Annotated in this window: 97 protein-coding genes (1 of these 97 running past the window's edge); 41 read left to right on the forward strand and 56 right to left on the reverse strand. The window is 40.4% G+C overall.

Features of this window, described 5'->3' with window-relative positions; genetic code table 11:
- The 10 genes from EHQ64_RS18605 to hisD all read right to left on the reverse strand — a co-directional run.
- The coding region (locus tag EHQ64_RS18605) for a HisA/HisF-related TIM barrel protein (RefSeq protein WP_246048843.1) at positions 1 to 206 on the reverse strand (206 nt) is incomplete at its 3' end.
- Positions 203 to 1,663, reverse strand: coding sequence for an Asp-tRNA(Asn)/Glu-tRNA(Gln) amidotransferase subunit GatA (gene gatA, locus EHQ64_RS18610; protein ID WP_135651308.1), 1,461 nt, complete (start codon positions 1,661 to 1,663; stop codon positions 203 to 205). The genes EHQ64_RS18605 and gatA, both read right to left, overlap by 4 nt.
- A complete protein-coding gene (gatC, locus tag EHQ64_RS18615; protein ID WP_135651309.1) occupies positions 1,660 to 1,950 on the reverse strand; it encodes an Asp-tRNA(Asn)/Glu-tRNA(Gln) amidotransferase subunit GatC in 291 nt (96 codons plus the stop codon). Before gatC ends, gatA begins: the two co-directional genes overlap by 4 nt.
- A gap of 21 nt (positions 1,951 to 1,971) precedes the next feature.
- On the reverse strand, positions 1,972 to 3,387 hold the full coding sequence (locus tag EHQ64_RS18620; protein ID WP_135651310.1) for an undecaprenyl-phosphate glucose phosphotransferase: 1,416 nt from the start codon (positions 3,385 to 3,387) through the stop codon (positions 1,972 to 1,974).
- A 1-nt stretch (position 3,388) separates the two neighbouring features.
- Positions 3,389 to 6,334: an LPS-assembly protein LptD gene (locus EHQ64_RS18625; protein WP_135651311.1), complete on the reverse strand. Its 2,946-nt coding sequence runs from the start codon at positions 6,332 to 6,334 to the stop codon at positions 3,389 to 3,391.
- A 29-nt stretch (positions 6,335 to 6,363) separates the two neighbouring features.
- Entirely contained in the window at positions 6,364 to 7,209 is an 846-nt protein-coding gene (gene uppP, locus EHQ64_RS18630) for an undecaprenyl-diphosphatase UppP (protein WP_135651312.1), read from the reverse strand.
- Positions 7,210 to 7,229: 20 nt separating this feature from the next.
- Positions 7,230 to 7,973 (reverse strand): lipoprotein LipL31, encoded by a 744-nt coding sequence (locus EHQ64_RS18635; RefSeq protein WP_135651313.1) that lies wholly within the window; start codon positions 7,971 to 7,973, stop codon positions 7,230 to 7,232.
- A gap of 50 nt (positions 7,974 to 8,023) precedes the next feature.
- Complete coding sequence (gene mfd / locus EHQ64_RS18640) at positions 8,024 to 11,461, reverse strand: transcription-repair coupling factor (protein ID WP_135651314.1); 3,438 nt, start codon at positions 11,459 to 11,461, stop codon at positions 8,024 to 8,026.
- 4 nt (positions 11,462 to 11,465) lie between these two features.
- The gene (gene panC, locus EHQ64_RS18645; RefSeq protein ID WP_135651315.1) at positions 11,466 to 12,317 is read right to left on the reverse strand and encodes a pantoate--beta-alanine ligase; all 852 of its coding nucleotides are present in this window, start codon (positions 12,315 to 12,317) and stop codon (positions 11,466 to 11,468) included.
- The gene (gene hisD, locus EHQ64_RS18650; protein ID WP_135651316.1) at positions 12,314 to 13,606 is read right to left on the reverse strand and encodes a histidinol dehydrogenase; all 1,293 of its coding nucleotides are present in this window, start codon (positions 13,604 to 13,606) and stop codon (positions 12,314 to 12,316) included. The genes panC and hisD overlap by 4 nt, the downstream gene beginning before the upstream one ends.
- Before the next feature lie 66 nt (positions 13,607 to 13,672).
- Between hisD and EHQ64_RS18655 the strand changes: the two genes are divergently transcribed.
- On the forward strand, positions 13,673 to 14,446 hold the full coding sequence (locus tag EHQ64_RS18655) for an exodeoxyribonuclease III (RefSeq protein ID WP_135651317.1): 774 nt from the start codon (positions 13,673 to 13,675) through the stop codon (positions 14,444 to 14,446).
- 1 nt (position 14,447) lies between these two features.
- On the opposite strand, the gene EHQ64_RS18660 is transcribed toward EHQ64_RS18655, so the two are convergent.
- The 5 genes from EHQ64_RS18660 to EHQ64_RS18680 all read right to left on the reverse strand — a co-directional run bounded on the left by EHQ64_RS18660 (position 14,448) and on the right by EHQ64_RS18680 (position 17,629).
- Complete coding sequence (locus EHQ64_RS18660) at positions 14,448 to 14,819, reverse strand: hypothetical protein (RefSeq protein WP_210410892.1); 372 nt, start codon at positions 14,817 to 14,819, stop codon at positions 14,448 to 14,450.
- A gap of 171 nt (positions 14,820 to 14,990) precedes the next feature.
- Positions 14,991 to 15,353, reverse strand: a complete 363-nt coding sequence (locus tag EHQ64_RS18665) for a DUF5615 family PIN-like protein (RefSeq protein WP_135651319.1) — start codon at positions 15,351 to 15,353, stop codon at positions 14,991 to 14,993.
- The gene (locus EHQ64_RS18670; RefSeq protein WP_135651320.1) at positions 15,343 to 15,567 is read right to left on the reverse strand and encodes a DUF433 domain-containing protein; all 225 of its coding nucleotides are present in this window, start codon (positions 15,565 to 15,567) and stop codon (positions 15,343 to 15,345) included. Before EHQ64_RS18670 ends, EHQ64_RS18665 begins: the two co-directional genes overlap by 11 nt.
- Before the next feature lie 57 nt (positions 15,568 to 15,624).
- A complete protein-coding gene (locus EHQ64_RS18675) occupies positions 15,625 to 16,539 on the reverse strand; it encodes an alpha/beta fold hydrolase (protein WP_135651321.1) in 915 nt (304 codons plus the stop codon).
- Between the two features lie 100 nt (positions 16,540 to 16,639).
- Positions 16,640 to 17,629: a diguanylate cyclase gene (locus EHQ64_RS18680; RefSeq protein WP_210410894.1), complete on the reverse strand. Its 990-nt coding sequence runs from the start codon at positions 17,627 to 17,629 to the stop codon at positions 16,640 to 16,642.
- A 230-nt stretch (positions 17,630 to 17,859) separates the two neighbouring features.
- On the opposite strand from EHQ64_RS18680, the gene EHQ64_RS18685 reads away from it, so the two are divergent.
- Positions 17,860 to 18,330: a four-helix bundle copper-binding protein gene (locus EHQ64_RS18685; protein ID WP_135651323.1), complete on the forward strand. Its 471-nt coding sequence runs from the start codon at positions 17,860 to 17,862 to the stop codon at positions 18,328 to 18,330.
- Here the strand turns inward: EHQ64_RS18685 and EHQ64_RS18690 are convergent.
- The 4 genes from EHQ64_RS18690 to EHQ64_RS18705 form a co-directional block, all read right to left on the reverse strand.
- On the reverse strand, positions 18,327 to 19,757 hold the full coding sequence (locus EHQ64_RS18690; RefSeq protein ID WP_135651324.1) for a histidine kinase dimerization/phosphoacceptor domain -containing protein: 1,431 nt from the start codon (positions 19,755 to 19,757) through the stop codon (positions 18,327 to 18,329). The two genes, EHQ64_RS18685 and EHQ64_RS18690, sit on opposite strands and share 4 nt — an antisense overlap.
- The gene (locus EHQ64_RS18695) at positions 19,754 to 20,197 is read right to left on the reverse strand and encodes a response regulator (protein WP_135651325.1); all 444 of its coding nucleotides are present in this window, start codon (positions 20,195 to 20,197) and stop codon (positions 19,754 to 19,756) included. Before EHQ64_RS18695 ends, EHQ64_RS18690 begins: the two co-directional genes overlap by 4 nt.
- A 3-nt stretch (positions 20,198 to 20,200) precedes the next feature.
- Positions 20,201 to 22,429, reverse strand: a complete 2,229-nt coding sequence (locus EHQ64_RS18700; protein WP_135651326.1) for a PAS domain-containing sensor histidine kinase — start codon at positions 22,427 to 22,429, stop codon at positions 20,201 to 20,203.
- Between the two features lie 126 nt (positions 22,430 to 22,555).
- Positions 22,556 to 23,011, reverse strand: a complete 456-nt coding sequence (locus EHQ64_RS18705; protein ID WP_135651327.1) for a peptidylprolyl isomerase — start codon at positions 23,009 to 23,011, stop codon at positions 22,556 to 22,558.
- Between the two features lie 215 nt (positions 23,012 to 23,226).
- On the opposite strand from EHQ64_RS18705, the gene EHQ64_RS18710 reads away from it, so the two are divergent.
- From EHQ64_RS18710 to EHQ64_RS18725, 4 genes are read left to right on the forward strand one after another with little or no spacing between them, the layout of a single operon-like run.
- On the forward strand, positions 23,227 to 25,890 hold the full coding sequence (locus EHQ64_RS18710; protein WP_135651328.1) for an adenylate/guanylate cyclase domain-containing protein: 2,664 nt from the start codon (positions 23,227 to 23,229) through the stop codon (positions 25,888 to 25,890).
- Complete coding sequence (locus EHQ64_RS18715) at positions 25,874 to 27,988, forward strand: FecR family protein (protein ID WP_135651329.1); 2,115 nt, start codon at positions 25,874 to 25,876, stop codon at positions 27,986 to 27,988. Before EHQ64_RS18710 ends, EHQ64_RS18715 begins: the two co-directional genes overlap by 17 nt.
- The gene (locus tag EHQ64_RS18720) at positions 27,978 to 29,159 is read left to right on the forward strand and encodes an LIC11435 family protein (protein ID WP_135651330.1); all 1,182 of its coding nucleotides are present in this window, start codon (positions 27,978 to 27,980) and stop codon (positions 29,157 to 29,159) included. The genes EHQ64_RS18715 and EHQ64_RS18720 overlap by 11 nt, the downstream gene beginning before the upstream one ends.
- Entirely contained in the window at positions 29,153 to 31,594 is a 2,442-nt protein-coding gene (locus EHQ64_RS18725; RefSeq protein WP_135651331.1) for a hypothetical protein, read from the forward strand. The genes EHQ64_RS18720 and EHQ64_RS18725 overlap by 7 nt, the downstream gene beginning before the upstream one ends.
- Positions 31,595 to 31,639: 45 nt before the next feature.
- Here the strand turns inward: EHQ64_RS18725 and EHQ64_RS18730 are convergent, their stop codons facing one another.
- The 6 genes from EHQ64_RS18730 to EHQ64_RS18755 form a co-directional block, all read right to left on the reverse strand.
- Positions 31,640 to 32,326 (reverse strand): hypothetical protein, encoded by a 687-nt coding sequence (locus EHQ64_RS18730; protein WP_135651332.1) that lies wholly within the window; start codon positions 32,324 to 32,326, stop codon positions 31,640 to 31,642.
- A 193-nt stretch (positions 32,327 to 32,519) separates the two neighbouring features.
- Positions 32,520 to 34,385, reverse strand: a complete 1,866-nt coding sequence (locus tag EHQ64_RS18735; protein ID WP_135651333.1) for an ABC-F family ATP-binding cassette domain-containing protein — start codon at positions 34,383 to 34,385, stop codon at positions 32,520 to 32,522.
- 57 nt (positions 34,386 to 34,442) lie between these two features.
- Complete coding sequence (locus EHQ64_RS18740; RefSeq protein ID WP_135651334.1) at positions 34,443 to 36,677, reverse strand: PAS domain-containing sensor histidine kinase; 2,235 nt, start codon at positions 36,675 to 36,677, stop codon at positions 34,443 to 34,445.
- A 45-nt stretch (positions 36,678 to 36,722) separates the two neighbouring features.
- The gene (locus tag EHQ64_RS18745; RefSeq protein WP_135651335.1) at positions 36,723 to 37,649 is read right to left on the reverse strand and encodes an alpha/beta fold hydrolase; all 927 of its coding nucleotides are present in this window, start codon (positions 37,647 to 37,649) and stop codon (positions 36,723 to 36,725) included.
- Positions 37,650 to 37,660: 11 nt separating this feature from the next.
- The gene (locus tag EHQ64_RS18750; protein ID WP_135651336.1) at positions 37,661 to 38,134 is read right to left on the reverse strand and encodes a cyclic nucleotide-binding domain-containing protein; all 474 of its coding nucleotides are present in this window, start codon (positions 38,132 to 38,134) and stop codon (positions 37,661 to 37,663) included.
- Between the two features lie 49 nt (positions 38,135 to 38,183).
- The gene (locus EHQ64_RS18755) at positions 38,184 to 39,848 is read right to left on the reverse strand and encodes a sensor histidine kinase (RefSeq protein WP_135651337.1); all 1,665 of its coding nucleotides are present in this window, start codon (positions 39,846 to 39,848) and stop codon (positions 38,184 to 38,186) included.
- Between the two features lie 175 nt (positions 39,849 to 40,023).
- Between EHQ64_RS18755 and EHQ64_RS18760 the strand changes: the two genes are divergently transcribed.
- Genes EHQ64_RS18760 through EHQ64_RS18770 form a run of 3 tightly spaced genes read left to right on the forward strand, consistent with a single transcriptional unit; the run spans position 40,024 to position 42,552 of the window.
- Positions 40,024 to 41,253, forward strand: a complete 1,230-nt coding sequence (locus EHQ64_RS18760; RefSeq protein ID WP_135651462.1) for a DUF445 domain-containing protein — start codon at positions 40,024 to 40,026, stop codon at positions 41,251 to 41,253.
- Positions 41,254 to 41,255: 2 nt separating this feature from the next.
- Positions 41,256 to 41,555, forward strand: coding sequence for a hypothetical protein (locus tag EHQ64_RS18765; RefSeq protein ID WP_135651338.1), 300 nt, complete (start codon positions 41,256 to 41,258; stop codon positions 41,553 to 41,555).
- 10 nt (positions 41,556 to 41,565) lie between these two features.
- Positions 41,566 to 42,552 carry an alpha/beta hydrolase gene (locus EHQ64_RS18770; RefSeq protein WP_135651339.1) on the forward strand — a complete coding sequence of 329 codons (987 nt, stop codon included), beginning with the start codon at positions 41,566 to 41,568 and terminating at the stop codon, positions 42,550 to 42,552.
- Here EHQ64_RS18770 and pgsW read toward each other — a convergent pair.
- The 7 genes from pgsW to EHQ64_RS18805 all read right to left on the reverse strand — a co-directional run bounded on the left by pgsW (position 42,545) and on the right by EHQ64_RS18805 (position 49,498).
- Positions 42,545 to 43,657 carry a poly-gamma-glutamate system protein gene (gene pgsW, locus EHQ64_RS18775; protein ID WP_135651340.1) on the reverse strand — a complete coding sequence of 371 codons (1,113 nt, stop codon included), beginning with the start codon at positions 43,655 to 43,657 and terminating at the stop codon, positions 42,545 to 42,547. The two genes, EHQ64_RS18770 and pgsW, sit on opposite strands and share 8 nt — an antisense overlap.
- The gene (pgsC, locus tag EHQ64_RS18780) at positions 43,654 to 44,118 is read right to left on the reverse strand and encodes a poly-gamma-glutamate biosynthesis protein PgsC (RefSeq protein ID WP_135651341.1); all 465 of its coding nucleotides are present in this window, start codon (positions 44,116 to 44,118) and stop codon (positions 43,654 to 43,656) included. The genes pgsW and pgsC overlap by 4 nt, the downstream gene beginning before the upstream one ends.
- 3 nt (positions 44,119 to 44,121) lie before the next feature.
- The gene (gene pgsB, locus EHQ64_RS18785; protein ID WP_135651342.1) at positions 44,122 to 45,312 is read right to left on the reverse strand and encodes a poly-gamma-glutamate synthase PgsB; all 1,191 of its coding nucleotides are present in this window, start codon (positions 45,310 to 45,312) and stop codon (positions 44,122 to 44,124) included.
- A gap of 40 nt (positions 45,313 to 45,352) precedes the next feature.
- On the reverse strand, positions 45,353 to 46,960 hold the full coding sequence (locus tag EHQ64_RS18790; protein WP_135651343.1) for a SpoIIE family protein phosphatase: 1,608 nt from the start codon (positions 46,958 to 46,960) through the stop codon (positions 45,353 to 45,355).
- A 36-nt stretch (positions 46,961 to 46,996) separates the two neighbouring features.
- Complete coding sequence (locus EHQ64_RS18795) at positions 46,997 to 48,514, reverse strand: PAS domain-containing sensor histidine kinase (protein WP_135651463.1); 1,518 nt, start codon at positions 48,512 to 48,514, stop codon at positions 46,997 to 46,999.
- A 223-nt stretch (positions 48,515 to 48,737) separates the two neighbouring features.
- On the reverse strand, positions 48,738 to 49,142 hold the full coding sequence (locus EHQ64_RS18800; RefSeq protein WP_135651344.1) for an FKBP-type peptidyl-prolyl cis-trans isomerase: 405 nt from the start codon (positions 49,140 to 49,142) through the stop codon (positions 48,738 to 48,740).
- Complete coding sequence (locus EHQ64_RS18805) at positions 49,139 to 49,498, reverse strand: RNA recognition motif domain-containing protein (RefSeq protein ID WP_135651345.1); 360 nt, start codon at positions 49,496 to 49,498, stop codon at positions 49,139 to 49,141. Before EHQ64_RS18805 ends, EHQ64_RS18800 begins: the two co-directional genes overlap by 4 nt.
- 233 nt (positions 49,499 to 49,731) lie before the next feature.
- On the opposite strand from EHQ64_RS18805, the gene EHQ64_RS18810 reads away from it, so the two are divergent.
- Positions 49,732 to 52,044: an inorganic phosphate transporter gene (locus EHQ64_RS18810; RefSeq protein WP_135651346.1), complete on the forward strand. Its 2,313-nt coding sequence runs from the start codon at positions 49,732 to 49,734 to the stop codon at positions 52,042 to 52,044.
- Positions 52,045 to 52,344: 300 nt separating this feature from the next.
- Here EHQ64_RS18810 and EHQ64_RS18815 read toward each other — a convergent pair whose 3' ends face one another.
- The 6 genes from EHQ64_RS18815 to EHQ64_RS18840 form a co-directional block, all read right to left on the reverse strand.
- Positions 52,345 to 54,330 carry a TRAP transporter large permease subunit gene (locus EHQ64_RS18815; protein ID WP_135651347.1) on the reverse strand — a complete coding sequence of 662 codons (1,986 nt, stop codon included), beginning with the start codon at positions 54,328 to 54,330 and terminating at the stop codon, positions 52,345 to 52,347.
- 76 nt (positions 54,331 to 54,406) lie between these two features.
- The gene (locus tag EHQ64_RS18820; RefSeq protein WP_135651348.1) at positions 54,407 to 55,414 is read right to left on the reverse strand and encodes a putative solute-binding protein; all 1,008 of its coding nucleotides are present in this window, start codon (positions 55,412 to 55,414) and stop codon (positions 54,407 to 54,409) included.
- A 53-nt stretch (positions 55,415 to 55,467) separates the two neighbouring features.
- Complete coding sequence (locus tag EHQ64_RS18825) at positions 55,468 to 56,469, reverse strand: hypothetical protein (protein ID WP_135651349.1); 1,002 nt, start codon at positions 56,467 to 56,469, stop codon at positions 55,468 to 55,470.
- A 131-nt stretch (positions 56,470 to 56,600) separates the two neighbouring features.
- On the reverse strand, positions 56,601 to 58,172 hold the full coding sequence (locus EHQ64_RS18830; protein WP_135651350.1) for a BTAD domain-containing putative transcriptional regulator: 1,572 nt from the start codon (positions 58,170 to 58,172) through the stop codon (positions 56,601 to 56,603).
- Positions 58,173 to 58,605: 433 nt separating this feature from the next.
- Positions 58,606 to 62,319, reverse strand: coding sequence for an Ig-like domain-containing domain (locus EHQ64_RS18835; protein WP_135651351.1), 3,714 nt, complete (start codon positions 62,317 to 62,319; stop codon positions 58,606 to 58,608).
- Positions 62,320 to 62,324: 5 nt separating this feature from the next.
- Positions 62,325 to 65,945, reverse strand: coding sequence for a tryptophan 2,3-dioxygenase (locus EHQ64_RS18840; RefSeq protein WP_135651352.1), 3,621 nt, complete (start codon positions 65,943 to 65,945; stop codon positions 62,325 to 62,327).
- A gap of 459 nt (positions 65,946 to 66,404) precedes the next feature.
- Here EHQ64_RS18840 and EHQ64_RS18845 point away from each other — a divergent pair, with 459 nt between their 5' ends.
- The 5 genes from EHQ64_RS18845 (at position 66,405) to EHQ64_RS18865 (ending at position 72,087) form a co-directional block, all read left to right on the forward strand.
- Positions 66,405 to 67,550, forward strand: coding sequence for a helix-turn-helix domain-containing protein (locus tag EHQ64_RS18845; protein WP_135651353.1), 1,146 nt, complete (start codon positions 66,405 to 66,407; stop codon positions 67,548 to 67,550).
- A gap of 157 nt (positions 67,551 to 67,707) precedes the next feature.
- Positions 67,708 to 68,775 (forward strand): fatty acid desaturase, encoded by a 1,068-nt coding sequence (locus tag EHQ64_RS18850; protein ID WP_135651354.1) that lies wholly within the window; start codon positions 67,708 to 67,710, stop codon positions 68,773 to 68,775.
- A 146-nt stretch (positions 68,776 to 68,921) separates the two neighbouring features.
- On the forward strand, positions 68,922 to 69,788 hold the full coding sequence (locus tag EHQ64_RS18855; protein ID WP_135651355.1) for a DMT family transporter: 867 nt from the start codon (positions 68,922 to 68,924) through the stop codon (positions 69,786 to 69,788).
- A gap of 4 nt (positions 69,789 to 69,792) precedes the next feature.
- A complete protein-coding gene (locus EHQ64_RS18860) occupies positions 69,793 to 71,484 on the forward strand; it encodes a glycosyl hydrolase family 67 (RefSeq protein WP_135651356.1) in 1,692 nt (563 codons plus the stop codon).
- A gap of 42 nt (positions 71,485 to 71,526) precedes the next feature.
- The gene (locus EHQ64_RS18865; RefSeq protein ID WP_135651357.1) at positions 71,527 to 72,087 is read left to right on the forward strand and encodes an MORN repeat-containing protein; all 561 of its coding nucleotides are present in this window, start codon (positions 71,527 to 71,529) and stop codon (positions 72,085 to 72,087) included.
- 64 nt (positions 72,088 to 72,151) lie between these two features.
- On the opposite strand, the gene EHQ64_RS18870 is transcribed toward EHQ64_RS18865, so the two are convergent.
- The 3 genes from EHQ64_RS18870 to EHQ64_RS18880 are packed head-to-tail and all read right to left on the reverse strand — an operon-like array spanning position 72,152 to position 74,443.
- On the reverse strand, positions 72,152 to 72,358 hold the full coding sequence (locus EHQ64_RS18870) for a hypothetical protein (protein ID WP_246048846.1): 207 nt from the start codon (positions 72,356 to 72,358) through the stop codon (positions 72,152 to 72,154).
- Positions 72,359 to 72,386: 28 nt separating this feature from the next.
- The gene (lsa20, locus tag EHQ64_RS18875; RefSeq protein ID WP_135651358.1) at positions 72,387 to 72,971 is read right to left on the reverse strand and encodes an LIC11469 family lipoprotein adhesin Lsa20; all 585 of its coding nucleotides are present in this window, start codon (positions 72,969 to 72,971) and stop codon (positions 72,387 to 72,389) included.
- Positions 72,972 to 72,976: 5 nt separating this feature from the next.
- A complete protein-coding gene (locus EHQ64_RS18880) occupies positions 72,977 to 74,443 on the reverse strand; it encodes a discoidin domain-containing protein (RefSeq protein ID WP_135651359.1) in 1,467 nt (488 codons plus the stop codon).
- A 179-nt stretch (positions 74,444 to 74,622) separates the two neighbouring features.
- Between EHQ64_RS18880 and EHQ64_RS18885 the strand changes: the two genes are divergently transcribed.
- A complete protein-coding gene (locus tag EHQ64_RS18885) occupies positions 74,623 to 75,054 on the forward strand; it encodes an Rrf2 family transcriptional regulator (RefSeq protein ID WP_135651360.1) in 432 nt (143 codons plus the stop codon).
- Positions 75,055 to 75,167: 113 nt separating this feature from the next.
- Positions 75,168 to 76,169: an alpha/beta hydrolase gene (locus EHQ64_RS18890; RefSeq protein WP_135651361.1), complete on the forward strand. Its 1,002-nt coding sequence runs from the start codon at positions 75,168 to 75,170 to the stop codon at positions 76,167 to 76,169.
- A gap of 19 nt (positions 76,170 to 76,188) precedes the next feature.
- On the opposite strand, the gene EHQ64_RS18895 is transcribed toward EHQ64_RS18890, so the two are convergent.
- Complete coding sequence (locus EHQ64_RS18895) at positions 76,189 to 77,085, reverse strand: LysR family transcriptional regulator (RefSeq protein ID WP_135651362.1); 897 nt, start codon at positions 77,083 to 77,085, stop codon at positions 76,189 to 76,191.
- Positions 77,086 to 77,181: 96 nt separating this feature from the next.
- Between EHQ64_RS18895 and leuC the strand changes: the two genes are divergently transcribed.
- The 3 genes from leuC (at position 77,182) to EHQ64_RS18910 (ending at position 80,254) form a co-directional block, all read left to right on the forward strand.
- On the forward strand, positions 77,182 to 78,585 hold the full coding sequence (gene leuC / locus EHQ64_RS18900) for a 3-isopropylmalate dehydratase large subunit (RefSeq protein ID WP_135651363.1): 1,404 nt from the start codon (positions 77,182 to 77,184) through the stop codon (positions 78,583 to 78,585).
- Positions 78,582 to 79,208 (forward strand): 3-isopropylmalate dehydratase small subunit, encoded by a 627-nt coding sequence (gene leuD, locus EHQ64_RS18905; RefSeq protein ID WP_135651364.1) that lies wholly within the window; start codon positions 78,582 to 78,584, stop codon positions 79,206 to 79,208. The genes leuC and leuD overlap by 4 nt, the downstream gene beginning before the upstream one ends.
- Before the next feature lie 125 nt (positions 79,209 to 79,333).
- Positions 79,334 to 80,254 carry a lysophospholipid acyltransferase family protein gene (locus EHQ64_RS18910; protein ID WP_135651365.1) on the forward strand — a complete coding sequence of 307 codons (921 nt, stop codon included), beginning with the start codon at positions 79,334 to 79,336 and terminating at the stop codon, positions 80,252 to 80,254.
- 56 nt (positions 80,255 to 80,310) lie between these two features.
- Here EHQ64_RS18910 and EHQ64_RS18915 read toward each other — a convergent pair whose 3' ends face one another.
- Complete coding sequence (locus EHQ64_RS18915; RefSeq protein WP_135651366.1) at positions 80,311 to 80,580, reverse strand: hypothetical protein; 270 nt, start codon at positions 80,578 to 80,580, stop codon at positions 80,311 to 80,313.
- A 169-nt stretch (positions 80,581 to 80,749) separates the two neighbouring features.
- Here EHQ64_RS18915 and EHQ64_RS18920 point away from each other — a divergent pair, with 169 nt between their 5' ends.
- Complete coding sequence (locus EHQ64_RS18920; protein WP_135651367.1) at positions 80,750 to 81,067, forward strand: hypothetical protein; 318 nt, start codon at positions 80,750 to 80,752, stop codon at positions 81,065 to 81,067.
- A gap of 15 nt (positions 81,068 to 81,082) precedes the next feature.
- On the opposite strand, the gene EHQ64_RS18925 is transcribed toward EHQ64_RS18920, so the two are convergent.
- Entirely contained in the window at positions 81,083 to 81,889 is an 807-nt protein-coding gene (locus tag EHQ64_RS18925; protein ID WP_135651368.1) for an enoyl-CoA hydratase-related protein, read from the reverse strand.
- A gap of 104 nt (positions 81,890 to 81,993) precedes the next feature.
- On the opposite strand from EHQ64_RS18925, the gene EHQ64_RS18930 reads away from it, so the two are divergent.
- Positions 81,994 to 84,732, forward strand: coding sequence for a PAS domain S-box protein (locus EHQ64_RS18930; protein ID WP_135651369.1), 2,739 nt, complete (start codon positions 81,994 to 81,996; stop codon positions 84,730 to 84,732).
- A gap of 232 nt (positions 84,733 to 84,964) precedes the next feature.
- Positions 84,965 to 85,273, forward strand: a complete 309-nt coding sequence (locus EHQ64_RS18935; RefSeq protein WP_135651370.1) for a hypothetical protein — start codon at positions 84,965 to 84,967, stop codon at positions 85,271 to 85,273.
- 105 nt (positions 85,274 to 85,378) lie between these two features.
- On the opposite strand, the gene EHQ64_RS18940 is transcribed toward EHQ64_RS18935, so the two are convergent.
- Positions 85,379 to 86,779: an OmpP1/FadL family transporter gene (locus EHQ64_RS18940; RefSeq protein WP_135651371.1), complete on the reverse strand. Its 1,401-nt coding sequence runs from the start codon at positions 86,777 to 86,779 to the stop codon at positions 85,379 to 85,381.
- Between the two features lie 277 nt (positions 86,780 to 87,056).
- Here EHQ64_RS18940 and epsC point away from each other — a divergent pair, with 277 nt between their 5' ends.
- Positions 87,057 to 87,956, forward strand: a complete 900-nt coding sequence (epsC, locus tag EHQ64_RS18945) for a serine O-acetyltransferase EpsC (RefSeq protein WP_135651372.1) — start codon at positions 87,057 to 87,059, stop codon at positions 87,954 to 87,956.
- A 41-nt stretch (positions 87,957 to 87,997) separates the two neighbouring features.
- On the opposite strand, the gene EHQ64_RS18950 is transcribed toward epsC, so the two are convergent.
- Positions 87,998 to 89,698: a family 2A encapsulin nanocompartment cargo protein cysteine desulfurase gene (locus EHQ64_RS18950; protein ID WP_135651373.1), complete on the reverse strand. Its 1,701-nt coding sequence runs from the start codon at positions 89,696 to 89,698 to the stop codon at positions 87,998 to 88,000.
- Positions 89,685 to 90,626 carry a family 2A encapsulin nanocompartment shell protein gene (locus EHQ64_RS18955; protein WP_135651374.1) on the reverse strand — a complete coding sequence of 314 codons (942 nt, stop codon included), beginning with the start codon at positions 90,624 to 90,626 and terminating at the stop codon, positions 89,685 to 89,687. Before EHQ64_RS18955 ends, EHQ64_RS18950 begins: the two co-directional genes overlap by 14 nt.
- 460 nt (positions 90,627 to 91,086) lie before the next feature.
- On the opposite strand from EHQ64_RS18955, the gene EHQ64_RS18960 reads away from it, so the two are divergent.
- Positions 91,087 to 92,415: a COG3014 family protein gene (locus EHQ64_RS18960; RefSeq protein ID WP_135651375.1), complete on the forward strand. Its 1,329-nt coding sequence runs from the start codon at positions 91,087 to 91,089 to the stop codon at positions 92,413 to 92,415.
- 2 nt (positions 92,416 to 92,417) lie between these two features.
- Here the strand turns inward: EHQ64_RS18960 and EHQ64_RS18965 are convergent, their stop codons facing one another.
- Positions 92,418 to 92,981 (reverse strand): penicillin-binding protein activator LpoB, encoded by a 564-nt coding sequence (locus EHQ64_RS18965; RefSeq protein ID WP_135651376.1) that lies wholly within the window; start codon positions 92,979 to 92,981, stop codon positions 92,418 to 92,420.
- A 106-nt stretch (positions 92,982 to 93,087) separates the two neighbouring features.
- Here EHQ64_RS18965 and EHQ64_RS18970 point away from each other — a divergent pair, with 106 nt between their 5' ends.
- Positions 93,088 to 93,927, forward strand: a complete 840-nt coding sequence (locus tag EHQ64_RS18970) for a helix-turn-helix transcriptional regulator (RefSeq protein WP_135651377.1) — start codon at positions 93,088 to 93,090, stop codon at positions 93,925 to 93,927.
- A 77-nt stretch (positions 93,928 to 94,004) separates the two neighbouring features.
- Positions 94,005 to 94,562 (forward strand): YbhB/YbcL family Raf kinase inhibitor-like protein, encoded by a 558-nt coding sequence (locus EHQ64_RS18975; protein WP_135651378.1) that lies wholly within the window; start codon positions 94,005 to 94,007, stop codon positions 94,560 to 94,562.
- A gap of 63 nt (positions 94,563 to 94,625) precedes the next feature.
- Here EHQ64_RS18975 and EHQ64_RS18980 read toward each other — a convergent pair whose 3' ends face one another.
- Entirely contained in the window at positions 94,626 to 94,871 is a 246-nt protein-coding gene (locus EHQ64_RS18980) for a hypothetical protein (RefSeq protein WP_135651379.1), read from the reverse strand.
- A 362-nt stretch (positions 94,872 to 95,233) separates the two neighbouring features.
- Between EHQ64_RS18980 and EHQ64_RS18985 the strand changes: the two genes are divergently transcribed.
- Genes EHQ64_RS18985 through EHQ64_RS19000 form a run of 4 tightly spaced genes read left to right on the forward strand, consistent with a single transcriptional unit; the run spans position 95,234 to position 98,609 of the window.
- Complete coding sequence (locus EHQ64_RS18985; protein ID WP_135651380.1) at positions 95,234 to 96,088, forward strand: class I SAM-dependent methyltransferase; 855 nt, start codon at positions 95,234 to 95,236, stop codon at positions 96,086 to 96,088.
- Between the two features lie 39 nt (positions 96,089 to 96,127).
- The gene (gene thiM, locus EHQ64_RS18990) at positions 96,128 to 96,919 is read left to right on the forward strand and encodes a hydroxyethylthiazole kinase (protein ID WP_135651381.1); all 792 of its coding nucleotides are present in this window, start codon (positions 96,128 to 96,130) and stop codon (positions 96,917 to 96,919) included.
- The gene (locus EHQ64_RS18995; protein WP_135651382.1) at positions 96,916 to 97,797 is read left to right on the forward strand and encodes an NmrA family NAD(P)-binding protein; all 882 of its coding nucleotides are present in this window, start codon (positions 96,916 to 96,918) and stop codon (positions 97,795 to 97,797) included. The genes thiM and EHQ64_RS18995 overlap by 4 nt, the downstream gene beginning before the upstream one ends.
- Positions 97,755 to 98,609, forward strand: a complete 855-nt coding sequence (locus EHQ64_RS19000) for a sulfurtransferase (RefSeq protein WP_135651383.1) — start codon at positions 97,755 to 97,757, stop codon at positions 98,607 to 98,609. Before EHQ64_RS18995 ends, EHQ64_RS19000 begins: the two co-directional genes overlap by 43 nt.
- Positions 98,610 to 98,615: 6 nt before the next feature.
- Here the strand turns inward: EHQ64_RS19000 and EHQ64_RS19005 are convergent, their stop codons facing one another.
- The 4 genes from EHQ64_RS19005 to EHQ64_RS19020 all read right to left on the reverse strand — a co-directional run bounded on the left by EHQ64_RS19005 (position 98,616) and on the right by EHQ64_RS19020 (position 103,717).
- Entirely contained in the window at positions 98,616 to 98,861 is a 246-nt protein-coding gene (locus tag EHQ64_RS19005) for a hypothetical protein (protein ID WP_135651384.1), read from the reverse strand.
- A 146-nt stretch (positions 98,862 to 99,007) separates the two neighbouring features.
- On the reverse strand, positions 99,008 to 99,646 hold the full coding sequence (locus tag EHQ64_RS19010; protein WP_135651385.1) for a LuxR C-terminal-related transcriptional regulator: 639 nt from the start codon (positions 99,644 to 99,646) through the stop codon (positions 99,008 to 99,010).
- Positions 99,647 to 99,682: 36 nt separating this feature from the next.
- A complete protein-coding gene (locus EHQ64_RS19015; RefSeq protein ID WP_135651386.1) occupies positions 99,683 to 102,829 on the reverse strand; it encodes a response regulator in 3,147 nt (1,048 codons plus the stop codon).
- A gap of 120 nt (positions 102,830 to 102,949) precedes the next feature.
- Positions 102,950 to 103,717 (reverse strand): DUF547 domain-containing protein, encoded by a 768-nt coding sequence (locus tag EHQ64_RS19020; protein WP_167882433.1) that lies wholly within the window; start codon positions 103,715 to 103,717, stop codon positions 102,950 to 102,952.
- A 205-nt stretch (positions 103,718 to 103,922) separates the two neighbouring features.
- Here EHQ64_RS19020 and EHQ64_RS19025 point away from each other — a divergent pair, with 205 nt between their 5' ends.
- The 10 genes from EHQ64_RS19025 (at position 103,923) to EHQ64_RS19070 (ending at position 113,426) form a co-directional block, all read left to right on the forward strand.
- Positions 103,923 to 105,200, forward strand: coding sequence for an acetyl-CoA hydrolase/transferase family protein (locus EHQ64_RS19025; RefSeq protein ID WP_135651388.1), 1,278 nt, complete (start codon positions 103,923 to 103,925; stop codon positions 105,198 to 105,200).
- A gap of 211 nt (positions 105,201 to 105,411) precedes the next feature.
- Positions 105,412 to 106,851 (forward strand): cytochrome-c oxidase, cbb3-type subunit I, encoded by a 1,440-nt coding sequence (gene ccoN / locus EHQ64_RS19030; RefSeq protein ID WP_135651389.1) that lies wholly within the window; start codon positions 105,412 to 105,414, stop codon positions 106,849 to 106,851.
- Entirely contained in the window at positions 106,848 to 107,537 is a 690-nt protein-coding gene (gene ccoO, locus EHQ64_RS19035; protein WP_135651390.1) for a cytochrome-c oxidase, cbb3-type subunit II, read from the forward strand. Before ccoN ends, ccoO begins: the two co-directional genes overlap by 4 nt.
- A 10-nt stretch (positions 107,538 to 107,547) precedes the next feature.
- Positions 107,548 to 107,694, forward strand: coding sequence for a cbb3-type cytochrome c oxidase subunit 3 (locus tag EHQ64_RS19040; RefSeq protein WP_135651391.1), 147 nt, complete (start codon positions 107,548 to 107,550; stop codon positions 107,692 to 107,694).
- A gap of 1 nt (position 107,695) precedes the next feature.
- Entirely contained in the window at positions 107,696 to 108,229 is a 534-nt protein-coding gene (locus EHQ64_RS19045; RefSeq protein WP_135651392.1) for a cbb3-type cytochrome c oxidase N-terminal domain-containing protein, read from the forward strand.
- 35 nt (positions 108,230 to 108,264) lie between these two features.
- Positions 108,265 to 109,632, forward strand: coding sequence for a cytochrome c oxidase accessory protein CcoG (ccoG, locus tag EHQ64_RS19050; protein ID WP_135651393.1), 1,368 nt, complete (start codon positions 108,265 to 108,267; stop codon positions 109,630 to 109,632).
- A complete protein-coding gene (locus EHQ64_RS19055; protein ID WP_135651394.1) occupies positions 109,622 to 110,107 on the forward strand; it encodes a FixH family protein in 486 nt (161 codons plus the stop codon). Before ccoG ends, EHQ64_RS19055 begins: the two co-directional genes overlap by 11 nt.
- Complete coding sequence (locus tag EHQ64_RS19060; RefSeq protein WP_135651395.1) at positions 110,104 to 112,530, forward strand: heavy metal translocating P-type ATPase; 2,427 nt, start codon at positions 110,104 to 110,106, stop codon at positions 112,528 to 112,530. Before EHQ64_RS19055 ends, EHQ64_RS19060 begins: the two co-directional genes overlap by 4 nt.
- A complete protein-coding gene (gene ccoS / locus EHQ64_RS19065) occupies positions 112,527 to 112,685 on the forward strand; it encodes a cbb3-type cytochrome oxidase assembly protein CcoS (RefSeq protein WP_135651396.1) in 159 nt (52 codons plus the stop codon). Before EHQ64_RS19060 ends, ccoS begins: the two co-directional genes overlap by 4 nt.
- A 9-nt stretch (positions 112,686 to 112,694) precedes the next feature.
- Complete coding sequence (locus EHQ64_RS19070; protein ID WP_135651397.1) at positions 112,695 to 113,426, forward strand: sulfite exporter TauE/SafE family protein; 732 nt, start codon at positions 112,695 to 112,697, stop codon at positions 113,424 to 113,426.
- Positions 113,427 to 113,438: 12 nt separating this feature from the next.
- Here EHQ64_RS19070 and EHQ64_RS19075 read toward each other — a convergent pair whose 3' ends face one another.
- From EHQ64_RS19075 to EHQ64_RS19085, 3 genes are all read right to left on the reverse strand, one after another.
- Positions 113,439 to 114,152 (reverse strand): dienelactone hydrolase, encoded by a 714-nt coding sequence (locus EHQ64_RS19075; RefSeq protein ID WP_246048848.1) that lies wholly within the window; start codon positions 114,150 to 114,152, stop codon positions 113,439 to 113,441.
- Position 114,153: 1 nt separating this feature from the next.
- On the reverse strand, positions 114,154 to 114,819 hold the full coding sequence (locus EHQ64_RS19080; protein WP_135651399.1) for a Crp/Fnr family transcriptional regulator: 666 nt from the start codon (positions 114,817 to 114,819) through the stop codon (positions 114,154 to 114,156).
- A gap of 172 nt (positions 114,820 to 114,991) precedes the next feature.
- On the reverse strand, positions 114,992 to 115,343 hold the final stretch of the coding sequence (locus tag EHQ64_RS19085) for a LytR/AlgR family response regulator transcription factor (RefSeq protein WP_135651400.1). Its footprint extends 371 nt past the window's final position; the window shows 352 of its 723 coding nt (coding positions 372-723); its start codon lies off the right edge, out of view; it ends in the stop codon at positions 114,992 to 114,994.

Raw genomic sequence — 115,343 nt, forward strand, 5'->3', positions numbered from 1 at the left:
TCTACTAAATGAATAAGAATATCTCTTTTATCACTGGAGGCAGTGATATCTAGAAAACATAACTCGTCCGCAAGGTTCTGTTCGTAAGCTACAGCAGATTCTACAGGATCACCTGCATCCACTAAGTTTACGAAATTGACTCCTTTAACGACCCTACCGTCTTTTATATCGAGGCAGGGAATGATCCTTGCGGCGAGTTCGCTCATCGGATTGTTTCGGGCAATTCTACTTTGGCCGCCCAATCCGAGATCATTTTAGCAAAACCGAATATTTTATCTTCTCCCAAAACCGGAGCTGTGATCTGTAATCCGATCGGAAGTCCTTTGGAATCTTTGCCGATCGGTACAGACATTGCAGGAACTCCTGCCAAATTCACCGAAGTAGTTAAAATATCTGCCTTATACATTTGGATCGGATCAGAAGTTTTTTCTCCTACGGTAAACGCGGTTGTAGGAGAAGTCGGCTGTAGGATCAAATCAACTTTGGAAAAATAACCTTCGTATTCCTTTTTGATCAGAACTCTTGCTTTCTGAGCTCTTCCATAATATGCGTCGTAATAACCTGCGGATAAGGAGAATGTTCCAAGAAGGATCCTTCTTTGAACTTCTTTACCGAATCCTTCGCTTCTACTTGCAACGTATAGATCTTCTAGTTTTCCTGTAGGATCTTTTCTTTGCCCGAAACGAATTCCATCAAATCTAGATAGATTCGAAGAACATTCCGCCGTCGCGATGATATAATAGATCGGGATAGAATTAGATAGAAGAGAAAAATCCAAATCTACGAGTTTCGCTCCCTTAGATTCCAATTCGGAAAGAAGTGATTCGTAAGCCTTTGCGACATCCGGTTCGATCTCGGATGTCATTTTCATTTTACCGATCCTTAATCCGTTCCAAGGAAGTTCTTTCACATTAGAAGGATCGAATGCAGGAATATTTTTCGAAGTAGCATCCTTAGGATCTTTTCCGGAAATGATAGAATACACATCGATCACACCTTCTATATCTTTGGAAAGTGGCCCGATCTGATCTAAACTGGAAGCATAAGCTACGAGACCGTATCTTGAAACAGTTCCATATGTAGGTTTCAACCCATAGATCCCGCAAAGAGAAGCAGGCTGTCTAACCGAACCTCCAGTATCCGATCCTAAAGCGACCGGAACAAAGGAAGCAGCAACTGCGGCGGCAGAACCTCCGGAAGATCCTCCGGGAATACGTGTAGTATCAAATGGATTTTTCGTAATTTGATACGCGGAGTTTTCGGTAGAAGAGCCCATTGCAAACTCATCCATATTTGCTCTAGGGATTAATACGAAACCTTTTGCTAAAAGTTTTTCGATCGCAGTCGCATGAAAAGGAGAACGATAATTTTCCAAAATTTTGGAAGCACAACTTGTAATCGTATTCTCGATACAAATATTATCCTTCACTCCGATCGGAATCCCGTCAAATTCGGATAAGGCTTTTCCTGATTTTCTTCTTTCAGTACTTTCAGAAGCCGCTTTTAAAATGGATTCCTTTTCCCAAGATAAGAACGCTTTAATTTTAGTATCTTCTGCTTCTACTCTAGAGATCAAAGATTGAACTAGTTCGGTCGGAGTGAATTCTCCGGAATTTAATCCTTTTTTGATTTCAGAATATTTTAATTTCCAAAGTTCTTTCATGTTTCGATTACCTTAGGTACTACAAAATACCCGTTTTGGAAACTAGGAGCAAAGGATTCTATTTGAGAACGATTCAGCCCTTCTACAACCTTATCGGGACGAACTGAATTTCCTTCGTTCGGATATAGCTCTTCGTCAGATACTGAACTCACATTTAATTCTGTGATCGTATCCACGTAGTTCAGGACTTTATTAAAATCCGAAAGAAAGTTTTGGATATCCTTCGGATCAATTTTGAGCCTAGATAGCTCTGCGATTTTTTGAAGGGATTCTTCATTTAGGTTCACGGCCTTCGTTCTCCTTTCCCCTTAATATGCATTCTTATCCAACACACCTTTAAGAGGTGTAAGTAGGATGATCTTAATATCCAACCAAAGAGACCAATTTTCTATATAAAAGATATCGGCGTCGATCCTATCATCGATGGAAGTGTCTCCTCTGAGACCTTTCACTTGTGCAAGACCGGTAATTCCCGCCTTGACAGCATGCCTTCTCATATAATGTCTATGATCCGTTTTGAATTTTTCGACAAAATGAGGTCTTTCGGGCCTCGGACCCACGACAGACATGTCTCCTAAAAGCACATTAAAAAACTGAGGTATTTCGTCAAGGGAGGTCTTTCTTATGATCTTGCCGATTGTAGTAACTCTCGGGTCATTCTGGACAGTCCAAGTAGTCTCCGACTGGGCCTTCGTTTGGACTACCATACTTCTAAATTTGATCATCTTAAAACTTTTATTATCCAGACCTACTCTCTCTTGGTAATAGAAAACCGGCCCTCTGGAAGTAAGTTTTATGAGTGCTGCCAGGATTAAAAATACGGGAGAAAACAGTACAATAAAGAATAAGGAGAATAAGATATCAAAACTTCTTTTAATTACCCTATTATAGCCTAAACGTACAGGAATATTTCGGATAGAAATGACCGGAAGCCCGTCCATTTCATCCACTCTACCTTTTGCTTTGATAAACTCTTGGAAACCTGGAATCACTTTTAAATCGATCCCTTCCGTGTCGCAGGCATCTAAAACCGCTTCCAGAAAATCTCCTTCTGCGTTATTCAAAGCGTAAACGACCAAATCAGGTTTTGTCTCGGAGAGAACTTTTTCTATCTTTTCCGTCTTACCGAGTATTTTCATATCCTTACGAAGAGCTTTTGAATTTCCGGAACCAACATAACCTATGATCTGGTATCCATAGATCTGATGCCTTTGTACGGAATCCGCAAAACGGGAAGCGGTCTCTCTCACTCCGATCACAAGTACTCTTCTTAAATTATATCCCTTACTTCTCAGATATCTTAAGAATTGACGGGCAAGAAGATGTAATACTCCGATCGATACAATATTGGTTCCTGCAAATACGAGGATGAAGGATCTGGAGAATCTTTCGCTTCCAAAATCTCCTCTGAAAAAGAATAACAGGGAAAGAACGAATAGAAGATTTAAGAATACTCCTCCAATGATCGGAAGAAATTCATCCAAAAATGAAAGCCCTCTTCTTGGATGATAGAGATCTATGAATAGAAAAACGACTACTTGGGATACGGAAAGAACGGAAGCTAATATAAAGTAACTTCCTAGGTCGATATAAGATCTATCTATGCCTGTAGGATCTCCTATATAAAATCTTAGGAGGAATGCGAATACACAACTTCCCAAGGAAAAGACCAAATCCAAGGAAACGAATAATAATTTAAAAGTTTGGCTTCTTTCTTTCAGCATTTTATTCGGACTCAACTCCTTCCGTATAACCTGCCCTAAACGGACGTTTTCTAAACCTGAATAGACGGATCCTGGAAAGTTGAGCTGAATCTTCCTGCCCCAAACTGAAATCAGTTAAAGAAATAGAGAAAAATATCGATTGGTCGTAAAAAGTAACCTGGCTCGCACCGGTTGTTCCTCCCGGAACGGATCTCAGATCACTACTTAAACCTAATCTAAAATTCATAGTATGCAAATTATATTTTAGAACAGCCATTGCACGGTTGACGTTCATCGCAGTGGTTTGTCTAGCTTGGGTCCCGTTTATTCCGGAACCATTCAAGATATCCTGGCCCAAATTGGTAGGATTCATATTCATAGAAGTGAACGGAGAAGTAGGATCCGTGTTCAGGATATATCTTTGATAATAATAATTATCCGTTTGATTCGTATATCTCCAAGGCTCCGTGACCCTGGAATCGATTTCAGCCTCAATACCGAATTCTCTTGTAATATCAATACTCGCCTTAGCGTATATTCTATAATTATCCATCATAGAAGCATAATATATATGATACCATGTCCCGCCGACCTCAAGCTCTCGTATATATCTCAAGAAAGGAAGTCTAAATCCTCCCATCTTATAAGAAAGAGTGAAGTTATTGGACAAAGGGCGATGCAGAGGAGTATGATATACAAAATCGTTATTAAAGAATAATCCGGTGTAAAAACTCCTTTTTTTCTCCAGAAGTGTCCTTTTCCTTTTACTGAAACCTTCCAAGAAATCGATATGACCCGCAAAACGGAAAACCGTGTAATACCATCTTTCCTGGCTTGTAGGCTGAGGTTGATATTCATCCGAAAAAGTCCTGAGATCTCGAATCGTCTTAAGAGAGATCTCAAAATTTTCCAAAGCATAACTTTCCAAGGAAAGTTCCAACTCATGCTGTCTATTTTTCATCAGGATCGGATCCTGTAATTCAGGCTTCTCCGCTTCCAATTTACGGTAAGTAGTATTGAGAAATAAGATCGGCGCTCCGATCCTTAAATTCGTATTCGTTCTAAAATATTGGTAACTGTCCCTCGCAAGACTTCTTTCCAAAGAAGTAAAATTCGTAGAAACAGTATCCGTATTTCCTGCAGGAAGTTGAGCAGACTGTTTTTTGGCTCCATAATAAATACTCGGTGCCAGGGAAACATAACTTCCAAAATTCATGGAAGTCCTAAATCCCATTTCTCCCTGTAAGAAAGCTTGGGTTCTAAGTAGATTGTCCTTATAATCCCCGTTAGGATTATCGTAACTTCCGTCGGATGTAGGGATCTTCAATTTATCCTGAGTAGGAACACCATAAAATCTTAATAATGTATTCGTTAAATACACATCCCAATACACGGGAGTTTCAAAATGAGGAAGTCTTGCGATCTCGGAACTATTTTTGATCGTAACGGAAGGCAAAACGTCTACCGTAGGAAAATATCCGGACTTAGTTAGAGGAGATAAATTATAGAAGAGCATATTTCTCTTCATATTGATATTTACCGAAAGATCTCCCCTATTCTCAGTATAATCCAATTTCCACTCTAAGTTATTTCGCACATATCCGTAACGGACATCTCTGAATGTGTACAAAGATTGCAAACTATTGCTTGGCTGGTATCTATTCCCGTATTCATATTCGAAAAGACGGTTCGTAAAATTTTCATATTGAATGGAAAGGTTTCGGGTAACGTCTTTTTCCGTATTATTCATCTTCGAATTCAGAAAGATTCGTCCCTTCCACCATGGATCTCGATCTTCTCCGATATTCGGGATATTGGTTCCCCAATAATTTCCCTTGTCCACTTGGTTCGTAACTGCACTTGTTCCGAGTCCGTAGTTCGCAAATCTATCTTCAAAGCCGGTAGTGATCTGATATGCCTTATGGTTCGCATAACCTATATCGATCAAATAATTGAGGTTTGCACTCTGCCTCCACATTTCCATTTGGAATGCTTGGCCAGTTTTCTCGTAAAAGTCCGCTCTGAACTTGTATCCCATAGGAGTCCAAGACCAGGTTGGGATTGTGGACCATTGAAGGGAGTTTTGGATAAAAAGTCCTTGGGTATTATTCTTACCTGCTTGGGTGGTCCAACCGTTGCCTAAATTATTATTATAAAAGAAAGGAAGCCAAAATACAGTCGTACCTCCAACTTGGAACCTTACGTTAGTTCCTACAACAGTACGGTCTTGGTAGAGCACAACCTTATCTACTTGGAATGAATAATGGGGTTTCTCCGCATTACACGCCGTGAAATATCCCATTTCCAGCATATAACGTTTATCATCCAACTTTTTGACCTTCTCACCGAAGAAGTAAGCTGGAGCCACTGTCCCTTTCGTATTATAGACAACACCCTTATCTAGTCTATAATCATAGATGAATTTATCGCCGGTAATTTTGGCACGACCGTCTTCGAATTTGATCCCACCTTCAGCATAAACTTCTTGGCGATCCGAATCCACTGAGATCGTTTCCGCTTCAAGAGTCCCGGATCTAAGTTTGATACGAACTCTTCCCCGCAAAACAAGGACTCCACCCTTGGTTTGGTCCACACGCATGAGTTCCCCTTCTGCGGCGTTCTCGATCACCATTGGCAAGTCTTTCTTTGATGTTCCGGCTAACGCGGCGAGATCAGGTTTATTGTCTTCCTTCTCACCTAATGCTGCCTTTAATCTTTTACGTCTGGTATAAATGGAGCCTTCTCTAGAAAGTCCAAGATTTTCGAGTTGCTCGTCTACTTCTCTTTCACTCAAAACTTCTATCGATTTTGAGAGAAGACGGTTTCTAGTCTTTACTACGGAACGTCCGGTGTCGTCTTCCGAGTTTGGATCGTTGCCGGAACTACGAGGGCCTAGGTCGACCGGTTGCCCCCAAAGCAAATTAGGCAAAAAAAGTAAAAATAGACAATTTCGGATCCAGGGGCGCATTCCGATCTAAGCCACACTATCGTGTCGGGTCAGTCCTGCATCACTAATTTATATAGGGTCAACACGCCAATTCCTAGGATTATTCGATACCAACCGAATCCCGTAAAAGAATGGCTTTGGAGATACTTTAAGAACCATTTGATCACGAAAAAACAAAGTAAAAATGAGGCTAAAAAACCTAAGCTTAAGATGGGTAAATTGTCCAAATTCAGAATGGCTCTATGCTTATATAGTTTATAAGCGCTAGCTATGAAGAGGACCGGAACAGCTACGAAAAAGGAGAATTCGGCCGCGCTACGTGTGTCTTTCCCTAAAAATCTTGCAGTTACTATAGTTGCCCCCGATCTAGAAACCCCGGGAATCAATGCGAGACATTGAAAAATCCCGATTAGGATCGCATCTTTTGTTCCTACAGGCTCGCTTTCCCTAACTTTCGCTCTTCTTTGGAACCAGAACTCCGAGATCAAGATCAGGATCCCACCGAATAACCAAGCTCCACCTAAAATCGCTAAAATATCTTCTCTCGCCTTGATCGTATCTAAAAATTTCCGAAACAAAAACCCAGCGGCGAGGATCGGCAAAAATCCGATCACTACCCGAGTTAAGAAAAGAAATCCCTCTTTATTCTCTTCTTTACGAAGAAGAAAACGGACTGCGGAACTTCCTTGGTCCCAAAACTTCTTTCTATACAAGATCACTACGGAAAGGATCGCGCCACTTTGGATAAATATATCGAAAAGATCGTCGAAATCTGCCCCTTCCGAAAAAGGAAAGAATGAGGAGAATAAGAAAAGGTGTCCTGTGGAGGACACCGGTAAGAATTCCGTAATGGCTTCAATCACACTACGGAAGATTGCGTTTAGATATGAATTCAATTCGTTGAAATATATTCTGATTACTTATTCGCTTCTGGCGCCGGTGTTGGAGTAGCCTCCGGAGCCTTGGTCTCCTCGGCACTAGGAGTCGGGGTCTCGTCCTTTTTAACATCCGGGAAAGTGAACTCTTTATCCAGATATTTTTCCAGATCGAACTTATCATTATGTTTGATCGCTACGGTTTCTTTGATCCTATCTAGAACGGACTTATAAACCTCTTCGGATTTTTTTCCTTTGATCTGAGCTCTTGCAGCATCATAACACTGCTCCAGAGTAAGAGCTTCTGCTTGTTTATACTTTGCGCGAAGTTCTTGGCAACCGTAAGCTAACTCTTGCTCGGTGATCTTAATTCTGGATTCGATCTGTTCAGCGATATACATTCCGTAGATCAGCTGCATTTCTTGGAATTTTAGAATTTCTTTAATATCGGATCTTTTGCTGAAACCACTTTTGTCTGCTGCGGATTTAACAACCATCATCTCATGATAACGATCGAAAAACTTTCTTTTTCTAAATTCGTTCCTTAATTGAAGGAAGCTTTGAGGAACTTTACTTTCTTCTTCGGTTAAAAATTTAATTACGTTCTTCTTTTCGATATTTTGAGTACGGCTTAGAGTATCCAAAGCGGTATCGAAAGCGCTTTCGAAACTTGCTGTAGTGATCTTATTACCATCGATTGACTCGATAACAGGGGTTCCGTCCCCGCAATAAACGAATGAGAAAAAAGTTAAGAGTAAAGTGAAAGAGAAATATAGCCGTTTCATCTGTGTTGGAATTCCTACGCAAAAAATAGGAGAACCGGCCCTGGCGTCCATTACTTTTTGTCGGGTAACATTTCGGTTAGGAAGTACACAAGTTTCACAAGTTTGTCCTTTTGGTTCGCTTTTCCCGGAACGTAGACAAGCACATTCGGTTCTCTAGGATTCATGGTCAGACCCATCCTAGCCGAGATCAAGTTTACAATTTTGTCATAACTTCCCAAGAAATGGGCTCCTAATTTTAACCGGATCTCTTCCCCTAATTCGGATACGGACTCGAAACCTAAAGCTGAGGCAAGTGTGCGGATCTTTTCCAACATTAAGAAAGTTTTTGCCTCTTCCGGAGGTTCTCCGAAACGATCGGTCATCTCCTGAGTCACTTCATCAATCTCTTCCAGATCTCTCGCGCCTTCGAAACGTTTATAAAATTCTATTTTCTGTCTTGTATCCGGAATATAAGATTCAGGTATAAAGAAATTCGAATCTAAATTTATCGCTGTGCGAACTTCGATCTTGACCTCTTCTCCTTTAATCCTTGCAATCGCCTCTTCCAACATTTGCACGTATAGATCAAAGCCCACTTCCATAATATCGCCGGACTGCTCTTTTCCTAAAAGATTTCCGGCTCCTCTGATCTCCAAGTCCCTCATTGCAACTTTGAATCCAGAACCCAATTCCTGGTATTCGTAAATTGTATTCAGACGTTTTTCCGCGTCTTCAGTTACTACTCTGTCTTTAGGAAGTAGAAGATACGCGAATGCCTTTCGGTCACTTCTTCCTACCCTACCTCTAATCTGATAGAGCTGAGAAAGCCCAAATAAATCTGCTCTTTTAACGATCAAAGTATTCACATTCGGAATATCGATCCCGGATTCAATGATCGTAGTAGTAACTAGAATGTCGAATTTTCTGGCATAAAAATCCACGAGAGTTTCTTCTATCTCTTCCTCAGTCATCTGACCGTGAAGAACTCCGATCGCCGCTTCCGGAACGATCTCATTCAATCGTTTGGTCTCTTGTTCAATCGATTCCACTCTATTATAAAGATAGAATACTTGACCCTCTCTCGCAAGTTCGTTGCGAATCGCGTCTCGTAGGACTTCCTCGTCCTCTTCTATTATATAGGTTTCTACACTTTGCCTATTCTTGGGAGGAGTTGCGATGATGGAAAGTTCTCTGATCCCGGTCAAAGCCATATGTAAAGTCCTAGGGATCGGGGTCGCCGTAAGAGTAAGCACATCCACTAAATTTTTCATCTTCTTAATGGATTCTTTATGATTCACTCCGAATCTCTGCTCCTCATCTATGATGAGAAGTCCAAGGTTTTTAGGTTGAACGGAATTCGCAAGAACCGCATGAGTTCCGATCACCATATCCACTTTTCCGGCAGAATAACGCTTTAGAACGTCTCTCGTTTCCCCGGGAGTCCTCAATCGAGACACTAACTCCACAGTAATCGGATAATTCTCGAACCTCTTCTTCATATTATTATAATGTTGTAATGCGAGAATGGTTGTAGGAGCAAGCATTAGGATCTGTTTGCCGGCCATCGCCACTTTAAAAGCGGCCCGGATCGCAACTTCTGTTTTTCCGTAACCTACGTCTCCGCAGATCAAACGATCCATAGGTTTCTGTGATTCTAGATCTTTTTTAACAGCTTCGATCGCTTCTATCTGATCAGGAGTTTCTTCGTATTCGAATTCAGCTTCGAACTCCTCCTGATAGATCGTATCAGGAGGAAAAGAATATCCTTGGAGTTTAATCCTATTCGAATACATACGGACCAGATCTTCAGCGAGTCCTTCGACAGCCTTTTGGACTCTGTCCTTGGTTTTTTTCCAAGTGCTTTTCCCTAGACTATCTAATCTCGGCCTCTCCGTTCCTCCGATGAATCTTTGGACAAGAGAAATTTGGTCCAAAGGAACAAATAACGTGTCTCCGCCATAATATTCCAGTTTTAGAAAATCTCTTTCCTTCCCTCCGGCGTTGACTCTTTCAATTTTTAGAAATTTACCTACGCCATGGTTTACGTGAACAACAAAGTCTCCTTCTTTTAGATCTAAGAAACTTTGTATCGCTTTGCTATTTTGTTTTTTAAAACGGGTCTTACGTTTATATTCTCTTCCGAATACATCGTTCTCGGAAAGAAATAGGACTTTCTCTTCTTCCCAAATAAAACCGTTCCGGATTTCAGAAACGACTAAATAAACATTCTGCCCGGATTTAGAAGGAAATAAAATAGGCTCAGGCTCTCCCTTTTCTGAATTTAGGAGACTAATACCTTCCGATCCAAAAAGTCCCAAGAGCCTTTGGGTTTGGGCTTCGAAAGAAGAGGTCAAAATGATCTTCCAACCTTCTTCTTTTTTTAATTCTCCGATCTTTTCCCTAACTTCCCTGATCTTTCCTTTAAATGCTGGAGCCTCTTTCAAAGGACAGATAATATCTTCCGGCTTAGAAGGAGGAAGTTGAGTAAAAGAGATCCCTTGTGCATTTTCCACAAGTTCGGATTCTTCGATGTCTCTTAGTAAATAAGAAGGTGGAGCACATAAGATCTCGGCACTTCTTTTTTCATAGAGAGAAGCATATTCTCGGAGCAAATGGGAATATCTTTCTTTTACGCCGTTAGCATCCGGAAATATAAGCCCGGGCTTTGATTTAAAAAAAGATAATATTCCTTTATTCTCCCGGACCATTGGGATCAATTCTTCATAATAAGTCCCACCCGAACTATCCGGCACCTCGGGAAGATGTAAGGATTTATCAGCATTTAAGATCAGATCTCTATACTGCTCTTTCTGCTTATCAGTAAGTATAAATTCGTCCGCGGGAAGAAGGAATGCTTCCTGCAAATTTTCCAAAGATCTTTGGGTTTCCGGATCGAATGTTCGTATCGATTCCACTTCGTCCCCAAAAAAATCGATACGGATCGGATCTGACGAAAAAGAGGAAAATACATCCAAGATCCCGCCCTTGAGACTGAATTCACCGAATGCCTCACACATATCCACACGATGATAACCTAATCGAACGAGCTCCCTCATAAGATTGTCGGGTTCGATCTCTTGGTTTAGCTTAACAGTTAGGGATCTCTCTTTTAGTGCGGAGGCTTCCGGGAGAGTTTTCAAAAAACCGGACACGGAAGTAAAAACTAAGACCTTTTCTCCCGAAAGTATCCTCGCCAATGCTTGGATCCTTTCTCGCTTCATTTCCTGAGGATAACGTAAATATTCGTAAGGCAAAACTTCCTGACCGGGAAGATAACATACAGAATCCGGATCCAAATAACTCAGACTTTCTCTATATAAGAACTCCGCCTCCGTATTCGTAGGAGAGATCACCACTTTCGAATTTTTCTGTGACTGAAAAAGAACGGAAGTAAGTAAGGAATGCACGGAACTCGGAACAGAAGAGATCTTTGATCTTTCTTTCGTGTCAGAAAGAATATTCTCTAAAGGTTTTTTCCAATCGGCAGGAGCGGAAGAAACTTTCGACATAAGATTAAGATACCCGAACGGTTATATTATCGATCAATCGGACCTGCCCTAAAAATGCAGCTACAGCAAGCAAGACTTCCCCTTTTAAAATATGCAATTCTTCTAATGTATCTGCATTTAAGATTTCCAGATAATCCGTAGTAATTTTGGAAGAAGAATCCAAAACGTCCTTCATCACATTCAAAACTTCCTGAGGATCTTTCTCTCCTCCTCGGATCTGGCTTTCTCCTAAACGTAATGCTCGACTAAGTAGTAACGCTTCTTCTTTCTCCGAATCTGTCAGTCTTGCATTTCTAGAACTTAAAGCCAAACCTTCCGGAGAACGAACAGTATCGACTCCGATGATCTCCATAGGAAATCCCAAAGCCTTTACGAAATCTTTTACGATCAAATATTGCTGATAATCTTTTTTCCCGAAGTAAGAACGATCTGCAGGGATCGAATGGAATAAACGAGAGAGCACTAGAAGAACTCCCTCGAAATGCCCAGGCCGAGTTATCGCATCCAAATTTTTCATCAGATGTGGGATCTTAAGCTCGACCTCAGGAATTCCACCCGGATACATCGTATCTTTTTCAGGAAGGAAAACTAGATCCACTTTAGATTTTTTGCAAATTTCCAGATCACCTTCGGTATTCACCGGGTATTTTGCATAATCCTCCGGATCGTTGAACTGGGCTGGATTTACAAAAATAGAAACTACAGTTTTGGAATTTTCGGAAGAAGATCGAACGAATAAATTCGCATGTCCCTCATGCAAAAAACCCATCGTAGGAGCAAATCCTACAGAAAGTTTTTGCGATTTCCAAGAAAGGATCTGTTCTCTAACTTCGTTTGGGTCCTTGGATACGATCATAAATTGCCGTTATTTGGAAGTCTTACTTTTACAGAATTTCCATGTTCTTCATCCAAACCTTCGAATTCGGAGAGAACCTTTACATAAGGGTATAATTTTTCCAAAGAGTCCCTGGTAACTTCCTGATAAGTCACTCTTTTTAAGAAAGTAAGAACTCCTAGAGAAGAAAAGATCCTACTTCCTCCAGCCGTTGGAAGAATATGATTCGTACCACTGATATAATCTCCCATGGCAACAGGAGAATAAGGCCCTAAAAAAACGGAACCTGCGTGAGTAATCTTAAGAAAAAGTTCCTTATAATTCCTAGTTTGGATCTCCAAATGTTCAGGGGCATAAAGATTAGAAAAAGAAACACAATCTTCTAAATTAGGAAATACTAATATCCAGCTCTCATTTTCGATAGAAGCTCTTTTGATCGATTCTCTCTTAGGTCTCTCTTTTAAGGCCTTGTCGATCTCATCAGAAACTTTATTAGCAAATTCCATAGAATCAGTACAAAGTATCGCTGCAGAATCTTCTCCGTGTTCCGCTTGAGAAAGTAGGTCCGCAGCAACCCAATTCGGATTTGCAGAATCATCCGCTATCACAAGGACCTCACTTGGGCCCGCTGGACTATCGATCCCGATAATCCCCTGTCCGCTCAAAATGATCTTAGCCGCAGTTACGAATTTATTCCCAGGCCCGATCACAAATTCGGAACGAGGAATTGTTTCCGTTCCGTACGCCGCTGCCGCAATTCCTTGGGCACCACCCACAGTAACGATCGCGTCCGCACCTGCAATCTTTGCCGCCGCATAAAGACCGTCCGGGATCCCTTCCTTTTGAGGAGGAGTTACGATCTGAATATGTTTAACTCCCGCAATTTTTGCAGGGATCACTCCCATAAGAATGGTAGAAGGATATAATGCTTTTCCGCCAGGAGCATAAACAGTGACGGATTCGATTGGAGTATAACGAATTCCTAAAGTGTTTCCGGAAATATTGACGTCCAGATCTTTAGGGATCTGAGCCTTATGGAATTCCTCTATATTCTCTTTGGCTTTTTCCAATGCGGAAACAAGTTCCGAGTCCGCTTTTCCTTTCCACTCAGAGATCGGATGCACAAAATGATCCGGACGGACGCCATCAAATTTTTGGGTAAGCTCGTATACCGCAGAGTCCCCGCCTTCTCTAACCCGGTCCAAAATAGGACGTACCAAGGACAAGGTATCATTTAGATCCTGTTTTGCCCTTTGGAGGATCGGTTCAAAGGAAAATCCCTTACCTACTTCCCGGATACGAATGCTCATAAGGACATTTTTTTTCTTTGCCCTGACTTCGCATCCCGAAAATCCTGGGAACTCTTTTAAAGCCGTATGAAAGTTTTCTGTCTCAACTGCAATGGTATTCGATCTGCCTGGGGAAAAGGCCTAGGAGATGTTCTCTCTTCCGAAAAACCGGATTTTGTTTGTTTCCAAGAAACCAAGGCCCAACCGGACCAATTAAGTCCTGAAATTTGGGAATCCTTAGGTTACAAAGCCTATTTTCATTCAGCGGAGAAGAAGGGCTACTCAGGGGTTTCTTTATGGACGAAGAAGGAACCTAAAAAAGTAACCTATGGACTCGGCATAGAAGAATTCGATAGAGAAGGAAGAAGTGTCTTAGTGGAATTCGACTCTTACGCGATATGGACGGTCTATTTTCCTTCCGGAACAACGGGTGATGTGAGACAGGCTGCAAAAATGAGATTCTTAGAAGAATTTCTGAAAATCTCCGCCAAATTAAAGAAGAAACATTCGAACTTGATCCTATGCGGAGACGTAAACATCGCTCATACGGAAAGAGATATCCATGATCCAAAGGGAAATGCAAAAAATAGCGGTTTCTTACCCGAAGAAAGAGCCTGGGTTACTAAATTTCTTTCAACTGGTTGGATAGATAGTTTTAGGGAATTATATCCGGATAAACAAGAATATACTTGGTGGACTTTTCGTGCAGGAGCAAGGGGAAATAATAAGGGATGGAGGATCGATTATTTCTTCGTTACTCCGGAACTAAAATCAAAACTGAAAAAGCTGACAGTTAAAAAAGACCCATTGCTATCAGACCATGCAGCGATGATCTTAGAAGTAGATCTTCCTAAGAAATAAATTATTTTTTCTTAGGAAGAGTTAACTCTATTTTAGGAAGATTCTTTTTTAAAAATTCAGAAAGTTCCGATTCGAATACTAAAACTGTATCCGTAATTCTTTCAGGAGATTTGGAGCGTACTACTTTCTTATCCAAAAGTTTTCCGGAGAATAACAAAGGATCTTTCCAAAAAGGAACACGAATCTCGATGACTGCGTTTGTTCCTTCCGGATCCGGATGAAAACGATCTAGAGTAAAACTTAAAGCAGTACCCTCGATCCCCTCCCAGGTTGCTGAAAAATCCCCGGAGGAAGAATGCACCTGTACCGGAACCTTAACGGTCTCAAAAAACCTGTTTTTGAATTCCTGAACTATTTTATCCAATAAAGCCATTTCTATCTCTATATATCGTTTATTAAGTTATAAGACTTAGTGCAACGCAAACAAATTTCCATTTTTGGAAAAAAAATGCAAGGATTGGCAGGAAAAATCTAGAAAAAACGGGTGATTCGAACTTAGGTCGTTATGCAAAGAGCTTGTATAAGTTAATCCGAAATCATTAGCCTATAATCGGATCTCTCGAATACGGACCTTCTTTAAAGTAAGAACTACAAATTTGCCTCTCAGGTTTTCTCCTTGGTTTTGAAGAAGAGTGGCAATAGCATCCGGAATTTTTTGGAAATCTTTTGCGTGATATCTTAAGAATATAATTCCGTTTAAGGTTTGTTTATGAGCGAAGACCCACTCTCCGAAGTCCTTATCCAGAGTGAGTAAGATACAATCTAACTTGTAAGTCAAACTAACAATTTGCGAATCCTTAACTCCCCTGCAGTCTTCTAAGATAGAAAAAACTTTGTATCCTGACTCTCTTAACTTTCGGATAATTCTAAAATCAACATTTTCATCTGCCAGTAACTTAACCGGCAACTGTGATTTCCTTAGATTCTATATCGCTTGAATAAGAGAGACAGGCTTGGATATCTTCCTTTGAAATTCCAGGATATGCTTCCAAAAGATCTTGGATACTCATTCCTTCAGCAAGACGTTCTAATATTAGATCAACAGAGAGCCGAGTATGTTTGATCACTGGCTTTCCTAACATAACCTTAGGGTCAGCGCTTAAACGCTCTTCATAACTCATATTTGAAATTTATGATATTTTCGATCTTTTCACAAGTGTTTTTTATTAAAATCAAGCTTAGTTCTCGGAATATCGTTTCCAGAATTCAAATAATAAGGAAAACAATTTATCAGGAACTTCCAATGGAAGAAAATGCCCGGCATTATAGATACTATGAAATTCGTAAGGCGCCCGGAAAGAAGATCCTAAATTATCAAACATAGAAGTTGATATACAATGATCTTCACTTCCACTTAAAAGAATTGTAGGCACAGAAATTTTTCGAAATATTAATTCTCTACTTCGATTCCAATCTCTAAATGAATCTGGAGTAAGAAGCCCTCTGTAATATCCGAGTGCGGTTTCTAAAATTTTTGGATCTTTCAGGTTTTGATTGATCTCCCTAAATCTTTCTTCAGGCAAAACCCAGTTTGGGCTCCAATCTCTCCATAATTTTCTTAAAAAATCTCCCTCTTGGATAGATCTCTCTGGGATCCCAAATCTAAATTGGAAAAATAGAATATACCAACTTCTGAAAATTTGAGATGGATTAAATGCCAGATTTTTTATGAACACAGGTAACGGAGGAACGGATAATAGAGCAAGAACATCGAACGATCTAGGGGATAAATTCGCGAGAGAAGAAGCGATGATACTTCCCCAATCATGACCGATGATAAATATCTTTTCCGGTTTCTCCTTCTTACGGATCGCTTCTAACAAAGAATCGAGATCTTGGGCTAGATCTGCGATAGAGACAGTTTTATTCTTCCCTTCTCGGATATCGGAAGGGATCGATCCTTTTGAATAACCTCTTAAATAAGGAGAATAACAAGTAAATCCTACTTCGGAGAATTTCTCCATTAAGGGTAGAAAAGAGGCCGCATCATCCGGAAAGCCATGTAGGAATAACGCCAGTTTTTTTCCCTTTCCCGATTTTAGCAGATCGAACTCTAAGCCGTTCGCTTGAAGTTTATTTTTTTCAAATTCCATCTCTTCCTCTATATAGAAGCAAGATTTTAGGATTCTAAGATGGAAGTCTATTGGAAAGGAAGAAGATCTTAAAATTTGTAGTAGTTCCTACAAATCTGCCTTAAGAGTAAATTGTACTTTGATTGCGGCCCGCTTCTTTGGATTTATATAATGCTTTATCTGCTTCTTCTAAGAAATTTTTAGGCTCTTTGTCCTCTTTACCTGACAATCGAGTGCTGATCCCGATACTTACTGACACAAAGGGAGAAGTTTCAGAAGCTTCATGAGGGATCTTCAGATCCTGGACTCGAGTCCTGATATTTTCAGCGACTAATAGCGCTTTTTCAGAATCTGTTTCCGGTAATATGACTGCAAATTCTTCCCCGCCATAACGTGCCGGAAAATCCCCTGCTCTTCTTGCAGTAAGTTTTAGTATCTCTGCAACTTTGCGGATACATTCATCACCCGCTTGGTGACCATAGGTATCGTTGTATTTTTTAAAAAAATCAATATCCAATAAAAGTAATGAAATCGGTTTTTCGGAACGACAGGCTCTTTTCCATTCTACTTCTAAGATCTCATCGAAAAATCTTCTGTTCCAAATCCCGGAAAGACCATCCGTTCTAGATACTCTCAATAAAGTTTGGTATGCTTCAGAAAGTTTGTCGGTAATTTCTTCGAGGTCCCTTTCTCTTTGTTTTCTTTGGAGCATCTCATGACGGAGACGTAGAGTAGAACGCACCCTCGCTCTTAATTCATGCGCGTCAAAGGGTTTTGTAACGTAATCAATTGCACCCAATTCGAATGCAGATTCTAAAGTCTGTGTATCATGGATGGCTGTGATGATAATGACAGGAAGATCAGAAAATTCTTCTTTAGAACTTAAGGTGCGTAGAATGTCGAGGCCGTTCATTCCACCTGGAAGTAAGATGTCCAAAAGTAATAGGGAAATTTCTTTTTTGTTTTCGGGTTTTCCCTGTAGTCCCAACCATTCCAATGCCGTTTCCGGAGACTGAGTAGAAATTACGTCCCCGTACCCTGCTTTTTTCAGGATCCTTTCGACGAGTAGACAGTTTTCAGGAGCATCATCTAAAATGAGAATTCTGTCCACTTCCGCGATGTTTGCGCTAGTTTCGCTTTTTTCTTTCGTAGGTCCGAACATCTTTCTCTTGTTAATTCATCCGACGAGAGTTTCCAAAAAGAGCTACTTTCCGGGAAGAATTTTCCAAAGCTAATCCAAAAGTTCCGAAAAGAAAGCGGTTTTTTTTGTTCGATGCAACCTATTTTAGGCGACGAAAACCGGTTTCCAAGATAATTTAGTGAGGCTTTGAGGGGGTTCCATTGGAACAAAAAATATCTAGAAAACAAATTTTAGGCCTGACGGGTGCCGCTGTCGCGACCTTAGCAAGCAACTCGGTTTTCGCTCATGATCATGGAGATAAAAAAACTTCTAAAAAGAAATCCGAAAAGGCTCCAGTCAATGCAGGTTCTGCGATTGAAGCTGCTTCCGCTTGTATTTTAAAAGGTAGGATTTGCATCAATATGTGCGTGGATTTTTTGGCGGAAGGTCATAAGGAGATGGCGGATTGCCTAAGAACCGTCGAAGAGACGACTGCCCTTTGTGAGGCATTCGTTACCATCTCTTCCCTAAAGTCCCCTGCCACTAAAAAATTGGCCTCTCTTTGCCTTGAGTCCTGCGAAAGATGTGCGGCTCAATGTGATAAACACGCAGATCATCACGAGGAGTGTAAGGCTTGCTCCGAAGCATGTAAATCCTGCATCTCTGAATTCAAAAAACTTTTAGCAGCTTAATAGCTGAATTCTATTTGGAATCGGGTTCCCGGTGCTGCAGTATTAATATCCAATTTTGCCTTTAGCTGTTTGGATAAGATCCTAATAAGTTGCAAACCTAAAGTCTCTTTGGATTCAATCTGCGGATAATCCGGGATCCCTTTACCGTCATCTCCTACCACTAATAGAAAAACTCCGTTTTGGAATTTGGCCTTAATATAAAATTGCCCCTGCTTTTTCTCCTGATAAGCATACTTGATAGAATTTGTTGCAATCTCGTTGATCATCATTCCGATCGGAAGAGCTTTTTCTACCGCCAAACTTAATTGTCCTACATCAATTTCTCTTTTGATCTCGGATCCGATCCCGTAAACATTCCATAAATTATCCAAAAGTTTATCCACATAAGATCTAAGACCGATCTCTGCTAAACTCTTAGAATTATAGAGTTCATTATGCACGAGCGACATTGAGTATATTCTACTTTCAGTATCTTTTAATTCTCGAGTAACTTCCTTGTTTTTAGCATAATTTGCCTGAAGGTTCAAGAGGCTCGCCATGATCTGCAGATTATTTTTTACCCTATGATGTATTTCCTGCAAAAGAGCTTCCTTATCTCTCAAAGACTGTAATAAAGAATCCTCCGACTGTTTCCATTTAGTCATATCGACTAGGATCGCAAGCACCACCTCTTTGCCTTGTAGTTGGAATCGATAAGAAGTGATTTCCATAAGCAATGGAAGACCATCCTTAGTCCTATGTACATGTGTCTCCGGAATATTTTTACCATTTTGGACCGGAGCATATCTTCTATCTTCTTCTACTCCCGCTTGCCCTACAAATAGTTCTGAAAATTTTATCCCGAGTAACTCTTCTCTATCGTATCCGTAAATCCTTTCGGTCTCTTGGTTCAGATCCAAGATCCGTTCAGAATCGAAATTATAAAGTAAGATCGGATGAGGATTATGTTCGAATAGAAGTCTGTATCTTTGTTCATTCTCCTTAATTAAAAAAGCCTGCTCTTCTAATTTGGATAACATGTCCTGCCTTTCAATTGCATATAGAACGGATCTAAAAAGAAGATGAGAATCAAATCTTCCTTTGATCAGATAATCCTGGCCTCCGGCCTGTAAGGCTTCCATGGCCATATTTTCGTCTTCTGTTCCAGAACAGATCACGATCGGGATCTTAGGAAATGCCTTCTTGATCGTTTCAAATCCGTCTAGACCGAAACTATCCGGCAAAGAAAGATCCAAAATAATACAATCCACTTCGTCTCCGTATTCACGTAGGAGATCCAACGTATCGGAAATTGTCATAGAATGTTTTAAACGTATCCCGGAAGGATCCGCTTCTTTCAAAAAGATCTCAAACAAACGAGAATCATCCTCGTTATCCTCTACCACTAAAATTTGTTTTACCCGGACGGATACTACTCTTGCGTTCATTTAGGAGGCAACCTCGTAGTTTGGAACCAATAGATACGTAATGTGTCCATTGCTTCCAAAAAGTTTTCGTATTCCACCGGTTTCTGTATATATGAGTTCGCGTGAAGATTAAAAGTGGCGATAATATCCCTTTCCGATCCTGAAGTAGTAAGAACTACTACAGGGATCCTTTTGTATTCCGGATCGGATTTCAGCTCTTCTAAAACTTCTAGTCCGTTCTTTTTGGGAAGATTCAGATCCAATAAGATCAAGTCGGGACGTTCCGCCCCAGTAAACTCACCTTCTCCCTTCACAAAATCGATCGCTTCCTCTCCGTCCTTTGCCACAAACAGACGTTTTTCGGATTTCAGATCATTTAAGGCTTCCATGGTAAGACGAACATCCGCCGGATTGTCTTCCACGAGAAGTATATCGAAATATTTTTTGGAAGAAGGACGCATTCTTTAAACCCCAGGTAATGTGAAGGAAAACTCGGAACCTCTTCCTACGGAAGATTGGACCCAAATTTTTCCACCATGATTTTCCACGATCTTTTTGCATATAGACAACCCGATCCCAGTACCTGGATATTCCGATCGTGCATGCAATTTTTGGAATATAATAAAAATCCTATCGAAATACTTGGAGTCCATTCCGATCCCATTGTCCGATATTGAAAATTCCAGATTACCTTGATCCTGTTTTACAGAGATACGGATCTCCGGTTTACGATTTGGAGACCTAAATTTGATCCCGTTAGAAATTAAATTACTGAATAATCTACGGATCTGATCCCTATCCGCATTTATTTCCGGAAAAGTACCGCTTAAGGTCAGTTTAGTTTCGCTTTCTAAAATGATAGAGGATAAGTCTTTAAGGACTTCTTCCAAAACTTCGTTTGTATCCACTTTGGATCTATGAACTGAATCAGAACCAACTCTAGAATAACTAAGCAAACTTTCTATCAACCCCTGCTGTCTTTTTGCAGCTTCCACCGCCACCCGGATGAATTCTTTCATTTCCGGTTTGATCTCTTCCGAAAATTTTCTCTCTAATAATTGAAGATAACTCGCAATCGTCCTAAGCGGTTCCTGAAGATCATGGGAGGCGATATAAGCAAATTGTTCCAACTCCTTATTTGTTTTTGCGAGTCTTACCAGGGCTTCTTCTAAAGATGTCCTAGCTTCTACTTTTTCGGATATATCCCGATTCACCATGATCAGGCCAGGAACTAGATAACCTCCGGCTCTGATCTTTTTAAAATTGCTTTCTACTGAGATTTTTCTGCCTGACCTGAGAGTATGTATCAGTTCTCTTTTAGAAGCTCCATCCCTATCCCAGTCCTCCATTGCCTCCTTATAATTTTGGTCGGAAATCCAATCCTCACTAAACATGGAAGTATAATGTTTTCCTAAACATTCCCCCTCTTCCACCTCGTATAATTTCGCTGCATAACTATTGTAATAAGTGATATTTTGTTCACCATCGATGGAGATGATAGCGTCGTTCACTTGAGAGATTACCTCTAAATTAAAACTATTCTCCCTTTGCATTTTAACACGCTCGGTAACATCCATACCGGAAACTAGGACCGAATCCATATCATGAAAGCGGATTGGAGAAGATACAATATCCAGATACATTGAAGTTCCGTCTTTTCTAAGATGTTTCATCTCAGGAAAGGAATTCTGGCCTTCTTTTAATGTTTTAATTGCCTGAAAAAGAAACGGTCGATCTTCTTCCGGCCTAAGGTCGGAGATCTTCATTTTTAGGAACTCTTCTTCCGTATAACCGTAACTTGCGATCGCGGTTTTGTTTACTGCTAGGATATTTAGGGAAGTTCGTTCGAACACGAACATGATCTGAGGATTATTTTGAAATAATCCTCTATACTTTTCTTCGCTTTGTTTGAGCCTATTCTCGTATTCTAAACGATCCGAAATATCATAAACAATTCCTAATATTTCTTGTACTTCCCTTTTACGATTGAACCTAGGATACATCCTGGTCTCTAAGAGAAGATTATTCATGGAACTATGATAGATACTCTCTTCTCCGCTCAATGCGGCTCTAAACGCGTCCATTACTTCCGGACGGTTTCCTGCTCTCTCGAATATCGTCTTTCCCACTATCTCTTTAGAATTAATCTTAAGGCGTTCTAGACCTTTTCCGTCGGCGAGTATGATCTTTCCTTCCGGAGAAATGGAAAATATGACTACAGGCAATGCACCTATAATCGTTTGAAAATCTATAGTACGTTTTTCTAATATTTCTTCCGCGATTATTCTTTCGGTTATATCTAAGGAAATCCCTACGGTCCCATGGATTTTTCCGTCTTCTCCCATTGCAGGAGAAAGCCTTACAGCAAAATGCCTTCCTAAAAATTCTATCTCCGCGCTGATCTCTCTTCCGTGAAGAGCTAATTGTAATGCTTCTGTTTGGCTTAACTTTCTAAGAGTTCCGTCTTCTTCTCGGATCTCTGCATTCCATTGATGTTCTACAAAATTTGTTCCTACAAATGCGCTGGAATCTAAGCCCAGCATATCTAATGCCTTTCCCGACGCGAAATCGATTCGCCCGGTTTCATCCGTAGAAAATAAAACGATAGGAGAACTTCTGAGAATATAGTTGAGTAAGGACTTTGGATCTTCCGACTCTATCGCAGTTTGGAATGTCTGAAACCTTGAACTCATAAGAGACCCCAACCCGGAATTAATTTTCCGGGAGGAACTCTTAATTATGGCGAAATATAGATATTTTCAAGTATATTTCGTTTTTTTGTGTATTTTGCCACATCTATGTCCCGTAAGGGATGATGCTTATACAATTTCTATTTTTTCAATCACAACCGGTTGTAAAGGGCGGTCCCCTGGAGCAGTCGCAGTTTCAGAAATTGCCTGAACTATGTCTTCTCCGTCGCTCACATGTCCGAAGACTGCATGACGATTATCTAAATATAAATTATCTCTTACATTGATGAAGAACTGAGAGCCTCCGGTATTCGGTCCAGCGTTCGCCATGGAGATAGTATACTTTTTGTTTTTCAGATCCGGATGAAATTCATCCTGAATTTTATACCCTGGTCCACCGGTTCCTGTCCCATTTGGACATCCACCTTGGATCATAAAGTTTGCGATGATCCGATGAAAAACAAGACCATTATAAAAGCCTTTTTGAGCTAGCTGAATGAAGTTTCCTGCAGTGATCGGAGCCTTCTCATCTTCCAATAAAACAGAGAACTCTCCCCGATTGGTAATAAACTTAGCAGTTGCCATAGGTACCTCAAAATCCAGATTCTATCCAGTATCCAAGCAATCAACTAAATCAGATTTTTTTAGAGCGAAAGAACGCATTCGACTTGTTTTCAATATAGAAGGCCGATGTTCCGATAATTTAACAGAGGATTTCCAGAATCTACTTTCCGCTAGACGGTTTGATTTTTTAGGTTTCTAAAAGAGATTTTTTATTCCGGAACTTCCCTAGGAACAAAATGCCATCATCCACTAAATATATACCATTCGGACCAAACGGTGCAGTCGCTTTCTGGGCCCAAGCCAATGACAGAATTCATAATCAGGACGAACTCAGGGCCTGGGCGGATCTAGGGATCCGCACAGTCGTATGCGTATTTTCAGAAAAAGGATCCGCGCTCGTTACGGATCTGGAAGAAATGCTTCATGCAGGAGAATGGAAATTATTTGCGTTGGAGATCCCACCTGGACCGGAAACGAATGAATCCGTATTCCTTTCCTCTTGGAAACTAATTTCTGCAGCAGCCAAATCGAATATTTTATTTTTAATTCCGGAAGAACTTTTAGAAAGATGGGAAGTGATCCTTTCCAAGATGGTAATTTCTTCTTATCCTCATATCGCCTCAGGTGAGTTAGGTGCTTGGTTCCCTTCTCTTCAAGGAGAAGAAGAAGCAAAACTTTTGGGTGAATTCAAATCCTATGCTTCTCGCAAAAGAGCTCCAAAAGAGATCCCTGACGGAGCAAGAGGAGAGTTTTCCGTTTTCTTAAAAGAATTACCTTTGGCGGTTTCAGGCATTGAACTCGGTCTTTTCAAGAATGGCCAGTCCAAAGACACGAACGGAAAGAAGAAGGTCCCTAAATTCCAAGACAGACCGGAAGAATTCCGCACTTTGGAAAGTAAACCTGTCATTTCCTTCGATACGGTGTTTTCCGGAGAAAAATCGGAAAATGCAGATCCCTCCGAAACAAAAGTTGAAGAAACCAAACCGACTACATCAGAAAAAAAGAATATTCCAAAAAGAGAAACTCCTCCACCTACCCCGATTTCGGATTCGGAACTTGCAACAAGTGCAAAATTCCCGCTTCAGTTAAAGCTGATGGCTGTTATTTCTCTTCTTCTTACCGTTACTGTCTCCACTGTCATTTTATACGCTTCCAGCGAATTCAAGAAGAACTACGAAGTCCGAGTTTTGGAAACCAACTTCTCACTTGTAAACATCTTAGGGATCAAAGTAAAATCGGATCTAAAAGATATTCGTGATAAAGGAAAAACTCTTACTGAAAAACTTTTGGATCCTAAGGGACCGGGTGCTTACGCGGATCTTTTCTTTAGGAACGAACCTGATTTTCTTTTAGCGGGGATTTATTCTGCGGAAGGAGATAAGTTGAAAAAAAGGGTCGTTCTATACAATGATTCTTATTTGGAAGGGATCTCTTCCAATAGAGAAGAATTGGATGCTGCTATCTCCCAAAAAGAATCTTCTCTGATCAAAAGTGTCCAATCAGGCGGAAGAATAGATAATCTTACTCCGAATTTTAAAGAACCATCCTTTACGATTTCCGTATATGACCCTCAGAGTAAATCTATCTTAGTCTACATCATTCGTTCCGAAAGACTTCTTGCAGTATTCCAAAAACAAGATATTAACGTTCCGTTCCTGATTAATGGAGACGGAGATTTGATCGCTCATCATGATCTTCAACTTCTCGCCTCTCAAACGAACTGGGCGGATCTTCCTATTTTCGAAACGATGCTTTCTTCCGTTCGCGAGGATAGCCAGCAAACTAGATACGAAGATTCGAATAAGATCAAATATTACGGCTCTTACCAAAAATTAGGATTCGGTGGAGCAGGAGTAATCGTTAGCGTTCCGGAAGAGAAAGTGTTCGAGATGGTCTACCGGATCCAGACCAAAAACCTTCTCATCATGGCGATCGCTCTCTGTATCGCCCTTATCATCGTTTTCTTCTTAGCAAGGACCATTACCATTCCGGTTTTAAAACTTCTAACCGCGACAGTCGAGATCGCAAAAGGAAATTTCAGAATTGGAATTAGATCCACGACCAAAGACGAGATCGGAGTTCTCACAGACTACTTCGTAAGCATGGGAAAAGGTCTGGAAGAAAGAGAGAAGGTAAAAGACGCTCTTGGACGTTTCGTAAACAAAGAGATCGCGGAGATGGTCCTAAACAAGGAACTTACTTTGGGTGGAGAAAGAAAGATGTGCGCTATCTTCTTCTCCGATATTCGCTCCTTTACCGCAATCTCCGAAAAACTACAACCGGAAGAAGTTGTGGAATTCTTGAACGAATACATGACTGAGATGGTTCGATGCGTGAACGACACTCATGGTATCGTGGATAAATTCATAGGTGATGCAATCATGGCAACTTGGGGAGCTGTGCGTTCCTCGGACCAAGATGCTGAGAATGCAGTGAACGGCGCACTTCTCATGAGAACCGCTTTATTAAAGTTTAATGAAGGAAGAGGCGGGGATAAAAAGCCGATTATTCGTATCGGTTGCGGATTGAATTTCGGACCTGTGATCGCAGGACAGATCGGCTCCGAAGAAAGATTGGAATACACCGTAATCGGTGACGCAGTAAACCTTGCATCTCGGGTAGAAGCATTAAATAAACCTTTTGGTACCGATGTTTTGATCACTCAAGACCTATACGACCGTGTCCGTGATATTTTTGCCGTGGAAAAAATGCAGTCCATTAAGGTGAAGGGAAAAGAAGAACCACAGACCATTTATGCTGTCTTAGGAAGAAAGGACGATATGGATCGCCCGAAAGACGTTCACGAACTCAGAAGAAGATTGGGAATCGAATACGAGTCCAAGAAAAAAACTAAAACAGGAGACGAGGAAGAGGAATTAAAGTATGAGATACTTGACTGACGGCAGAATCGTCGTCACTGCTTTAGTTCTACTTCTTTTATTTTTTTCGGGACTTCTGTACCTTTATGCAAACGCGGGTCCTAAAACGGGGACCAATAAGATCGTAGGCCAACTCAAGGCTAAACAACTTAAAATATTACGAAAACTTGATTCTGAAGTTATTTGGGAAGAACTGGACGAATCCGATCCGATCCGTTATAGGGACACGATCCGAACGGAAGAAGGTTCCGAAGCAGTCCTTCTTTTTACGGACGGAGATAATACCGCAGAGATCCGTATGGATGAAAGAAGTATGATCCTTGTGGAGGATACTGACAAGATCAGCTTCGTATCGGGTTCACTTTCCGCGACGGGAAGCGGTTCCGGAAATTTGCAGATCAATTCGGGAGATACTCGGATCTCTTTAGGTAGTTCCGACGTTAAAATTTCCAAGGATGAGAACAAAGGGATCAATCTGGAAGTCAAGAATGGAGAGGCAAAGGTTGCCTCTTCTTCCGGAGAGAGTACCGTAGGTAAAAATCAATCTGCAGATCTAAAAGATGGAAAAATAGAAGTACGTGCCTTAAATTTAGAAACGATCTCTCCAGTGGATAAAACCTATATTCCTTTAACGACTGAAACACTTCCGGTCAAATTCGATTGGAAAACTGCAACCGGAGTAAAAACTTTCAGATTAGAGATCGCGAAAGATTCAGGATTTAGGACCGGTCTTAAAAAAATGAATTCCGGCGGAACGAACGCTTCCGTTTCCTTAGGTAACGGTTCTTATTATTGGAGACTCGCAGGTAAAAATCCTCAAACGGGAAAAGAAGAGTATAGTTCATCTAAAAACTTTAAATTAGTTTCTTGGAATAAACCTAGATTAACTTCTCCTACTCATAAAGAGATATTCGCTTATACCGAATCCCCTCCTCCGATCCGATTCCAATGGAATACTGCTGATTCACAGACTAAGTATAAATTGGAAGTTTCTCAAGATCAGAATTTTAAACAAATTGTTTATAACACCGACTCTTCTTCCGGATTCGCAAAATGGGAAACCAAATCGGAAGGTCAATTTTACGCACGCCTAAGAATGTATTCGGATAAGCAGGGATTTTCAGAATTAAATTCCGAAACGATTTCTTTTACATTACGCAAATCGGAACAGGCGGAACCTCCTAAACTTTTAAAACCGTTGCAAGGAGAAGAGATCGGGATCAGGATCTTTAAGATCGGATCATTCTTCAGTTGGAGCGCAAACAAGGACTTTAAGTCTTATTCCTTGGATATCGCAAGCGATAGCGATTTTAAGAATATAGTATTTAGCAAATCGACTAACTCGAATTATATGAAACCGGATCTGGAATGGAGAGAAGGTACGTATTTCTGGAAAATTAGGGCCGCATTAAATTCAGAAGGAGAAATATCCTCTTCTACCGGTAAATTCACCTTAAAGCCGTTAGGTGCCCTAAGGCTTTCTTTCCCTAAAGACGGATCCGAATTAGGACATCCTGCAGACGGCAAACTTCTATTTAAATGGGACAGGCCGGATCCAACAGGAACCTATAAATTGGAAGTTTCTAAGGATCCGAATTTCGGATCCAAAGTATTCGAAACTTCAGTTCGTTCAGGGCAAAGTTCTGTCCCTCTTCCTGGTCCTGGGGATTTCTATTGGAAGGTAACTTTACTAACTCCTGAGGGAGAAGTTCTCACAAGTAGTCCTTCTTCCGGATTTAAGACTTCTGATTCCGCTCCTTTTGTCTCACCTGTGTATCCAAGGGATAGAGATAAGGTAGACCTGGACGAGAAAGGAAGTTTGTCATTTTATTGGGAAATTGAAGGCAAATCCGAGGCTTACATATTGGAGCTCTTGGAGTTGGACCAAAAAACGTTAAAAACTATATTTAAAAAGGAAATTAGAGGAGAATCCTACGACTATCGAGAGTTGTATAGGTTAAGGGAAGGAAAATACCAGTGGAGATTGAGCGCAAGATACAGGGACAGTTCTGGTCAGCTCCGCACCACCCTTCCATTGACCAGGGATTTCGAGATCATCATGTCTGCCACTTTCAAGGCTCCAGAGGTCCTGACTCCTAAGGAATTTTATGTGGAATAAAAGTTTGGTACATTCTGTCAAAGCTTGGATCTTACTCGGGCTACTTTTATTCTCTTTTCCAAGTTTTGCAAAAGAAGAAGGGGTCAAGTTGGAATGGAGACCTATTCCCGACTCCGGTGGTTATATCGTTGAGATCAAAGATTCTCGCGGAAAAATCACAAAAGAAAAAACGAACGGAACTCAGATCCAAATCGAACTTCCTCCAGGAAGTTACGAGCATAGGATCGGTGTATTAAATAAATATGGTAGAGTATCCGTATACTCCACTTGGATCCCTTTCGAGGTAATCCTTTCTCAAAAACCAGAGATACTTGCAGCAAATAAGAATAAATTTCTAAATAAGGATCTTCCGGAAACTTTCGAGATCAAAGGGAAACATTTTACCGAAGCTACCAAAGTAGTATTAAAAGATTCTAAAGGGAATGAGATCCCTGTTAAGTCTATCGACGTTAAAAATTCAGAAACGATGGTAGTTACCATCGATAAGAAAAATTCGCCGGACGGTGCGGTTTCTCTTAGATTGGAAAATCCAAGAAATAAAGTCGCAGAAAGGGAAAATTATCTTTTAGTCGCTGAGACCGAAGAAGAATTAGCTGCCTTAGAATCCAAAACTTCATCTTCTTCAGTCTCATCCGGACCCTCTAGTTTCGATTTTGGAGCAGTAGCAAGATCTGCGGTCTTACCAGGATGGGGACAATACTATCAGCAAAAATCCACCTTTAGGACTGCGATTTTTCCAAGTTTGATCATTGTCGCTGGGGGATATGCGGCTGCAAAAGGAAGTTCTTATTTAAGTGCAACTCATGAGCTGGATGCCGCCAGACAAAGTAATATTGTATTCAACTCTGCGTTCTTACAATCTGCAAACCCTGCCCTATTCAATCTTGCATTATATAATTATACTCAGATCTCTCCGAAATACTCTCATGCAGTCAGCGAATACAATGAATTGGGAGTAGCATTTGGAGTATTAGGATTCTTTTACTTAATCAATCTTGTAGACGCAGGATTTTTCCCAGGCTCTAAACAAGTAAACGTAGAAGGAACGAATACTCCTGTTAGTGTTTCTCCTCTTCTTAGAAATACAAGGGAATCTCCTTCTACTTTTGCATCCGGAAATTCCTATCTATCACAACAAAGAATGGAATTAGGAGTGGAATTCACATGGTAAGCTTCAGCAAATCATTCTCCAGATCCTTTTTACTTTTGTGTTTAGTAGTGCTTTTCACTGCTGCGAACTGCTATAGTCGTCCTAAAAAGTCCGGTATATTAGATTTCATGAATCTTTCCAACTTCATGTCCTATTTGACCGGAACAGCATTCCCGTTGAATGTACAAGTGAACGGATTAACTAATTCCGGAGTTCTGATCGTAGAGTTGGCAAGTACCGGAGAACAATTAACATTTACTGCCGCAGGAACGGATTCTTTCTCCGGATATTACGACACGAACCAAATCTATACTTTAAATATCATTTTACAACCTGCAACTGCTCCTACTCAAACCTGCGTGATCGCAAATCCGAATTTAAATCTTACATTTGCTACCACTACATTCGTAGTCAATTGTGCAGAGAACTGGTATAAGGTGAATGTCGCTGTAACTGGAATAGATACTTCGAATAATACAGATCTAGAAATTTTGAATAATGGAACAGAGCTAAAACTTACACAAACAAATGGAACTGTCAGTTTTGATGTAGGGGACGGCCTTCCCTATGATATAATAACCGGAGCAGTTCCAACAGTTCCTTCAACTCATGTTTGCCAATTGATTGGAACCACTAGTGGGACGATTTCAGGTGCTGATGTGAGTATGAAATTAAGCTGTTTGAGCTTGATGAAGACCAGTTTCGCCTCCGGCGCATTTATGCCTTCCACCAAGGCAATGGTATTTACATTTTCGGGACCTGTAACCGGTTGTGTATTGGATTCTACTGCGGGCGGCCCGCCTTATAGAGCGGGAACGGCAAACGGTAGCCCTGGAGTTACTTATGCTGGAAAAACTGCAGTTATCGCTCCGACTTCACTACCTTGGTCTTTCTCAGCTGCAACTCTTCCTCAACAAATAATGTTCCGTCTCACGGGATGTCTGAATTCTACGGATGCATCTCTCGCAGCAAATAATGGAAATCCGCTTGCTGTTACAGTTAAGATGATGGATGGCGAAGTCTACTTTGTAAGTGATGCTTCAGGTAGTGATACGAATGGATGTATGGATCCAAGTAATTCTTGCAAGACCATCCAAACTGCAGTCAATTATTGTTCTTCCTCTAATGTTTGTACCGTAATGGTAGAAGGTGGGACATACATAATTATAGGAACTACCTCGCCTATTTCCATAAGCTCTTCCGGTGGAATTCGTCTTATGGGAAGTTTTGATCCAACGTTTAATACTCAAAGTTTAGATTTTACACCTAGTGCAATTATAGATAGAAGATCCAACATACTTTGCGCAGGCACTACCTTAGGTACGAACGAATGCGCACCGATCACGATCACCGCTTCCGGAATGGCAAATGATACCAATAAGATCCATATAGTCCAAGGGTTTACTATCGTTGCAGACGAAACTAAGAAAAATGCATTCGGTGTTCGTATTCTAAATGGAGATAATACAAGTTTCTCTTACCTTTTCGGAAATTATATCACAGGTGGTGAAGGTGGTTTGGGCACGGAAAATAGTGCAACCGGAGGAGTTCGAGGTGGTATTTATCTTCAGGGAGCAAAATCCCAAAACCAAATCGATACGAATGTGATCAAAGGTGGATTCGGTGCAGACGCTTCCGTCGCAGTGTATAATTACGATTCCAATCTATATCTATTTCATAATAGATTGAGCGGAGACAAAGCGGTGTCTAGCTCTGCGTCTCTCGATAGTACAAGCTATAATGACCCTGCTATGGCAATCCTCAATAACACGATGAACTATCGCCAATATACGGACGGTTCGGTCACTGCAGTGTCCGTATACGGGATCCGAAATTTCGAAGATTCCCCAAATACTCAATTGTATATTGCTGGAAATACGATTTATTCTAGTGGGGCTGCCGGAGGATCAAATTACGGGATCTTTATGTCTGGGACAACAAACGCGCAGATGCTAAATAATCTTATTAAAGGCCCGGGTTCGAATTCAGTTTGCGCTTCTTTCAGCGTAACACCATCTTCGACTGCAATATTTACGGGAAATAATTTAGATTGTAGTTTAGGAAAATTGGTTACTGTAGGCGCAACTAATTATCCATACTACTGTTCAAACGGGACCTTTAACTCGTTCAGTGCATTGTGTATTCTCGCTAACGCATTCTTAGATGCGACTCGAGGTGGACAAAACTTCACGAATGTTCCAAGCTTTAATACTGCCCCAGTAGGACAACCTTGGCTTTCATTACAACCTGTGAATGGAGGTCCATGTAATATAGCGTTCGGAGGAGTTGAAACTTCTACTTATATAGGCGGGACTTTCGATCCGTATTATAAACTTGATGCAGTAATTAGTGCTCCGGTACCTAGAACAGCTTCTTTCGGAGGAAATACCCCATCAGGCTCCTCAGGATATACGATCGGAGCGTTTGAGTTAGATGATAGCGGATGTGCTCCTTAAGAAGAATATAAAAAGAACGATCCGCTCGGAAAACGATTTATAATTTTATAATTTAGATAAACAAACAAAAGCGCCTTGAGATGTCGTGCTCTTATCGCCTGAATAAAAGGCTGCTCCATTTGCATAACGAGAAAAAATCGCAAGAGAACCAGTTACTTCCGAGCTAGACCAAATTAATTGAGCATCTGCAAAAGAATTATCCGCTGTTCCAAAAACTCCTAATGCATAAGGAGCAGATGCAGTTTTCAAAGTATTCGATTGGATTGCATCCGGCATTTCCCAATTAGATCGGCCTGCAAACGTCATCCCTGAGCATATGGACTCCCCTTGGCCTTGGTCAAAACTTGAATCGGATCCTGTAAAACCGCCACAGTTCGGATTACTATAAGTATGAGGTTGCTTTGGAGAAGTAGTCCCGTCGATTACACATAAGGTCCACATAAACCGGTTCGCAGTATCTGTGACAGTTCCATTTCCGTTATTCGTTAAACTCGGTGTTTGGCAATTATTCCCGCCAAGTGCAGCGATTAGGCCCGACTCGTCTGCTACAGTCGCTCCATTCGTTGCAGTCCCGAAACTCACTGGATTCGAAGCGGTCTGTCCGCAATAAACTCCTAAAATCCCGGAGCCACCTAAAAGAAGAATTAGCCCGCTTAGGTCCTGCTTGGAATCGCTTCCACAATTTGTAAGAGTTACTACAGATAGTAATAATATTGCACCGATATGTTTCATAGGTCGGAAGATGTTCTATTATAATATTAAGTCAAGCATCGAGCGACACTAGGGAATAAAAATCATCTATTTAGGAATATTCGATAGTAAAAAACTAACCCGAAAGGATTAGTTCGTTTAACAGTGTTTAACAGAATAGAGATTCGCAAAAATATCGGTCTTTAACGAAATACCGTTTGGATTAGAGCAAATTCTATTCTTTAGAAGCGAGCTCTTCCCATTCGGAAACTTTGGTTTGTAACTCTTCCTGCAATTGACTCAATCTTTCTCCGGACTTTCTTGCAAGTTCAGGATCCGTAGATTGCAAGTTTTGAACAAGCTCCTTCTCTTCCGTCTCTAAAGAAAGGATCTCTTTTTCCAAGATCTCGAGTTTTCTTTTATCCTGGTAACTTAAACCTTTCTTTTTGGCTTCAATAGTTTTCTCAGTCGGCTTGCTAGAAGAGGCTGCCTTGATTTCTTTCTCTTCGTATTCCCTATATTCCAAATATTCGGAGTAGTTACCTGGAAAACGATCTATCTTCCCCTCACCTTTAAATATGAATAAATAATCCGTGACCCGATCCATAAAGTAACGGTCGTGAGAAACGACTAAAACGACTCCAGGAAAATCGTCCAAAAATTCTTCCAACACGGAAAGTGTAGGAATGTCTAGATCGTTTGTAGGCTCATCCAAGACTAAGAAGTTCGGATTTTTCATGAGTAGAAGAATAAGATATAATCTTTTCTTTTCTCCTCCGGATAATCTTTCTATCTTGGTTTGTTGCAATTGAGGTGGAAATAAAAATCTCTCGAGAAACTGAGAAGCTGTCCAAGAACTTCCGTCGCTCATTTTGATCGTGGGAGCGATCTCTTCTTTTACGTAATCAATGACTTTTTTATCTCCGGGTAGATCCTTTCCGAGCTGGTCGAAATATCCAAAACTTGTATTTAAACCGGAAGCAACATCTCCGGAATCCGGTTTTTCCCTTCCGGTGATCATATTCAGTAGTGTAGTTTTTCCCGCACCGTTTGGTCCTACGATCCCGATCCTTTCTTTACTTTTAAAAACATAGGAAAATCCTGAGACAAGTTCCGTTTTAGAATATGCTTTTTTAATATTCTTTAATTCTAATATTTTGCCGCCGAGACGCCTTCCGGATACGGAGATATCCAATACGATATCTTTTCCCGCTTTTTTCCTTTCCATCACTTCTATCGCGCGATCCGTTCTGGCTTTTTGTTTGGTTCCCCTCGCCTTCGGCTGGCGTTTTAACCATTCCAGCTCTGTTCTTAAGAAAGATTTTCTTTTTGCCTCTTCCTTATCTTCGATCACCTGCATCTCCACCTTTTTTTCAAGATACAGATCGTAATTACCGGGATAGATTTTAAAATTGCCTCGATCTATTTCCAAAATACGATTTGCGATCTCTTCCAAAAAGTATCTATCGTGAGTGACAAGTAAAACTGCTTTATCAGTAGTTTTTAGAAATTCCTGGAGCCAAAGAATTGCGTCTATATCCAAATGGTTTGTAGGCTCGTCCAAGACCAAAAAATTGGATTCGTCCGTAAGAGCCTGGGCCAAAGAAACTTTTTTGGCCATTCCTCCTGAAAGTTCTCCCATTTTCCTGGAAAGATCAGGTATATTCAGTTCTCTTAATATATTTTTTAATCTGGATTCAAGTTCCCAAGCTTGTTTGGAATCCATTTCTTCCATCGCGAGATGGTATTCTTTTTCGGCTTCTTCTCCGCCCTTTTCTAATTCTATACATGATTTTTCATATCTTCTCACTGTATCCAATAGGATCCCAGAACCGGAAAGTATATGTTCTAAAACCGTTTTTTCAGGATCGAATTCCGGAAATTGAGATAAGAAGGAAATTTTCAGTTCTCTATTTTTGACTACCTTTCCTATGTCGGGCTCTTCTACCCCGAGTAGAATACGCAGTAATGTGGACTTTCCGGATCCATTGATCCCAAGCAGACCTGTCTTTTCGCCCGAATCGATCCCAAAGCTTAGGTTCTCGAATAATTTTTTTTCGCCGACTGATTTGCCGACCTTGTCCACGGATAAGAGATTCATTCAGCCTCCAGCCTTTTTGAAATAAGGAAGGAAGCAATTCTTTTAGAAAAAAGAGAACTATTTGGAAAGAGGTAATTCTATCTTATATCTGGTCCCGGATCCCACAGATTCCAGTCCCCATTTCGCTTTCAATTTATCTAAAAGCATTCCGACCAATTGTAATCCTAATCCTTCCGAATTTCGAACATCTACCTTCGAAGGTAATCCGATCCCATTGTCACCGATGGAAATCGAGAGTATATTTTCTATTTTAGAAAGTACGATGAATATTTCCCCTTTATTATCTCCTGGAAAAGCGTATTTTAAGGAATTGGAAACTAGTTCGTTAAAAACTAATGCAAGTGGGATCGCAAAATCCAAATTCAATCGGATATCCTGGGATTCGATAGAATACCCTATCCTTTTATTCGCTCCGAAGGATTGTACGAGTGCCACGAGCAAATTGTTCAGATATTCCGTAAAATCTGCATCCGCAATCGTATCATTTTGGTATAATTCCTTATGCACGAGCGCCATGGATTGGATCCTTCTTTCGCATTCTTTCAAAATGGAAACAAGTTTTGGATCGTCTGTAAAATCCGTTTGAAGACTTAAGAGAGAAGAAACCACTTGTAGATTATTTTTTACCCTATGATGGATTTCCTTCAACATCACTTCTTTTTCTTCCAAGGACTTTCTTAGGGTTTCTTCGTGTTGGTATCTATCGGTCACATCCCGAATGATCTGGGTAGCTCCGATCATATTATGACTTTCGTCCCGGATAGAACTATAACTGATCTCTAAGACCATTGTGTCTTTGACTAGACCTGAAATTTTTCTCTCCATCTTAAAAACTTCGCCTGTTAGAGCCCGGCTCCAATTCTGGACGATCCTTTCTCTTTCTTCTGCATTATCGATAGCGATATCCCAGATCCGTTGCCCTACAGTTACCCTTTTTCCGTAAACCTTCCAAACGATCAGTTCGAATGCCGTATTGCAGGAAATGATCTTAAGATCCATATCCACCGCACAAATAGAATCTTTCACACCTTCTATGATCGCTTGGAGTCTATCGTTTGTTTGTACGATTTTTTTTCTGAGTTCGCCTAATTCGTGTTCTGCTTTTTTTCTTTCGGTGATATCACGAACAATCACCTGCATTAATTTTTGGCCTCTTTGGTCGAATGCCACACCTGAAACTTCTACAGTTATTTCAGAACCATCTTTTCGAATGAATTTCTCCTCTATCGGTTCTAGTGGTTCGGATTTCAGCATAGCTCTAAGAACTCTTTCTCCAACCAACTTTCTAGAGTCGGGATGTACAAATTCTACGATCTGCATCCCCTCCACTTCTTCTAAAGAAGAATAGCCGAGCATTTTTAGACCGGCTTCATTGATATACATTACCCTTCCGTCTGCATGTAAGCCGATCCCGTCCGGAGAAACTTCCACTAACTTTCTATATTTCTCTTCACTCGCAAGCAATGCAGTCTCCCAAACCGTCCTAAGGGTAACGTCTTTTAAGAAGAGCACGACTTCCTTGATCGTACCTTCTCTTAGAAGTGGAGCAAAAGAGACCTCTAATTCGGAATTAGGTTGGATGGGGAATAATTTAGAAAAATGCCATTTTACTTTGGCTCCTGAAAATGCCTTATTCAATTGAGCCTGGAATATTTCCCGATGGGTTTCAGCGATCAAAGGTAAAATTTTACTCTCGGGAGTAAGTTCAATACCGAATTGTTTCCGAATCTCGGATCTACCCGAGGAATTCACATATTGGATCTTCCCAGCTTGATTCACTCGTAGTACCCATTCTTCCGTACTATCCAAAAGGATACTGATATAAGAAAGCTGGTCCTGAAGAACTATTTCACTTTTTCTTAATGGAGTTACATCCTGAACGGAGCCGTAGATCTGCGTGACTTTTTTTTTGATCGGGTCCCAAATAGGACGAGCATGATCCCTAAGCCAAAGCACTTCTCCGTCAGGAGCATATACCCGGTATTCATCCGTTCTAGAATGTCCTGATAAGAGAGAAGAAACCCTTTCTCTGATCAAATATAGATCGTCCGGATGGAAGTATTTAGGATCGACAGCATTCCAAGGAACGTCCACCAAATCCTCCAAGGTCATCCCTGAGAATCTTAAGAACCCTTCGTTAGCCCAATTTAATATTAATTTTCCGTTATCTAATACTTCTACCCGGTATAGGTAATCGTTAAATACCTCCGGGGCAAGCGCTCGGATCTCTTTTTCTATCTTTTTGCGAACATTCCGATTCTTAAACCATTGGATCAGTTTGGCAATCGCCATCGCAACTCCGAGAACCTCAAAAGAAAACGAAACTTTCTTAAAGGTTTACTTCACTAAAAATTCTTTGTATGAATTCGCCACTTCTTCCGGTCTTTCTAACATAGGAACATGACCCATATCTTTCAGAATGACCTTTTTAGATCCTAGGATCCCTTTTTCCAACACGGAAGCTCCTGAAACACTCAATACCCTATCCGTATCTCCCCATAAGATGAAAGTTTTGGCTTTGATCTTTCCCATATTTTCTTGGAGGGGAAATCCTGTAGAACGGATCTGTTTGAATATATAAGCATTGAATTCGGAATTTTTCACCGCTCTTTCCGCAAAATAAGAAGCTAAGAAAGAAGGAATAGGTGGAGGTGGAGGTGGAGGAGTAACGAATATAAATTTCATCAATTCTTGAAATTCTTCGGCATTCGTAGCGACTAGATTGTTCTTACCCTTCTCCAAATTTTTAGAGAGTTCACTTTTTTCCGGACTATTTACTCCGGAAGGAGCAAATAAACCTAAGGACAAAACCTTGTCCGGATATGCAGCCGCATACAATCCGGAGATCCCTCCTCCCATGGAGTTTCCTACGATATGGAATTTTTCCCAACCAAGTTTTGTTACAAACTCATCCAGTCGTTTGACTTGAGAAGAGATAGTGTAATCTTCTTTTGCGATCCGATCATTTTCGCCGAAACCAGGTAAATCAACCGCAATCACGGTATATTCCGGAGTGATCCATTTGGAGAATCTAGTCCAATTGTCCTTATCTCCTCCAAATCCATGAACCATCAGGATTTTTTCCTTACCTTCTCCACCTTGCAGGTATACCCAGTTCCAAGGTTCAACTTTGATTTCCTTTTTCTCTAGGCCTGATTTCCATCTTTCGAAACCGATCCCGGTGCGGACTAAAGTTTCCTTGCATGAGGAAAAACTTAAGGCAAGGAAAAGTAGAAGGTATATTGGAAAAAATTTTTTGTTCATATGCGTAGCAGTTACGAGTAACGTTTCTTCAATTCTCTAGCGTATGCCAAGTCATGAGTTAAAAGTCTCATTCTTTTGACTAAGTAGGTAGTGATTCCCTTATAGAACTTTAATGCAAGATCCTTATCCGCATCCAAGATTGACTGCAAATGATCGAAAGGAATTTCCAAAAGTTCGCAGCGCTCCATAGCTTCCACTGTTCCTGCACGTTTCCCTTGGTCTAAGAAAGGAAATTCTCCGAAATGATCTCCGGTAGCGATCGTAGTAACGCTTACATCGTCACCTTTTTCTGTAGAAGTCAATATCTTTAGGGTCCCGTACATTACCACAAAGAAGGCTTTCGCATCATTTCCTTCTTGGTAAACCGCATCCCCTTGCTCTAGAACCTTATATTTGGTCTTCTCCGCTATTTTAGATAGCTCATCCATTGTGAAACTGGAGAATAAATAAATCTGGTGTAGGATTTCTTCTGTACTGTGTTGCATGTGTTCCTTACCAAAGACCGAGTATTGAGCCTAGAAAAAAACCATCAAGCTACTTTCCTGGCTTTCTGTCCGGAATTCTGAGACTAAAAATTACTCCATTTTCCGAAGTAAATTCAGAAGTCGCCTTCAATTGCCTGGATAATATCTCGATTAACTGGATGCCGATGGTCCCGGTCCCAACATGATTTTCTTTTCGAAATCCCACCCCATCATCCGAGTAATGGAATAGTATATCCTGTTCCTCTTTGGAAATTTTTACTTGGATTTTTCCGGAACGATCTTCCGGGAACGCGTATTTTAAGGAATTCGTAAGCAATTCGTTGAGTATCAGGCCGAGCGGGATCGCCTTCTCGATCGCAACTTCCAGAGAACTCAGATCCAGCTGCAATTTTATTTTCGGTAATCCACCATATACGCGGACCAAGTTGGAAGAAAGCGTAGTAAAATAACTTTCCAGATCCACAGCAGCTAAATTTTCCGATCTATACAATTCAGCATGCACGAATCCCATGGATCTCACCCGATTCTCACATTCTTGCAGAATCCTTTTTAATTTAGGATCTTCCGTATTCTCGTATTGTAAACCTAAAAGGCTCGAGATTACCTGAAGATTATTTTTTACCCTATGATGGATCTCTTGGAGCATGGATTCTTTTTCCCTCAGAGATCTTTCCAAGGTCCTGGTCATCAGATTTCGTTCGGTAACATCTCTTACGATCCCCATATAGCTGGATCCGTCTATACGTACAGCATTTACTTCCGCTTCTATGATCTTACCTGTCCTACTTCGGAATTTTCTGCTCAGAAGTGTAGGTTTACCTTCCTCTAATGTAGGTATCTTGTCCTGAGTTTGTATCCAACTTTCTTCGTCCAAAATTTCCCGTAAGGTGAAGGTTTGGAGTTCTTCTTTCGAATATTCCAGAAGTTCTGCCATACGTCTGTTCACTTCGAATATTTTAGTTTCCAAATTCGTAATAATGATAGAATCGGATGCATTTTCCACGAGAGAACGATACATTCTTTCGCTATTCTCCAAGCGCATATTAGCTCTTACTCTTTCGGTCACATCGAATAAAATGGAGAATAATACCCTCTTGCCTCCGAACTGCAAAGGTCCGCTATACACTTCCATATCACGGATCTCACCCGATTTCAACTTATGCCTGAATCTGAAATACAATCTGGATTCCGCGGCAGCACTTCTCATCTCCTCATACACTTCTTCTTTAGTAAGGGTGTTGATATCAGTGATTTTCAAGCGAAGAAGTTCTTCTCGAGTATATCCATAGAAATGACAGGCAGCTTGATTTACATATAGGATATCTCCCGAGTCAGGATCCAAGATCCATTTGATCGCTTGATTCGTTTCGAATATCTGTCTAAAAGGGCGATCGCTCGAAAGAAATTCTTTCCAATAAGAATTTTCTATCAAAGAAGCGGAAGATTCTTCTATCGGTTCTAACTTCAGCCAAAGCATCCCATGAGTAAGGGTCCAGCTTGCGAGAAGATTCGTATCATCCGGAAAAGAGATCGGATTTTTCCCTGAGACCCAAGAAAGTACGGCTGTTCCATTCTCTCCCGAAATCTTCTCCGTCCCTTGTAAAAAATGAGAGAGAGGATTTTGCCTCCAGGATTCCAGAGGTAAATTGGTTTCTATAATGATGCCCGAAGGCTCCATTAAAATGCACCAATATGGAAAGAAAGAAGACTTCATATTTGAAAATCCGGGAGGACCATTACCGATCCATATTCGACTCTAAAAAATCTTTTTTTCAAAACCTCCTGTTCCGATCCCAAAAACTTGGGAAAAATAACTTGCAGTGGGTTCCACAGAAAAGGACTTTGCATTAGAACCAAACAGTATAGCGTACGTTACAGGAATTGAAAATATGGATTTGTCCTTCTTTAGTCAAAACAAAGAATTGATCGGGATCATAATGATGCCGTTTACCTACGGGTTTGTAGGTTGGTTTACCAACGTAGTCGCCTTAAAAATGACCTTCTACCCACTCGAATTTGTAGGAATTCCACCATATTTAGGCTGGCAAGGGATCGTTCCGAAAAAGGCCCAGAAGTTAGCTTTAAAGTCGGTGAATATCATGACTGAAAGACTCATCAAGGTAGAGGACTTCTTTGCAAAAGTGGATCCGGAACAATTGGAGACAGAGTTCCAGCCTGTTCTAAACGACCTGATCCCTTCTGCCACTCAAGAGATCGTTCATCATATCAATCCTGATCTTAGAAAACATTTGGAGAACGGACACGGAGAAGAGATCGTTCGAGCCGTTCAAGAGAAATGCGCTCACACTGTGAAAAACATCATGGTCCAGGTGAAAGAGAACGTCTCCTCCGTATTCAATTTCAGATCCTTGGTTCTTCGTAAACTTACAGGTCCGAACGTAAAAAGGATCGTGGACATCTTTGAAGAAGTAGGTTCTAAAGAATTCAAATTTATTGAACATTGTGGCTGGGCTCTAGGTGGGGCACTCGGGATCGCTCAGGCATTTCTTTGGAATTATTTTCCGATCTGGTGGACCCTTCCTATCCAAGGGATCATCGTAGGTTATATCACAAACTGGGTCGCTCTTACTATGATCTTTCGCCCTTTGTATGAAAAAAGATTGGGACCGATCAAATATAGAGGACTATTCATCGCAAGACAGGAAGAAGTTTCCAAAAAATATTCCAATGTATTCGCGACTCAAGTATTGACCGCAAGAAACGTTTTGGAAGAGATCTTATACAAAAGAGCCGCGAGGACACTCGTAGAAACCATCCAAATAGAAACAGAATCTGCCGCTTCTCGTTTAAATTTAGCGGGACAATTGGATGCTGAAAATAAAGGAGAAGATTCGGATTTCGAGAACACTAAAAAAGAAGTGATTCGAAGAGTAAGCGATTCCTTAGCAGGAAGTTCTACAAAACTAGAAACCTATATGGGAAGAGCAATGAGCATTGAAAATAATATGTTCAGACGTATGAAGGACCTCCCACCGGAAGAATTCGAGCCGATCCTAAGATCCGCTTTCCAAGAAGACGAATATGTTTTGATCCTGATCGGTTCCGTACTAGGCGCTTTAGTCGGTCTCGTGCAAGGGATCTATATGATCGCGGTATAAATATGAATTTTATCCGAGTTACCGAATCAGATCCGGAATCTTTTTTGAAAAAACTTAGCAAGGCGATTGCAGGTGGAAGATTAGGAGAGATCACAAAATTTGATATCAAAGAAGATGATTTCTGTATTCGATTTTCGGGACTCGGAGAGTCCAGGATCTGGTTCAAATTAGAAAGAGAAGAGAAAGGTTTTTCTGCGACTAAAAAAAGGGAAAAGATTGCTTTACTCCATTTGGCTTTTAGACAAGAAATGGAAAAAGATTTGGAGAACATCCTAATTCGATTAGGAGCAGAAATCTCGTAATATATTCGTAATGTATCAAACAGATCCGGATCCCAAAATTGCCACCCTTCCCTCCGGGATCCGAATCTCCTACAGGATCTTTCCTGGCAAATCCAAAGTTCCTCTATTTTGCGTTCACGGTCTTACCGGAAATTTAAAAAACTTCGAACCGATCGCTACGAATCTTTCTAAAAAAGGGATCACTGTGATCACCTACGACTTAAGAGGAAGAGGAAGATCGGATAAACCAAAAGAAGAATATACCGCAAGAATACATGCGGAAGATCTGAAACAACTTTCTAGTCTATTAGGATATTCTAAAATAAGTGTTCTTTCCCATTCTTTAGGAGCTTGGATCACATTACGTTTTGCGGAAAAATTTGCATCCTCTTTGGATAGAGCCATATTGATCGATGGAGGTGGCGAACTTTCCATCAAACGTAAAATCTCCAATTTACTGATGATCCAGGGATCTTTAGCAAGACTAGGAAGAAGGATCCCAAGTAAAGAAACCTATCTACAAGAGGCAAAAAAATCACCTCTTCTCTCCGCATGGAACAAAAACATTCAAAATTTCTTATTGTATGAATTGGAGCCGGTAGGAACCCTTTCCCCCTCTCTTGTTCCTAAAAACGGGGAAAATTTATTAGGGCCGGTAATCTGTTCTATTCCACCTTATGTGATCGACTCAGAACTCAAGAATATGGGAGGGGCAATGAAACCTTCTCATATATTCTCCAGGGTTTTTCGGTCTCCAAAGGAATTCCTTCAAATCTTAAAAGAGAATAAGATCATGCCTTACTCAGCTCTAAATTGCCCAGTACTTGTGATCCGAGCTCTTAAACCGAATTTCAGATCTGGAGACGAACTATTACCGGATCCAGCGATCGAAAAAATGAAACTGAAGATCGGAAATCTACAGATTGTAGAATTAAAAGATAAAAATCATTATGAAAGCGTTTTATTGGAAGATCCTTTTAGAGATCGTGAAATATTCCAATTTTTAAAAATTAAATAGATTCGTCCCTGTCCTCTTCTATAAAAGAATCCCTTTTAAAGAATAGATACAATAAAAATAGGATACCAAAAAGAACCGATCCGGAAAGCCAGAGATTATACTCTTGTCTTTGGAAAATTTTCCCTTCTCCTATATTCGGGAGTTTGTTGGGGGTAAGAGTAAAACCGTTCTCTCTCGCGAGCTCTTCGATTCGGACTATATGGATCACAGGGACTCCTACTCTTGCAAACCGTTTCATCACGGAATCCCTTCCACCCGATCGTATTGGATGTTTTAGATTCAACCCCGGTGAAAAATCAGAAGAACTCTTTTTTGTTCCGACAGAAACAGTTCCCCCTCCTACATTTATGTACGCTTTATATTCCGAAATTGGAAGCCTGAAAGAATAAAGTTTAATCCTTTCCTCAAAACTCTCTTCATAATTTTTAGATTTTAAGATTGGAAAAGACCTTTTAGAAGCCGCTGCCTTTAAGGAATTAAATCCTTCCTCCTGGATACCGAAAGCCTGATCCTCTACTCCGCCCCAGGTATAAACTGAAGAAGCATATTTTAGTACTTTTTGATTTATTAATACTCTCTCCATATCCGGCCATAAAAATTCCGGATCGTTCGCTCCCCACTGTGAAGAAGTGAAACTGGAAATAATTACAAGGTCTATATCCAAAACTTGAGCAGCGGAATAAACAGCAATATTTAATGCAGGAAAAGAACCGGAAAGTGAAACTGCTACCTTATCTCCTTTTTTAACTCCCGCTCGGACCAGATAATCAAAAACTAAGGCAGCAAAATTCGGATTGATAGAAGTTTGTTTTGCTCTTAGATTTCCCAGATTACTCGTAACCGGAGTAAAAAATTCTCCGATGAGTCCGGATCCTGTAGGATCTGCAATTGGATCGATCTTCCTATGTAAACGAATCTTTTCGGATCGAATAGATTGAAATGCTTTTGAAGCAAGACTCGCTGCTTCCATTTTTTCGGAATAATTGTCTTGGAGTTTCTGGATCTTAAAATGTTCCACCAAATACGACCCGAATAAAGAAAGGATCGCGAGAATTATGAAGTATAAAACTTTTCTTTGAGAAGATTTCCAGTATAAACCTTTCAAGACAAAAGCTCCTTACCCAAAAATAAGATCAATATTAGCCGAACTAAAACGGAAGCGGTAAGTAAGGAGGATAATGTTTCCAAACAACCTTGTCTGTCCATCCACACCGCGATAAGCCCAGGAATGATATGACCTACAGCTTTCACTTCCGACTCTAAGCGGATCATTTCCGAAAATATTTTTGGAAATACCCATTCGTTCCCGAGAGCATCCAATATAAACCCTAGTAGTAATAAGATCGCTGTTCTTCTTTTTCCATACAATATAATAAATTTAGAAAGTAATTTACCGATCCCAAAAACGCCTAAACTAACCAGTAATGTAAGCACGATATTTAAAGGATGATCTAACTGTAATGCAAAATACCCCGGAACCACAAGTCCTCCTGCGATCCCGAAAAACTCTGAAAAAAATAGGCTCACAGCAAGCCCGATCCCGATGGAAATACTTAATAGATCCATAATTTAAGAAGTAGATCCTTCTTTAGTTTTTAATAAGGATAAAAATTCTAAACCGAAACCGGATATATTCCCAAGCCCTACAACCAAAACTTTTGTCTCTCGAATATTTTCTAAAAACTCCAATACAACTCCCGCCTTTGAATTTTTCAGATCAAAAAGTTTGGATCCGTCTCCGTTTGACTTGGTCCAAGTTTTCAAAAATACCCCAGTTTCTTCTCCCACACAAATCACTAGATCCGGAGAATATTTCTTCCAAGAAAGAATTTCTTTTGCGATCTGCTCGGATCTTTCTTGTCTATCATTCCTACAATTCACAAGAGCGATCTTATACTTATGCTCCGGAAATTGAAGGATCGCTTTCTCCCATAAAAAAGAAGCGGAGTCCGGATCATTTGCAGCAAATCCGTTTCCGAAGCCGATATTTTTTTCGCCAAGCCAGTAAGATCTAAAGAAGCTAGCGCCCAAATCAGGTGAATGAGACCACATTCCTTGGATCGCTATCTCCGGAGAGATCCCAAATGAAGCACAGACCTCCAAAGCTAAAACAACATTTTCAGGATGTTCAAAGTAGGAAAATCCCCTCATATAATCTAGTTTAGAAAATTTCTCCAAACTTGTAGGAACAATTCGACTATTTTTGATCTTACAGCTATTTTCAATAAGAGTTAAAAATTCTTTTTCGGAAGTGAATACAGTATTCTCTCTTCCTATGGTATGGCTAAGAGCGATCGCAACGTCAGACTTCTCAGGCCCCATGATCTCTAAATGATCATCTTTTACATTTGTGATCACAGAATGAGTGGCCCGGATCAGTTTTTCTTCCGAAACTTTTTGGTTGAATGGAACAAGCGCCATACATTCCAAAACGACCGCCTGGACTTTCTGGATCTCTGCTTCTTTGATTGCGTCTTTCTGTTCCAAAATATTCGGAACTCCGTAACGAAATATCTGTTTTTCAGTTCCGTCAGGTAGGATCAATTTCGGGACTGTTCCCGTAGTTTTAGCGAGAACTCTAAAACCTCCGGCTCTTAAACCGGAAGCGATGAGTCGTGTGACTGAACTTTTTCCTCTGGTCCCATTTACATGGATCCGGATCGGGATCCTATCTCGTTTTATCTTATGAAAAAAATACTCTAGACTTCCGAGTCCCAAAAGGAGAAAAAGAAGTAAAACTAAGACCCAAAATTCGGACACAAAAAGAAATAAGCATTCTTAAATACAATTCAGTCAAGGACTATGTGAGTTGAATGGAAATGAGAGTGATATCGTCTTGAGGGTCTTTTGTTCCTAAATGAGCCTTCATTTCCTTCAAGATATAGGCATGCAATTCTCTAGCTTCCAAATTACTTTCTCGAAATATTTTTTCGATCCTTTCCTCTCCGAAAGGATTATGTTCTGAATCGAATTCCTCGAAGATCCCATCAGTTAACATCAGGATAGAATCTCCTTCAGAATACTCATGTTCCTCTTCCGTATATTCCATCTTAGAGTTTAAACCCAAAAGAGAACCGGTCCTTTCTAGTAACCTTACTCCTGCTTTGGATTTCCATAATAAGGCAGGATGTCCTCCGGATGCGAAGCGTAACTTTTTTTCCAAGGTGTCTATATCCAGGATAAAGCAGGAGAAATACATCTGTAGATTCTTAAAGTTCCTACAATAGTCCGTATTGATCCCCTTGATCAGCTCCAAGGGAGAATCGGCTAAATATTTTATAGGTTCGTATACTCCCTTGATGGTCATGGTCACAAGTGCCGCCTGGACCCCATGACCTGTAGCGTCCGCCAAGATCACTCTTAAAACTCCAGGACGAAATTCGAAAATATCGAACCAATCCCCCCCGACTTCCATTACCGGAATATAATTTACGAAAGTTTGAACACCAGGAAGTGAATAATCAATTGGAGGAAGTAAACTATTCTGAACTCTTTTTGCAAGATTCAATTCTTCCTTCATTAAACGGTAGAATCTGCTTAGCTCATTGGATCTGGATTCCACTTCCGCTTCTAAATTTTGTAGAAGGTTCTGTCTTTCTTTATCCACAGTCCTCAGTTCTTCTACGGTTCCTCTTAATTTTTTTTGGATGGAAATTCTCTCAGTGATATCTCTTAAGATCAAAGTATATCCTTTTCCTACAGAAGTATTTACCTTAGAAACGGAGGCTTCTAAAATTGGTTCCGAACCGTTTTTACGCCTTCCCCTAAATGGGCCAAAAATCCCTCTGGAAGGATCTTCTCCTAATTTTCCCAGGACAGAGGCTACGAATTTTCTTCTTCTGACAGGAAGTAGGAGCTCCAACGATTTACCTTTCATCTCCCAAGAAGAATATCCGAAAAGTCTCTCCGCGGCAGGATTCATCAGAGTAATCTCTGCAGATTCAGTGATAGAAAAGATCGGATCCAAAGAAGTCCGAACTAACTCGGAAAGTTTTTCTTCGGACTCTTTTAGTTTTGCTTCCCCTTCTTTTCTGGAAGTTACATCTCTTAGATAGACTGCAATATCTTCTCTAGAAGGAAATATTCGTACTTCGTACCATATCTTATCTTTCGGGTCCAAGATCTCCATATCTTTCGGAATTCCGCTATGCAAGGACTCTACGAGCGCAGGAAATAATGGAGTAAAATTGAATTGAGGAAGGATCTCCGGAAGTCTTCGTCCGACTAAATTTTCGCGAATAACATCCAGAAGTTTTTCGGCTTCAAAATTCGCGTATAATATCTTTAGCTCTTTGTCCAAAGACAAAAATGCATCCGTAATCCTTTCTAAAATGCGAATTACGTCTTTTCTAGAAGCGGAATGAAACGGGGTTTTGGTCCCGGATAACTTTTCTTCGGCCTCGGACATAGGAAGACCAAAAGTATCCTCTAGGCTAACACTTGGTCAAGAAATCTTTTCAGATGCGGGGATCAGGACTTGAAAGCTTGCATATTCTTCTTCGGAACTTTCCACCTCGATTTCTCCGCCCATTTCTCGAACGATCTCGTAACTAACCGAGAGTCCCAGTCCGGTTCCGACCGTGGTTGGTTTGGTGGTAAAAAACGGATCGAAGATACGATTCAAATTTTCTTCATCGATCCCGAGTCCCCAGTCTTTCACCGTGATCTGCACGAATTTTTCCCCTGCTCTTGAAATCGCCTTTTGAGAGACCTGTATCTTTTTCATTTTGGTCTCGAAAGGGTATTTTTCGTTCAAAGAATCCCGAGCATTGGTGATTAAATTCAGGAAAACTTGTTTTAGTTTCTGAGGTTCGCCGATCACAAGAGGAATTTCAGAATCCGGGTCTACCAGCTCGTCCAATCCTTCTATTGAAATCCCATCCCTTACTAAGAAAGGAAGTAATAATTGAATAGAGGAATAAAGGATTTCTCCCGTGGAGACGTGGGCTTTGATCCCTTCTTCTTTATGAGCAAATCCTAATAAACTTCTAACGATCCCGGAAATTCTTTCACTTTCCCGAATGATCACTTCCAGGTTTTTAGAGAGTGATTCGTTCTCTTCTACCTGTGTTTTTACTAGTTCGGCATAATTTAAGATCCCAGTTAAAGGATTATTGATCTCGTGAGCTACACCTGCAGCTAATGTTCCTAGTGCTTCCAATTTTTGGCGATGTCTCTGAGATTCCATTCTTCTCAAACGATCCGAGTCAGATTCTTTTTGTTTAGTAGTATCGGATATGGAAAGTAGGATTGCATTCGTTTCTCCTTGTTTTGTAACTGGAGAAATTCTTATAAAATAATGGCTTCTTTTTCCCGTAAAACTACTCCACTCTTCCAATGTCTCCGGTCTTCCCGTGTTTAAAACCTTGGAGATGATCGACTGTAATTTTAATGCGTCGGTAGTCTTTAATATCTCGAAAAAATTCTTTCCTTGGACTTCTTCGATAGAAACGCCTGTGAAGGATTTATTAATGAACAGAATATTCCCGGAAAGATCCAGGATGACAACGTAGTCCATTCCTTCCATTAAGAAGGATCTCCAACGATAATCAGAATCTTCTAATGAATAATCTTTTAATAAACCTTCTTCATCCAATTCCTGTAGCTGGACTAGTACTTGTTCTTCTGCGGTAGGAATTCGATTCGCACGTATAAAAACTTTCTTATACTCATCACCTGAAAGTAGCCTGGTCCTCGCGGAGAATACATGCGGTTTCTCGCTTTTAAATCTATTTATGAATGCGTCCATCAGGCTTTCCATATCGTCCGGATGAGCGAATTGAGACCATTTCATTCTACCCTGGATCTCTTTCTTTTTTTTGCCGGAGATATCTTCGAACTTCTGGTTCACTAAGGAAATCGTTCCGTCTGCTTCTACCAAAAATGCAGCGAGTGGTTGATGTTCGAATATGGACTGGTAGGACTTAGAAGAAGACTTACAAGTTGTTATTTCATTTTCTATATTCAAAACCTTCTCCTCCTACTATCTTCACTCTATAGTAAATGGGAAGAACGGCCTTGTTTAAATATTACAAAAATACAAAAAAAATAGAGAGGCTTCTAATTTTGGAAAGAAATTATGAGAAAGAGATGCAGGTTTGTCTGGAATTGGACTGAAATCGTGAAATTTCTTTCCTGCTACTTCCATCAATCCAAATAGAAGCAACAGGAATGACACAGAAATGTCAGTAAACTTTGATTAATTCTACTTCAAAAATGAGAGTGGAATTCGGAGGAATGATCCCAGCTCCGGAACTTCCGTAGCCTAATTCAGGTGGAATTGTAAGTTTACGAACTCCGCCTTCTTTCATTCCTTGAACTCCTTTGTCCCAACCTTTGATCACTTGGCCTGCACCCAGATCAAAACGAAAAGGAGTTCCTCTATCTTTGGAACTATCGAATTTTTTACCGTTTGTAAGCCATCCAGTGTAATGAACGGTTACGTTGGATCCGTTAAATGCTTCTTTTCCGGTTCCTTTCTTAATATCTTTAATCCCGAGTCCGCTTTGAGATTGAGCGAGAACACCCAAACTAAATACGAATGCCGAGATTAAAATTAGGGATAATATATGGCTTCTTTTTATAATCATTTTCCTCTACCTCCAGTACGTCTGACGGAACTTCCAAAACCTCCCGTTGTTTGGCTTCCTTGCACTTTATTGTGGTTTGGTCCGCCTTTCACGGATTGTTTTTTATCGAATTCTTTTTTCCATTCGTCGGCGTCTACCACCGTTAAAACCTTTCCGGAAACCTCGTACTTGTTTAAAGCTTCCAGGGCCTTTTTAGCCGCCCCTTCTTCCATTTCTAAAGAACCATAACCGAGAGAGCGCCCGGTGAGTTTGTCTTTTTTAATGGAGATATGTTCGGCCTTTCCGTATTTGGAGAATAGTTTTTCCAAATCTTCTTCCTTCCATTCCTGGGGAAGATTGCCCACTGAAATCTTCATACCGCCTCCTTATGTATATTGTGACGATCACCAGATTTGTAGGAATTCCTACAAAAACCCGGTTAGATCACCCATTCTTTCAGGTCGGGGAGAAATCGAAAGCGCAATTTCAATCTTCTGTTTTTGAAAAATAAACCTGAGGAAATTTGGGTTGAGACTCCTTCCTAAGGCTAAATACTACCCAAAACGCCCGGTTCGGGCTTATCTTTTCCTCAAATTCCAGGAATCTTTATATGGATATTTTCTTAATCATCGTAGGAGTCATGGCTGTACTCGGAGTCATGGATTTACTCGTAGGAGTCTCCAACGACGCAGTGAATTTTACGAATTCAGCAGTCGGCGCAAGAGCAGCTTCCAGAAGAGTCATTCTGATCGTTTCCGCATTTGGGATACTTTTAGGTGCCTTAAGTTCCAGCGGGATGATGGAAGTCGCAAGAAAAGGGATCTTCCATCCTGAGTTTTTCAGCTTAGCAGAGCTAATGTTTTTATTTTTAGCTGTGATGGTCTCGGATATTATCTTACTCGATCTGTATAATACCTTAGGACTTCCTACATCCACCACTGTGTCTCTTGTTTTCGAGTTATTAGGTGCATCCTTAGTCATGGCAATCCTAAAAACGGAAACCTTGAACGAAGCATTTAAGATCATCAACTCTGAGTCCGCGCTAAAGATCATCTTCGGTATCGCATTATCCGTGATCCTGGCTTTCTTTGCTGGGCTTATTTTGATGTTTTTCTTCCGTCTGATTTTCAGCTTCCGCTTGGAGAAAACGATGAAATGGTTCGGAGGGATCTTCTCGGGACTTGCAACCACAGTCGTGATCTTCTTCATTTTACTTACCGCAATGAAGGGTTCCACTTTCTTAAGTAAAGACGTGCTCGCATGGATCCAAACCAATTTTAAGACAATTCTTGCATTCAGTTTTATCAGCTTCTCTCTGCTGTATCAAATCCTGATCCTTTCTAAAGTGAATGTATTAAAGATCGTGGTCCTGTTCGGAACAGCAGCACTCGCAATGGCATTCGCAAGTAATGACTTAGTGAATTTTATCGGAGTTCCGATCGCGAGTTTACAAACTCATGAACTCATCAAGGCAGCCAATTGGGATGCAAATACGATGGCAAGCGGACTTGGAAAAGAAGTTCTAACGGACAATCGTTTGCTAATCGGTGCGGCACTCGTGATGATCGTTGCTCTTTTCAAATCTAAGAAGGCAGAAACCGTCACAAGAACTGAAGTAAGTTTAGGCTCCCAAGGAGAAACTGTAGAAGCGTATCAGTCCAGCTTAGTCGCAAGAGTATTCGTTCAGATAGCAGTCGGAGTATATTATCCGATAAAAAAATTCCTACCTTCTATCATTCGAAACTGGATCTCTTCCCGTTTTAAACAAAGCGGAACCTTGGAATTAATTCGTTTACATGAAAGCGATGCATTCGACCTACTAAGAGCTTCCGTAAATATCCTAATTGCATCCGCACTCATCCTTGTAGGAACAATCGAAAAACTTCCTCTTTCTACTACATTTGTTACATTCATGGTCGCAATGGGAACTTCTCTCGCAGACGGGGCTTGGCAAAAAGAAAATGCAGTCAATCGTGTAAGTGGGGTTCTGACAGTAGTTGGTGGATGGTTTATGACTGCGATCTTCGCATCCTTTACCGGAGGTTTTATCGCTGCATTATTCTATTATTTCGGATTCACCGCAGTCGTAATCGTACTACTTATCACATTCTTTTTAGTTCTCGCTTTCAATAAGATCCATAAGAAGAGAAAAGCGGAATACGATGAGAATTTGGAAAAACTTCTTCTTCTTAGCAAACATCCGGAAAAGGCTTTAGCAAAGTCCCTCTCTTCTCTATTGGGAAATTTGCTCTTAGCTAAAAAAGCGATGAATACCCTCTCTTCCGGTTATATAGGCGGGAAGAAGAAGGATTTCAAACAGGCAGCTAAGATCCTAAAAAATCTAAAGAAAAATTATGAAAGTTCAATCTCTAGTTTCTTAAGCCTAGCTGATAGATACTTTGAAGAATCCGATTACCAAGCGATCCATCCATTTACAAATGCTCTCGGATATATTGATAGAATTGCAGAAAATCTAGTGAATATTCATAGAAGTTCTTCTGAAAAAATAGATCGTTTCCAAACAGGACTTACAAAAGACGAGAGAGAAGATCTAAAAGAACTTCGTAAACTCGCAGAGGATCTTTTCGAACTATTAGCACAGTCGGATAAGGTCCCAGGCCTGATCGATAAGGCGAGATCCGGCAAAAGGACTAAAGAACTTTCCGATATTAAAGTCCGCATCTATAAAAATCAGATGAAGCGGATCCGTAAAGGCGATAGCAAACTTAAATCCAGCGTAGCCTATTTCTTAGTAGTAGAAGAACTTGTGGATATTAACGAGAACCTTTTTGCTTTGGCGGAAGAACTTGTCTGGGTTTTACCTTGGATAGAAACCAAAAAGAAACAATTCTCAAAAGGAAACTTCGGATCTTCTAAACTGGAATTCCCTAAAACGAAAGATAAGAAGAAAAAGAAAAAATAGCTGCGATTACCACGCAGAGCCGCTGAGAAGCGCAGAGTTAGGAAATTAGATTAGTTATCTTCTTTTACTTCGCGGCTTCGCGTGGAATTAAAATTGATTAGCTGCGAAGGTTCGCACTGAGAGTTCACAGAGAACACAAAGTTTAATAAAACTAAAACCTCTCTGTGATCTCCGTGGCCTCTGTGCGAAAATGGAATGCAATCAGCTGCAAAGGTTCACGCGGAGCTCACAGAGAACACGGAGTTTAGTAAGACTAAAATCTCTCTGTGCTTCTCAGTGCCTCTGTGCGAAATAAAATCCTTACCCAGCGTATTTAGAATATAGAATAGGTCCGAAAGCAGTTACAAGCAAGGTCAATGTCAGAACGATGATCGGGATCACGATATGTTCATGCCTAGCAAAGAAACTTTTTCCTTCTAAACTTTTATCTTCAATGAGCTGTTCTCTAACCACATGTTTGGTCAATAGATGGTTCAAAGCAACAGGCGGAGTCAAATAACCCAACTCGAAAGAAACAAGAGCTGTCATCCAGAAATTCAAAGGATGGATCCCGTTCACTTTTGCGATCGGATATAAGGTCACGGAAACGAGGATTACAGCTCCATATGGATCCATCAACATTCCAATGATCACTAGAGCAAAAGTCAGAATGAGCATTGCAGAGAAAGGAGATCCTAAATGAGTAGGGAATAGATTAATCACTTCCGATCTTTCAAACACCCCTCCCATAGAAGCCGACATTCCCATTAGAAGTAAAAGTGCTCCTAAGTGAGAACCCGCATCATAGGAAGTTCTGGAAAGTTCCACTTCTTCCGTATGAGTTTCACCCTTCTCCAATTTTTCCTTTTTGGAAATACGATAATCGATGAAGAGTAAAGCAAGCATTGCGATCGGCAGGATATAAGGAGCGGTTCTTTCATCGAAATGAGTACCAAGTGCCAGAACAATAGCCAGAACGATAGTAACCGAAATCACCAAATATACTGAGAAAGATTTTAATGCCTTCAGCGATTTTGCAAATGCATCTTGCTCAGGACGGATCTTCCAGGATTCGGTTCTACTAAACCAACTTACGATCAAGAAGAATGTAGTAGAAAGAGCGAATACTCTCCAACCCCAATAGAACAATTCATCCGTAGTAACTTCCAAATTTAAAGAAGCTACGATCACAACTAAAAGACAAGGAGGGAGGACCACTCCTAAACTTCCTGACATCGCAGTCGCTGCCAATGCTCTTTCTTGGCTTGCCCCTGCTCTTCTCAATTCCTTAAAGATGGTAGCACCTAATGCAAGTACGACAATTCCGGATGCACCGCTATATGCGGTAGGAAGAGCCGCGACTACAACTACGACCACTGCCATAAGTTCCGAAGGTAATTTCCAAGGATTTAATAAGTCGAAAAATCTTCTGCCCAAAGAAGTATCTCTCAACAGAATACCGGTCCATACATAAAGACCGATCTGTATATAGAGAGAAGCATGTGCAGTCAATTTCTGAAGATAGATCGCAAGACCCGCAGGGTGATGCTCCAATAAGAAGAAATACAGACCACAAACGATCGCCATCCAGGCATACAACGGAATACAAAGTAAAGCGTTGGATAACTTGGTGTTTTGTTTTCCTTCTCCATCTTTAAATACAGGATTTTTTAAATTAAGAATATTTAATCCAGAAAGAAGAGCAAGTCCCAAGACCCAAAGCACCTGGATCTGAGCTTCTACTCCTTTTTGTAAAGGATACATGAAAGCTGCAGAAACCAATATAACCAGGTTTGCAATCACCTGGCTCCACTCTGTGATCTTTTCTTCTTTCGAGTTTTCAGGATTTCGAAGAGCGATATGATATCTTCTCGTAGTGGAAACAGTTCCTGCAACGAGTAGTAATACCACCATAGTCATCGGAATATAATCGATGGCTGAGATCGTGATCCAAGAAAGCCTACGTTCAAAACCGCAATATACTTTTTGACCGAGTGTTAAAGAACCCGCGAGTTTTTCTAACTCCAATTGAGTTTCGGTAGGACCAGTTGGAACTTGCGCGGTTTTAGGAACAGTGTCCCCCAAACCGATATCGTCCAAAGCGTCCATATCCGCTTGGCTTACTTCCGCTTTTGCATCTGTGTTTGCATTCGGATCCGCAACGCATACGTTTCGGATCATGGCATAGTTCGGCCAAATACTTCCGCCTAAACCTAGTAATCTAGCTTGAACAAGCTGACTTCCGCTCTGGACAAGGGGTACGAATAAAAAGAATAATACCGCCCAGGAAACGATTTTTCTCCACATTAGAATATCCTCTGGAATCTGCGATTGATATAAGGACGGGAAAGAATTTCCCGCCTTTTTTGTTTAATTTTGGAATTTATTCAAGATTGTCCGAACACTCTGCAGCTTCTTTATCAGCACTGCAACGTACTCGTTTCATCAGTTTTAGAATGGTAGGATGATATACTTTTTTGTCTCTCAGCCTAATCCTTACTTCTCTGAATTTTTCGAAATAATCTTTCTGAAGGTCTTTCGGGACTTCGATCCAGAATTTAGCCGGGATCTCTTGCTCTGCTTTTTTGGTTAAAGAAAGCATCGCGTCGAATTGAGTCGCCGCCCAAGCTCTAGAGTTATTTCCGTAACCTTCTGCGAAATCCTTATGACGAGCTACGATTTGGAATGTCAATTGTCCGATTGGAAAACGAACGATCCCTCCATTCGGAGAAATACCCTTCATGAGTTCCAAAGGTTTAATACCGATAGCAGGAGAATAACAAGCATCCGCTCTACCATTATTAAAGATCCCCGCAAAAGTAGCGATCTCTGCAGGAACCATAGAAGCTCCTACAATATCTACCATAGTGGTGGCAGCCTGATCATAAGTAAGAGTTGCTATTTTTCTGCCTGCGAGGTCCTTGATATCTTTTAAGTTTTTATCACGTAATAAAAGATACACTGCTCCACCAGGGAACATAGCCATAGTCTCGTAATCACCGTCAGTGTTCAGTTCTCTTACTTTAGGATTTGATAATGCTTCGATCGTTTTGCGAAGAAGATCATAGCTTGGCAAAGCGCCGATCGCTTCGATAGATCCTGATTCATGCACATAACTTCTCACTCTGAGAGAAGTCAAAAAAGCCATATGACATTTGCCCGCTTTAAAGTCGGAGTTAGCGACTACTTCGTCGGTATATGCCTTCAGATCTAGGCGGATTCCCCATGTTAAAGCTTGAGCTTGGTATCTTTGTGCCGCTTTAAACACGTCCCCATGGGCGCCGGAAGGATCGAACACACACATGGATCGATCCACAGTTTCCGCTGCTCCCACACCTACGGACATCCAAGTCCCGAGAATGATTACCGATAGAATGAGAAACTTCTTCATTTAGTTTTTTCTCCTTAAGGTCCCGTTTTTTTCGTTTTCCATCCAAGAACCGCTCATAGACCTTTTAACAGATCATCTTCTTCTTTATTGTTTTTCTTTTTATTTCCCGGGAAAGAGGAGAAATTGATAGGTCCTCTATGTCCGGTTTCTTTCATCCAAATTTTATCGGATTCATGACGTGATAAGTTTTCTGCGAATGCCTCTAAGAAAAGATATTCCTTCTTTGCAGGAACCTGACCAAGAACTTTAGAATGATCTAATATAAGTTTCTTGATCTTTTCGACATCTCCCTTTCCAGCAGCAGCCTGGATCTGGAATGCCCTCGCAAGGCGAACTCCTGCTTGGTCTCCGATCTTAACTGCTTCTTCCATTTGTTTCAGAGGATCTTTACCTTCAGGAGTAGCTCCAGGAACGGAAAGCCAAACTACAGCTTCCAATGCTAAAGGAGTTCCCCACCATTTTTTCGGATCCAAACATTTAGAAGCTCCTGAAACTACGCTAGGAACGTCTCTTGTAATTCCCGCATAACCTTGGGATGCGAAATCGTGAAGGATCGCGAGTAAACCGGAAGAAAGTCCTACTAAATAATATAATTCCTCATCGGAACTGATAGAAGGGCATTTACCTTCCCATTCTCCGAAGTATTGTAAGAATCGATTATGAGCATCCCCATATCTTTTTGCGGCGACCCCATGATATCTGATCTGGCGAGCTTGATGATCTAAAGCCTCATCACCCTTTCCTCTACGAACTGCAGCAATATATTGAAGTTCCGCTTCCTGTGCCTGCTTCTCCGCGCACATCCCCGCACCCATTTGTGCTACCATAGTTGCAAGTTCTACGGAAGCTCCGGTTCTTTCAAAGGATGCAACCAATGGACCAAGCGCAGTTCCACCTGTGCATATCGCGTCCAAATCATCGGAAGCAAGATAATGAGGAACTAGATGGTCTTGGGCATAAGAGTTTAAGGTCTTACCTGTAACTCTATATACGATGGAACAGTTTGCTAAGGTAATTGTAACAATCGTTACAAAAAAAAGGATTCGTGTATTCATTTTATTTCGGGGGTTATTTTTACTTAGAAATATGGGGGATTCTGGAAGAACGTACAGAAGGGATTTACTTCGTCCAATATTTTTTTTCTAATGAATGTTTTATTTTATAGTGCAGCGTTTCCAAAACTATCTCAACTAACTGGAGAGATAATCCGGATCTTCTCGATCAAAGCAACAGTTTCCTGATCCGGCTCCACACCTAATTCTTTTTTCAAGATCTTCTTCATATCTTCGAATTTACGGAGAGCCTCGTTTTTACGATCGAGTGCCTGCAAAGATTCGAAATGGAATCTCCAAGCTCTTTCATCCAGATCATCCAAACGGATCCAACTTTCGGAATCGGATAGAAGAGAATTGGAATCTCCCGATTTCTGAGCGAACTCACATAGGATCCTATAGATCTCGATCAGATTCTTACGTAAATATTCTCGTTTTAACTCGGATTCAGGGAAATACAGATCGAACTCGAAGAAATCTCCAGTATAGAGCTCTTGTGCCTCTCTATAACATTGAATTGCTTCTTCTTCCTTTTTGTTTCTCAGAAGTTTTCCGGCAGTTTCGAATTTTTTCTCGAATTCTACGAAGTCCGCCTCTACTAGATCCTGATGGAAGAAGAGCCTATCTTCCGCAAAAACGACAGCTTCCGGATTTCCTAAAATTTTACGAAGACGGAATAATAGCGCATGAAGACTATTGAGAGCATTTTTCTCCGACATTCCGGGCCAAAGATTCTCCAATAATTCCTCTTTATGGATCCCTTTTCCGAAGCGGACCATTAGAAGTTTAATGAGTTTCAACAGTTTTTTCTTACTAGAATATTCTGCTGCAGGGATCTTCTTCCCATCTAGATCCAATTCCAAAGGTCCAAGTGCTCTTACATTCAGCTTTTTAGCATTCTGATTTTTACCCTTGGAAACTTTAGGATCTAGATCGTCCTTATTCTTTCCTTGGATCGCAAAAGAAGAAGCTTCTGGTTTAGTTAGCCATTTAGATACGGACTCTTTAAATTCTATTCTAACTTCCCTTTCCGATTTGTTTACGGTTAAGAAGCTATCCACCGAGAACATTAAGACCAAGAAACTAAAATGGGAAGTATATGGAATTCCGAGAAGATCGCTCGCAACTAATATATCCGCAATCAAACTCGCGAAGAAAAGAACGAGTGCGTATAATAGAAAACGATTTCTAAATCTATTTTTTAAGAACTGAGTCGTTACCTTTGTCACAGTCCAGAGGATGAGAAGGATGCTAGAAAGGAAAACGAACTGCATGATCGTAGGTTGATCCGTTTCGTAGATCACAATGCCTAAAGAAGGAAAGTGTTTCGGATGAGAAGCGCTCATCGTATAAGCGTTCGGATCTTGCAACAGGATACCTGCAAGGATCAGGTTCATAAATACGTATAGATAGATGAAGTCTTTGCTAAAAAGTTTCTTATAACTGTTTACGAATAATGCGATAAACGTAGCAAAAATCGCAGATGTAGCGTTTTCAGTCCTTTCCCAAATCAAAGCCTTTTCAGGACTTTCGGCATTGATCGTTTGAATAAAACAGAATAGATAAGCTCCATACGCTACTTGCAATAATGCAAAGTAAAGTAAGTATGCCTGTTTACGATTTCTAAGATATAAAACTAAATTATGAATCGTACGGTAGACTAATACAGTAACTACCAAGTAACATGAGAGCTGATAATACGTCATATCCACTTTTCGTTTCCTATCTTATCAAGTTTCCTGCAACCCATTTATGAAAACGGAACAAAAAATGTGACTAAATGCTCACTATTTTTAAATGCAAGTATTTGTTAGATAGTTTTTAGTTTTTTAGAAGATTATATAGCACGTTCTAACGATTGTTATGCAATAACGAATGCCGTTCGATCATGATCGAACGATAAACTTTTGCGAATCTGTAGCAAAACGAAATCAAAATTGCATTTTTCTTTATAAGATTCTTGCAATAGACAACGAGTGATTACTCACTCAAATATTTTCTATTAAACAATTCTCCTGTTATAACGTTATCTTCATCTTCTACATATTTTTATAATCTATTTCTCTTTTAAAAAAAAACCGAAAGGGTTTTTCCATTTCGGTCTTTCGACATCAAGTTTTTCGAAATAGCTAGGAGTGTTTAAGGGCAAACAATCAGAGACGCAGGATCCGTTACTGCTTGTCCTACAAATCTCATCCCTCCTAAGAGATACGGTTCCGCTACTTGAGGAGTATTAATTGTAAAGAACTGCACCTTATCACTTTTTGCACTGATCGAACAAGCCTGAGTTCCTGCAGGATTGATTAATTTAGGAAAAGTGATATTCGGAGGCATTGGGATCTCTTTCATAATACTATTTACCATCGGGATCACGAGAGTAGTGACTAACGGAGAGAATACCGCTTTAACACCTTCTGGATCCAAACCGAATGGATTGTAAGTTTGTCCTTCCAATACCTCCACAGAATAATCCAGATTATTCACAGGATCTAAGATTACTTGCAACGCATTCAAGTTTGCAAGAGCCGGGTTATTGGTCGGGTTAGAGAACATTTTGAAACGGAAGTCTGCATCCGCAGCAAAACTGATCCGAATTGTACCGAGTGTTTGCTGAGTTCCGTTCGGTCTAGTATCAGCTTGGCAATCTGTTAGTTCATCATCGGTCAAGCCTGCGCAAGATGCAGGTTTTTTTGCAATGATCTGCAATTGCATTTCTGTGAAGTATAATTTCAACTTAGGGACTCCTGCAGAAGTCATCGGCTTAAACTTCACATGAGGAGCATGGATCGGAGACATCACCATATCCACGTCATCATAGGATTTAACCGGTGGAGCGATTTGGTTCGAACCGTTCAATCCCTGGAGTTTGTTTCTTCCAGGAACCAAAATAGACACTAAAGGAGATGCCTTCAAGAAAGTCGTAGTCAAAGCGAATAAAGGATCCGCACCCGCAAAAGAGTTCATTCCATCAATGAATGTTTTATTCAATACGATATCCAATCCCCTTCTCTGCCATAAATGGAAGGCAGCCTGAGAGATCGTATCCGTATGCATAGAGATCAAGAATCCAGGATTCGCAGCAGATTGGCTAAACTGATATGTAGAAGGAGGTGGATTTGCTGCTGTCCAAGACCTCGTAGTTATCATTCCAGTTTTTCCGGATTGGGTCCTAAGTCCTGCTGCTGGAGTATATCCGCTTGTAAAAGCAAAATCCAAAGAAGTCACAAGACCTTTGTTAGTCCCATCATGCTTGATGGTAGCGTCTGTATTCAATTTAAACTTCACAGTTAATGGGAAGTTTCCAAGAGGTGCAGGAAGATAACTTGGTAAAGTGATCGTAACTCCTGTATCTCTTAAGTCAGCAATAACCGAGTTCAATACGTTTGGAGCGATCCTTTGAACGATATCTCTCAACATATACTGAGTGATGATCTGTTTTACCTGATCCACTGTCAGGTTCGCCATATTACTCAACTCCGCCCTACCTACGAGAGCTTCGATGATGGTGTTGAAACCTTCACTACCATGAATATAGGTCATAGGCTCAGTATACATAAAGTCTGAAGTATCTTCTCCAGGATATAAACCCGATAGAGTCATATGCAAAGGGTTTGCCCATGGACGAATGAAAAAGTTATTCGAATTGGAAAGTATCTGCGCAATACTAGGATTATCTGGGAAGTAATCGTCGTTTACGGTGAAAGGTGTCTTCACAGTCATATTGATCAAACCGTCTGCAGTCACAGTCATATTGTTACGAGTACGAGCGAGTGCCAAACGAGGTTTGGAAAGTTTTACATCGTTCCAATCATATCCAGCCGGATTTAAAGTTCCTTCAACTGCAGGGTCCCAGTTCAACTTTGCAGTAGTTCTGAAAACGAGTAGTGCTCCAGGACCGTTAAACGCTCCATACCAGTCTTCGAAACGGGACACGACTAGTAGATCCACTTCGGTATATCTGGATTTCAGATCCAAACCTAATCCTGGATTTACTGCTCCTGATCCTGGATTCACTTTCAAGTCAGCAACGACGTTTCCTAACTGAGTTCCTGTTCCTGCAGCGCAGCCATGAGTTGCGTTATTCGATCCACATCGAACAAACTTAGGAAGCCTCATGTCCGTAACATATACGTCCAGGGTGATTGCTGCACTACCGTCTGCAATTCCACCGGAAGCGACGTTTAAAATAGCGCTATATTTAGAGAAAGGCCCCGGAGCGATTTTTTCGATATGATAAGAATCGAAGAAACATGCAGGGAATGCACAATCCAATAAATCTTCTCCCGCAGATCCGATATCCCCTTCCGGTCTACCGAATGCAGAGAATACTGTAGAAGTATATCCACCGTTTTTATACGTTTTTACGTCGGTAGGATAATGACAAAGACTCCACGCAGCCTCATTCCAATGGAATAAGTTCTTACATGCTTGAGGATAGTTCGCGTTATTCTGGTTTTGTCCGCAGTTATTACTATTATAGATGTTCCACCATTGGTCTCTATCGATCCCGTTTCTTTTCTTAGGATGGAATGGAGGACCGTTATCAGTGACACAATCAGGGTGTCTTACCCAACAATATCCTCGGCCGGCACCTCCTGACTTAGCTCCGAATACAGGGATATATTCAAAATCTTTAAATGCAGCAGCGTTCGCATCACCGGACATTTTAGCGTCCTGTCTCATACAAGCTTCACCGATTGTCCAAGCGTTGTTCTCAAAGAATTTTTTCTTAGGAAAATCAGGCATTCCCAATAAGTATTCTTGGAAAGTACGAGGAGTTCCATTAATATCCTTTACCTTGAATGCGCCAGTTGTATATTTCTGGATGGCTTTTCCTAAGAATGGAAGCATCTGAGCTTCGTCCATCACACCATTTGCTACGTAAGGAAGAACGTTATTCGGATTTTCCAATCTTCCATAGTTAAAGCTGAAATATTTTTGGAAGGTTTTTCCGTTCGCGGTTACGATCTCATAGTAGTAGGTATTCCCACCAACTGTAGGAGGAACCTGAGAAGTATTTAGGTTCAAAGAAATAGTGCTGCTCATTGAACATGGAGCAGAGGCACAAATATCTTGGGAACTAGATGATCCTAATTTTTTCAAACGGATCACTTGAATATAATTTTCTCCAACGACAGGACTTACGAACTGAGACGCCAGTTGTAGAGGAGCTGACTGATCAAAAGTCATATCGTTCGTGCCATTCAAGGAATATTGGCTTCCTTGAGTGATCTTATTAGTCACACTATAATCCGCGGTCGTTCTAAAGGAAACTGAGAAATTTTCCAAAGCAACTCCAGCTACAGTTGCAGCATTTGGATTGATAGTGATTGTATAAGTCTCAGCCGGTTTTAATTCCCTATAAGGATTAAAGATTAATCTCTGAGCACTTCTCCAGTAGAATTCTCCGCCAGGATTAGGCCCTGTGAGATTACCGGTTACTCCGCTAATCGCAAAATTCTGCTCTGCAGAAGAAGTATTCATTGGATGAGAAAAACGAATTTCTAATTCTTTATATCGATCTACGTTCTCAGTAGAGTTGATATAAAGGTAAGCTTGCGGACTAGTCGATCCAAAGTCTACAGGAAGAACTGCAGTGTTATTATCCACGCTATTATAAGGTGGTTGCAGATTCGGGTTCGCGTCGAAAATTCTTCCACCGGAAAGAAATCCCAAATCGAAAATATCCGACATTGCAAATCCTTTCATCTTTTCGGGACTACATCCTAAAATGCCCCCAAATAAAACTGAAAAGACCGCGAGTTGTATTCCCCTTTTAGCAAAAGAAACATTTGTATTTTTAAGACTCATTCCCAGCCCTCGACTTATATTTCCCAAAAAAATTCTCTTCATTATTCTCACCGAGTAAAGACCGTGACGAACCTATCCCAATAGGTGTCAGAGTTCTCATCCTCATTAAATCTGTCATAGAACACGAATCCGTCCGGGAATTGTTTTTTACCGGTAGAAGCAAGATCCGCAAAAATACCCATCAACACTCCCGCAGTATAGATCAGAGAGCTTTGGTCTTCTTTTTGTGTTTGGATCATATCCGACACCAAAAGTCTTTTAGCGTCTTTGAATATGGATTTTATTGGATATGGAGATCTCATATCCGTTTCTAAATAAGTGTAAAATTCTCCGTCCTTAACGATTCCCATCAAAACTCCCACGGTGCTTCTACCATAAGGAGAAGAGACTTCAGCTAAGTCGGCAGTATCTACACTTAATAAATTCGTAATTAAATAATCCTGAGTATTCGTATTGTCTCGAACAAGTCCCCCCAGAAGATCTACAACAGCAGTCAACTGAGCACTCGTAGGAATATTATCTATGATCATATCCATGGAGAAATCTAAGGTGGAGATCAGACTATAAACGGAATCAGGATCGAAATAATCCCGAATACGAACCGCCCAAACACCCAATCTATCCCATTCAGGATCATAAATATTGGTTACTCTGGAATCAGGGAAAGCCGCCGCCATATCCCTGATCTCTCCCAGATACGCTTCCAAATTGAATTGGATCGGAGTAGGACTTTCATTCGAAAGTTTAATCTCTCCCATCAGATCTGCGATCGCTTGAAAAGTAAGCTGAGCACCGCTCGCTCTTTCCGGTTTTCCCATCTCTGCAAGCATTTGTACGAATGTGCTTAAGAGATCGGTTCTTGAAATAAGATTTAAAAGCCCGTCTTGGTATCTTCTTTCGTTCTCAGCTAAGATAGAAAGTGGAGAACGGATTTGTTTATTTGAAATAGGATCCAAGTATCTGAAGAAATACTCCCCTTCTGTTGCAGAATTGGACCGAATACTTGAATCTACGTTAATGATTTTCACAACGTCTATCCAAGCGGCTTTAGTTGGATTTGCATCATTCCCCCCACTTCCCGGTTCGGGATCTCTAATCCTTGCCAAGAGCGGTCTTGTTAAAGCAGAACTAAGGCCAGTAAGAATTTGGAACGGATTTTTATTCAAGCTAGGGCTTGCTTGATCATCCAGGGTCCAAGCTAAAGCAAGGATCAAAGGAAGTAGTCTATTTCTCTGTTCCCAAGATTCATCTACAGATTTTCCATACGCAACATTGGGTCCAGAAGGCAAAATTTTATCTGGGCTCAAAAAGGATAATCTTTCCATTACTGCAAAGTTTGCAGCAATTACTTGCGGAAGAACTCCATAAGCATCCGGATCCGGATAGAAAATACTATAAACGGAAGCATCTCCTAAACTATTGAATGTAAGAGGACTGGCGCCGCTTGTGCCATAATCACAAGCTTCCAAATAGAACATACTATCGCCTGGAATATCAGAATAATTTTCCTGCAGGACCGGAATTCCGGGAACTCTGTAGTTAGGTTGAGAAGGACCAGCGCACCCAGGTTTCAGGAATGTATCCTTAACTCTCCAGATCGCGTTCTTCATTTCTCCACAAACAGTGGTTGTTGCATCCAAAACAGGTCTGGCATTCATAAGACCCGTTAAGCCATTTGCAATCAGAGTTACAAACGCAGCCATTTTGTATGAAACCCCTGCTCCAAGAGAAGCACGAAGAGGAATTACAGCCACCATCCGTTTTTCATGAAGAAGCCATTGGAAATTCTTATAAATCGCTTCTTCGTCTGTATTTACTGCTCTTTCAGTTGCGTTATCTTTTGCAATTTCCCAAACAGGAATACTCCAACCTTTTGTGCCGGAAGCATTCTGGCCGGAAGCGACTTGAGTAAATGAGTTATTTGCCACAGTCGCGTTAGTTTCTCTTCCGCCTGGTCCTACCCATTTACAGATGGTGCCCCCTGAACAGGAACCACTTGCAGTATTAGATACTTTGATCCTATATTCTGATGTGGTCCAAGACTCTTTATAGATCTGATCTATACCGTTAGAATCTTTATAGAGTTTTCCATCAATGGTGTATACATTCCCATTTGAGTCTGTGCGATTTTTATTATAGTACGGTCCACCACCAGAAATTAAAACCGTACGGATCAATTTCATAATAAATGGAATTGTTTTAGTATAAACGGGGTCGTTCGCTGCGGGAACAATCGTCGGATCCGGAGCCTCTAACAGAGTTAAAGTAGGTGTATTAATCCCCATATTAAAAGCTGTTGGAGCACTTGGGTCTGCGTTTTTAAATACAGCCCCATCTTGTTGACTTTCGTATAAGAATTTTTTAACACCAACCTGGCTTCCGATCATTGTAGATTTCATGGAATAAATGCTATCCCCTACAGTCAGCACTCCGCCGGTCATTGTTCCGCCTTCCGATGAACCTGCAAGACGTGCATGAGTCGGAATATTTGGCTCACTCCAACGATACCCAAAGACATCCGACAAGGTCAGAATAAACATCAAAGATTCAAGAGCGGTAACCGGGCTACTAGTGATATTCGCAGGATTAGATCTATCCAAACCATTTGCATCCAGTCGGATCAATTCTCTTAAAGAATGATCTACACCTGTAATGCTGGAAGAAAAATCGAACTTTGCGAAATTTTTCGCCATTTCTAAGGAGAGAAGAACATTCGGATTTGCAGTATAATCCCCTCCCTTTCCGAGCATTGGTCTCAGATAACGAAAGGATTCGGACAAGATAGTAGAAAGTTCTGCAGGATACGTAGCGTCTCTATAATCTGCAAAAGCTGGATCGGAATATAAGTTTATATCGTCTCCAGTAGGTGCAGATGCTGTATAATAATATTCTAAATTAACTACTAAGTTCTTTAATACAGTCTCGGAAGATTTTGCATCGCTAAATCCCGCTCTTTGGCGAAATGATTTTCCTACTGCGGAGATCATTTGGATCAACTTTTCTTTCATGATCCGATCTGAAATAAGAGAAGGATCCACCATCCCTGCGAGCAACCCATTGATCGCAGACTTGGCATTCGGATTCCGGTTAATTGCTTTATCTAATACATCTTCCAGTTCTACGAAAAGTATTTTGATCTCAGGATCTCTTAATATTGCGGAAACTTCTTTGAACTTAGTTTCCATTGTTTCCTTGGAATAATTCGTATACATATACTTCAATGCGGTTTGGCTCAAAGGAGACAAATTACGAAGCACAGGTTTACGATATGTGCGAAGTGATTCTAACCAAGGTTGTAAAACGTGGAATGCGTTATTCGGAGCGTTTTCAATACGATCCAATAAGGAATGAACTCTTAAAAGAGATTGTCTGACGTGAGCTTCCGGTTTGAGTAAAAGATCTCCGGACACTCTTAGGAACCCTACGATATCCTCTCTGTAAGGGATTGTCATAGAGGACTCTAGCTTAAGATTAAAGCTGATAGGTTCTAAACTTTGAAAACCGGATTTAATAGATGGATATTCGTCGAATATATTGAATAATCGAATTCCTTTATAATCTATATTATCATAAAAGGTATCCGCGCTGGATTTATCCCCGCCCGCTTGACAACCCCATCCAAGAGCGACACAAAGCGAGAAAAGAATGTATGCTTTCTTTCTATTCATATCTATTAGCTAGTCCCTAACGGTTTCTTTTCAAGTATGGACAGCATAGCGATCGCTACATAAAGTAGGCTTATATCAGGCTTATATTTCCAATGCATTTGAAAAAAAATAAGCGAGGGCTTATAAAAAGTTTCCGGTTGATTTTTGGCTTTTTTTAAAATAACGATTGTTATTCAACATCGGGCTTTTCGATTGAAGGTCTCAATCTATCTTTTGAGACTTCGATTTTGTCCATTCGAAATAAAACTATATTATAAAAAACGAAAGTCTTATGTATCCCTTATGTGGTGAACTTAAAATAACATTTGTTTTATATAATTTATTCTAGATTTTGTTCTAAATTTGAAAATCCTAAATTTGAGTCTGTAGAAGAGCCTACAAAATTAACTATTCAAACAACAAGTCCCAAACCCACTCGAATTCTTGACAATCGGCCTTCTTCCAAGAATTCTCCCTGCCATGCCTATTCAGGGAATAGAGAGTCATAGTGCCTACAACCAAGGGATTTGGTTTCTAATTTTCTACGGAATGACCCAATTTGGGACTGCTCTTGGGATCCTAATGTCGCTCGGGCAGCTTGTAATGGAAAATAAAACCGCCTTAAATAGGCTTTTATCCCTGATGTTCCTAATCTTAGGGCTTTTACAGGGAAGCTTTCTATTCCTGGTTTCGGGCTTATACGAAGAATTCCCAAGATTATCTTTAGCCCAGTTCCCTCTGATCGCTTCTGTAGGACCTCTCCTATTCGGGATCCATATGGTTAGCCAAGATAGAGATTCGGAAGAAGCCGGCGGATATCTCGGATTCGAGAATAAACATCTGATCCTCCCGATCTTAGTATGGCTCGGGTATTTTCTAGTGATTTTGATAGTTCCGGAGACTTGGTTCTTAGAGAGGATCAGGATCTTCTTGACCCAAACAGGCTGGAATGAAGGGGAAATTTTACTCACTCCCCCCATTTGCATTCTGGTATTCTATATTTATCTGATCCTAAAAGGAAGTTCGGATCTTCTCCGCTTAGATGTGCTAAAGGAAGAATGGACTGCAAGGATCCTGGGATTCATGGTCCTGTCCACATTCGTGAATTTGGCTTTCGGCGGGATCTATCTAGCGACTAAGTCTCCTATTTTCTTACTCGCCTGCTCTGCGATGATGGGCTTAAGCTTATGCCTCGCCTATCTGATCGGTCATAAACGACCTGCATTCTTCCAGACCTTACAAGAAGTAAGCCAAGCTGCCCGCCAAAAATATGCCCGCTCTCTTCTATCCGGAGTGAACAGGGATGCATTGAGAGAAAGCCTAAAGGATCTGATGGAAAAAGAGAAACTCTATCGGGATGAAAAACTAGGGCTTGCGGATTTGGCAGATGAGCTTGCGCTCTCCACACACCAGGTTTCCGAGTTAATCAACCAAGAACTTGGTAAAAACTTCTCCGCATTCGTAAACGATTATAGGATCAAAGAGGCCTGCGAACTTCTGCAGAAAGAACCGGATAGATCGATCTTAGATATCGCGTTCGAAGTCGGATTCGCTACAAAATCTTCCTTTCATAGAGCCTTTCAAAAACATACAGGAAAAACTCCCTCTGAATTTAGAGGGAGTTAATCGGTTTGGCTTCAAACCATTTAATATCAGATACTCTCGATTAGGTAAAAGTTTATAGATTGGGACCGAGAAATCGGTTGCATTCGATCAATTGCGACGACTTCTTCCTGAATTTTCCGTAATATAACTCAACCGAAAACGAAAACGGAGAAAACCGATGATCGCCATTGCAGAAAGAGCGACTGCTCAGGTTCCAACGAAACTTTATCAAAAATTATCCCCAAGGGAAAGAAGTAAGAAGATCATGAAATGGATCCGCTTCCGAGATAGAAAACTTCGTAATAAATTCCAATTTTTAAAACACCAAGATGGGATCGGTCTAGGCATCACTTTAGGTTCCGCAGTAGGAATGATCCTTTTTGCTGGATTGTATATCGCAGGGATCATTCCTGCATGGACATGTATCGTAGTCAATGGGGTGCTTGCCTCTATTCTACACGAAGTCGAACACGACTTAATTCATAATTTATACTATAAGGATAATCTAAAGATCCAGAATTTCATGTTTTGGACAGTTTGGATCTTCAGAGGGAACACAGTAAGTCCTTGGTATAGAAGAATGATCCATACTCTTCATCATAAGGTTTCAGGGCATAAGGAAGATATAGAAGAACGTCTAATCGGTAACGGAATGAAATTCGGACTAAAACGTTTTATCACTATGATGGACGGGAACATGTCCTTTCTATTTCAATCTCATATCCTCAGAAAAGAGGCTCCGAAATTCAAAAGAAGTGAGATCACAAGATCCAGTTGGCCTTACTTAGTGATCTATTATCATCTTTGGTATAATTTTCTTTTTATCAATCTATTCTATATCGGAAATGAATTATTAGGAAAACCTGTTGAAGTTCCTACTTGGCTGGACCCTATCCGCAATTTTCTGAATATAGCAGCAGTTGTTTATACGATCCCGAATTGGATCAGACAGACGAGCATCCAGATCGTTTCTTCCAATATGCATTATTACGGAGATGTGAACGGACTTCATGACCAAACTCAAGTATTGAATCGTTGGTTCTTATTCCCTCTTCATCTTTTCTGTTTTAATTTCGGAAGTACACATGGGATCCATCATTTTGTGGTAAACCAACCATTTTATCTAAGACAAGCTGTGGCACCTTTCGTTCATCCTGCAATGAAACGATACGGGATACGATTTAATGATTTCGGAAGTATTTTTAGAGGGAATCGTTTGGGAGTCCTAAAACCTGTAGAGGTATAATATAAAATCGAACTTGGTATAGGGATTTGGACGTTTTGTCCAAATCCATTTCTTTTCAAAAGTTTATTACAAATCGTAGAAATCCAAACGAATTCTAAACTAAATCCTTTTCCTCTTTTCTAATACCTAAAAACTAGTCCTGCCAGATGCAGGAAAATAGACTTAGAACCTATCTTGAATTCCAACTATCCCAAATCCTGATCAGCGGAAACGTTTTATTCGCTCAAATACTCTTTTACTCCCCTTCTCTGATCACCTGGGGAAGAACATTATTTGCAGCAAGTCTCTTAGGTTCCGTACTTCTTTTTAGAAAACGCCCCTTCTTCTTTCCTACAAAAAAGGAAAACCTAATCTCCTTATCCCTAGGCGCCCTGCTCGCATTTCATTGGGTCACTTTTTTTGGATCCGCTCAAGAGGCAAATATCGCGATCGCTGTGCTTACATTATTCACTCATCCGATCTGGACGGTCTTACTCGAACCGATCTTCTTTCCTTCCAAGATCAGAGCTATGGATCTAGGACTTGCAGTTTTAGTAGTGTTTGGAATGTGGATCTTAGTTCCAAGTTTCGATCCGAAGGACCAATATTTTTGGGGCGTTGGGCTCGGGCTCGCTTCTTCTTGGGCAATGGCATTTCGAAATCTTCTCACTAAAAAATATCTTTCAGGACATGGTTCTACGCAAGTCATGTTCCACCAGACACTTGTTACATGTTTGCTCTTAAGCCCTATCTTATTCTTCGAAAACTTATTCTCAAACCCGAGAGACTGGGGACTCATCATATTACTCGGTCTGTTTTTTACAGCCGTAGGACATACATTCTATATCAAAGCGGTATTTAAAATGAAAGTAAAGACGGCGGGTTTACTTTCCACGGTCCAACCTTTGTATTCCGCAATTTTAGCATGGGCGATCCTTAACGAAGTACCTCGAAAGGAAGAATTTATCGGAGGATCTTTTATACTTCTCGCTGCCGCATTAGAATCCATTCGATATAGAAAAAAAACGGAATAAAAGAATGTTAGCCTTAGTAGACGGATCCGCTCCATTCTTCTTAGAATCTAAGGAGAAACATCTAAACTGGTCGAAGGCGCCTCTTTCTCATTTAGAAAAATCTTCTTTACCTTCCAAGAAAAAACATAAAAGGGTAAGGGAATCATTTTCTAAATACGTAAAACGGATCTCTAAATTAGGATTTAATGCGATCAGCCTGGACGAACTCTGCTATCTTTCTGAAAGAAGTTTTTATCCTGAAAGTTTAAGCCTAAAGATAAGATCCTATCGTAAAAAATATAAAAAACTATTCAAGATCGCTTCTTCCCAAGATCTGAAAATTTTTATCACAAGCGATTTTTTCTCCGTAAATGATTCTATCTTAGAAGAGACTGAAGGAAAATTAGAGCGGATCGTTTCCCTCTTCAAAGAGTCACTCGAGGATCTATTCGGCTCTTTTCCGGAAATTTCTGGCATCATACTTAGGATTGGTGAATCCGACGGAGTGGACGTCACTGGAGATTTTAGAAGTAAACTTCTTCTCAAAACCCCAAAACAAACGAACCATTTTCTAAAGGAAGTACTTCCTATATTCGAAAAATATGATAAAAAACTGATCTTCAGGACCTGGACCTTAGGAGCCTACGAAGTAGGAGATCTGATCTGGAATCCAAAAACATACAAGAAAGTATTTCACAATATTCAAAGTAAATCTCTGATCATTTCCTTAAAATATGGAGAAGGTGATTTTTTCAGATACCTTCCCTTAAATCCTCTCTTCTTCTTAGATAATAAACCGAAACTTTTGGAGTTACAGGCAAGAAGAGAATACGAAGGATTCGGAGAATATCCTAGCTTCGTAGGCTGGATGTATGAAAAATATAGATCCGAACTTTTAGGAAAGGCAAATCTGTCCGGGATAAGTGTCTGGACACAGACGGGAGGTTGGTCTTCCTTTAAGAATATCACATTTTTAAAACGTTCTTCTTATTGGAATGAGCTGAATAGTTTTGTTTCTGTAAAACTTTTTACGAAACCGGAATGGAGCTTAGAAGATTGTATACGTAAATTTTACGGTTCCAAACATCTGGATGAATTTCTAGAATTTTTAAGACTGAGCGAAGATCTGATCCTAAATCTATTGTATGATCCAGGATTCTCCTCCCAAAGTTTTTATCTTCATAGAGTTCGGATCCCTCCTCTTCTACATATTACCTGGGATAAGATCACAGTTTCGGATCCGTTTAGACTCTTATATTCCGCCTTGAATCCGGATCCAAGGTCCTCCCTGGAGCTCGGAGAGAATGCATTTTCATCCCTTTCTAAAATGAAAAAAATATCCGAAAAATTGGATCTGCCTTACGATTTCCAATTCCAAAAGAAAACTTTCCGTCTGATCCTAAACGCAAGAAAACTCATCTATTCGAGAAGTAACAATTTAATTTCCGAATCTAAACGACTCGCAAAAGAGTATCATAAAAAATATCCGAAAACATTCCGTTTCCAATTCCAAGGATCCAAGTCCAAACCGAATGCGTTCCTGGTCCTTTTTTTAAAACTTTTTTTGAGAAGAAGAAGTAAATATAGGATCTTGGATAAAATCCTATTTCATCCGATTTTGAGAAAAATATACTACCTCGTATTTTTAGGGATCCAGAAAAAATTACCCGATTTTATCAATCGCCAGGGGATGCCAGTCCGCGAATTATTGAAATGAAATCGGATTGACGGATCTTAGATCCAGGTCCAAAATCCTACCATGGCTCGTTTATTGGTCGGACTTAATATTTCCCTCTTTGCGCTTTTTCTAATATTCAATTGTTCCTCTACGGAAACAAAAGATACGGATCCTCCAAGCAACCCTTCTTCTTCCGAAAGAGGAGCCGGAGCTTCTGCTTCCAGATCAGCTAATTTGGATGATAATGCAGAGGATGGGCGTTGCGAATCCGGAAATTGCGAAAACGGAAATGGCACTTATGTCTATGGGAATGGAGACACTTATACCGGTGGTTTCAGCAGTGGCCTAAGAGAAGGTAAAGGAAAATTCTCCTATAAAAACGGGGATAAATTCGAAGGGATCTATGTAAGCGACCTGAAAGAAGGAGACGGTTCCTACTTTTACGCAAACGGGATCAAGATCCAAGGGAATTTTGCGAGCGGGATCATTAAAGGTTTGGGAAAAGTTTATTTCCTAGACGGAAGCATTTTGGAAGTGGAATTTAAAGACTCCAGTAATTCCAACCCAGGACCTTATAAAAGAGCGGATGGCACAATAACAGAATGCCATCTAGAAAATAAGGCTCTTATCTGCGTTAAATAGATTATCGAAATAGAAATCGCACTCTAAAACAAAGTTTTACGAAAGCGATTTCTTCCGACTCTCCTTAATGAGGAAGAGGATATTTAAGTTCTTTTTCGATCAACGCGTATACTTCAGCATGAGTAGAATAATGTATTTCTTTGGATTTACATTTGTCCTTAAGCAACTGTTTTACTTTTTCTGAATGAGCATACAAACTTGCTACATACTCGATCTCATGTTCTTCACTGCAGTTAAAATGTTTCTGGTCCTTAGACAGATCCCTTCCCATAGTTCCTTCCTCCAAATCTAAAAGATTCCTACTCGTCCGAATGAGAATGCGAGCTTGAACTTGCCCATTCTTTCGCTTGGGACGGATCTACTCTTACAAGAGTATGAGTGATCGTAAAATCCTCGCTTGCCCAATTGGGCATTGTCCGGATCTCAACGATACGATACCAAACAGCGCCGGGATCTACTTGAAACAAATGATTCACACAAAGACATTTAAACTTAAAACCGAAACCGAACTCGGGGGGATTTACCGAATGAGGAGCCGCGAAAAAGAATAATTTCTCTTTCGTTTCATTCTTATATACCAAAGCGAATTTTCTGGTTTCTCCAGCTCCTAAGATCAATTTGGAATTTTCGATCGGGCTCGAAACCGGGGCAAGACTCAAATCAGAAACGGTATTCGTATCCCAAAGTTGAACAGGTCTTTGGGATGCGATCTCATACAGATTTATTTTTCCAGGAAGGCCCTTATACATCCATTCTACTTGAACCTCTACCCCTCCTTTTTTCCCTGCAAGGTTTAAGGAAAAAGAGGGATCCGAAGTTTTATCCTTTTCGCAATAATTAAAGAAAAGAACGAAAAACAAAACGAAGAAGGCATTTCTGAGCAAAGGTATTATTCCTGATTCATTTCTAATGTAGTAAACTGGAAAATCTTTCCGGGGTTTTCGTTCTTTACGTAAAGTTTATTTCCGGATTTGCGAAGAAGGATAGTCTCTTGGAAAATTTTCTCCCCATTCTCAGAATCTTCACTATTATTACAGTCCCTTCCGCATCCATTGCAGTCCCCGCCATAATAATCCTCGTTGTATTCCCTTTGGCTCATTTTACGCACAAGACCGAATATGCGAAGTTTTAGACCGTCAGGTTTAGCTTCTTTAACTTCATAATTTCCTAATGCAAAGAAACTTTTATTGATCTGCCCAGGGCCATCCGCTTCCGCTTCCGTAGTATTTCCTTCGAAAAAAAGACTTCCATCGGATCTAAGTCTTAAGGTCCAATTGGAAGAAATAAGGTTTGTTTCTGGATTTGGATTTTCTTCTCCGGTGCTTTCCGTAGCAGGGGCAGTTTCCACATTAGCAGTCGCAGCAGGAATATCTCCCGTAAATTCTCCTCCCACATAACTCCAGTTCAATACATAGTTTACATTGGCTGCGGAGAATTGGAAAAAGTTATTCTTTGCGATCTTCTTAACCTGCTCCATAGGGTTCGGTAAGATCCAATCCTCTCCATCCGAAAAACGGATCTCACTGATGACTACACCCTTATAATCCTTTCCGGTAAAGATAGAGTCCACTTTCAGTTTTAATTTTTTGCCTTCGAATGTTTTGGAGAATTGGACAGTTTGAGGTCCCATCATATCTCCAATCGTGATCTTTTCCTCGAAACCGTTATCACCGATAAGTGTAGCGGTTTTTAATCTACCATTTGTTTGGCAATGTCTATCCGATCTTTGGTATCCGTTCCAAATTTTGATCGCCTTGATCTTCTGTGTTTCCTTAAATTCAAAATCCAAAGAAACACCAGGCCCGTTCTTGTCGGAAGCCCAAGCATACTCGTATCTGGAATCGAATAAGTTCATTACGTCATAAGATAAATTCGGTTTAGCGGTTTCAGAAGCTTTTACGCTCGCTTCTACAACTTTAGGCCCCTTCCATTTTAACTTAGAACCTTTATCATCGTAAAAGTTTACCTTTTGGACACAAAGATTTAAATTCCTATGAAAGTTAAAAGTAACTGAACGAGTACTTTTAGGTGCATCGAAAGAAACCGAAGCAGTCGATCCTGTGGACAAGTCCTGGCTATATTCATCAAAATTAATATAGGCGGTGATAGCATCTGAAAAGTCCCCGCCATTGCAGGATTCCACTTCTATCTTGGATAATAAAAAGGTCTCGTCCGGATAGAAATGAAGCTTAACGAATTTAGCCTCTTTTTCCGGTCTCCATTCTTTTCCTTCTAAGATCTCGAATGGAAGTCCGCTTTCCATAGAGGTTGCGGTGATCATAGAAACAGGTAATTTTTTACCACATGTAATAGAGAACAATGCGACCAGGAATAAAGTCGAATATTTGGCGAACATCAATGCCTCCGAGAAATTGCAGAGATCAGAAATATATTTCTTAGGAGATTGGTAAAACGAAAAAACCGGCCGAAAATTGATTTTTGTTCCCGAAAACTGGAGTTCTTTCCGGTTTTCGGAGTCTGAAATTATGATTGGCGAAACCGAAACTTCGCGTAAATATAACTTAAGGGGAAAAGATGTCGATACCTAGCAGATATTCCATAGCAATCCATATCCTCTCCCTGATCGATCAGGACAAAGAAGAAGCAAGTTCCTCCCAGATAATGGCGGATAGCATCGGGACAAATCCGGTAGTAGTTCGAAATATACTAGGGAAATTAAAAAAGGCAGGACTTGTTGAATCTAAACAAGGTGTAGCAGGTGCAAAACTTGCCAAACCTCCTCAAGAAATCCAACTTTTGCAAATTTACAAGGCAGTAGAAACTGAGGCCCCTCTTTTCTCCATCCATGATAAACCGAATCCTAAATGCCCTATAGGAAAGAAGATCCAGATCACTCTGACAGGTATATTCCAAGAGGCTCAGGCGGCTTTAGAGGCCAAACTTTCGGAATTCTATCTTTCGGATGTATTATTTCAATTGGATTCCGAAAAGAAAAAAAGAGCCTAAGTCCCCTAGGACTTAGGTCCATTCTTTTAAACAAAAATCCTTGCCTCAAAACTAAAGAATCCTAATATCCTCTTCGTCGCTCCTTATGAATTCAGAAGGGGTTGGAGAGAAGAATGAAAAAAATATTCAAACGGGTTTTAATCGGCCTTGTTTTGGTGCTGGTTGCCTACTCAGGCATTTATTACGCTACATTTCCGAAATATGAATTCCATCCTAAAGAGGATCTAAGCCAAAGTTTCGATTCTTTTTACAAGAAAAGATTGGAAGAGACAAAAGCTCTGCATGGAAGATCAGGCTCGGAAGAAAAACTCATTCGTTTTTCACCCGGAAAAACCGAATACGCAATCTTGTATGTACACGGATTCGGAGCCTCAAGAGCGGAAGGGGAAGAAACTGTAGACAAGATCGCTTCTACATTAAAGGCAAATACCTATTATTTGAGACTTCCAGGGCATGGAACGAATAATGAGGATCATAGGGATACTCCTTTTACCGAATATCTTCGTGCAGCGGAAGAAAGCCTATTGATGATGGATAAATTAGGAAATCATGTTATACTAATGGGAACTAGTATGGGCGGGCTCATCTCCGTATATCTCGCCGGAAAATATCCCGATAAGATCAAAGACCTTGTGCTTTTTTCTCCGTTTTTTGATTTTGCAGTCCCTGCAGGTAAAATTTTCTTTTACCCGGGCGGGATGACGATCGGCGAATTGGTCCAAGGAAAGATCCGAAAATCACCTGCTAAAAAACCCGATGATGGGATCGGAGAACATTATTACGAATATTGGTATAAGGACCAATATCTTTCCGCAATCACTCATGTAAGCAATGCAACCAAATTCGTATTGGGAGAGCATAGCCTAGAGAAGATAAAGGTCCCAACTTTATTAATATATTATTATAAAGATAAGGACCATCAGGATAAAACTGCAAGCGTTCCTGCTATGTTAAAGGCTTATGACAAAATTGGTGGGGAAGCTCCGAATTCCTTAAATGAGAAACTACAAATAGAAGATGGAAGTCATGTCCTCACTTCTATCCATGTGGATTCGGATAAAGAGAAGATCCGAAAAGGTGTTCTGGATTTCCTAAACAAAACTGGAGTAAAGTAACTGATCTGCCTTCTTTCGATCAAACGAAAGAAGGCCTTTCGGATTCCCATTTTTTAGAAGATCTCAAAATTTCCTCAGCGAGTAACGCAAGAGCTGGACCGGATCTTTTGCGATAACAAATATAAAATTTTCTTTCAGTATTCCATTCTTCGAATTTTATTTTTCTAAGTTTAGGGGTTAAGGAATATTCGGATAAAAAACCGATCCCAAGTCCCGCTTCTAAAGATTTAGTGACTGATTCCACACTTCTAAGTTCCATTGCTATCTTTGGTCGGATCTCTTTTTCAAAGGATTTGATCTTTTTTTCGACTGCCTTTCTTAAAGCGGATCCAGAATGGAATAGAACGAAGGATTGTTTTTTTAGATCTTCTATTCTAATTTTCTTTTTTAGAAAGATAGGATGATCCTTAGATGCGACCGGGCAGATCCTATCCGAAAGAAATTCCAAAACGTTCAAACTAGGTTCGGAGACAGGTCCTGTCAAAATTCCCAAGTCCACTTCTCCCCTTAATAAGGATTCTTTTGTTTCTTGAGCATCTCCTTCTCTCACCGAAAGAGAAAGCCCTGACCTTCTTTGTAGGATATCCTTCAATATCTGAGGAAGTATCCAAGCGGATACTGTCCCGCCTGCAGAAATGGAATAATTCCCTTTCAGATCATTTTCCTTGGAAAAACTCTGATGGATCTCTTCCCAAAGTTCCTTCATCCTAATAGAATACTGGTAAAACTTTTCTCCCTCATGAGTGAGACGGACTGCTCTTCCACCTCTTTCCAATACAGTGACACCCAATTCTTTTTCCAGAAGATAGATCTGCTTGGACAAAGCAGGCTGAGTTAAACCCAATCTGGATGCTGCTTTCTGAAAAGTACCTGAATCCGAAATTTCTAAAAAATAAACTATCTGCCTGAATTCCATTCTAATCTACTTATAACTTTTAGTTATATATTTTATAAAACCAATTTATTTGCATTATATCAAAATATTTGCTACCTTATTTTACAAGAGGGAAATATGGGACAGACTCTATACGATAAGATTTGGCAGGCGCATACGATTTCGGAGAATAAAGACTCGGAATCCATTCTTTATGTGGACCGGCATATTCTTCATGAAGTGACTTCCGCACAGGCATTCGAAGGATTACGTAATAAGAATAGAGTGGTAAGAAGAAAGGATCTTACATTCGGAGTTGTGGATCATAATGTTTCCACAAGAGATCGTAAGAACAGGGATGCTGCGGGACCAATCTCCAGATTGCAGATAGATACTATGGAGAAGAACTGCAAAAATTTTGGGATCCGTTTATTCGGTCCGGAAAATCCGGATCAGGGGATCGTGCATGTGCTTGGACCGGAGTTAGGTTTTACCATCCCAGCTTCCGTGATCGTATGCGGAGATTCTCATACAGCAACTCATGGAGCATTCGGTGCATTGGCTTTCGGTATCGGAACAAGTGAAGTAGAACATGTGCTTGCCACTCAAACTTTAAAACAATCTAAATCAAGATCCATGTTGGTACGTTTTGTAGGAAGACCGGGCTTTGGCATCAGTGCGAAAGACGTGGTGTTAGAACTTATCTCCAAGATAGGAACCTCAGGAGGAAGAGGTTATACCATGGAATATACAGGAGAATGGATCAGTTCACTTTCCATGGAAGGAAGAATGACCCTTTGTAATATGAGTATAGAAGCTGGGGCAAGAGCAAGTTTGATCGCCCCGGATGAGATCACTTTCGAATATTTAAAAAATAGAAAGCTGATCCCCAAAGGACTAGAATTCGAAAGAGCGGTAGAATATTGGAAAACATTCTTTTCGGATCCGGATGCGGAATTCGACAAAATTATAGAATTAGATATTTCTAAAATAGAACCTCAGGTAACCTGGGGAACCAACCCTTCTCAATCTTTACCGATCGGAGGGATCATACCAGATCCTGAAAAACTTTCTGATGAAAGCCAAAAGGAAACAGCAAAAAAAGCATTGGAGTATATGGGATTAGAACCGGGGACTTCCATGTCAGATATTTCCATAGACAAGGTGTTTATAGGCTCTTGCACTAACTCAAGGATCGAAGACTTAAGATCCGCAGCAGAAGTTGCGAGAGGTAAGAAAGTACATCCTAAAGTTCAGGCCTTGGTGGTCCCAGGTTCCGGAGCAGTAAAACGACAAGCCGAATCGGAAGGTTTGGACATCATCTTTAAAGAAGCAGGATTCGAATGGAGAGAACCTGGATGTTCACTTTGCCTTGCAATGAATGATGATGTTTTACAACCGAAAGAAAGATGTGCGTCCACTTCCAATCGAAACTTTGAAGGAAGACAAGGTAGAGGCGGAAGAACACATTTGGTCAGCCCAGCCATGGCCGCAGCGGCCGCAGTTACTGGAAAATTTATAGATGTGAGGAAATTAGCATGAGCCCGAAGATCTGGACCAAACATAAAGGAGTTTCTGTTTCAATTCCGAGAGAGGATATTGATACGGATCAGATCCTTCCGAAACAATTTATGAAACTGATCGATCGAAACGGTTTCGGCAAACATTTATTTCATGATTGGAGATATTTAGATCCAGAAGGAAATATCCCGGATCCGGAATTTATTTTGAACAGGGAAATTTCCAAACACGCAAGTGTTCTTATAGCCGGAAAAAATTTCGGATGTGGATCTAGTAGAGAACATGCACCTTGGGCACTTTCAGATTTCGGGTTCAGGGCTATACTCGCTCCTTCTTTCGCTGATATTTTCTCGATCAACTCAGCAAAGAACGGAATCGCTCTTATCCGTTTGACATCGAATGAAATCCAGATTTTGCAGGATTGGGTGTCTCAAAACCCGGGCGCCGAGATATCGATTGATTTAGATCAACTCGAGGTAGAGGCAGGGTCTCTAAAGTTTAAATTCAATCTTGATCCGGCTTCTTTAAATCGGATCAAGAATGGATGGGACGATATAGACATTACTTTCAAAAAAATGGAAGAGATCTTGGAATTTGAAAAGAGGCAGTTCGAGAAGAGACCGTTTTTAGAAGTTTGTTGGTGAAACCGTTCTAAAAAGAATGGGAGATCGGTGCTCTGCACAATGGACCAAAAAACCTTTTATTGACTGGAAAAGAATTCAGGCGAAATTAATATGTTCGTCTATTCTTTTCCAAAAGGAAATCCAGAGTGAGTTTAACCGAATCCATTCACGATAAAATAACAACTCCTATCGTTAAAATCCCTGATTCAGCACAGAAGACTGGGATTTACGATCTGACTAAAGAAGAGTTGGGCAGCCCGATCGAATTAAGAGAAGGAGTAAGCCTACGTTATCTTACCCCACCTGATCGAAAAAGATGGCTTTTGGATCGCCTACTCTTCGGCTCGGACCTCACGTTTTTATACGGTTATTTCCGACAGATCATGATCGGTAGAAAGGATGCGATCAATGGAAAATTTTTCGATCCTAGATGGATCGAATTATCAGGTGGAATCCTAGACCTACTCGAAGGTTGTGAGGGAAAATTCCAAATAGAAGATATCCAGAATGTGATCTCTCCAAAAGGTCCGGTCGTATTTGCAGGAAATCATATGAGCGTTTTAGAAACCTTCGTTTTCTCATACTTCTTAGTTCCTCATAGAAGAGTTACCTTCGTAGTTAAGGAAAGTTTAATTAAAGGTTACTTCGGCCCCATTATGAGAAGTAGAGATCCAATTGCTGTAGGAAGAGATAATCCGAGAGAAGATTTGGTGAAAGTATTGGAAGAAGGCACCAATCTTCTTAAAAAAGGGGTTTCGATCGTAGTATTCCCGCAAAGTACCAGAACAAGGACCTTTAATACAGCAGAATTCAACTCTATAGCAGTAAAATTAGCGGCAAGAGCAGGAGTTCCTGTAGTACCATTCGCGATCAAAACCGATTTTTGGCAAAACGGTAAAGTCTGGAAAGACCTAGGAAGTTTGTATAGAGACAGAAAGATCCATATGAAGTTCGGACCTCTCATCAATCCGAAAGAAGATCCCAGAAAGGCTCAAGAAACTCTTTTGAATTATGTAGTCAGTAATTTAAAAAATTGGAATGTTGAAGTTATTTCAGAAAAAAATTAAGTCGTCCATACGGATCCGGCGAAAACCGGATCCGTATCAAAATCTTGGAGAAAGATTTAATAACCTCCCCCACCTCCGCCGCCGCTTCCACCACCGTAACCGCAAGCGGCCACTGCTAAAAGATATTGAGAAGAACAAGCAGTATTCGCATAGCCCGGATTCTCATTCGAACAAGTTAAATAAACCGCAGCTGCCGCAGTACATAGACCCTTATCTTTTTTATCATCTCCTCCGGTTCCATACAGATCATTGTACGCGTCGCAGTTTGTAAAATTTAATGCGGCTAAAATAAAAAGTAAGACCAAGATCCCTTTTTTGGCTTTCATACATTTCTCCAAAACGATTGCTAATAGATTCCGCAAACAATAACCGGTTCATCTGGATCCGCAATGGTTTTAGGAGAAGAGCCATTTCTTTAGGAATCAACAATACAATTTCCGAAATAAATGGGAACCTTGGATAGGTCTTACGGTTTGATGGGACGGTTTTTAAAAGATGATCACCAAAAATAGAAACAACTTATCCCTAAAATTGATCTTAGCAATATTGTTTTTAATGATATCGAATTGTATGGGTCTCTCACAATACGAAAGGCAGGAATATTCCTTAACATGCCACAGTTCTTATTGGGAATGTAATGAGTTAACCTCAAACAATTCTAACGGATATTACAGGTCCTATAGATATTACCGGCAACCTGGAAATTATAGACAGGTCCCTCCGTCATATAGACAAGGAGGCTCTCATACCCCTTTTCATATACCTGCAGGAAGATTTCATAATTTAGGAAGACCTTCCCATTGGAAATTATAAATTAATAATACACTTTCAACGGAACCAAAATCGATCCCCATCCAGAAACTTCTGCACACCTTCTTTCGTACTTTTACTTTCCATTACCGGATAGGTGTTTTTCGCTTCTAAAATCAAAGCGTCCTGAACGGATAAACTCCAACCATCAATCGCAGAACCCAAGTCCGCAAACATTGCATCCTTTGGTTGCCTGCAAAGTTGTGTTGCATACGAAAATGCTCTTTCTAAACCTTTTCCTTTTTTTGTAAGTTCCCATACTAACCCCAATTGATAGGCTCTTTCCGCTCGGATCCTTTGCCCTGTTAAGATCAATGGTAATGCGGCTCCCCATCCTAATAATCTCGGAAGATAAACAGTACCACCATCGATCAATGGAACTCCCCATCTTCTACACGCGACTGAGAATATCGCCTGAGGTTCCGCGATCCGAATATGACCATGACAGAATAATTCCAAGCCGCCTGCATATGTATAACCGTGGGACACTGTGATCACAGGTTTTTTTTGAATAAGCCTGGAGCCTCCCAATGGTCCTGGATCATTCTTAGAATATTCTTCCTTTTGCTGATCGTTTAGATAAAAATTCGCTAATCGCTCCAAACCGGATAGATCTGCTCCCGAACAAAAAGCTTTATCTCCTGCTCCATACAAGATCGCAACAGTAAGCTCATCATTCTTCTGAAAAGTTTTCCAGGCCTCTAAGAATAGATCTGCCATTTCCTTATTAACTGCATTATGAACCTCGGATCGATTCATAATGATCTCGAAAATTTGGCCGCCTGGGACGGGATGAATTTTTGTAATTAAAGGAAGTTCGGACATGTTCTGAAATTTCTAGGATTCCAGGAATACAGGAAGAACTTTTTTGTTTGGTCTTGACATCTTAAATCGTCAGTTTAGTATCCTAGCCGACCGAGTTTTGCGATATGCCTAGACAAGAAGAAAAACTCGGAACTGACGAACTTTTGCCCGAATCTTTAAAAAACCAAACATCCGACACGATAGAATTCCTAACCGAATTATTGGATACCTACGTTTGGGAATCTGAGAATTTAAACGATACTAAAATCCCTCCCCAACTCTCTAAACGTCTAGGTTTAAACGAATCAGAAATATCTTTCGCTTTATTTTTGACAAAAATCCATCCTGCGGACAGATCCAAATTGGAAGAAGAGTTGAATTCCCTTCAAAACGGGAATTCTCCCGACGCGTTTGAGATAAAGATCGCCGGAGACGACGGGAATTTTTTATACTTCAAGGTAGGCATCCGACAAAAAAAGAATTCTGAAAATTCTTCCGGAAAATTCATATTTCTTTTGCAAGAGATCACAAAACCTAAAGCGGATAAAGAATCTCTCAGACAATCCAATCGAAGATTAAAACTAGCCACAAAAGCCGCCAATGTAGGGATCTGGGATCTAGACCTATTAAAGAACGTCCTAGTCTGGGACGAAGAAATGTATAATCTTTATGGCATTACGAAAGATGAATTTACGGGAGCTTATGAGGCCTGGGAAAAATCCTTACACCCGGAAGACAAAACAAAAGCTATAGAAGATTTTTATAATGCAGTTGCCGGGAGAAAGGAATTCGACACGGAATTCAGGATCGTATGGCCGGACAAAACAGTACATTATATCAAGGCAATCGCCGCGGTATTCCGTGATTCGGAAGGGAATCCGATCCAGATGATCGGAACAAATTGGGACATCACACAGATCAAAGCTGCAGATGAAGAATCCAAAAAAGTCCAGGATAATTTAGCCAGGATCAACGAGATCGCAAAAGTTGGGACCTGGGAAATCGATTTTATATTCGAGAAGATGCTGTGGAGTAAGAAGACCAAAGAAATTTTCGAAGTCCCCGAAAACTATTCTCCGAAGTTGGAAGACTTTATCAAATTCGCAAAAGAAGGCGAAGATAAATCCAGAATGACATTGGCGATAGAAAGCGCGATCCATTCCGGGATCGGCTTCGATATAGATATTCAAATCTCTCCGCTCTCTTCAGAATCCAGATGGGTTCGCACTATCGGACATGCTGAGATCTCGGAAGGAAGATGTGTACGTTTGTTCGGGATCTTTCAGGATATAGAGGAAAGAAGAAGGATCGAAGACAATTTAGTCTTAAGCGAGCTTATGTTCCGAGGAGCATTCGAAAACAACGGGATCGGAATGGCGGTCGTTTCCGAGGAAGGGAAATGGCTAAAGGTAAACCGAAAACTTTGTGAAATGCTCGGATATTCCGAAACTGAATTTTTCTCCCTAACCTTCCAGGATATCACTCACCCTGAGGATCTGGAAAAAGATCTGGAGTATGTAAGACAGATCTTAGATAGAGCGATCGAGTCTTATAAAATGGAGAAAAGATACTTTAAAAAGGACGGTTCTATCATCTGGATCAATCTGAGTGTGTCTCCAGTTCACGATAAATTCGGCAAATTTTTATATTTCGTTTCTCAAATAGAAGATATTACTGAAAAGAAAAACGCGGAACAATCTCTACTTGCGATCAATTATGAAATGAAACAGATCTTGGATTCCGCAACCCAAGTCGCAATTATCAAAACCGATCTAAAAGGTGTAGTAACCGTTTTTAGCAAGGGAGCAGAAAATCTTTTCGGATACTCTGAGGACGAGATCATAGGAAAATACACCACTGAGATCCTACACGACGCGGAAGATTCTGCAAGAAGAGGAGAAGAATTAAGTTCCATTTATAAAAAGGAAATTAAAGGATTCGATATATTCAGCGAAGTAGCCAAAAGAGAATCCTACGATTCTAGAATTTGGAAATATAGAAGAAAAGACGGTTCTACATTTCCTGCACAAATGATCATCACTCCAGTTAAAGGACTTGAATCAGAACTAACTGGTTTCTTAGGGATCGGCACAGATGTCTCAGGCGCTCAGGAATATCTAGAAAGACTGGAAGATACGAAAGTGCAATTGGAAACTTTGGCAGAACAACTCGGAAGAAAGAACGCTCAATTACTGAACTACGCACATATCACTTCTCATAATCTACGAGCTCCCACAAGTAATCTAATCTCCTTGGTAGAATTAGTAGAAGAGGCAAAATCGGAAGAAGAGATCCTTTCCTTAGTAAGTAAATTCAAGATCTCCGTAGACTATCTTCAGGAAACATTGGATAGTTTAGTAGAAGTATTAAAGATCCAAGAAGGAACTAAACGAAAAATAGAAACGATCCGTTTCGATCCAGTATTAAAAAAGATCCTTAGAATATTAGAGGGACAGATATTAGAGACTTCTACAGAGATCCGATATGATTTTTCCGAGTTGGAAGAATACGAATATGATAAGGCGTATTTAGAGAGTATTCTCTTGAATTTGATCTCTAATTCCATCAAATATAGATCTTCGAGTAGAGTTCCCAAAATAGATATCAGAACTAAGATATCAGACGGAAAGAATTTCTTAATTGTAGAAGATAATGGGCTCGGGATCGATCTAAAAAAATACCAAAGTAAATTATTCGGACTTCATAAGACATTTCATAGGCATCCTGACGCAAGAGGTGTCGGATTATTTTTGACCAAATCCCAAGTAGAAGCATTGAACGGAAAAATTTATGCGGAAAGCGAATTGGATAAGGGAACAAAAATGATCATAGAATTACAACCTTCTATGAAACCCATAAATTGAACAATCTACGAAAACTTACGTTTTAGTAGGAATTCCTACGCAATCATATCTTCTAAATTACTTTCATTTCAAATTCTCCAGTTTTCAACAAATTTCAGCCCTTTATAAAGATTTTACATTTCCTGAAAGATCTTTATCTTAAAAAAAGAGAACGATTCGGATTGCTCTATTCTCCAAAAAGATCTACACTCTAAGTATGGACAGAAGCCAGAAATCGGATGAAAAATTCCGAATGAAAATGCAAACCTCCGGGGCTGTGGTTCACTCAAGAGCCCAACCTCAGAAACCGCTAAAGTACAGAACAGCAAAACCGGAAGAGGAGCAAATCGCTTCCTTTTGGTTGTTTTATCTTTTCCTATTAATAGGATCGATCATTCCGATCGTAGGAGTATTTCCTGCGTTCATACTGTTCTCTTTTGCGAAAAGTAAGTTTTTCAAATTTCTTCCAATTGTATTGAGTCTGCTGACAAGCGGTTATGCCTTATATCTCAGGGCTCACGCAGGTTCAGTATTCCAACAATTGAAAAATTTGGTCTACTAAGAGAGGGATAAAATCGAGCCGGACTTAAGATATTCTTAAAGAATATCCATAAACCCGGTAATATTTAAAGAGCCGAAAAAATCGGCCCTTCGAGATAATATCATATCAATCGAATGATTTAACAGCTCCAATATTAAAAGAAGGGATCCCAGCCCTTGCATTATAAGAATAGCCTGTTAAATTCGCATTCCCCACACTTCCCACAGCATGAGAAAGATCCCAATCAGTACCTTTCCCGCCCTCTATGGTCTTTCTAGGAATATTATAACTTACTGCTACATCCAAACTCCAGGAATCGAATAGATAGCTGAAACCAGCGGACACTATATCGGTAAGAGAGAAAAATCCTCCGGTAGTTCCTCCAAGTGCATTACTTTTTACTAATGGGGAATTATAAGAATATCCTCCTCTTAATATCCAAGAGCTGGAAGCCTTATATTCTACACCTAAAATGACCGCCCATTGATCCCTAAAGTTCAGATGGGCATCTGCAGACCCCGTTTTTCCGAGTGGAGTAGGAAGCCAAGGATCTTCCAAGGTTTGGTTCGCCTTTCTTAAATAAGAACCGTAATTGGTATAAACAAAGTCCAAAGCGAATTTCAGATTTTCAGGTCCGAAAGCAAAACCTAATACGTGTTTTTCAGGGAGATCGAATGTATAAGAAACTCCGGTCTTACGATAATAATTCGGATCATTCGTCCCAATACTATAACCACCGTTGAGAGGAATTCCTACATGAGATTGGTATGCATAAGCGACTCGGAAAGAATCGGAGAAGGAATAATTCGCGCCTAAGATCCCTCCTAAAGCAAATGCGTTTTTACCGCTTTCATAATAATAACCTTGTCCTGGGATCTCAATGTTCCCTGTTATATCATAATATTTTTGATTTAATTTTTGGGTTCCATAGGCAAGTTCTACACTTCCACCTAAGGATAAATTCCCGAACTTAACAGATAATCCGTTCACCAGTTTGAATACCGCAAATGTATTCGAATTAGATTCTTTGATCTGCTTTGAATTTCCAAGAGGCCCAGGCAAATTGACATCGGCCCATTGATTCACCGATTCTCCGGTAGGAGTATTCCTTGTGATCTTATCCACCCCGCCCGAGGCTCCGCCAGGAACATAAAAAGTAATTCCGTAGTTTATCGTTTCAGTAACCGGAAGTTTAAACGCGATATAAGGCCCTGGCCCTACTACGTTAGACGATTTATCATTATCATACGCGAGCTCAGGATTCGGATCTTGGAAACGATCTCTATATCTATTTTGGATCAGGGAAGCCCCTAAACCGAATTCCAGCTTTTTACCTTTTACCAAGGACAAGTTTGCAGGGTTCAAAGCGACATCCACAGGAGACCCACCTAATGCATAACCCGCACCTGCGAGCCCCAGATATCTGGAATTGATCGCATTAAAATATAACCCGTCTATGGCAAATATATCTCCGCTAACGAATAAAGAACCTACGATGAATATTATAAAAAGCGAATATTTTCGCATACTTTCATCTTCCCCCTTGGCAAAACAATCTACCTGAAATAGATCAAATGGGTTCATCATAGCACTCATTAATTCCAATAAAACGGATATAAAATAGAAATTGCCCCCAATATACTATCATGGATCACAGTATTATTAAATATTGAGCAGAAATATAAGAGTTAAAACGGAATAAAATTCAATATATTAAAATTATTATAGATTTTTAAAGAAATCTTTGGGAAATATCTCTATTATAGCGGATTTTGCAGATTTGAAATCCAAAAGGGAGTATCGGATGAGCATCCAAGAAAGGAACGGAAAACAGATCATAGATCCGACTTCGGACGAACCATACCAAAACTTTTTGGATTCCATATATAGAAAACAAAACGAGGACCCACATCGTTACGGAGGGCGCCAAGTTGCTGGAGAATTTATCCGAGAACTATTCGATATTTTATTCGCAGGTTTTTTTTCCGATCTGAACTTTAAGGATAGAACACAAGTGGAAGACGGGATCTCTCGTTTCCTTTTAGATGCAAAGAAGAAACTTCAACCGTATCTGACCGGCACCAATTCCTCTTTAGACATCAATCAGATCTTATCTAACTTTAAGAAAGAACTTCCTCTTCTATATGATCTGATCTGGAAAGACGCGATCGCTGCTTATGAAGGTGATCCCGCTGCAGAGTCAGTAAAAGAAGTTATACTCGCCTACTCTGGATTTTATGCAATTGCAGTGCATAGAGTCGCTCATGTGCTTCATCGTTTGCAGATACCGATCTTTCCTAGAATGCTGAGTGAATATGCTCATGAGAAAACAGGAATAGATATCCATCCTGGGGCAAAGATCGGAAAATCATTCTTTATGGATCATGGCACTGGGATCGTGATCGGAGGGACTTCTGAAATTGCAGATAATGTAAAGATCTATCAGGGAGTTACCCTTGGAGCATTATCTGTGAGTAAAAGTTTGGCGAGTGTAAAAAGACATCCTACTATAGAAGAAAATACGATCATCTATGCCGGCGCAACCATTCTAGGAGGAGATACAGTCATAGGTAGGAACAGTATTATAGGGGGGAACACATGGCTTACTCATAGCGTTCCGCCGTTTTCGGTAGTATATCAGAAAAACGAGGTCCGAGTCAGAAATTCCAAAGAATTGGATAATGTGATCGATTTTTCCATCTGATCAAATTTCTAAAACGGACCCGATTTACAAGTAGTCTTCGATCAAAGAGGTCCGGAAGTCCTACCTCCTACCAAATCGTAAAGAGCACGGATAAGAGCATCTATATCTTCGCAAGTATTATAAAATGCTAAAGAAGGCCTAACTGTGCTTTCCAAACCGAATCTTCTTAGGATAGGTTGAGCGCAATGATGCCCTGATCTAACTGCAATCCCTTCCTGTGCGAGATATCTTCCTACATCTTCCGTTTTAAAACCTTCCAGAATAAAGGATAATACTCCTGCTTTATCTGCAGAAGTGCCGATGAGTTTTACTCCGGGAACTTTCTTTAATTCTTTGGTACCGTATTCTAAAAGAGAATGCTCGTATTCTGCAATTCGGGTCATTCCGAATTGGTTTAAATAATCAATGGCAGCACCTAGTCCTACTGCATCCGCAATATTCCCGGTCCCCGCCTCAAAACGAAATGGAGCAGGTTGATAAACCGTTCTTTCAAAAGTTACATCTTGGATCATATTTCCTCCACCTTGCCAAGGGGGCATAGAATCCAAAATTTCCTTTTTGCCGAAAAGAACACCGATCCCTGTAGGAGCAAATACCTTATGACCCGAAAATACATAGAAGTCACAATCCAAGGCTTGTACATCCACAGGCATATGAGATACAGCTTGTGCTCCATCTACTAGGACTTTGGCGCCTTGTTTATGTGCAAGTTCCACCATAGTTTCTACCGGTGTAACCGTGCCGAGAGCATTGGATACTTGAGTGAATGCAACCAAACGAGTCTTAGGTGTCAGAAGCCTTTGATACTCGCTCAAAATGATCTGCCCGGTCTCGTCCACTGGAACCACTTTTAGCTTGGCTCCTTTTTCGGAGCATAACATCTGCCAAGGAACTATATTCGCGTGATGTTCCAACCAGCTAATAAGTATCTCATCGTCTTTTCCGATATTCTTCTTTCCCCAAGTGGAAGCGACTAGATTGATCGCCTCTGTAGCTCCTCGAACAAAAACGATCTCTTCGGAAGAAGAAGCATTCAAGAAACCCTTTACCTTATCACGAGCTGCTTCATAGGCATCAGTCGCTCTCGCGGCTAAAGTATGGGCTCCTCTATGAATATTCGAATTCTCATGTTTGTAAAAATAAGAGATCCGATCTATGACTGCCTGAGGTTTATGAGTCGTGGCCGCATTGTCCAGCCATACCAAGTTCCTACCGTTTACTTTTTCCTGAAGGATCGGAAAATCATTCCTTGCATAACTTAAATCCAGATTACCGGAAGATAAATCGAAAGAAGGAACAAGACTAGGATTAAAACTAAACGGATCCGCAATATTCAAATTGCCTGCTCCGGCATCCAAACGCCTAAAATCTTCCAAAAAGGAAAAACTAGAAAGAGAGTTTTGCCCAGGAAGACCACCCGGAACGTTCAGCCCTCCAGGGTAAGAAGGTAGATTTCTACCAGGGATATCTTCTACAATCCTGGAATACCCGCTTGGAGAAATGTTCGGTTTCGTTCCTGAAACAGGCCCGGCTTGAGAAAGGATCGTATCGGAGGAAGCCGGGATCTCATTTGGGATCTTGGAAGAAGATAAAACGAGTTCATCCACACTTCCTCCGCTCGAAAGCGGTCCAAATAAATTTTTGGACCACTCAGCGATCAGATTCGGATCCAAAGGAGGAGTCCCACCTTTCAGATCCGAAAATTCCCCTGGGACTTCCGGAAAAAAATCACTTGTACTCATAATAATTGCCTACATCAACGTTTTCTAATACAGCGATCGCATCATCTGTAAGAACCGCAGCAGAGCAATAAAGAGAGATTAAATAAGAGCCAATTGCAGAACGATTGATCCCCATAAAACGAACGGAAAGTCCAGGAGTTTGTTCTCCAGGTAAACCAGGTTGATACAATCCGATCACACCTTGTTTCTTCTCTCCTACTCTTAAAAGAAGGAAATTCGTAGTTCCGCCCGGAGTTTTAGGAGAAGATTCTCCCCCTACTAAAAGTTTATCCGTAGGAATGATAGGCAAACCTCTCCAAGTTAAAAACTGAGCGCCGAATAAAGACACTGTAGCCGGCGGAACTCCCCTACGAGTACATTCTCTACCGAATGCGGCAACCGCAAGAGGATGAGCTAAGAAGAAAGAAGGCTCTTTCCAAACCTTGGAGATCAGTTCGTCCAGATCATCCGGTGTAGGAGCTCCTTTTCTAGTTTGGATCCTTTGTTTTTTAGGAACATTCTTCAATAGACCATAATCATCGTTATTGATAAGTTCGTGTTCTTGGCGTTCCTTTACACTTTCGATAGTCAATCTAAGTTGCTCTTGGATTTGATCGTATGGATTGCTAAAAAGATCTGATACTCTTGTGTGTACATCTAAAACCGTAGAAATAGCGCTTAACGTATATTCTCTAGGTTTCTCTTCGTAATCTACGAAGGTTTCAGGAAGGGGTTGTTCGTCTTTCTGCCCGCAAAGAACTTCGACGGAACTATTGTCTTTGACTCGGTTGACCCTAAGAGTTCCTGACTCTAAAGGTTTCCAATCCAATAGACGAACAAGCCATCTGGGAGTGATTAATTCGTATTGTGCCTGTGTTTTTGTGGTATTTGCAAGCTTTCGTGCCGCATTATCCCCGAGCGAATGTTGCAGACCGGTATTTTCAGCCATGTGGTGGACTCCTATATATTAAATGTTTCGATCCGTAATCTTTATATACGCAAAAAGAACGAGTCATTGGATTTCGTCCCAGGAACATATAAGGTTTAATATACTTATATCAGTTATAAGTATATTAAACAAATTGTATGGACCGAAATAGATCGAAACATTCGTTCCTGTTGGTATTCGATAAGAAAGGAAATTGGAAAATACTTTTTTATTTTTTCGGAAATTAAAATGGAAATGGGTAAAAACGAAGATCGAAGTAAATTTCTTTCTTCATAAGTACAATAAAACGAAAGGAAAAGTTATGTGAAGTAAATGAATCCGTCTAGATGGAAATTTCGGACAGTTTATTTCCCAAAAAGAACGGTTTTCCATCCTAAAGAATTAAGAAAATAAAAGTTTCCCTTCTAATTTTTGATTTCCTTCTACTCACAAGAAGTAAGAATACAGCTCACCTTTATTCATGAAAAATAAGCCCCAAAAATCAGGCGCAATCCTTCTTTTCCTCTTAAGTCTTTGTATTTCCTGTAGTTCCCTTCTCAAGAGAGAAGATTATATTCCGGCAAAGAACGAATGGACCAAAGCGGACCCAAAATCCGCCTTAAAGGAGTTTCCTTCCGGAGAAAGCGGTAGTTTTATCACCGTATTAGAAAAAGCGACGATCGGCCTATTTGCAGGAGAAAAGAATATTTCCAAGTTACAGGATCTAGCGGAAGAAAATAAATCCAGGCTTAGGTTCAGCGCGAGTAGAGAGCTTCGCTCCTTCTTCTATATGGAAACTCCGGAAGGTTATTACGCCTCCGAGGCGGAGATCATTTATCTACACATATTACTCGGATTCTATTACGCAAAAAAAGAACAATATGAAGAAGCCTTAGTAGAGGCAAGATACGCTGCTAACTTATTGAATGGGGAATGGAGCGCAGAAGGCCAATTTGATGATCCTACATTAAGGATCCTACTCGGAGTCTTATGGACCGCTTGCGGAGAATGGCAGGATGCCAAAATTGATTTTCGAGCTGCCTTACGATTATCTCCAAAAACCGGATGGCTAAGACAATATGCATATTCCGACCAACCTCCCAAAGAAGTATTACTAGTATTCGGTGGAGCCGGTCCTGAACCCTTTATGGATCCCGAAGCGAACTTAAACTTCGTGAGAGGGCTCAGAAAATTAAATTTTCGGTTTAGGGGAAATCGAAGTGAGCTCTCCTGGTCCGATTTAGATGGGAACCAAGACAAACTCCTTTTAGGACCTTCTACTCCAAACTGGTATCAAAGACATTTGGATCGGGACAATTCTATGCATGAAATCATAGATGATTCCAAATATTTTCAGTTAGTCACTTTTAGCACAGCCAAACAGGCGTCCATTCTCACGGCCAAAATAACAGGGAGTATTCTTGTAGGAACTTTGATCGTAGGTGTAGGAGGAGGGATCGCTTATTTAGGCGCGCAGGCAAATTCTGGAGAAGCTGTCGGATTCGGTGCATTAATTGCGATCAGTGGAGTACAACTTGCCGCCAAAATGATAGACGACGCGGTCGCTACTTCAAGAGAAGAATTTTCAAAGGATCTGGATGTTTCTTCCGACTATAGATTCGTTCGCTTCCTTCCTGAATATGTATGGCTTAGTTTTTCAAAGAAAAGTTTACGTTTTCCTAAAATACAGGATAAAAAACGCCAAAAAGATATTTCGGTTTTAACTAGTTTCGGAAAGATCCCTGTAACCATCGGTTTTTATCCGGATCAAATAGAAGAGGAGAAAAAGTCGGACGTTTCAAATAATTAGTATTAGAGGCCGTAACCTTCCGTATCGCTGATCTTAAGGAATTTTTTATCCGCCTGCCATACGATCACATTCGATTCCACACTAGTGAGCCTAAGTGTGATCAGAATATATTGGATCTTCTTCCCTCTTTCATAATTGACTAGATCATTCAATTCTCCACTCAAACGGTAGGAAGGAGATTTTAATTTTCCAAAATCTAATTTAGTATCGGAAGAGGTTAACCCGGTCTTGTTCAGAGTAATCTCATCCAAAGAGGCTTTTCTTTGGGAAATATCCACAAACGGGATTTTGCGTGCTGTCAGATTCGTGCTGATCTCGTTTGCCAAGATCTTTGTATCAATATGTTCCGAAGTATTGTTCTTAAATTTCTGAAGTTCTATATATCCTTTTGTACTATCTTTTTGATAATAGTCGGAAAGAGACCCGCTCATATTCTGGACAGTCTCTCGAACCTCTTTGACTCCCCATTGTCTGGTACCTTCTAAGGTTTCGGGATCCCGATATTCCACACTTGCACATTGATAGAGAAAGAATGCAGTTAAGGACCAAAATAGGTAGGACTTCATACTTAGGATGAAATGTATCCGGACCTAAAATTAGGAAAAGCAAAAAACAAAAATCTTGCCAAGAGTGTCGAAAGTGTCAGTCTAAATCAAAACCTGAAATGATCTTATGAAACGTTCTATTCTATCTAAAGAAGGGGTCGGACTCACGGCCACAGTGATCCAAAAAAGAGAATTGTATCTGGCGAGAGTAGTCACAGATCTTCCCACTTTGGTATATATCAAAAAAGGGACCAAAAGCCTGAAACAAAACGGTTTGGAATTCGATATTCATGCGGGAGAAGCCGTAGCGATTGCGGGAGGCCAAGCATTCGATGTGATCAATCGTCCCTTCGAAGGAGAATTCGAAGCAGTATGGATCGCATTCCATCCAAACGTAATCCGAAATTACAAACCTATAGAACAAAATTTAGAAGAAATAGATCCGGCGTTTAAACTTTCTTCCTTAGGTTCCGGATTTGCAGAAGCATTTCGTTTGGCAGCAGAATCGATTACAACAAACCAAAACATATCCGAGCAGATCTCGATCCATCGGGTCACAGAAATTCTAATCTGGCTTGGTGAATACGGGAAAAAATTCAAAGTCCCCTCTCCTACAAATGTATCGCAGAAAGTAAGAACATTACTAAGCGCAAATCCTGCGAAAGATTGGTCGGCCATTGAGATCTCAGAGTTACTCGAAATGAGCGAGGCTACATTACGTAGAAAACTTGCGGCGGAACTCGTTTCCTTCTCTGAAATATTGATCGATGTCCGAATGTCTTTTGCACTTTCATTATTACAGGCTACCGATCGAAATATAGGTGAGATCGCAAAACAAGCAGGTTACGAGTCTGCGTCTAGATTTGCGGTGCGTTTTAGGGACAGATTCGGTTATTCTCCTACAGTTTTGAGAAGGGAAACTTCCCGTGATCGGAACGGCACAATCCTTGATCGGGCCAGGACATAAGCCCTATTTTTTAGAAAATTTGGAATGATCCAAAGAGTTTGTATGTTATCCTGCATCGCTAAGAACTCGGAGGTTTTATGAAGAGATTCCTATCGTTCCAAAACGGTATTTTGCTCGGTGTTTTATTCTTTGCGGGATCCGCATTCGCGGGAGATCTGAAAGTTACCAGTTCAGCGCTTAAAGAAGGCGGCCTGATCACAAACACTCATGTGTTTTCCGGATTTGGATGTTCTGGCGAAAACGTTTCCCCCGACTTGCAATGGTCAGGCGCTCCAAAGGACACTAAATTTTTTGCTGTAACCGTATATGATCCGGATGCTCCTACCGGCAGCGGATGGTGGCATTGGACTGTGATCAATATTCCTGCAACCGTAACAAGTCTACCTGCAAAAGCCGGAAATGATAAAGGCCCTCTTCCTGCAGGTTCAGTGCAAGGTAGAACCGATTTCGGAAAACCAGGTTATGGTGGTCCATGCCCTCCTAAAGGAGACAAACCTCACCGTTACATCTTTAAGGTTTTTGCATTAAAAGATAAGATCGATCTGGATTCGGAAGCTTCCGGAGCGTTGGTTGGATTTTATATCAACTCCTTAAAACTTGCAGAAGGAAAACTTACCGCTAAATACGGAAGATAATCCTTTTTTAGAAGCCGGTGAAATATCCGGCTTCTTTCTATATAAATGTTCTAATACTTAATTTCAGTCTGCGTTCAACAAAGAAAGCGCCGCTTCTTTGGAACAATCGTAAGCTTCTATATCCAATACAAAATCATCACCAGAAGTAATATTTGTTAATAATTCAGTGCCGTTACTTCTCAGCTCGCCTGCGATCACATTATCCAACTGCATATAATCTACATTACAAATTCCGAATGTATATCCATAGTCAGTTAGTATGATCATACGATTCGACTTCTCATTGATTCCAGCAATCCTACCGTTCATTATTCCTCCCTAATGAAACTAGACCAAAGTAATTAAGAAAGTAGACGGATCTGAGATGTAATCTCTACACTATGTCCTACATTTTTGAAAAAATTCGCAAAAAAAATTTCCACAACTGTTAAGTCCCCGACCAAAGCCCATCAGTCTCTTAGGTAACAGAAATTTATTTCCTAAAAATGTATCTCATATCATATTTGATATAGGGCACACGTTATGCGCGCTTAATTAAGATACACTAACCCGAATTCTTCTTAAGATCCTATGTTAATTTTTAATGATCCTATTTCTGATTGTTTAGATAAAAAAAGTTTGACTCATTCTTCCTTTTTGGCCACTTCTGTTATATTATAATATAATTCAATATGTTAGATATACTGCAAAATATATTAGCGGACCCTTCGGATAAGGGAAATTTGATCTGGAATGAAGAAAGACAGGTTGCCCATAACCCTCGTTTGGGCCTGGATTACCCTTTCCAGAACGGATTCTTCCATCTTACCAAAGGGGAAGCAGGCAAAAGCCCTATCTTCTCCAAACCAAATCTAGGAATATCCAAGGCCCGCTATGAAGGTTTGGCAGAATGGTATGATTCAGTGATGCAAGACGGACAAAATAGAGGTGACCTTGCAAATTCTGCCTATTCCATTTTGAGATCCTTGCTCGGAAAAGGAGAAGGGATTGTTTTAGATATAGGTTGTGGGACCGGACTCGCTGCGGAAATCTCTAAGGAATTAGGATACGAACCGATCGGTGTGGATCTTTCTCAAGATCAATTGAGGATCGCTTCCAAAAGACTCCCTGTAGTTTTGGGAGATTCTGCAGAGCTTCCAATTTCAGATAGTTCAGTCCGATCCGCATATAGCACTTTTACGACTACGGATTGGGAGAATTTAGAAAAGTCAGCTAAGGAAATTTTTAGAGTGCTTGCTCCTGGCGGAAGATATGTGGATATCGGGGTCCATCCTTGTTTTTATGGGGCTTTCTCAGAACCTCTTTCCGAGGGTGAAATTTTACAGAAACCGGGATACAATCAATCCAGATTTGTAGAGCCGAATATCCTGAAAGGTACGGTAAGAAGTAAGGTCGGAGCTTGGCATAGGCCGATCTCGGACGTGATCAATACATTTTTATCCGCAGGATTCAAATTGATAAAAGTGGTAGAAGGTGGACAAGGAGATCTTCCGCAACTATTAGCACTGAGCTTATTGAAAGAATAAATTAAATTTTAAGTTTTTATTATATTAGGAGAATAAAATATGACAACCGCAGAATTAACCCAAAAAACCTGGCCTTCCCCTGAGGTAGTATCCGACTTAGCAGAGGTCCGTAAACATGCGCCTCTTACTCATGTTCTCACAAATATTGTGGTCACCAACTGGACTGCAAACGTTCTATTAGCAGCGGGAGCCTCTCCTGCGATGGTGATCGCGGAAGAAGAAGTTTCCGATTTCGCGGCTATTGCAGGTGGAGTTCTTATCAATGTAGGAACGATCAATAGTTTTGATGCGAAGGCGATCAAGAAAGCTGCGATCGCGGCACAAAAAGCAGGAACACCTTGGGTTTTGGATCCGGTTGCAGTCGGAGCTCTTAGCTACAGGACTGAGATCGCAAAAGATCTTCTTCAACATAAACCCACTGTTATTAGAGGAAACGCTTCAGAGATCCTCGCATTAGCTGGAGCTGTAGGCGGAGGAAAAGGTGTAGATTCTACTGCCGTCTCTTCCGATGCACTTCCACTCGCTAAGGAATTAGCTCAAAACACAGGAGCAGTCGTAGCGATCAGTGGAGAAGTAGATTATATCACTGACGGAAAAGAGACTGTAGCGGTTCCAGGAGGCCATATTCTAATGACCAAGGTGACAGGAGTCGGATGTTCTCTCGGAGCACTCATCGCTTCTTTCTTAGGTGTACAAAAAGATGCTCTTCGTGCAGCCGTTTCCGCTTCCGCGGTTTTTGCGATCGCAGGTTCAAGAGCTGCCGAAAGATCCTCCGGCACAGGAAGTTTCGCAGTAGCGTTCTTGGACGAGCTTAGTACAATTTCAGCATGAGTATTACTGTTGCAGTTCCTACGGGAAATATAGGTAAATTCCTCCTGCCTAAACTTTTGGGATCCGGGCAGGAAGTTACAGTACTAACCAGAAGCCCCCAGAAATTGGATCCGTCAATTAGAGAAAGAGTGATCATAAAACAAGGAGCCTTGGAAGACGAAAATTTCATCTTAGAGGCGACCAAAGGTACGAAAGCTTTATACTGGCTGAACCCGGGAAATAAGAAGACCGAAGATGTACATGGATGGTATAAACTCTACGGGAAGAGCGTATCTAATGCGGTTCAAAAGAACGGCATCGAATTCGTAGTTAATATCTCTACGATCATTCCGGAAGTGGTAGAGGCCGGAGTCGCGGACGGCATCGTTCATGTGGAAGAATATTTGAACCAAACGGATGCGAATGTTGTCCATCTTCGTCCCGGTTTTTTCTTAGAGAATCTTCTTACTCAGATCTCTGATCTTAAATCAAAAGGAACGATCACATTCCCGATCCCTGCGGACAGAGAGGTTGCTTTTATCGCTACTTCGGATATTGCGGACGTAGCCGCCGATTATCTTTTGCACAGGAATTGGAAAGGAAAGAAGATCCATATTCTTCATGGAGCGGAAGATCTTACTTTTGAAGCCGCAGCAAAAAGATTGAGCGATGCAGTAGGATCCACATTAAAATATAATTATATTCCTCTGGAAAACTTTTATGAGGATCTAGTCTCCAAAGGAGTTACAAAGGCTGCTGCTGAAGGATATACTGATATTTACCGCTCTATGCATCTTCCCAGAGAAGTAGAAGGGATCCGTAGTTCCGAAACAACCACTCCGACTACAGTGGAGTTATGGGGAAAACGGGTGCTAAAACCCAAATTAGATTCTCTATGATCGTCGGCTCCGATTGGCTTTTCGAACATTTACAAGATCCGAATATTCGGATCGTTGATATTAGAGGGAGAGTCGAATCTACGGAGCCTAGATATCATTCAGAACCGGAATTGTATGCAGTGAGCCATATTCCAGGGGCGGTTTTCATAGACTGGACTAAGGATATTGTGGATTTGGAGGATCCTGTTCCGGTCAATCTGGCTTCTCCTGAAAAATTCTCAGAGCTTATGAGTTCTCTCGGAATTTCGAATGAAACGACCGTTGTAGCTTATGATGATCATAATCGAATGTTCTCTAGTCGTTTGGTTTGGGCCTTGAGATACTATGGCCATACAAAAGCAAAGATCCTTGACGGAGGTTTTGCGAATTGGGTTCGGGAAGGAAAACCTGCGGACACTTCCGTTCCAAAGTATGATAGAAAAAATTTTATAGCAGTCCCTCATCCTTACTTAAAGAAGAGTGCGGATCAGGTGCAATTCAGATCTTCAGATACACTTCTATTGGATGGAAGACGTCCTGAAGTTTTTGCAAAAGGTTTTATTCCAGGAGCAATCAACATTTCTCATACAAGTTTAACCGATCCTAACACTGGAAAATTTTTATCTAAGGATAAACTACAAATCTCCTTTCAAAATGTTGGAGTGGATATCCATTCATTACCTGAAAAGATCATATGTTATTGTAATGGAGGAGTTTCTGCGACGGTCGTGGTAACCGCTTTGGGGATTTTAGGAAGAGAGGATATTTCCGTTTATGACGGATCTTGGAACGAATGGGGAAAGGACCCAAATCGCCCCAAGGATCAAGTATAGTGCTAATCAATCTCCGTTTAGAAGAACGAGAGCCACTTCTTTAGAACAATCATATGCTTCTATATCCAAAACGAAATCGTCGCCTGCACTTAGATTAGTGAGGATCTCTGCAGAATTACTTCTTAGATCTCCTGCTATAAGCTGATTTAATTTCATGTATTCGGTGTTCCCGATCCCGAAAGTATAACCTGACTCGGTTTGGATGATGATCCTATTTAGCTTTTCATTGATACCGGCAATCTTACCTTGCATGATTTTTTCCTCAAAAAAACGAAACGATGCTTATGGAAGAATAGACGGCTCACTTATAAAATTCCGAATGAGATCATAAAAAATTTCATACTACAGAAGGAAAAAATTTTATCCCTCATTCGCGTTCTTGCAGCGCACAATACATTTTAAGGTAATAGACCTATATCGCTCGCTTTTCTAACTAACTCCGCACGGTTATGTACGTTAAGCTTCTTATAGATATTCTTCACATGGTGTTGAACGGTATATTTGCTTACTTTCAAAAACTCTGCTACCCTTCCGATGGTTTTTCCTTTGACCATCTCGTCCAGGATCTGCTTTTCTTTCGGGGTCAATTTGAACTCGTTTGAATGATCTTTCTGCTTAAAACTATTTAGGACACGGAATGCGATCGTAGGAGTGATGATCGCTCCTCCTTTCAGTACTGTATCAACTACATCAGCGATATCCTTCAATTCGGACTTGAGAATATAACCGATCGCACCATTTTTTAAGGATTCATAAATTAATTCATCCGAGTTCATATTGGAGAGCATAATTTTAGAAATTTCAGGATCTCTTGCGGATATTTTTCCGGCGAGCTCGACTCCGTTCATCCCGGACAACATGATATCCAGAAATATGATGTCCAGACTTCGGCCCTTCTCATCTTCCCAAAAGGATTCTGCAGATTCCCAATGAAATACTCCGCCTATCTCCGGAATAGATTCCAAAGTTTTTAGGATCTGTTCCTTGAAACTTTCGTCGTTTTCTACGATGCCTACTTTTATTTCAGAACTTTTCATGATTGATTCACACCTGATTTTTTATGATAACTCATTTTACTTTTCTGTAAAATTCCCGACCGGTATACGTATTTTGATCTCGTATAAATTTTCAACTAAGGACATTTCCACTTTTCCCCCTAAACCTGAGATCCTATAGATCAAATTTTCGGTCCCTCTTCCAGTTTTATGTTTTTTTAAATGATAAGAAGATTTCACGTTCATTTCTGTCACTAAATCTGGACCTTCCAGATAAAAATTCCATTTAGAAACTCCTTGTCCGTATTTTAGATCGTTATTCGTGATCTCGTTTACGATACTATAAAGTTCTACGATCGCAGTTTCGCTCCTCTGGATCTCGAAAAATTCCAATAGTTTATCCTGGCATTCGAATTCTAGATCTCTTTCCACATCGGAGTATCTTCTCAAAAGTACTAAGTTGATCCCGGTAATGAAGTTTTCGGATAATAGACCTAGATCCTCTATCTTTAACATCTGCTCCCTAAGGATATGAATGGATTGATTCACGGCTTCATTGATCTTTTTGAAGATCGGTTTATCTCCCTGCGCCTGAGAAAGTAACTCTTCGGATAAAAATTTTAGATCCGTCAGCTTTCCACCCAAATGATCATGAAGATCTATATTGATACGTTTTCTTACAGTATTCACCGCTTCCCTTTTTTCGTTCTCTTGGTTTAGACGGCTCTTATGCCCCATTGCAAGATCCAAAAGATTATTGATCCTTAAAATAAGTTCCTCGAAATCGAACGGCTTCAGAAGATAGTCGTTCGCCCCGTAATTTAATGCCGCCATCAAGTCCTTGTCCTGATTTTTTGCGGTTAACATTAAAATAGGTAGTTCCAAAGTATTTAAGGTCTTACGGATCTCTCTTGCGGTGTCCAAACCGGACATTTTAGGCATCATCACGTCTAAGATTACAACATCAAAGGCCGTATCAGTTTGCAATATTTCTAATGCTTCCATTCCACTTTTTGCGGTAACCGAAGAAATATTTCTGAGGGAAAGGTAATTTTGTATTACCTGTAGGTTCACTGGCTCGTCGTCTACCACGAGTATACGAGCATTTTTCTCGGAATCTGTAGTCTCCTTAGGAAGACTTCCTAAAGATTGTTGCAGACTTCCTTCCTTATAATTCCTCAAATCCTTTCCTTCAGATCTTGGGATCTTTCCGGAAACTAAAGGGATCGTAAAATAAAATACGGATCCTGAACCTAGGCTCGAATCCACTCCGATCTCTCCTCCATGAAGAGCTACCAGCGCCCTACTGATCGCGAGCCCGAGACCAGCACCCGCGACATTTTTAGAATCTCCTCGATCAACTTGCTCGAAAAATTCGAAAACTTTTTGATGTTCGTCCTTATCTATTCCGATCCCAGTATCTCTTACGCTGATTTCGGCAAGCCCGAGAGCTTTTATTTTTGCGCTAACTATGATCTCACCTTTTTCTGTAAACTTGATCGCATTACTAACCAAGTTCTGCAGGATCTGTTGAAGACGATTTTCATCCGCAAGCAATTCGGGGAATTCGGGAAGAATAGCATTCACAAGCCTTACCTTGGATTCATTCACTCCGACTCGATTCAGTTCCAAAGTAAAATTCACTGCTTGGAATAGATCCACGGATCTAAGATGTAGTTTTAAGTCTTTATGTTTTAATTTTGAAAAATCGATGATATCATTCACTAAACTGGAAAGTCTCTGACCACTCGTTACGATCATTCCGAGTTGCCTTTCGATGGATTCAGAGAGTGGACCTCCTACTCCTCTTTTTAAAGAATCCGCGATCCCGATAATACCTTGTAAAGGAGTCCTAAGTTCGTGAGAGGTATTTGCTAAGAACTCATCCTTTAGTTTATCCAACGAGATCAGTCTTTGGTTGGATTCTTGAAGATCATGGGCCAGTCTTTCCGAGAGTTTATATGCAGAAGAAAACCTCTGAGATACCATAAACGCTTGGGCCACGAAGAAAGAAGCGATCCCATAAGATATGAAATATGCAGTGGTAATGATCATATTCGCGTATAACATATCATTTATCGCCACGCAGAATAGAAGAAGAAAGAAAACGAGCCCAACCCCTGCCCCCAATCTCTTATTTCGGACTGCTTTCAAAAAAACGAATATTAGGTATATACATGCGGCTGTCACTAAAATGCTGAATATAGGAACAGTATGGGCAAAAATAGAAAGAGGAGTAAAAAGAACTACGAGTGCAATTGCCGAGAATGCTACTATAAAAAAGCCCACAACTCGTTTGCTTAATTCATCCGGATACAATTGCCTAATGAATAGAGGAAATAATATTCCGATAAAATGAACTGAAATTAATTCCAGTCTATACCCCCATTCGAAATCGAAAGAAGGAAAAATAGAATAAAGAACCCTTTCTCCGGTGATCAAAATACGTATCATGGAAAGGATTGTTAGAATTCCATAATATAATGTGGAAGCCTCCCTTCTTAAGAATGCGAATAAAATTAAGTGATAAAGACCTAAAATAAAAAGGCCTCCACTTATGAACAGATCCAACCAAACGTTATTTTGACGAATTGAGATTAGATCGTCTTTTTTTCCCAAAAAAACTTTTGCCCAAGGCCCTCCCTTCGGATGAGAATAATTAGTCACCTCTATAGCGATCTCATTCTCGGTCCCTAAATCGAAAGGTTGACTAATATTCGGTCGATATAAAGGTTTATACGTTTCTGGAGTTTTTCCTACAGTCCCGCTCGAGATCACTTTTTTGCCATTCACATACAGGTTATAAGCAGTAGATGCCTCTAACATTTTTATCGCCATACCGGCTTCCGGCTTATCTAGGCGAAGTAACATTTTATAAGTGGCAAAGCCGAACCCTGGATGGGTTTTATCAGCATTCAGATGTTCATTCCAAATACCCGGAACATATCCGAACTCGATCTTACTTTTGGATTTCCCTGAAGGATCTAAATCTTCCTTCAAAGAAGTTTTGATCTCTGAATATAATTCGGACCAATAAAATATCCAATTCCCTTGCAGACAGATCGGTTCTTTCGTTCCAAAATCCCAGGATTTGTCTAAATACAAAATCCCGTTCTCTACCTCAGGCTTTTTCTCGGATGAAAAAACGGATTTGCATCCTGTTTGGAAAACAAGAATTAAGACACAAAACAGATTTAGAATATTTCTCGTAAGAAGAGAATGCATCTTCACTGATTCTTAAGACCATTCCAGAAATATAAACCTTTTTACTCAATTTTAGGTATATTAATCGAAATGTAGGAATTCCAACAAAATCCCTTATTCGTGGGATAATTTCAAATTCACTCAAAGACTCGAGTCGTTTTTGCCCCAATCGTATGGAATGTATTCAAAACGGATCTTTGAACTTCGTTTTTCCAGTTCTTCCCTCAAATTCATATCATCTAGATATTTTAAAATGAAACTCATCACAGATCCCTCTTCCTTGCCGAAGTCCTCGCGATACCAATCGAATATTTCGGAAACACTAAGTATATTTTTGTCTAGGTCGAGTCGTATATTTTTAGGATCTTTTAAGAATAGCCTGGCTTGTTCTTCTAATTCTTTCTTTAGATTTTGCCCGGTATAGGCCGTATTCTTTAATCCAGGACAGGAATTAGAAGCACAGACGAGCGCAAAATGGATCAAAGTTTCCGAAAAATTTTCTCTGATCCATTTATGCTCCAGAGTATATAATGAAATCTTATTGTTTGCTAAATTCCACTTAGGATCTTCCCAACGTTTTATTTTAGGAATTTCCTGGATGGATCGCGCATTTGGCCATTCCAACATTAACTTTAAAGTGAAAGAATTGTATGCATTGATAAATAATGCAAGTTTTTCCGGAGAAGAATATTTTTCCAGACTTGCGACCTTCAGCTCACTTATGTAAATATCTAACTCTTTTTCTAATGAAGAAAGCTTCTTATAATCCACCTTCCCCTTCTTATCTACCACTCTCTTCAAAATCCTTTCATATCGAATATGACTGAAACTCTCTCCGTAAAATTGATAATCCAACTTTTTGGTTTGAGAAACTTGAGGAGGATAAAACCAAACGCGAAACCATTCCAATTTTCGATAGATTCCCAAATCATAAAAAAGAAAAAGAAGAATCCCCAAAAACAGGACAGGTATAACAATCCTAAACTTCATACTTATATTATTAGATCAGGATACATCTTCGAATATTTTTAGTAAAACCAAAGAAATATCAATTTATCCGAAAAAGTTTTGTCCCTTGACTTTCCTTCGATCCAATTAGACAAATTGGAAATCCATGAATTTTCAGTTTATTTCACCTAAAGATGCAGTTTCAGAAATTAAAAACGACCAAAGAGTATTCATTCATAGCGTCTTTGCAGCTCCCAAACTTTTGATAGAGGCACTTAGTGCAAGATCTTCAGAATTAAAAAACGTTGAGGTCGTGCATATCCATACGGAAGGAGAAGTTCCTTATTCTAAAAAAGGAATGGAAGATTCTTTTCATACGAACGCTCTTTTTGTAGGCGCAAATATGAGAGAAGCCGTGGATGAAGGAAGAGCAAATTATCTTCCGATCTTCTTAAGCGAATGTCCTGCACTATTTCGAAAAAAGATCCTACCATTAGATGTCGCTCTTATATCAGTTTCTCCACCGGACAAACATGGTTTTTGTTCTTTAGGTGTCTCCGTAGATACAAGTAAGGCAGCCGCTGATTCTGCGAATCTGGTGATCGCGCAAATAAATCATCATATGCCCCGCACCCACGGGGACGGGATCGTTCATATAAGTAAGATCCATAAATTCGTAGAAGGGAATATTCCACTTTTAGAGGCGAAACATTCCGAACCGGATCAGGTAGAAACAAAAATTGGAGAATATATCGCAAGCTTGGTAGAAGACGGCGCAACACTACAAATGGGGATCGGAGCAATCCCGGATGCAGTTCTATCATGCCTTCAACATCATAAAAACTTAGGGATCCATACTGAAATGTTTTCGGATGGGGTCATTTCTCTCGTAGAGAAAGGAATCATCACAGGTTCTCAGAAAAAGATCCATCCAGGAAAGATCGTAACTGGTTTTGTAATGGGGACTAGAAAATTGTACGATTTTGTGGACGATAACCCTGAAGTGGTATTCTTAGATATAGGTTATATCAACGATACTGCAAATATTCGGAAAAATCCAAAAGTAACCGCAATCAATTCAGCGATCGAAGTGGATCTAACAGGACAGGTTTGCGCGGATTCTATAGGAACAAGACAATATTCAGGCGTTGGCGGCCAGATGGATTTTATTCGAGGGGCTTCTCTTTCGGAAGGAGGAAAACCGATCATCGCTCTTCCTTCCGTAACTTCTCATGGAAAATCCAGAATTGTCCCTATCTTACAACCGGGAGCTAGTGTTACTACAACCAGGGCTCATGTTCATTATGTAGTAACAGAATACGGAATTGCAGATCTATACGGAAAAAACCTAAAACAAAGAGCAAAACTTCTAACACAAATCGCTCACCCGAATCATAGAGAACGTTTGGAAAGAGAAACCTTCGAAAGATTCAAAGGATTCTAATTCTCAAAATCGCCCGAGATCCAATCCCACTAATATATATTAATATATTATAATTTACTAAATATATAAACTCCCCCTCACATCCACCATCCCTACAATTGACAATTATCAACCCTCTCCAGAAGGAATCCGCAGTGGGATTCCTTGCCTTTCAATATTCGAATCAAAACATGGAATATATCCTTCACGGAAAAAACCGGAGAGATCAAGAATGAGTTCTTCAGAACAAAAATATAATGATACGATCGTCAAAGGGTTTATCATATCGGGACTGGTTTGGGGTGTCGCTTCCATGCTTGTGGGAGTTTGGATTGCCTTCCAAATGGTTTATCCCGAATTGAATTTCGGACCTTATTTCACTTTTGGAAGGTTAAGACCATTACACACGAATGCTGCTATCTTCGGATTTGCATTGAGTGTTGTCTTCGCCACAGGATATCATACAGTCCAAAGACTCTGTAGAGTAAGGATCTGGAGTGATAAACTAGCTAACCTCCATTTATTCTTATACAATCTTTCGATCATAGCAGCAGCGATCACTCTTCCGCTCGGATTAAGCCAATCCAAAGAATATGCGGAATTGGAATGGCCTTTGGATCTTTTGATCGTAATTTGGTTTGTAATCTTCCTGATCAATTATTTTGGGACAATCTTTACAAGAGAAGAAAAACAACTCTATGCGGCGATCTGGTTCTATATCGCTTCTTGGGTCACGATCCCTATTCTATTTATCGTAAACAATCTATCTATCCCAGTCAGTTGGATCAAATCCTACTCTGTTTATTCCGGAGTGTATGATGCAAACATCCAATGGTGGTATGGGCATAACGCAGTAGCATTCGTCTTGACCACTCCTTTCTTAGGAATGATGTATTACTATCTTCCGAAACATATCAAACAACCGATCTACAGCCATAGATTATCCATCATCCATTTTTGGAGTTTGATCTTCCTATACATTTGGGCGGGACCTCACCACCTATTATACTCTCCTCTACCTGATTGGCTTCAAACCACCGGAATGGTTTTCAGTATCATGTTATGGATGCCTTCTTGGGGAGGAATGTTAAACGGATTCTTAACCTTAACCCAAGCGCAGGAAAAGATCAAAACGGATGCCACATTAAAAATGTTCTTAGTAGGACTTACTTTCTACGGTATGTCCACATTCGAAGGACCGTTACTCTCCATTCGAGCAGTAAGCGGCTTAGGACATAATACAGACTGGATCATCGGACATGTTCACGGAGGAACATTAGGCTGGGTGGGAATGATGTCCTTCGCGGCGATCTACTATTTAGTTCCAAGACTCTGGAATACAAATCTATTCTCTGAAAGACTAGCTAATGTCCACTTCTGGGTCGCGACGCTCGGGATCTTACTCTATATAGTTTCTATGTGGGTATCCGGTATCAGCGAAGGCTCTATGTGGAGAGCGATAGATGAAACTGGTTCATTAAAATTCCCTAATTGGGTTCAGATCACCGAGACCTTAAAACCATATCGATTATTCCGAGGGATCGGAGGAGGACTCTATCTTTTAGGACTATTGATCATGATCTACAATGTCATCAGAACGATCACTACTTCAGGAAGTGGATTTAAAGAAGTGGATCTTAGGATAGGACTGAAAGAGGAGAAAACAGCATGAATTGGTTCGACAAATTATTGGATTGGTTCTCCGGATTTACTGACCAGTGGGAAAAACACGGAGTTAAGTTCACGTTATATACTACGGTAGCGATCCTGATCGGAGGGATTTTCGAAATAGTCCCTCCCTTCTTTCTTACCAAAACCGCCGAGCCCATTCAAAACGTGAAACCTTATACAGCTCTGGAACTTGCAGGAAGAGATGTTTATCAAAAGGAAGGATGTAATAACTGCCATACCCAGATGATACGACCTTTCAAATGGGAAGTGGATCGTTTCGATCCCGGACACTCTTACGGAAAAGACGGATACTCTAAAGCGGGAGAATATGTTTACGATCACCCTTTCTTATGGGGTTCCAAAAGAACAGGTCCTGATCTAGCTCATGAATCTCAGATACAGGCTTCTGCAGAATGGCATAAGACACATTTGATCAATCCTAGAGACACCGCGAAAGGTTCTATCATGCCTTCTTATCCTTGGTTATTCGAAGAATCTTCCAAGATAGATCCGGAGAAGATCGCGGATCATATGAGAGGCCTAAGAAAAGTAGGAGTTCCTTACACGGACGAAGATATCGCAGCTGCGCCTAGCCTTCTCGCGGGTAAAACTGCGGGGGATGCTTTGATAGCCTATCTTCTGAAATTAGGAAAGGATACTGCGGAACTTTCAAAAAGTCTGCAATGAGGTGATAATTTTGGACTTAGATACATTACAAATCTATAAATCATTAAGATTGCCGATCTTATTTCTTTCGATCCTGATCATTTCTTTATACGTTTATAGAAACTCAAGAAAGGAAAGAATGGAAAAACCTAAATTCAGAATGTTGGAGGAGGACTAAAATGAGCGATCCAAATAAGGAATTCGACGGGATCAGACAAGGTGATAATCCACTTCCTGAATGGTGGAAATGGGTATTCTTAGGATGTGTGATCTTTGCCGGGATCTATGCTGTATATTTTCACGGATTTTCTAATTGGGGAACTGGCGCATATTATGCCGCTCAGATAGAAGATTATGAAAAAGAGTTCCCGAATAAAAACGTGAAGATCGAGTCAAACGACGGTTCAAATCCATTCAGAGGGAATCAAGGCGCGATCTCTGCGGGGCAAAAAACATTTCAGACCTATTGTGTTGCCTGTCACGGCCCCACCGGAGAAGGTCTAGTAGGACCGAATCTAATGGACAAGGAATGGCTACACGGGAACACCGATCTAGAACTTTATGAAACCGTAATGAAAGGTGTTCCGATGGAGAGAACAAAACTCGGAAGGGGGCCTATGCCTCCTCACGAGAATTCATTAGGCTCGGAAAAGGTATATCAGGTCCTAGCTTGGCTTGCTTCCAAAAATCTGGAGCTGAAACCTTCCAAATGAATTAAAAGAACGTTCCACGAAACCAAGGAGGACTTATGATCATTTCAAGACCCATGTCCGGAAAAATCAGGACCGCAAGAAACTATGTGCAAGTTCTTCTGGTTTCACTCTTCTTTATCACTCCTTGGATCCGTTGGAACGGATTGCAGATCATTCTATTAGATATACCAGATCGAAAATTTTATCTGCTCGGAAATATATTCGTTCCACAAGAAGGATACTTCCTTCATCTATTCCTGATCGCCTCCGGACTCTGCCTTTTTTTCTTTACTACACTCATCGGCAGGGTCTGGTGCGGTTGGGCTTGTCCACAAACAATCTACTCCGATATATTCGATTGGGTAGGAAGAAGAATCCAAGGAGACAAATACGGCAAAAAGGATTCTCCTACATTCTTAAAAGTACTCACACATTTTCTTTGGATTGGGGTAAGTTTCTTAGCGTCCTTTGCCTGGATCTCCTACTTTTCGGATCCATATCGGATGAGTGAATATCTACTTCATCCAAATTCGGAAATTCCAACTTGGCTCTTATTCTTAGGGTTTTTCACATTCTCAATGTATGCTGATATTGCTCTCATCCGAGAACAATTCTGTAAGTATGCCTGCCCTTACGCTCGTTTTCAAACTGTGATGATGGATACACATTCAGTAAATATCACATACGACTACACAAGAGGAGAACCAAGAAGAAAAGGAAAAGTAAAATTAGGAGATTGCACGGCATGCAATCTATGCCTAGTAGTATGTCCCACAGGCATAGATATCAGAGAAGGAGCAAATCCTTGGTGTATCGCCTGCGGAAAATGTTCGGATGCTTGTACAAAACAAATGTCCAAAGAAGGTAAAAAGACCTTAATCGGATATTGGTCTGAAAAACAAATCTCTGAAAAAGGATCCAAGATCAAATGGATCCGCTCCAGAACGATCGTTTATGCGTTCGGATTATTCATAACGATAAGCTCTGTCATATTCTTATTATCCAATCGAGTCCCATTATACTTATCCATTCTTCCCGATAGGAATATCCCTCCTATGCTATTGGAGAACGGAGTTGTTCGTAATTTTTACGAAGTTCAAATGCAAAATCTTACCTCCGAAGATCGGACACTAAAATTCGAGATCGAAACATCGGATCTAATCGGGTCTCAGAAAATTTTAGTAGGAGGGACTGAAAAAGCAGAAGTAGAACTTCATGCAAATTCGGACGAAAGATACAGGCTTTTTATAGAACTACAAGTGGATTCTACGGATATCTCTAAACGAAGTCATGATATCCGATTGAAGGTCCAAGACATTAACCATTTCGAATATTCTAAATCGGAAACAATTCCTTTCTTACTCCCTGTAACCGTTTCTCAGATCAAATTCCACCCAGACAAGAGGATAGCCCATGGACACTAGTTTAAAAAGAGCGTTTTTAGTGATTAAGATCGCATTTCTCACATTGTTTGTTGCTACATTCTTTACTGTGAGAATGGCATTGGCGGGACATACACCTGCGATCGATTCAAACTATTATGAAAAAGGATTAAAATACGAAGAATCCATTCTCTCCCAAAAGAAAATGATCCAAAACGGATATACTTTTGAAGGGGCATGGATCCAAAACCTGGAAAAACTAAAGACGGGAAAACAAAGCCTCGCATTGGACTTCCTACAAAACGGCAAAAAGATCCGAAACGCAAAAATCGTATTACAATTAGATAAAACTGCTACTGCAAAATTCAACCAAACCGTAGAACTTAAAGAAACATCGGCCGGAAACTACGCAGGAGAAATTTTGATACCTTTCCAGGGTGATTGGAGGATCTCCCTCTCTGCAAAAATTCCGGAAGGAGAACTTGAAAGAACATTCTCCGCAAAGGTAAAAGAGTGAAACTTTTAGAGAAACGGACTTTATGCTTTCATTGTAATACTCCGATCGACGGGGTCTCAATCAAGAAGTCCAGACATGGAACGGAAAGAGAATATTGTTGTAATGGATGCGCAGAAGTTTCCGGGATCTTATTAGAGTCAGGACTGGACCAATTCTACAAAATCCGAGGAACACAATCATTAGAACCATTGTATTCCGATCTAAAAAAGAATTCTTCTTCAGAGTATGATAACGAGTCAGTTTACTCAGAATATTTAGAAAGAGAGAATGGATCGGATCCTTCCGTATATTTAAGTATTACGAATCTACATTGTTCTGCATGCGTATGGCTGATAGAAACAGTACTCAGCAAAACAAGAGGCATCAAAGAAGCAAGGGTCAATTTCGGAACAGGAAGATTAAAAGTAAGATTCGATCTTTCCCAAATATTTTTAGGAGATATCATTCAAACTATCGAAGGTTTAGGATACAGACCCAAATTATATTCCACACTGAAGGCCGAAACTAAAGTAGAAAAACCATTCAAAGAATTAAGCATCAGAATGATCGTAGCAGGTTTCTCTTGGGGAAATATCATGCTCTTTTCCGCAAGCTTATATGCCGGATATTTCCAAGGAATGGAGATCAATATTAAGAATCTATTCCATTATATTTCTTGGATATTTGCTACTCCAGTATATTTCTATTCAGGATATCCTTTTTGGAAAGGAGCCTACGAATCCTGGAAAAGAAGAATGCTCAGCATGGACAGCCTACTCTTCTTAGGAGTTAGCCTCGCCTACTTTTATAGTATTTATGTTACTCTAACTGGCAAAGGAGAAGTATATTTCGACTCGGTATGCACGATCTACTTCTTCATACTTTTAGGAAAGTATTTCGAGTCCATGATCCGATTCAAAGCGGGTTCCAAAATAGGAGAATTATTATCCCTTCTACCTGAAGAATACGAAGTTCAAAAACAAGGAATATGGTCCAAAATATCCGGTTCTCTGATTGAAAAAGGAGATTTAGTACTATTGTATATAGGAAGTAAGGCCCCTGTAGACGGGATCTTAAGATCCGAAAAATCCTATTTCGATGAAGCGGTCCTAACAGGAGAAAGTCGCCCGATCTTAAAAAATAAGGGAGATCAGATCAAAGCAGGATCCGTATCTCTTTCCACACATACACAATTTGAGGCAAAAGGGAATACTAGAGAAAGTTCATTAGCGCAAATTGGAAAAATATTAGAAGATTCTTTATTAACAAAACCAAAATTACAAAGAACAACGGATCTTTTAGCTACCACTTTTATCAAAGTTGTTCTGGTAGTTGCGGTCCTAACATTCATTTATTGGTGGAATTTTTCAGATCCAGAAACAGCGATCCTAAACACGATCAGTGTTCTTATAGTCGCTTGCCCCTGTGCATTAGGCCTAAGTGTTCCTGCTGCTTTAGTGATCAGCCATCTACTCCAATCCAAAGAAGGGATCCTGGTAAAAAATCCGGAATCTGTCGAAACTCTCGCCAAATCGAATTATATATTCTTTGATAAAACAGGAACATTAACTACTGGAAAATTAGAATTAAACGCAGAGAAATATTTCTCTCCCGAAGAAGCGCCTGGTAGGTTCAGAGAAATCGCCACACGACTCGAATCATTCTCCACACATCCGATCGCAAAATCAGTGATTGAAACTTTTTCTCGAAATCTAAAATTCAATATGGAGATCGAAGATCTTTCTTGGAATTCCTTCCAAGAATTTCCAGGAGAAGGGATCCAAGCCGAATTCAAAGGCAAGACCTACCGGATCGGTAAGAAAAACTTCTCTTGGGAAAATAAACCGGAGAACGACGGATGGATCCATTTATCCGAGAATGGTATTCCTTTAGCGGCTTGGGAATTTAAAGATAAGGCGAGAGTTGAGTCAAAATCGACCATTCAAAATCTACAAACATTGATCCCGGACTTAGAGATCCTATCCGGAGATGCCTTACAAAATGTAAAATCTCTTTCCGATGAATTAGGATTTATTCATTACAATGCAAACCTTAGTCCTCTTCAAAAGAAAGAAAGGATCCAAAAAGCGCAATCCGAAGGAAATATTGTTCTTATGGTCGGAGACGGAGTCAATGACTCCGCTTGTATTGCGCAGGCAGATCTAGGAATTTCCATGGGAATGGGTTCCGATCTTTCCCTGGACAAATCAGACATGATACTGATCAATAATCGCCTGGATTCACTGCCTAAATCCATCTCGATAGCCAGGAAAACCAGACATATCATTCTTCAAAATATATGTTTATCATTAATTTATAATTCCATGATGATCCCTCTCGCCGCATTTGGGTTCATGCTTCCTGTCATTTGTGCCGGCTTTATGACCTTAAGCTCATTCACGGTAGTATTAAATTCAATTTCATTAAAACGTAGGGTAACATGAACGCTTTGTATCTCACTATTCCTATCGCGCTGATCATTTCTTTTGGAGCATTTTATATTTTTCTACTAAACCTCAGATCAGGACAGTATGAAGATATAGAAGGCCCTAAATACAGAATGCTTTTCGAAGAAGAAAATAAGAAACAATCGGACTAAGGATCTATTATGGAATTCACTACCGCAATTTTATTCGGATCGTTCCTAAACGGACTAAGCGGCTCTTTTCATTGCCTAGGAATGTGTGGCCCGCTAGCAGGAAGTTTGAATTTTACCGGAGAAAAACAAAATCCGGTTCTTACTCAAACATTATACAATCTGGGAAGATTATTCTCCTATACAACGATCGGACTTGCATTTGGGTTCTTAGGCAAAATGACAAATATGAGCCTTGCATCATTATTGCCTGCTCAAGAATTTGCGGCTTGGTTCGGCGCATCCTTCATATTTTTATTCGGACTTTCATTGTTATTCGGAAAGGACAGAATACAAAACCGTTTATTCTCAAAATTTTTCGGCAAAATAGGATCCAAGTTGCTGAAACAAAATCAAACACAAAGTCCTAAAATAAAACTTTTGATCTCATTCCTATTCGGGGCCCTGACAGGATTTTTACCATGTGGGATCTTATATCCGGCATTCATTATGGCATTTGCGACAGGTTCTCCACTATTTGGAGCAGTTAGTATGTTCTTTTTCTTCTTAGGAACATTTCCTTTACTATTCGGATTCGGACTAGGCTTTAGGATGATCGTTTCTAAATTCGGTAAAAATCAGATGAGGCTTGTAGGTTGTCTTATCATCTTAGTTTCCATTTCACTTCTTCTTTTCAGAATGAACCATACACATAATCACTCAGAGATGAAAGAGATGGATCATTCACATCATCAGCATCATTGATGAAAAACTGAATTATAAGAATTCGGAGAATTCTTCCGTTCTTTTTTGAGGAAAACTATACCATCTTTGGATGGCTTCTGAGACTAAAGACCATTTGGAATTATCTTCAAAATGGTTAGGAGATCCCGGAACAAAATACACTCTTTTAATTAAAGTACCTATTTTAGAGAGAATAGAACGATTAATTATTTTCCCGGTAAAATCAAGTTCTCCTAATATATTCAGGATCGAGGTCTCCGGAAAATTTCCGTCGTATTCTTGCAAACCGTTCCCGATCAAAATTAGACTTTCTACTTCTGAATTGGAATTTGCAGCGGCTCTAAACATTCTTGCTGCGACAGAAGATAGACCTATATAGGAGATCTTTAAGAACTCGGCTCCCTCTATTAATTTTATACGTTTAGTAATTTCAGAAAGTCTGTAGGATAATAACGCGGTATCGGAGCGGTTCGCGTGGATCTCCCTTTCATCTTGTGTTAAGAGACCTTTAAGAAGTAAAGTTGCAATTCCCTTCTCGTTCAAAAGAGTTCTCATTTTGGAAAATCGTTCGGAAAATTTATCCTCCTTCTCCTCCAAAATAAGAACAGCTAAGAATTCTGAATGACTCGGAATGAATAATTCCCCTTCTAGCCTGATCTGATTGACTTGAAAACTTAAGACGTTTTGGAAATCAAGACGAACCATTTTTTCTAAACTAGAAATTTCAGTTTCGGGATCTATTTCCAAATCAGTCCAGAAGACGAAGAAGCGCTTCTTCGTTCTTGATCGAAATTTTTCTTTTATCGATCTCCACCCAACCTCTGCTTTTAAAGTCGGCCAAGGCTCTCACCAACGTTTCCGTAGTTACTCCGATCATAGAGGCCATAATTTCTCTCGTGAAAGGAAGCTCTTCGTCTTCTCCTTGAGATTTAAATATCTGAAGAAGAAATTCAGAAAGTTTTGCATGGACTTGTCGAGTTCCGAGAGAATAAATTTTATTCTCCGATTCAACAGCTTCCGTAGTAACTCTTCTAAAAACCGAATTTTGGAATTCTAAATCTGAATGAAGTAATCTTCTTAACTCTTCTTCTTCAACAAATAGAACAGTGGACTCAACCAAAGCGATCGCATGATGTAGAAACTTTCCTCCGATCGCAGCGTCCCTGATCCCAACCCAGGTACCAGGATGATAAATTTTAAAAGTATGTTGTTTTTCTCCGGATCCGGAAGAGCGATAAGAACGAATAGAACCGGACTCGACTATATAAAACCCGTTGGCCTGTTCTCCTTGGGAAAATAGGATCTCGTTCTTGGCCATCTTTTTGCGAGTAAACTTGATCCCTTGATTTTGAAAGGAATCTTCTCTAAACATCATTTCATCAGGTTCTATTGTAATTTTAGCGGCAGATATCATATGTAACGTCCCTTTTATGTATCGATATCGATAAGGTAACGTATTCCGAACCGTCGGTCAATGGCCGGTGGGAGATCCTACAAACTGAGGTGATTTTCTGCGGATTTCTAGGGTGAAAATCGGCTCCTTTTCAGATCTGGGATCCGGAAGATCGCGAAATCAGAACAAAAACTTACAGAAGTTCTTTGATCTTAGAGATATATTTTCTTCCTACAGGTAGCTGGGTTTCATCCTCGTCTTTTAAGTGAACGGAATAGTTCCCCATATTATCGCTTTGTAGATGAGATAGTTTTTCTAGATTGATGATGTATTGTTTATAAATGCGCAAGAATTTAGTAGGAGGAAGTTTCAGCTCAAGGCTCTTTAAAGATTTATAAGTTACATATTGTCTCTTTTCCGTATGAACAACGCTAAAATTATCCCTGGAAGAAATATAGGTTATCTCGTTATAAGGGATAAGAAAATGATTTTCTTTTTCCAAAATAAAAAGACCGTGCTCGTTAAAAACATTCTTAGTAGGTTTA

Source organism: Leptospira sarikeiensis (genome assembly GCF_004769615.1).
GTDB classification, from domain to species: domain Bacteria; phylum Spirochaetota; class Leptospiria; order Leptospirales; family Leptospiraceae; genus Leptospira_B; species Leptospira_B sarikeiensis.

Coding starts and splice junctions, on each gene's coding strand:
- EHQ64_RS18800 (WP_135651344.1), bottom strand. CDS start 49,142: ATGATTATAAAAAGAAGCCATATATTATCCCTAATTTTAATCTCGGCA.
- EHQ64_RS18705 (WP_135651327.1), bottom strand. CDS start 23,011: ATGGCAACTGCTAAGTTTATTACCAATCGGGGAGAGTTCTCTGTTTTA.
- ccoS (WP_135651396.1), top strand. CDS start 112,527: ATGAACGCTTTGTATCTCACTATTCCTATCGCGCTGATCATTTCTTTT.
- EHQ64_RS18750 (WP_135651336.1), bottom strand. CDS start 38,134: ATGCAACACAGTACAGAAGAAATCCTACACCAGATTTATTTATTCTCC.
- EHQ64_RS18655 (WP_135651317.1), top strand. CDS start 13,673: ATGAAAGTTTTCTGTCTCAACTGCAATGGTATTCGATCTGCCTGGGGA.
- EHQ64_RS18895 (WP_135651362.1), bottom strand. CDS start 77,085: ATGGAATTCAGGCAGATAGTTTATTTTTTAGAAATTTCGGATTCAGGT.
- EHQ64_RS18995 (WP_135651382.1), top strand. CDS start 96,916: ATGAGTATTACTGTTGCAGTTCCTACGGGAAATATAGGTAAATTCCTC.
- EHQ64_RS18880 (WP_135651359.1), bottom strand. CDS start 74,443: ATGTTCGCCAAATATTCGACTTTATTCCTGGTCGCATTGTTCTCTATT.
- EHQ64_RS18890 (WP_135651361.1), top strand. CDS start 75,168: ATGAAAAAAATATTCAAACGGGTTTTAATCGGCCTTGTTTTGGTGCTG.
- EHQ64_RS19080 (WP_135651399.1), bottom strand. CDS start 114,819: ATGATATCTGCCGCTAAAATTACAATAGAACCTGATGAAATGATGTTT.
- EHQ64_RS18885 (WP_135651360.1), top strand. CDS start 74,623: ATGTCGATACCTAGCAGATATTCCATAGCAATCCATATCCTCTCCCTG.
- EHQ64_RS18870 (WP_246048846.1), bottom strand. CDS start 72,358: ATGGGAAGGGATCTGTCTAAGGACCAGAAACATTTTAACTGCAGTGAA.
- EHQ64_RS19045 (WP_135651392.1), top strand. CDS start 107,696: ATGAGCGATCCAAATAAGGAATTCGACGGGATCAGACAAGGTGATAAT.
- EHQ64_RS18825 (WP_135651349.1), bottom strand. CDS start 56,469: ATGAATACACGAATCCTTTTTTTTGTAACGATTGTTACAATTACCTTA.
- EHQ64_RS18860 (WP_135651356.1), top strand. CDS start 69,793: ATGTTAGCCTTAGTAGACGGATCCGCTCCATTCTTCTTAGAATCTAAG.
- EHQ64_RS18805 (WP_135651345.1), bottom strand. CDS start 49,498: ATGAAGATTTCAGTGGGCAATCTTCCCCAGGAATGGAAGGAAGAAGAT.
- EHQ64_RS18815 (WP_135651347.1), bottom strand. CDS start 54,330: ATGTGGAGAAAAATCGTTTCCTGGGCGGTATTATTCTTTTTATTCGTA.
- EHQ64_RS18855 (WP_135651355.1), top strand. CDS start 68,922: ATGCAGGAAAATAGACTTAGAACCTATCTTGAATTCCAACTATCCCAA.
- EHQ64_RS18835 (WP_135651351.1), bottom strand. CDS start 62,319: ATGAAGAGAATTTTTTTGGGAAATATAAGTCGAGGGCTGGGAATGAGT.
- EHQ64_RS18765 (WP_135651338.1), top strand. CDS start 41,256: ATGAATTTTATCCGAGTTACCGAATCAGATCCGGAATCTTTTTTGAAA.
- EHQ64_RS18970 (WP_135651377.1), top strand. CDS start 93,088: ATGAAACGTTCTATTCTATCTAAAGAAGGGGTCGGACTCACGGCCACA.
- EHQ64_RS19055 (WP_135651394.1), top strand. CDS start 109,622: ATGGACACTAGTTTAAAAAGAGCGTTTTTAGTGATTAAGATCGCATTT.
- EHQ64_RS18810 (WP_135651346.1), top strand. CDS start 49,732: ATGGATATTTTCTTAATCATCGTAGGAGTCATGGCTGTACTCGGAGTC.
- EHQ64_RS18930 (WP_135651369.1), top strand. CDS start 81,994: ATGCCTAGACAAGAAGAAAAACTCGGAACTGACGAACTTTTGCCCGAA.
- EHQ64_RS18845 (WP_135651353.1), top strand. CDS start 66,405: ATGCCTATTCAGGGAATAGAGAGTCATAGTGCCTACAACCAAGGGATT.
- ccoN (WP_135651389.1), top strand. CDS start 105,412: ATGAGTTCTTCAGAACAAAAATATAATGATACGATCGTCAAAGGGTTT.
- EHQ64_RS18865 (WP_135651357.1), top strand. CDS start 71,527: ATGGCTCGTTTATTGGTCGGACTTAATATTTCCCTCTTTGCGCTTTTT.
- ccoG (WP_135651393.1), top strand. CDS start 108,265: ATGATCATTTCAAGACCCATGTCCGGAAAAATCAGGACCGCAAGAAAC.
- EHQ64_RS18675 (WP_135651321.1), bottom strand. CDS start 16,539: ATGGAATTTGAAAAAAATAAACTTCAAGCGAACGGCTTAGAGTTCGAT.
- EHQ64_RS18620 (WP_135651310.1), bottom strand. CDS start 3,387: ATGCTGAAAGAAAGAAGCCAAACTTTTAAATTATTATTCGTTTCCTTG.
- pgsC (WP_135651341.1), bottom strand. CDS start 44,118: ATGGATCTATTAAGTATTTCCATCGGGATCGGGCTTGCTGTGAGCCTA.
- EHQ64_RS18940 (WP_135651371.1), bottom strand. CDS start 86,779: ATGCGAAAATATTCGCTTTTTATAATATTCATCGTAGGTTCTTTATTC.
- EHQ64_RS18960 (WP_135651375.1), top strand. CDS start 91,087: ATGAAAAATAAGCCCCAAAAATCAGGCGCAATCCTTCTTTTCCTCTTA.
- epsC (WP_135651372.1), top strand. CDS start 87,057: ATGAGCATCCAAGAAAGGAACGGAAAACAGATCATAGATCCGACTTCG.
- EHQ64_RS18670 (WP_135651320.1), bottom strand. CDS start 15,567: ATGAGTTATGAAGAGCGTTTAAGCGCTGACCCTAAGGTTATGTTAGGA.
- EHQ64_RS18975 (WP_135651378.1), top strand. CDS start 94,005: ATGAAGAGATTCCTATCGTTCCAAAACGGTATTTTGCTCGGTGTTTTA.
- EHQ64_RS18735 (WP_135651333.1), bottom strand. CDS start 34,385: ATGAATCTCTTATCCGTGGACAAGGTCGGCAAATCAGTCGGCGAAAAA.
- ccoO (WP_135651390.1), top strand. CDS start 106,848: ATGAATTGGTTCGACAAATTATTGGATTGGTTCTCCGGATTTACTGAC.
- EHQ64_RS18660 (WP_210410892.1), bottom strand. CDS start 14,819: ATGGCTTTATTGGATAAAATAGTTCAGGAATTCAAAAACAGGTTTTTT.
- hisD (WP_135651316.1), bottom strand. CDS start 13,606: ATGAGCATTCGTATCCGGGAAGTAGGTAAGGGATTTTCCTTTGAACCG.
- EHQ64_RS18950 (WP_135651373.1), bottom strand. CDS start 89,698: ATGAGTACAAGTGATTTTTTTCCGGAAGTCCCAGGGGAATTTTCGGAT.
- EHQ64_RS18755 (WP_135651337.1), bottom strand. CDS start 39,848: ATGAAGTCTTCTTTCTTTCCATATTGGTGCATTTTAATGGAGCCTTCG.
- EHQ64_RS18695 (WP_135651325.1), bottom strand. CDS start 20,197: ATGCGTCCTTCTTCCAAAAAATATTTCGATATACTTCTCGTGGAAGAC.
- EHQ64_RS18820 (WP_135651348.1), bottom strand. CDS start 55,414: ATGAAGAAGTTTCTCATTCTATCGGTAATCATTCTCGGGACTTGGATG.
- mfd (WP_135651314.1), bottom strand. CDS start 11,461: ATGTCGAAAGTTTCTTCCGCTCCTGCCGATTGGAAAAAACCTTTAGAG.
- EHQ64_RS18760 (WP_135651462.1), top strand. CDS start 40,024: ATGGATTTGTCCTTCTTTAGTCAAAACAAAGAATTGATCGGGATCATA.
- EHQ64_RS18625 (WP_135651311.1), bottom strand. CDS start 6,334: ATGCGCCCCTGGATCCGAAATTGTCTATTTTTACTTTTTTTGCCTAAT.
- EHQ64_RS18915 (WP_135651366.1), bottom strand. CDS start 80,580: ATGAAAGCCAAAAAAGGGATCTTGGTCTTACTTTTTATTTTAGCCGCA.
- EHQ64_RS18840 (WP_135651352.1), bottom strand. CDS start 65,945: ATGAATAGAAAGAAAGCATACATTCTTTTCTCGCTTTGTGTCGCTCTT.
- EHQ64_RS18700 (WP_135651326.1), bottom strand. CDS start 22,429: ATGAGTTCAAGGTTTCAGACATTCCAAACTGCGATAGAGTCGGAAGAT.
- thiM (WP_135651381.1), top strand. CDS start 96,128: ATGACAACCGCAGAATTAACCCAAAAAACCTGGCCTTCCCCTGAGGTA.
- EHQ64_RS19070 (WP_135651397.1), top strand. CDS start 112,695: ATGGAATTCACTACCGCAATTTTATTCGGATCGTTCCTAAACGGACTA.
- EHQ64_RS18740 (WP_135651334.1), bottom strand. CDS start 36,677: ATGGCGATTGCCAAACTGATCCAATGGTTTAAGAATCGGAATGTTCGC.
- leuC (WP_135651363.1), top strand. CDS start 77,182: ATGGGACAGACTCTATACGATAAGATTTGGCAGGCGCATACGATTTCG.
- leuD (WP_135651364.1), top strand. CDS start 78,582: ATGAGCCCGAAGATCTGGACCAAACATAAAGGAGTTTCTGTTTCAATT.
- EHQ64_RS18715 (WP_135651329.1), top strand. CDS start 25,874: ATGAGATACTTGACTGACGGCAGAATCGTCGTCACTGCTTTAGTTCTA.
- EHQ64_RS19025 (WP_135651388.1), top strand. CDS start 103,923: ATGAATTTTCAGTTTATTTCACCTAAAGATGCAGTTTCAGAAATTAAA.
- EHQ64_RS18850 (WP_135651354.1), top strand. CDS start 67,708: ATGATCGCCATTGCAGAAAGAGCGACTGCTCAGGTTCCAACGAAACTT.
- panC (WP_135651315.1), bottom strand. CDS start 12,317: ATGATCGTATCCAAGGACCCAAACGAAGTTAGAGAACAGATCCTTTCT.
- EHQ64_RS18725 (WP_135651331.1), top strand. CDS start 29,153: ATGGTAAGCTTCAGCAAATCATTCTCCAGATCCTTTTTACTTTTGTGT.
- EHQ64_RS18720 (WP_135651330.1), top strand. CDS start 27,978: ATGTGGAATAAAAGTTTGGTACATTCTGTCAAAGCTTGGATCTTACTC.
- EHQ64_RS18770 (WP_135651339.1), top strand. CDS start 41,566: ATGTATCAAACAGATCCGGATCCCAAAATTGCCACCCTTCCCTCCGGG.
- EHQ64_RS18710 (WP_135651328.1), top strand. CDS start 23,227: ATGCCATCATCCACTAAATATATACCATTCGGACCAAACGGTGCAGTC.
- EHQ64_RS19010 (WP_135651385.1), bottom strand. CDS start 99,646: ATGAAAAGTTCTGAAATAAAAGTAGGCATCGTAGAAAACGACGAAAGT.
- EHQ64_RS18690 (WP_135651324.1), bottom strand. CDS start 19,757: ATGAACGCAAGAGTAGTATCCGTCCGGGTAAAACAAATTTTAGTGGTA.
- EHQ64_RS18635 (WP_135651313.1), bottom strand. CDS start 7,973: ATGAAACGGCTATATTTCTCTTTCACTTTACTCTTAACTTTTTTCTCA.
- EHQ64_RS18790 (WP_135651343.1), bottom strand. CDS start 46,960: ATGTCCGAGGCCGAAGAAAAGTTATCCGGGACCAAAACCCCGTTTCAT.
- EHQ64_RS18985 (WP_135651380.1), top strand. CDS start 95,234: ATGTTAGATATACTGCAAAATATATTAGCGGACCCTTCGGATAAGGGA.
- EHQ64_RS19005 (WP_135651384.1), bottom strand. CDS start 98,861: ATGCAAGGTAAGATTGCCGGTATCAATGAAAAGCTAAATAGGATCATC.
- EHQ64_RS18920 (WP_135651367.1), top strand. CDS start 80,750: ATGATCACCAAAAATAGAAACAACTTATCCCTAAAATTGATCTTAGCA.
- EHQ64_RS18955 (WP_135651374.1), bottom strand. CDS start 90,626: ATGGCTGAAAATACCGGTCTGCAACATTCGCTCGGGGATAATGCGGCA.
- EHQ64_RS18730 (WP_135651332.1), bottom strand. CDS start 32,326: ATGAAACATATCGGTGCAATATTATTACTATCTGTAGTAACTCTTACA.
- EHQ64_RS18830 (WP_135651350.1), bottom strand. CDS start 58,172: ATGACGTATTATCAGCTCTCATGTTACTTGGTAGTTACTGTATTAGTC.
- gatA (WP_135651308.1), bottom strand. CDS start 1,663: ATGAAAGAACTTTGGAAATTAAAATATTCTGAAATCAAAAAAGGATTA.
- EHQ64_RS19000 (WP_135651383.1), top strand. CDS start 97,755: ATGGGGAAAACGGGTGCTAAAACCCAAATTAGATTCTCTATGATCGTC.
- EHQ64_RS18965 (WP_135651376.1), bottom strand. CDS start 92,981: ATGAAGTCCTACCTATTTTGGTCCTTAACTGCATTCTTTCTCTATCAA.
- EHQ64_RS19015 (WP_135651386.1), bottom strand. CDS start 102,829: ATGCATTCTCTTCTTACGAGAAATATTCTAAATCTGTTTTGTGTCTTA.
- EHQ64_RS18980 (WP_135651379.1), bottom strand. CDS start 94,871: ATGAACGGTAGGATTGCTGGAATCAATGAGAAGTCGAATCGTATGATC.
- EHQ64_RS18935 (WP_135651370.1), top strand. CDS start 84,965: ATGAAAATGCAAACCTCCGGGGCTGTGGTTCACTCAAGAGCCCAACCT.
- EHQ64_RS18925 (WP_135651368.1), bottom strand. CDS start 81,889: ATGTCCGAACTTCCTTTAATTACAAAAATTCATCCCGTCCCAGGCGGC.
- EHQ64_RS18745 (WP_135651335.1), bottom strand. CDS start 37,649: ATGAACAAAAAATTTTTTCCAATATACCTTCTACTTTTCCTTGCCTTA.